The sequence below is a fragment of the Pseudomonas sp. JAI115 genome (assembly GCF_014200835.1).
Classification (GTDB): Bacteria; Pseudomonadota; Gammaproteobacteria; order Pseudomonadales; family Pseudomonadaceae; genus Aquipseudomonas; species Aquipseudomonas putida_A.
This window is the reverse complement of record NZ_JACHCY010000004.1, coordinates 168804-269893: the sequence shown is the minus strand read 5'-3', so window position 1 is coordinate 269893 and position 101090 is coordinate 168804. Positions and strand designations below refer to the sequence as shown.

At 58.6% G+C, this 101090-nt stretch carries 98 protein-coding genes and 8 pseudogenes (1 of these 106 only partly in view); 53 read left to right on the top strand and 53 right to left on the bottom strand.

The features are described from left to right. The 6 genes and pseudogenes from HDC30_RS12105 to HDC30_RS29470 all read left to right on the top strand — a co-directional run. Nucleotides 1–949, top strand: a 949-nt coding sequence (locus HDC30_RS12105) for an Ig-like domain-containing protein (protein ID WP_183783185.1), incomplete at its 5' end; no start/stop codon positions are given. 969 nt (nucleotides 950–1918) lie between these two features. Next, nucleotides 1919–2131, top strand: a pseudogene (locus tag HDC30_RS29475) (hypothetical protein); the annotation flags it as partial. A gap of 136 nt (nucleotides 2132–2267) precedes the next feature. Continuing rightward, nucleotides 2268–2666 (top strand): hypothetical protein, encoded by a 399-nt coding sequence (locus HDC30_RS12100; RefSeq protein WP_183783183.1) that lies wholly within the window; start codon nucleotides 2268–2270, stop codon nucleotides 2664–2666. A gap of 517 nt (nucleotides 2667–3183) precedes the next feature. Beyond that, nucleotides 3184–3447 carry a hypothetical protein gene (locus HDC30_RS12095; protein ID WP_183783181.1) on the top strand — a complete coding sequence of 88 codons (264 nt, stop codon included), beginning with the start codon at nucleotides 3184–3186 and terminating at the stop codon, nucleotides 3445–3447. Nucleotides 3448–3738: 291 nt separating this feature from the next. Beyond that, the gene (locus tag HDC30_RS12090) at nucleotides 3739–5034 is read left to right on the top strand and encodes an OTU domain-containing protein (RefSeq protein WP_183783179.1); all 1296 of its coding nucleotides are present in this window, start codon (nucleotides 3739–3741) and stop codon (nucleotides 5032–5034) included. 376 nt (nucleotides 5035–5410) lie between these two features. After that, complete coding sequence (locus tag HDC30_RS29470) at nucleotides 5411–5896, top strand: recombinase family protein (protein WP_260319910.1); 486 nt, start codon at nucleotides 5411–5413, stop codon at nucleotides 5894–5896. A gap of 242 nt (nucleotides 5897–6138) precedes the next feature. Here HDC30_RS29470 and HDC30_RS12080 read toward each other — a convergent pair. Further along, nucleotides 6139–7171, bottom strand: a pseudogene (locus tag HDC30_RS12080) (IS110 family transposase). Nucleotides 7172–7474: 303 nt separating this feature from the next. After that, nucleotides 7475–8614: pseudogene (locus HDC30_RS12075) on the bottom strand (MFS transporter). A gap of 99 nt (nucleotides 8615–8713) precedes the next feature. On the opposite strand from HDC30_RS12075, the gene HDC30_RS12070 reads away from it, so the two are divergent. Next, nucleotides 8714–9469, top strand: coding sequence for a helix-turn-helix transcriptional regulator (locus HDC30_RS12070; RefSeq protein ID WP_183783177.1), 756 nt, complete (start codon nucleotides 8714–8716; stop codon nucleotides 9467–9469). Nucleotides 9470–9528: 59 nt separating this feature from the next. Here the strand turns inward: HDC30_RS12070 and HDC30_RS12065 are convergent, their stop codons facing one another. From HDC30_RS12065 to sctR, 5 genes are read right to left on the bottom strand one after another with little or no spacing between them, the layout of a single operon-like run. Continuing rightward, entirely contained in the window at nucleotides 9529–10257 is a 729-nt protein-coding gene (locus tag HDC30_RS12065; protein WP_183783174.1) for a lytic transglycosylase domain-containing protein, read from the bottom strand. Next, nucleotides 10241–11290: an EscU/YscU/HrcU family type III secretion system export apparatus switch protein gene (locus tag HDC30_RS12060; protein WP_183783172.1), complete on the bottom strand. Its 1050-nt coding sequence runs from the start codon at nucleotides 11288–11290 to the stop codon at nucleotides 10241–10243. Before HDC30_RS12060 ends, HDC30_RS12065 begins: the two co-directional genes overlap by 17 nt. Then, entirely contained in the window at nucleotides 11287–12075 is a 789-nt protein-coding gene (gene sctT / locus HDC30_RS12055; protein WP_183783170.1) for a type III secretion system export apparatus subunit SctT, read from the bottom strand. The genes HDC30_RS12060 and sctT overlap by 4 nt, the downstream gene beginning before the upstream one ends. A 2-nt stretch (nucleotides 12076–12077) precedes the next feature. Beyond that, entirely contained in the window at nucleotides 12078–12347 is a 270-nt protein-coding gene (locus tag HDC30_RS12050) for an EscS/YscS/HrcS family type III secretion system export apparatus protein (RefSeq protein WP_183783168.1), read from the bottom strand. Nucleotides 12348–12356: 9 nt separating this feature from the next. Further along, entirely contained in the window at nucleotides 12357–13007 is a 651-nt protein-coding gene (gene sctR / locus HDC30_RS12045; RefSeq protein ID WP_183783166.1) for a type III secretion system export apparatus subunit SctR, read from the bottom strand. Between the two features lie 186 nt (nucleotides 13008–13193). Here sctR and HDC30_RS12040 point away from each other — a divergent pair, with 186 nt between their 5' ends. Beyond that, the gene (locus HDC30_RS12040) at nucleotides 13194–14405 is read left to right on the top strand and encodes a hypothetical protein (protein WP_183783164.1); all 1212 of its coding nucleotides are present in this window, start codon (nucleotides 13194–13196) and stop codon (nucleotides 14403–14405) included. Nucleotides 14406–14508: 103 nt separating this feature from the next. On the opposite strand, the gene HDC30_RS12035 is transcribed toward HDC30_RS12040, so the two are convergent. The 7 genes from HDC30_RS12035 to HDC30_RS12005 form a co-directional block, all read right to left on the bottom strand. Then, nucleotides 14509–14853 carry a hypothetical protein gene (locus tag HDC30_RS12035; protein ID WP_183783162.1) on the bottom strand — a complete coding sequence of 115 codons (345 nt, stop codon included), beginning with the start codon at nucleotides 14851–14853 and terminating at the stop codon, nucleotides 14509–14511. A gap of 568 nt (nucleotides 14854–15421) precedes the next feature. Beyond that, nucleotides 15422–16381 (bottom strand): FliM/FliN family flagellar motor switch protein, encoded by a 960-nt coding sequence (locus HDC30_RS12030; RefSeq protein WP_183783160.1) that lies wholly within the window; start codon nucleotides 16379–16381, stop codon nucleotides 15422–15424. Beyond that, a complete protein-coding gene (locus HDC30_RS12025) occupies nucleotides 16359–16805 on the bottom strand; it encodes a hypothetical protein (protein ID WP_183783158.1) in 447 nt (148 codons plus the stop codon). Before HDC30_RS12025 ends, HDC30_RS12030 begins: the two co-directional genes overlap by 23 nt. A gap of 15 nt (nucleotides 16806–16820) precedes the next feature. After that, nucleotides 16821–17204 (bottom strand): hypothetical protein, encoded by a 384-nt coding sequence (locus HDC30_RS12020; RefSeq protein WP_183783156.1) that lies wholly within the window; start codon nucleotides 17202–17204, stop codon nucleotides 16821–16823. Beyond that, complete coding sequence (gene sctN / locus HDC30_RS12015) at nucleotides 17183–18517, bottom strand: type III secretion system ATPase SctN (RefSeq protein ID WP_221303403.1); 1335 nt, start codon at nucleotides 18515–18517, stop codon at nucleotides 17183–17185. The genes HDC30_RS12020 and sctN overlap by 22 nt, the downstream gene beginning before the upstream one ends. A 7-nt stretch (nucleotides 18518–18524) precedes the next feature. Next, nucleotides 18525–20576, bottom strand: a complete 2052-nt coding sequence (locus HDC30_RS12010) for an EscV/YscV/HrcV family type III secretion system export apparatus protein (protein WP_311660591.1) — start codon at nucleotides 20574–20576, stop codon at nucleotides 18525–18527. Continuing rightward, nucleotides 20573–20941 carry a type III secretion chaperone SycN gene (locus HDC30_RS12005; protein WP_183783150.1) on the bottom strand — a complete coding sequence of 123 codons (369 nt, stop codon included), beginning with the start codon at nucleotides 20939–20941 and terminating at the stop codon, nucleotides 20573–20575. Before HDC30_RS12005 ends, HDC30_RS12010 begins: the two co-directional genes overlap by 4 nt. A gap of 180 nt (nucleotides 20942–21121) precedes the next feature. Here HDC30_RS12005 and HDC30_RS12000 point away from each other — a divergent pair, with 180 nt between their 5' ends. Beyond that, nucleotides 21122–23875 carry an ATP-binding protein gene (locus tag HDC30_RS12000; protein WP_183783148.1) on the top strand — a complete coding sequence of 918 codons (2754 nt, stop codon included), beginning with the start codon at nucleotides 21122–21124 and terminating at the stop codon, nucleotides 23873–23875. Here HDC30_RS12000 and HDC30_RS11995 read toward each other — a convergent pair. Further along, complete coding sequence (locus HDC30_RS11995; RefSeq protein WP_183783146.1) at nucleotides 23872–24522, bottom strand: two component system response regulator; 651 nt, start codon at nucleotides 24520–24522, stop codon at nucleotides 23872–23874. The two genes, HDC30_RS12000 and HDC30_RS11995, sit on opposite strands and share 4 nt — an antisense overlap. 158 nt (nucleotides 24523–24680) lie before the next feature. On the opposite strand from HDC30_RS11995, the gene HDC30_RS11990 reads away from it, so the two are divergent. The 11 genes from HDC30_RS11990 (at nucleotide 24681) to HDC30_RS11940 (ending at nucleotide 36444) form a co-directional block, all read left to right on the top strand. Then, a complete protein-coding gene (locus tag HDC30_RS11990; protein WP_183783144.1) occupies nucleotides 24681–25076 on the top strand; it encodes a hypothetical protein in 396 nt (131 codons plus the stop codon). After that, nucleotides 25073–26572, top strand: coding sequence for an EscC/YscC/HrcC family type III secretion system outer membrane ring protein (locus HDC30_RS11985; RefSeq protein ID WP_183783142.1), 1500 nt, complete (start codon nucleotides 25073–25075; stop codon nucleotides 26570–26572). The genes HDC30_RS11990 and HDC30_RS11985 overlap by 4 nt, the downstream gene beginning before the upstream one ends. Beyond that, the gene (sctD, locus tag HDC30_RS11980; protein ID WP_183783140.1) at nucleotides 26572–27777 is read left to right on the top strand and encodes a type III secretion system inner membrane ring subunit SctD; all 1206 of its coding nucleotides are present in this window, start codon (nucleotides 26572–26574) and stop codon (nucleotides 27775–27777) included. The genes HDC30_RS11985 and sctD overlap by 1 nt, the downstream gene beginning before the upstream one ends. A 24-nt stretch (nucleotides 27778–27801) precedes the next feature. Beyond that, nucleotides 27802–28116: an EscE/YscE/SsaE family type III secretion system needle protein co-chaperone gene (locus tag HDC30_RS11975; RefSeq protein WP_183783138.1), complete on the top strand. Its 315-nt coding sequence runs from the start codon at nucleotides 27802–27804 to the stop codon at nucleotides 28114–28116. 371 nt (nucleotides 28117–28487) lie between these two features. Further along, nucleotides 28488–29693 carry a sodium/glutamate symporter gene (gltS, locus tag HDC30_RS11970; RefSeq protein ID WP_183783136.1) on the top strand — a complete coding sequence of 402 codons (1206 nt, stop codon included), beginning with the start codon at nucleotides 28488–28490 and terminating at the stop codon, nucleotides 29691–29693. Between the two features lie 107 nt (nucleotides 29694–29800). Next, entirely contained in the window at nucleotides 29801–30064 is a 264-nt protein-coding gene (locus HDC30_RS11965; RefSeq protein ID WP_183783134.1) for a hypothetical protein, read from the top strand. A 1145-nt stretch (nucleotides 30065–31209) separates the two neighbouring features. Further along, the gene (locus HDC30_RS11960; RefSeq protein WP_183783132.1) at nucleotides 31210–31659 is read left to right on the top strand and encodes a CesT family type III secretion system chaperone; all 450 of its coding nucleotides are present in this window, start codon (nucleotides 31210–31212) and stop codon (nucleotides 31657–31659) included. A 30-nt stretch (nucleotides 31660–31689) separates the two neighbouring features. Then, the gene (locus HDC30_RS11955; protein WP_183783130.1) at nucleotides 31690–34779 is read left to right on the top strand and encodes a hypothetical protein; all 3090 of its coding nucleotides are present in this window, start codon (nucleotides 31690–31692) and stop codon (nucleotides 34777–34779) included. 226 nt (nucleotides 34780–35005) lie between these two features. Continuing rightward, nucleotides 35006–35662: a hypothetical protein gene (locus HDC30_RS29165; protein WP_260319909.1), complete on the top strand. Its 657-nt coding sequence runs from the start codon at nucleotides 35006–35008 to the stop codon at nucleotides 35660–35662. Between the two features lie 253 nt (nucleotides 35663–35915). After that, nucleotides 35916–36209 carry a hypothetical protein gene (locus HDC30_RS11945; protein ID WP_183783128.1) on the top strand — a complete coding sequence of 98 codons (294 nt, stop codon included), beginning with the start codon at nucleotides 35916–35918 and terminating at the stop codon, nucleotides 36207–36209. Then, nucleotides 36196–36444: a hypothetical protein gene (locus tag HDC30_RS11940; protein WP_183783126.1), complete on the top strand. Its 249-nt coding sequence runs from the start codon at nucleotides 36196–36198 to the stop codon at nucleotides 36442–36444. The genes HDC30_RS11945 and HDC30_RS11940 overlap by 14 nt, the downstream gene beginning before the upstream one ends. A gap of 67 nt (nucleotides 36445–36511) precedes the next feature. Here the strand turns inward: HDC30_RS11940 and HDC30_RS11935 are convergent, their stop codons facing one another. After that, on the bottom strand, nucleotides 36512–36871 hold the full coding sequence (locus HDC30_RS11935; protein ID WP_183783124.1) for a response regulator: 360 nt from the start codon (nucleotides 36869–36871) through the stop codon (nucleotides 36512–36514). 160 nt (nucleotides 36872–37031) lie between these two features. On the opposite strand from HDC30_RS11935, the gene HDC30_RS11930 reads away from it, so the two are divergent. Beyond that, the gene (locus HDC30_RS11930) at nucleotides 37032–38168 is read left to right on the top strand and encodes a sensor histidine kinase KdpD (RefSeq protein ID WP_183783122.1); all 1137 of its coding nucleotides are present in this window, start codon (nucleotides 37032–37034) and stop codon (nucleotides 38166–38168) included. Nucleotides 38169–38270: 102 nt separating this feature from the next. On the opposite strand, the gene HDC30_RS11925 is transcribed toward HDC30_RS11930, so the two are convergent. The 9 genes from HDC30_RS11925 to HDC30_RS11885 form a co-directional block, all read right to left on the bottom strand. Then, a complete protein-coding gene (locus tag HDC30_RS11925; RefSeq protein ID WP_183783120.1) occupies nucleotides 38271–38642 on the bottom strand; it encodes a histone-like nucleoid-structuring protein, MvaT/MvaU family in 372 nt (123 codons plus the stop codon). A gap of 126 nt (nucleotides 38643–38768) precedes the next feature. Continuing rightward, the gene (locus HDC30_RS11920) at nucleotides 38769–39836 is read right to left on the bottom strand and encodes a TyeA family type III secretion system gatekeeper subunit (RefSeq protein WP_183783118.1); all 1068 of its coding nucleotides are present in this window, start codon (nucleotides 39834–39836) and stop codon (nucleotides 38769–38771) included. Then, on the bottom strand, nucleotides 39724–40494 hold the full coding sequence (locus HDC30_RS11915) for a hypothetical protein (RefSeq protein ID WP_183783117.1): 771 nt from the start codon (nucleotides 40492–40494) through the stop codon (nucleotides 39724–39726). Before HDC30_RS11915 ends, HDC30_RS11920 begins: the two co-directional genes overlap by 113 nt. Next, nucleotides 40491–41087, bottom strand: a complete 597-nt coding sequence (locus HDC30_RS11910) for a type III secretion system domain-containing protein (RefSeq protein ID WP_183783115.1) — start codon at nucleotides 41085–41087, stop codon at nucleotides 40491–40493. Before HDC30_RS11910 ends, HDC30_RS11915 begins: the two co-directional genes overlap by 4 nt. Continuing rightward, complete coding sequence (gene sctJ / locus HDC30_RS11905; RefSeq protein ID WP_183783113.1) at nucleotides 41084–41815, bottom strand: type III secretion system inner membrane ring lipoprotein SctJ; 732 nt, start codon at nucleotides 41813–41815, stop codon at nucleotides 41084–41086. Before sctJ ends, HDC30_RS11910 begins: the two co-directional genes overlap by 4 nt. Next, nucleotides 41812–42186 (bottom strand): type III secretion system inner rod subunit SctI, encoded by a 375-nt coding sequence (gene sctI / locus HDC30_RS11900; RefSeq protein ID WP_183783111.1) that lies wholly within the window; start codon nucleotides 42184–42186, stop codon nucleotides 41812–41814. Before sctI ends, sctJ begins: the two co-directional genes overlap by 4 nt. A gap of 5 nt (nucleotides 42187–42191) precedes the next feature. Next, nucleotides 42192–42500: an EscG/YscG/SsaH family type III secretion system needle protein co-chaperone gene (locus HDC30_RS11895; RefSeq protein ID WP_183783109.1), complete on the bottom strand. Its 309-nt coding sequence runs from the start codon at nucleotides 42498–42500 to the stop codon at nucleotides 42192–42194. Next, nucleotides 42497–42712: a type III secretion system needle filament subunit SctF gene (gene sctF, locus HDC30_RS11890; RefSeq protein ID WP_183783108.1), complete on the bottom strand. Its 216-nt coding sequence runs from the start codon at nucleotides 42710–42712 to the stop codon at nucleotides 42497–42499. The genes HDC30_RS11895 and sctF overlap by 4 nt, the downstream gene beginning before the upstream one ends. A gap of 6 nt (nucleotides 42713–42718) precedes the next feature. After that, nucleotides 42719–43438, bottom strand: coding sequence for a helix-turn-helix transcriptional regulator (locus HDC30_RS11885; RefSeq protein ID WP_183783106.1), 720 nt, complete (start codon nucleotides 43436–43438; stop codon nucleotides 42719–42721). Nucleotides 43439–43831: 393 nt separating this feature from the next. Between HDC30_RS11885 and HDC30_RS11880 the strand changes: the two genes are divergently transcribed. From HDC30_RS11880 to HDC30_RS11855, 6 genes are all read left to right on the top strand, one after another. Then, complete coding sequence (locus tag HDC30_RS11880; protein WP_221303402.1) at nucleotides 43832–44374, top strand: hypothetical protein; 543 nt, start codon at nucleotides 43832–43834, stop codon at nucleotides 44372–44374. A 19-nt stretch (nucleotides 44375–44393) separates the two neighbouring features. Next, nucleotides 44394–44753, top strand: coding sequence for a hypothetical protein (locus HDC30_RS11875; protein ID WP_183783102.1), 360 nt, complete (start codon nucleotides 44394–44396; stop codon nucleotides 44751–44753). A gap of 98 nt (nucleotides 44754–44851) precedes the next feature. Further along, the gene (locus HDC30_RS11870) at nucleotides 44852–45358 is read left to right on the top strand and encodes a SycD/LcrH family type III secretion system chaperone (protein ID WP_183783100.1); all 507 of its coding nucleotides are present in this window, start codon (nucleotides 44852–44854) and stop codon (nucleotides 45356–45358) included. Beyond that, the gene (sctE, locus tag HDC30_RS11865; protein ID WP_183783098.1) at nucleotides 45355–46836 is read left to right on the top strand and encodes a type III secretion system translocon subunit SctE; all 1482 of its coding nucleotides are present in this window, start codon (nucleotides 45355–45357) and stop codon (nucleotides 46834–46836) included. Before HDC30_RS11870 ends, sctE begins: the two co-directional genes overlap by 4 nt. Before the next feature lie 15 nt (nucleotides 46837–46851). Beyond that, complete coding sequence (locus HDC30_RS11860) at nucleotides 46852–47448, top strand: pathogenicity island effector protein (RefSeq protein ID WP_183783096.1); 597 nt, start codon at nucleotides 46852–46854, stop codon at nucleotides 47446–47448. Further along, nucleotides 47448–47876, top strand: coding sequence for a secretion protein (locus tag HDC30_RS11855; RefSeq protein WP_183783094.1), 429 nt, complete (start codon nucleotides 47448–47450; stop codon nucleotides 47874–47876). Before HDC30_RS11860 ends, HDC30_RS11855 begins: the two co-directional genes overlap by 1 nt. A 433-nt stretch (nucleotides 47877–48309) precedes the next feature. Here HDC30_RS11855 and HDC30_RS11850 read toward each other — a convergent pair. The 5 genes and pseudogenes from HDC30_RS11850 to HDC30_RS11835 form a co-directional block, all read right to left on the bottom strand. Continuing rightward, a pseudogene (locus HDC30_RS11850) lies at nucleotides 48310–48601 on the bottom strand (addiction module antidote protein). After that, nucleotides 48598–48732: pseudogene (locus HDC30_RS29160) on the bottom strand (type II toxin-antitoxin system RelE/ParE family toxin); the annotation flags it as partial. The pseudogenes HDC30_RS11850 and HDC30_RS29160, both read right to left, overlap by 4 nt. A 53-nt stretch (nucleotides 48733–48785) precedes the next feature. Beyond that, nucleotides 48786–49061: pseudogene (locus HDC30_RS29155) on the bottom strand (type III effector phosphothreonine lyase); the annotation flags it as partial. A 130-nt stretch (nucleotides 49062–49191) separates the two neighbouring features. After that, entirely contained in the window at nucleotides 49192–49632 is a 441-nt protein-coding gene (locus HDC30_RS11840) for an autotransporter domain-containing protein (protein WP_183783092.1), read from the bottom strand. 278 nt (nucleotides 49633–49910) lie between these two features. Then, on the bottom strand, nucleotides 49911–50120 hold the full coding sequence (locus HDC30_RS11835) for a hypothetical protein (RefSeq protein ID WP_183783089.1): 210 nt from the start codon (nucleotides 50118–50120) through the stop codon (nucleotides 49911–49913). A 71-nt stretch (nucleotides 50121–50191) separates the two neighbouring features. On the opposite strand from HDC30_RS11835, the gene HDC30_RS11830 reads away from it, so the two are divergent. Beyond that, complete coding sequence (locus HDC30_RS11830) at nucleotides 50192–50362, top strand: hypothetical protein (protein WP_183783086.1); 171 nt, start codon at nucleotides 50192–50194, stop codon at nucleotides 50360–50362. 147 nt (nucleotides 50363–50509) lie between these two features. Here the strand turns inward: HDC30_RS11830 and HDC30_RS11825 are convergent, their stop codons facing one another. Then, on the bottom strand, nucleotides 50510–51229 hold the full coding sequence (locus HDC30_RS11825) for a type III effector phosphothreonine lyase (RefSeq protein ID WP_183783084.1): 720 nt from the start codon (nucleotides 51227–51229) through the stop codon (nucleotides 50510–50512). 200 nt (nucleotides 51230–51429) lie between these two features. Further along, nucleotides 51430–53289, bottom strand: a complete 1860-nt coding sequence (locus tag HDC30_RS11820) for a DUF3857 and transglutaminase domain-containing protein (RefSeq protein ID WP_183783082.1) — start codon at nucleotides 53287–53289, stop codon at nucleotides 51430–51432. Nucleotides 53290–54002: 713 nt separating this feature from the next. Here HDC30_RS11820 and HDC30_RS11815 point away from each other — a divergent pair. The 3 genes from HDC30_RS11815 (at nucleotide 54003) to HDC30_RS11805 (ending at nucleotide 59953) form a co-directional block, all read left to right on the top strand. After that, the gene (locus tag HDC30_RS11815) at nucleotides 54003–54281 is read left to right on the top strand and encodes a hypothetical protein (RefSeq protein WP_183783080.1); all 279 of its coding nucleotides are present in this window, start codon (nucleotides 54003–54005) and stop codon (nucleotides 54279–54281) included. A gap of 333 nt (nucleotides 54282–54614) precedes the next feature. Beyond that, a complete protein-coding gene (locus HDC30_RS11810) occupies nucleotides 54615–59441 on the top strand; it encodes an AvrE-family type 3 secretion system effector (RefSeq protein ID WP_183783079.1) in 4827 nt (1608 codons plus the stop codon). 116 nt (nucleotides 59442–59557) lie between these two features. Then, nucleotides 59558–59953, top strand: coding sequence for a type III secretion system chaperone (locus tag HDC30_RS11805; protein ID WP_183783068.1), 396 nt, complete (start codon nucleotides 59558–59560; stop codon nucleotides 59951–59953). Nucleotides 59954–60010: 57 nt separating this feature from the next. Here HDC30_RS11805 and HDC30_RS11800 read toward each other — a convergent pair whose 3' ends face one another. After that, nucleotides 60011–60463, bottom strand: a complete 453-nt coding sequence (locus HDC30_RS11800) for a hypothetical protein (protein ID WP_183783066.1) — start codon at nucleotides 60461–60463, stop codon at nucleotides 60011–60013. A gap of 404 nt (nucleotides 60464–60867) precedes the next feature. Here HDC30_RS11800 and HDC30_RS11795 point away from each other — a divergent pair, with 404 nt between their 5' ends. The 3 genes from HDC30_RS11795 (at nucleotide 60868) to HDC30_RS11785 (ending at nucleotide 64033) form a co-directional block, all read left to right on the top strand. Then, the gene (locus HDC30_RS11795) at nucleotides 60868–61269 is read left to right on the top strand and encodes a hypothetical protein (protein WP_183783065.1); all 402 of its coding nucleotides are present in this window, start codon (nucleotides 60868–60870) and stop codon (nucleotides 61267–61269) included. A gap of 223 nt (nucleotides 61270–61492) precedes the next feature. Beyond that, nucleotides 61493–61843, top strand: coding sequence for an NfeD family protein (locus HDC30_RS11790; RefSeq protein ID WP_183783064.1), 351 nt, complete (start codon nucleotides 61493–61495; stop codon nucleotides 61841–61843). Between the two features lie 81 nt (nucleotides 61844–61924). Further along, a complete protein-coding gene (locus tag HDC30_RS11785) occupies nucleotides 61925–64033 on the top strand; it encodes a TonB-dependent copper receptor (RefSeq protein ID WP_183783063.1) in 2109 nt (702 codons plus the stop codon). 829 nt (nucleotides 64034–64862) lie between these two features. Here the strand turns inward: HDC30_RS11785 and HDC30_RS11780 are convergent. The 4 genes from HDC30_RS11780 to HDC30_RS29465 form a co-directional block, all read right to left on the bottom strand. After that, entirely contained in the window at nucleotides 64863–65264 is a 402-nt protein-coding gene (locus HDC30_RS11780) for a type II toxin-antitoxin system MqsA family antitoxin (protein ID WP_183783062.1), read from the bottom strand. A gap of 4 nt (nucleotides 65265–65268) precedes the next feature. After that, nucleotides 65269–65439 carry a type II toxin-antitoxin system MqsR family toxin gene (locus HDC30_RS11775; protein ID WP_409347907.1) on the bottom strand — a complete coding sequence of 57 codons (171 nt, stop codon included), beginning with the start codon at nucleotides 65437–65439 and terminating at the stop codon, nucleotides 65269–65271. A 349-nt stretch (nucleotides 65440–65788) separates the two neighbouring features. Continuing rightward, nucleotides 65789–66118, bottom strand: a complete 330-nt coding sequence (gene tnpB, locus HDC30_RS11765; RefSeq protein WP_183783056.1) for an IS66 family insertion sequence element accessory protein TnpB — start codon at nucleotides 66116–66118, stop codon at nucleotides 65789–65791. Nucleotides 66119–66213: 95 nt separating this feature from the next. Then, a complete protein-coding gene (locus HDC30_RS29465) occupies nucleotides 66214–66438 on the bottom strand; it encodes a transposase (protein ID WP_183783053.1) in 225 nt (74 codons plus the stop codon). A 126-nt stretch (nucleotides 66439–66564) separates the two neighbouring features. Between HDC30_RS29465 and HDC30_RS11755 the strand changes: the two are divergent. Continuing rightward, nucleotides 66565–67665: pseudogene (locus HDC30_RS11755) on the top strand (IS3 family transposase). A 261-nt stretch (nucleotides 67666–67926) separates the two neighbouring features. Here HDC30_RS11755 and HDC30_RS11750 read toward each other — a convergent pair. The 7 genes from HDC30_RS11750 to HDC30_RS11725 form a co-directional block, all read right to left on the bottom strand. Then, on the bottom strand, nucleotides 67927–68736 hold the full coding sequence (locus HDC30_RS11750; protein ID WP_183783051.1) for a DUF1173 family protein: 810 nt from the start codon (nucleotides 68734–68736) through the stop codon (nucleotides 67927–67929). A 167-nt stretch (nucleotides 68737–68903) separates the two neighbouring features. Beyond that, entirely contained in the window at nucleotides 68904–69218 is a 315-nt protein-coding gene (locus tag HDC30_RS11745) for a helix-turn-helix domain-containing protein (RefSeq protein WP_183783515.1), read from the bottom strand. 527 nt (nucleotides 69219–69745) lie between these two features. Then, entirely contained in the window at nucleotides 69746–70105 is a 360-nt protein-coding gene (locus tag HDC30_RS11740) for a hypothetical protein (protein ID WP_183783049.1), read from the bottom strand. 8 nt (nucleotides 70106–70113) lie between these two features. Next, nucleotides 70114–72492, bottom strand: coding sequence for a hypothetical protein (locus HDC30_RS11735; RefSeq protein WP_183783047.1), 2379 nt, complete (start codon nucleotides 72490–72492; stop codon nucleotides 70114–70116). Between the two features lie 8 nt (nucleotides 72493–72500). Continuing rightward, nucleotides 72501–72953 (bottom strand): hypothetical protein, encoded by a 453-nt coding sequence (locus HDC30_RS29145; protein WP_260319907.1) that lies wholly within the window; start codon nucleotides 72951–72953, stop codon nucleotides 72501–72503. A gap of 480 nt (nucleotides 72954–73433) precedes the next feature. Beyond that, entirely contained in the window at nucleotides 73434–74108 is a 675-nt protein-coding gene (locus HDC30_RS29140) for a hypothetical protein (protein ID WP_260319906.1), read from the bottom strand. After that, complete coding sequence (locus HDC30_RS11725) at nucleotides 74101–75297, bottom strand: tyrosine-type recombinase/integrase (protein ID WP_183783045.1); 1197 nt, start codon at nucleotides 75295–75297, stop codon at nucleotides 74101–74103. The genes HDC30_RS29140 and HDC30_RS11725 overlap by 8 nt, the downstream gene beginning before the upstream one ends. 46 nt (nucleotides 75298–75343) lie before the next feature. Here HDC30_RS11725 and HDC30_RS11720 point away from each other — a divergent pair. Continuing rightward, nucleotides 75344–75502: pseudogene (locus tag HDC30_RS11720) on the top strand (JAB domain-containing protein); the annotation flags it as partial. Between the two features lie 134 nt (nucleotides 75503–75636). On the opposite strand, the gene HDC30_RS11715 reads toward HDC30_RS11720, so the two are convergent. Continuing rightward, nucleotides 75637–77223: an ABC transporter substrate-binding protein gene (locus HDC30_RS11715; RefSeq protein ID WP_096796086.1), complete on the bottom strand. Its 1587-nt coding sequence runs from the start codon at nucleotides 77221–77223 to the stop codon at nucleotides 75637–75639. Between the two features lie 445 nt (nucleotides 77224–77668). On the opposite strand from HDC30_RS11715, the gene rpmB reads away from it, so the two are divergent. Further along, nucleotides 77669–77902, top strand: coding sequence for a 50S ribosomal protein L28 (rpmB, locus tag HDC30_RS11710; protein ID WP_003229474.1), 234 nt, complete (start codon nucleotides 77669–77671; stop codon nucleotides 77900–77902). An 11-nt stretch (nucleotides 77903–77913) separates the two neighbouring features. Further along, nucleotides 77914–78069 (top strand): 50S ribosomal protein L33, encoded by a 156-nt coding sequence (rpmG, locus tag HDC30_RS11705; RefSeq protein WP_003177274.1) that lies wholly within the window; start codon nucleotides 77914–77916, stop codon nucleotides 78067–78069. Nucleotides 78070–78248: 179 nt separating this feature from the next. On the opposite strand, the gene HDC30_RS11700 is transcribed toward rpmG, so the two are convergent. Further along, a complete protein-coding gene (locus tag HDC30_RS11700; protein WP_096796087.1) occupies nucleotides 78249–78611 on the bottom strand; it encodes a cupin domain-containing protein in 363 nt (120 codons plus the stop codon). Between the two features lie 234 nt (nucleotides 78612–78845). Here HDC30_RS11700 and HDC30_RS11695 point away from each other — a divergent pair, with 234 nt between their 5' ends. Both HDC30_RS11695 and HDC30_RS11690 read left to right on the top strand, forming a co-directional pair. Then, nucleotides 78846–80339 carry an aldehyde dehydrogenase gene (locus HDC30_RS11695; RefSeq protein ID WP_047596781.1) on the top strand — a complete coding sequence of 498 codons (1494 nt, stop codon included), beginning with the start codon at nucleotides 78846–78848 and terminating at the stop codon, nucleotides 80337–80339. Between the two features lie 186 nt (nucleotides 80340–80525). Then, nucleotides 80526–81671 carry an MFS transporter gene (locus HDC30_RS11690; protein ID WP_183783043.1) on the top strand — a complete coding sequence of 382 codons (1146 nt, stop codon included), beginning with the start codon at nucleotides 80526–80528 and terminating at the stop codon, nucleotides 81669–81671. Between the two features lie 32 nt (nucleotides 81672–81703). Here HDC30_RS11690 and HDC30_RS11685 read toward each other — a convergent pair whose 3' ends face one another. Next, nucleotides 81704–83254: a phospholipase D family protein gene (locus tag HDC30_RS11685; protein WP_221303400.1), complete on the bottom strand. Its 1551-nt coding sequence runs from the start codon at nucleotides 83252–83254 to the stop codon at nucleotides 81704–81706. Nucleotides 83255–83566: 312 nt separating this feature from the next. On the opposite strand from HDC30_RS11685, the gene HDC30_RS11680 reads away from it, so the two are divergent. The 4 genes from HDC30_RS11680 to HDC30_RS11665 all read left to right on the top strand — a co-directional run bounded on the left by HDC30_RS11680 (nucleotide 83567) and on the right by HDC30_RS11665 (nucleotide 87974). Further along, complete coding sequence (locus HDC30_RS11680; RefSeq protein WP_027610418.1) at nucleotides 83567–84217, top strand: DUF1120 domain-containing protein; 651 nt, start codon at nucleotides 83567–83569, stop codon at nucleotides 84215–84217. Between the two features lie 87 nt (nucleotides 84218–84304). Further along, nucleotides 84305–85018, top strand: coding sequence for a fimbria/pilus chaperone family protein (locus tag HDC30_RS11675; RefSeq protein ID WP_183783041.1), 714 nt, complete (start codon nucleotides 84305–84307; stop codon nucleotides 85016–85018). Continuing rightward, the gene (locus HDC30_RS11670) at nucleotides 85018–87447 is read left to right on the top strand and encodes a fimbria/pilus outer membrane usher protein (RefSeq protein WP_096796091.1); all 2430 of its coding nucleotides are present in this window, start codon (nucleotides 85018–85020) and stop codon (nucleotides 87445–87447) included. The genes HDC30_RS11675 and HDC30_RS11670 overlap by 1 nt, the downstream gene beginning before the upstream one ends. Beyond that, nucleotides 87444–87974, top strand: coding sequence for a hypothetical protein (locus tag HDC30_RS11665; RefSeq protein WP_096796092.1), 531 nt, complete (start codon nucleotides 87444–87446; stop codon nucleotides 87972–87974). Before HDC30_RS11670 ends, HDC30_RS11665 begins: the two co-directional genes overlap by 4 nt. On the opposite strand, the gene HDC30_RS11660 is transcribed toward HDC30_RS11665, so the two are convergent. Further along, on the bottom strand, nucleotides 87975–89393 hold the full coding sequence (locus HDC30_RS11660; RefSeq protein ID WP_096796093.1) for a PLP-dependent aminotransferase family protein: 1419 nt from the start codon (nucleotides 89391–89393) through the stop codon (nucleotides 87975–87977). Nucleotides 89394–89572: 179 nt separating this feature from the next. On the opposite strand from HDC30_RS11660, the gene HDC30_RS11655 reads away from it, so the two are divergent. Continuing rightward, nucleotides 89573–89818, top strand: coding sequence for a DUF1127 domain-containing protein (locus tag HDC30_RS11655; RefSeq protein WP_096796094.1), 246 nt, complete (start codon nucleotides 89573–89575; stop codon nucleotides 89816–89818). A 142-nt stretch (nucleotides 89819–89960) separates the two neighbouring features. On the opposite strand, the gene HDC30_RS11650 is transcribed toward HDC30_RS11655, so the two are convergent. Next, entirely contained in the window at nucleotides 89961–91271 is a 1311-nt protein-coding gene (locus tag HDC30_RS11650) for an FAD-binding oxidoreductase (RefSeq protein WP_096796095.1), read from the bottom strand. 147 nt (nucleotides 91272–91418) lie between these two features. Here HDC30_RS11650 and HDC30_RS11645 point away from each other — a divergent pair, with 147 nt between their 5' ends. Beyond that, nucleotides 91419–91772 (top strand): YkgJ family cysteine cluster protein, encoded by a 354-nt coding sequence (locus HDC30_RS11645; RefSeq protein ID WP_027610425.1) that lies wholly within the window; start codon nucleotides 91419–91421, stop codon nucleotides 91770–91772. Between the two features lie 142 nt (nucleotides 91773–91914). On the opposite strand, the gene HDC30_RS11640 is transcribed toward HDC30_RS11645, so the two are convergent. Then, a complete protein-coding gene (locus HDC30_RS11640) occupies nucleotides 91915–92403 on the bottom strand; it encodes an Lrp/AsnC ligand binding domain-containing protein (RefSeq protein ID WP_003177284.1) in 489 nt (162 codons plus the stop codon). A gap of 156 nt (nucleotides 92404–92559) precedes the next feature. Between HDC30_RS11640 and dadA the strand changes: the two genes are divergently transcribed. The 6 genes from dadA to HDC30_RS11610 all read left to right on the top strand — a co-directional run bounded on the left by dadA (nucleotide 92560) and on the right by HDC30_RS11610 (nucleotide 97415). Beyond that, a complete protein-coding gene (dadA, locus tag HDC30_RS11635; RefSeq protein ID WP_007962383.1) occupies nucleotides 92560–93864 on the top strand; it encodes a D-amino acid dehydrogenase in 1305 nt (434 codons plus the stop codon). After that, on the top strand, nucleotides 93836–94189 hold the full coding sequence (locus tag HDC30_RS11630; RefSeq protein ID WP_103368155.1) for a RidA family protein: 354 nt from the start codon (nucleotides 93836–93838) through the stop codon (nucleotides 94187–94189). Before dadA ends, HDC30_RS11630 begins: the two co-directional genes overlap by 29 nt. 94 nt (nucleotides 94190–94283) lie before the next feature. Further along, entirely contained in the window at nucleotides 94284–95357 is a 1074-nt protein-coding gene (alr, locus tag HDC30_RS11625) for an alanine racemase (protein ID WP_103368156.1), read from the top strand. Between the two features lie 88 nt (nucleotides 95358–95445). Further along, a complete protein-coding gene (locus tag HDC30_RS11620; protein WP_007920393.1) occupies nucleotides 95446–95994 on the top strand; it encodes a cupin domain-containing protein in 549 nt (182 codons plus the stop codon). 182 nt (nucleotides 95995–96176) lie between these two features. Then, nucleotides 96177–96593, top strand: coding sequence for a cytochrome c5 family protein (locus tag HDC30_RS11615; protein WP_041071964.1), 417 nt, complete (start codon nucleotides 96177–96179; stop codon nucleotides 96591–96593). Nucleotides 96594–96827: 234 nt separating this feature from the next. Continuing rightward, nucleotides 96828–97415 (top strand): sce7726 family protein, encoded by a 588-nt coding sequence (locus tag HDC30_RS11610; RefSeq protein ID WP_183783039.1) that lies wholly within the window; start codon nucleotides 96828–96830, stop codon nucleotides 97413–97415. Here the strand turns inward: HDC30_RS11610 and HDC30_RS11605 are convergent. The 3 genes from HDC30_RS11605 to HDC30_RS29460 are packed head-to-tail and all read right to left on the bottom strand — an operon-like array spanning nucleotide 97372 to nucleotide 100183. Beyond that, on the bottom strand, nucleotides 97372–98454 hold the full coding sequence (locus HDC30_RS11605) for a beta family protein (RefSeq protein ID WP_183783037.1): 1083 nt from the start codon (nucleotides 98452–98454) through the stop codon (nucleotides 97372–97374). The two genes, HDC30_RS11610 and HDC30_RS11605, sit on opposite strands and share 44 nt — an antisense overlap. Then, the gene (locus tag HDC30_RS11600) at nucleotides 98451–99710 is read right to left on the bottom strand and encodes a helix-turn-helix domain-containing protein (RefSeq protein WP_183783035.1); all 1260 of its coding nucleotides are present in this window, start codon (nucleotides 99708–99710) and stop codon (nucleotides 98451–98453) included. Before HDC30_RS11600 ends, HDC30_RS11605 begins: the two co-directional genes overlap by 4 nt. A gap of 17 nt (nucleotides 99711–99727) precedes the next feature. After that, nucleotides 99728–100183 (bottom strand): DUF6932 family protein, encoded by a 456-nt coding sequence (locus tag HDC30_RS29460; RefSeq protein WP_183783513.1) that lies wholly within the window; start codon nucleotides 100181–100183, stop codon nucleotides 99728–99730. A 360-nt stretch (nucleotides 100184–100543) separates the two neighbouring features. Here HDC30_RS29460 and HDC30_RS11590 point away from each other — a divergent pair, with 360 nt between their 5' ends. After that, a protein-coding gene (locus HDC30_RS11590; protein WP_183783033.1) for an acetyl-CoA hydrolase/transferase family protein crosses the window boundary here: on the top strand, nucleotides 100544–101090 show its beginning. It continues 1376 nt past the right edge of the window; the window shows 547 of its 1923 coding nt (coding positions 1–547); the start codon lies at nucleotides 100544–100546; the stop codon falls past the right edge of the window.

The following is a 101090-nucleotide window of genomic DNA, read 5'->3' as shown; positions in this document are numbered from 1 at the left end:
GTTCATCGCGGATACGGGCACGGCCACTATCCTGCTGGTGGCTGACAAAACCGAGGCAGTGGCCAACGGCAAGGACGTGGTCAAGGTCACGGCGACCGCACGGGATGCCCATAACAACCTGATTCTGACGGGGGTCGACCTGAGCGTGGCGGTGAATGTTGGTAACATTAAAATCAATGGAGGAGCCATAGCTAAAGTAAAAACTGGAAGGGATGGTAAGGTCGAGATGAATTGGACTAGCACAACAGCCAAGTTTCCGGTCGAGCAAGATCCTGCCGTAATAACGGCTAGCTGGAAAGACGGCGCAAAGTCCACTGAAACCAAAGTAGGGTTTCATCCAGATATTAGTACTGCAGAAATATTAACAACCGTTACCCCTGGCTATGTTAAGGCTGATGGCGTAAGTCAAGCGAAAGTTTATGTAAAGTTTGTCGATAGGAATAGGAATCCATTCAAGGGGTACGCTGTGTATTTAGAACCTCAGGGGGCGTACACGGGAATAAAATTTCCACCTGCGGTTATGACAAATTCGCTTGGCGACGCTGAACTTTCGCTCTCCAGTACTAGTGTGGCTGAGCTCTCGTTTAAGATGCAGTCTCAAATTAATGTTTCGTCAGAGACTAAAAAAATAATATTCGAGCGTCCGATAGAGGTTACGGGATGGAAAAAAGACGTCCTTTGGAGGTATGTCAAATCTGTATGTCCATCGGGATCTAGAGTGGCGAATTACGCAGAATATGAAAGCTACGAAAGAACCGGAGGCAGGCCGGTTCTTGTCGGAGGCGATAATGAGTATTGGACGAGTAGCTATAATGACAAAACCGCATATGTTCACGTATTTAATCGCGGTAAGCACGAAGTTTATCTGCCGGGAAAAGGGCCGGGATCGGGAATTGGGGGCTGGGATGGAGATTCAATGAGATTTGCGATGTGTGTAAAGAAGCAGTGATCTTGATTAGGCTTTGAGGTATCTGAACCTTGCCTTTCGATAGACTTTGTAATGAGAGCTAGAGAAACGTTTGGTAATCACAAAAGTCCGGCATAGTCCGGACACTATTGAACGTTATGATGAGTTAAAGGTTCCTTCGCTGAGTTTTTTGATTGTTCGCTATTAAGGGTGGTTTTTGGTGAGGCTAATTGAGATGGGTCTTGTTATTGAAGAGGGGGGCGATCTGACTCACCGCTTCCGCAGCGTTTGGGGGGAGACGGAGTCGGTCATGGGTAAAGTCCCCAACTCTTACGCCGAACAACTCAAGCAACGGCGTGACGTCATGCGAGGGGTGGAGGTGTTCATTCGTTAAGCGGTAGAGGATTCAAACGGTGCCCTTTCAGTAGTGTAGAGAGGGCAGGATTCAAAGTTCTATCATGGGGAAACCCAAAAAATAAAGCCAGATTCTATGCTGCTGAATTATGGCGATTTTATGAAAGTTATTTTTGCTTTTGCTAAAAATATTGATATGAGGACGGTAGTTATCTTGTCGGTGAGTTGGCGTAATCCAAGACGTTATCGGAAGGCAGTTGTTCTAAAGTGCGCATCTCCGGCCAGTTTTTCCATAAGGCACGCGAAGTTGTCCGATTACGTAAGCGGAATTTTGAATGGCCAATGTAGGCTGAGACTTTATTGGCTTGTGATCTCTCTATCCTTCTTTCCGTGCTCTCCACATCCGCCTTCTAGCAACCGCGATCTGCGCGATGGCTGGTTGGAAAGATCGGATAATCAGCAAGAAGAAGCTTTTATTGCCATTGCGACCCCGACAGTGCAATAACCAATACATGGATTTGGTGATACCAGCGTTTCCACAATTGCCCATTTGGCCTGCCGAGCGAGGGCTGGTTGTGATGACGAGAGACAGGAACCCTCACTACGTCGGTAGGGGCGTGCGCACTAAAGAGATAACCGACATTGATTATTTTACAGATGTTGTCATCAGACGGTAATCACTACAATGGCGTGTCGCGCAGTAATGATGTGGATGTACCACCTGATGGAGATTGCCTATTTCGGGCTGTCATCCTTGGCCTGCAGCATGGCCAATTGAACGGCGCTACGGCCAAAGAATATATCGCACAATTACGTGAGCACGTCCCAGCCCACATCTTTGAGCGATGGGACACATTCAAACCTTTTGTCGATCAAGACAGCAGATTGCATGAGCCTGAGTGGCCGCAAGATCATAGCTCCCCGCTGTCGACCGCGCGAGGTAGGCAAAGAACGAGAGCCGGTGATTCCTGGCGCGAGTCAAGCATCGTAGGCGCTCGAAAAACTGATGACGTCTATCCTGAGTACGCCGTCAGCTCGGCGCTTCGATACTCTGATTACGACACAGGCTTTCCAGACATTGCTTGCACCTGCATTGAACGCCTCGGGTTCCGTCACCGCTCTGGCCGGCGACATATTCAATAGCGCCATGCTTGTGTTCCCCAATAACGCCATCATTCAAAGTCCACCGGTCTTGAGAGCTGAGCGTATTGAGCGTGCCTTACAGCGATTGTTCGCCAGCGACGAGGCGGGCGCTGGCTCGGCGGCGCAGTTCATTCTCATGCATCGTCAGCTGGAAGGGCTCAAGCCCGTGGTGAAGGGGCTTATGAGCTTCCTGGAGCAGGCTGTCGAGTATTTGCAAGATGAAAACCTATTGGCCTTGCCGAGCAATTGGGAGTGGAACTAACGCTCGGAGGGAAGGATCGAGGTATTGCGCAGGACTTCATGAACAGCCCTGATTCGACTGAGGCCATGGGTGAATTGCGCAAGCGATTTGAATCATTGCGTAACACACTGCCCGTATCGTTTAAGTTGGATGAGCGGTGACAGCGATGTTGCTGCGACTATTGCTGTCCTGCCTTGGGGGGCAGCTCGATGTGGTTGTTTCGCCAAGCGTGCTTACCCCCACGAATGCGAACCGGATCAAGGGCTTCCCAGTCACGGGAGGCGTTCCAGTAACCCGTATTTTTCAGATCGTTGTCTCTCATCGTTTGATGGTCAGCAGCAGGGCTAGTGTGAAGCACAGCATCAGCGTCTGTCCCAGTGCCTGCATCCAACCGGCCAGGAGCAGTCCGCTGCTGATTAGCAAGTAATACGGAACTGTTTGTTTCTGATGGTAAAAACTCAGTATCCAAGGCTGAATCTATTATCAGCATCGTGGCCTGCCCGCGCTGAAACCAGTCGTACGTGAGTTGATGGTGTTCATGGAGCTGGCGGCCCACGTGCTTGAAGGTGAGGAGCTCTCCCATTTCGGACGCTTATTGGAGGTGAACATCGCCCAAGGTGGTAAAAATCACGGAATTGCGCAGGAATTTTTGCGTGAAGCCGCAGCGCCGGGTCCTGCCGATCAACTCAGAACACGCTTTGAACGCTTTCGTGAAGAGTTTGGCATGGCTTTTTCCTATTGCCATGTGTTTTCCCCGAGTGGGCAATATAGCGCCGCCAATACTTCACGCGGTCATGCATGAATAACGCCTCGGATGAGTTCGCCTCGCCGAGGCGTTTTTTTAGCAAGTAGTCGTCGCTGGCAACCGATTACAGCCTCGTTCAGGAGCGGATCTGGGTGGCATATTTGTCAGAAACATGGCTCGTACCGCCGAAGGTCCAGGTTAGCAACCGCAGACTAGATATCCGCGTTGTTATCCGGTAGGCCCTGAGGGTCTGCGCTATTTACTCGAAGCTGGACAAATGGCCAATTTCGTAAGCGCTGGTGTATCGCTCTGCGTAGGGTGTTTTTTTCACCGGAGCTTTTTCAACTTATGAATAATTCCTTATTTCTCTCTGCACCTAGACAAAACCTTAACACTCATGAGAACTCCTCTTTCGTTGATCCTCGGCAAGCGGCTGCCCATACGGCCATTGCAACAAGAGGTAACTGGAGTACTGAATACGGTGATCTGATCGTGCCTAATTTGCCAAAACTGCGCATATGGCCGGAGGGGTGGGGGCTAATTGTGATCCAAGATGGCAGGGCCTTGGATACGCAAAGGCTAAACCCAATACCACTAAAAGATATTAACTATGAAAACAATGTGGTTTTGATACTTATTGTTACGCGAGACGGTAACGGAAATCGTGTCCACCATTACAACCTGAGTTTGCCCGACGATGAAGAGGATAAAGACAAGGGCGAAATTGCGGGGGATGGCGACTGTCTGTTTCGGGCGGTAGTGGCCGGATGGCAACATGGCAAAAGAGACGTGGACGAGGATTGGAAAATTTCGCTCCTGCGTGGGGAAATGGCCAATTACATTTTCGATAACTGGGATGAGGTTAGCGCTTTTGCCGCGCCGGACCCTGAATGGCCAGGGGACGCGCATGAAGGGACGCAGCCGAGCGCGTCGCATTCCACGTCAGCTCGTGGCGATGCATTTATTTCTGCCGAACTGCCCCGACACCTTGAGCAACCCCGGCATGAAGTTAAGCGGTCTGTGGGCCAAGGCGGGTCACTGGCGAATGAGGCGCCACGTGCTCCTTTACCTGCTGCGCCTTCTCAATCGCAAGCTGCAGCGTCGATGACGCCCAAGATGGAAATGCTCCATCAGGCCTCGGGCATTGGCAGACAGTCGACTCTGACGATCGTGATCACTCAGTTGCAGTTTCAGCTGGAGCGCACTCTGGGAGCCATCGACCGTTCCAAGATCGCCGAAAAAGACACTGAGGGCCTAGTTTCCTGTTTGCAAGTGGTCAATGACAGCCTGACCGCCGCGTCGCCCGCGGAGAAAGCTGCGTGGATTGAGCATTGCTTGCAGAATATGTTTGTCACTGACGCCCGACACCCCGTCTCCAAGGCGCAAAGGCCGCTTGCGCATCGCAACTCGCCAGAGCTGCGTTCTGTGGCGGACGCCCTGATGACGTTCATGGAGAACGCGGCTCAGCAGCTCAAAGGCGTTGCGCTGACACGTTTCGGGCAGTTACTGGGGGTGGATACAACGCTAGCGGGTAAAGATCACGGGATTGCACAAGGCTTTTCGCAAGCGAGCACCGCAGTGGACCCAGCTCAACTGGGTGCCCGATTTGAGCGCCTACGCGATGAGTTTGGTATGTCGTTCTGATTCTTTCGTTGAATCACGCGATAAACGCCTAACGCGAAACGCTCCCGCCTTGGCGTATCAACAATGTGAAGAACGCATGTCTCGGCGAACTCAGTTTGCCGGGACATTTTGGGGGATATCAGCCGTCCCCATGGACGGCTGGAGGTGCGCTCAATAGCTGCACGAACAAGCTGACCTCCAGATCGATGCCCTCAAACAGGCCGGGTGCGAGCGCATCGATCAGGACACCGCCAGTGGCGCAAAAAGCGCTCGCCCGGAACTCGAAAAATGACTGGCCGGCGTGCGGGTGACGCTGTGGTGATTTGGAAACTGAATCGTCTCGGGCGTTCGCTCAAGCACCTGTCGCATTGGTGAACTGGCGGCGCGCAAGGTCGACTTGCAGAGTCTCAACGATCCTATCGACACCCCCCACGCACAAGGTCGCCTTGTGTTCAATCTGTACGCCTCGCTGGCCGAATTCGAACGTAAGTTGATCCGCGAACGCACCCAAGCGAGTCTCTCGGCCGCACGGGCACGAGTCGGTGGCCGTCTTAAGGGGTTGCCTGTCAAGACCGAGGCCACTGCCATGGCAGCCGAACCCTGTACGCGAGGTATAGCTCTCTGCGCCATCGCGGAGTGGATGTTGAGAGATATCCGAAAATCGCCAAACCATAGGGGCAGCAGAGCGTGTTGCGTTACCGGCAGAGCCAGCTATCGAGCGGGTGATCACCATCATGTTGCGCCTGGCGGTGGAGTACAATCGCAAGGTCGTGCGTGCCCGGAAGCGGGCCAAGGAGAACAATCGTACTACAAGGGCTTCCCCATTGAGCACAAGCCCAATAGCTTCTGTTTATTCTCTGCTGCGCGTGCCGAATTGACGTAAGAAGGTGAAGGACTGCGGTACTACAAACGGTCATATTGAGCTGAGGGCTCGGCCCCTGATGAAAGACGCACGTGGAGGCCTTGTTCGCTACCCGGGACTGAAATCCCCATACGATTTTCAGGTATACCCCACGCAGGTCCAACCCGCTTCACATCAACGACGGCAGTGCACATTGATCGGCTCATCCGCTCATGATTCCCCGCTTTGTAACCTCAAAGGACCATCAATAATGGTCTCAGGTATCACGCGCCAATTGGCTCTGCCTGTTCAGGCTTGAACGTGTCGCCGTAATGCAGGACGGCCCAGGCCATCCTCGCATTCTTGGCGGCAATCGCCACGGCGGCACGCCAGTAACCACGTCGCTCCATGAGGTTGCGGATCCAACGACTCAGAGAATCTTGTTTATCGCCCAGATTAGCCATGACAGACCGAGCACCAAGTACAAGTAGACTGCGTAAATAGGCATCCCCGGCTTTGGTGATACTCCCCAAACGCTGCTTTCCACCGCTACTGTATTGACCTGGCGTCAGTCCCAGCCATGCAGCCACCTGACGACCGTTCCTGAAATCGTGCCCATCGCCAATACTGGCCACCAAGGCACTCGCAGTGGTCGAGCCGACACCACGTAATTGGAGCAGTCTACGGCTACGCTCATCTTCGCGAGCGATCTGATCAATAGCTCGATCAAGTTCCACCAGACGATCTTCGATATGGCTGGTGTGCTCCAACAGTTCGCTCATGCACCGTCTTGCCCAGCCAGGCAAGCTGTCCAGATAAGGGCCAATCTCTCTTCTCAATCGTTCTGGACTTTGTGGCAGGACCACGCCGAATTCAGAAAGTAATCCGCGCAGTCGGTTGTGCGTAGAGGTGCGTTCCTCGATGAATCCCTAGCGAGTTCGATGAAGGCAAAGAGTGGCCTGCTGATGCTCGTCCTTGACGGGGACAAAACGCATGCTGGGTCGGGTAACCGCCTCACAGATCGCGGCCGCATCTGCGGCATCGTTCTTTCCACGCTTACTGACATTCGGTAAGGCGCAACAAGTTTAGGCGCCATCAATTTGACCGTATGGCCATGCTGGGCAAACAGCCTTGCCCAATGATGAGCGCCTGAGCATGCTTCCATACCAATCAAGCAGGGTGGTAACTGGGCGATCAATGGTACCAGTTGGTCCCGGCAACCTTCGGCTTCACCAAGGCTGCTCTACCAGCCTTATCGACGCCATGAACAGCGAATACGGCCTTGGCTAGATCGATTCCCACCGTAATAATTGGCATGGGCTTCCCCTCCTGTGGTTTTGATGCAGGTTTGAAACTTCATCATGGCACTTGGATGCCGATTCGCGACTTTCGCCGCGGCCTAGGGCGGGGAAGTCCCTTTCATTCGCTACTGCCTGAAGCCCATGGCATTAAGTGGCTGGAATCGGGCAACTACACGCTTAGCATTCCCTATTGGAGCGACGAAGAGCTGGATAAGGCGGTGTATGACCTGCTGACCGTGGTCAGCCAGCAAGTCAAGATGCGCAACTGTTTATCGAGGCGAATGCCTCGCAGGAAGGCACCGAGCGTCGCAGGTAGGGCTTAAGTGCACTTTCTGTTCCATGGCTTCCTCAATGTCAGCAGCAGGGCCAGTGTGAAGCACAGCATCAGCGTCTGTCCCAGTGCCTGCATCCAGCCGGCCAGGAGCAGTCCGCTGCCGATCAGCAGGTAATACAGCAGCCCCAGCAGCGCCCCGGCAGTGCCCAAGCGGTCGGTGTAGTCGCTTAGCGCCGAACCCAGGACATTCGGGATCGCCATGCCAAAAGCCAGTACCACCAGCAGCATCGGTAGCACGAACATGGCCGTGGTTGCACTCATCCACACGCCGATGCCGCCCAGCAATCCCGTCACCGACGCCAGGCGAATCAGCTGCAATGTGCTCAAACCAAGTCGCAACAACCGCTGATTGAGCCAAGTGCCCAACGCTGAGCCCAGCGCCAGCAAGACGCCGCTGTAGCCGAAGCTTGCCTGGCTCAGTCCGATTCGCTTGAACATGAACGGCGCGAGGCTGTAGTAACTGAACAGCGCAATGTTGAACAGCGCGATCCACAGGGCTGAACGCCAGATCCTCGGGTCTTGCAGCATGCATACGAGGGTGTCCATTAAACGGGTTGGTACCAGCGATTGCGCACGCGTTTCCGGCAGCCTGCAAAAGCTCCAGCACCACAGTCCCATGGCCAGCAGCAGTAGGGCGCCCAGCACGCCGCGTTAACCGAAGCCTTGTACCAGCGCGCCGCCGCTGAACAGCCCGATCGCCGGACTCGCGGCCAGCGCCATGCCCACCCGCGAAAACACTTGCGCCAAATCCGAGCCTTGGTAGCGATCACGCAGCACGGTCTGGGTGACGACCGAGCCCACCGCGACGCCGAAGGCGCCCAAAGCTTGCGCCAGCAGCAGACCATTGAAGGTGCTGACGTTCAGCGCCAGCACCGCCGCTGCCACATAGAGGGCCAATCCGGTCAGCATCGTGGGTCGCCGGCCGATCCGGTCGCAGACTCGGCCCCAGGTCACCACGCCGAAGGCAAAAGCCAGAAAGTACACCGACAAGGTCTGCGTCGCGGTTTGTGGTCCGACGTCAAACGTCTGGGCAATATCCCCAAGCGCCGGGCTGTACAGGGTTTGCGCAATCTGCGGGAACATCAACAAAGTGATGCTCAGCGCCACTAAATGGCGGTTATTCATTTGACCTCACTCCTCAACAGAAACTGGCGTGAAGTGTAAAAAGTGAGGATTGGCGTATTATCCGGATCCTGCCAACTTATCGTTAAAATCGGACAAACCATGGCCTGGATCGATACCCACGCCGTTTTTGATGCTGACGTCTTCACCGCCCCGGTCATTGGTATCGCTTCAACCCGGGGCGACCACGATTCCGGATTTCATCACCATCACCGCGGTCAGTTGCTCTACACCCGCCAAGGCAGCACGCGCATCACTCTGGCACAGCAGTTATGTCTGTTGCCGCCCTCGCGCGCGGCGTGGACTCCACCCGGTGTCAGCCACCGGGCGGTGATGCAACAAAGCGTCGATTATCGTTCGCTTTATCTGGATCGCGAATTGTGTCAATCGCTGCCCCAGCAGGTCTGTGTGATTGAGGTCAGCCCGTTGCTGCGCGCGGTGCTGGAACCGATGGCGCTGGCCGGTTTCGACACTGATTGGCAACAGGGTAAATTCGCTCACCTACTGGGCCTGTGCCTGGGTGAAATCTGTGAGGCGGCCCAGCAACCGATGCTTCTGCCATTGACGCAGGACAAGCGTCTGCGCACGCTGCTGCTGACGCCGGAGCAACTGCCGCCAGAGTTGCAGGTGTTGGAGCAACGGATCGGTGCCAGCCGCCGCACCATCGCCCGGATCTTTCAGCGCGAAACGGGTTTGAGTTACCAGCAATGGCGGCAACAGTGGCGTCTGATGCGCGCGATGGAGCTGCTCGCCACCGGCCGTAACCTCAGTTACTGCGCTTATGAACTGGGATTTGCCAGTGATAGTGCGTTCATTGCTTTCTTCAAAGCCATGTCCGGTAGCACCCCGGCGCGCTAGCCCCGCTAATCAATCCAGCAGCGGTGCAACCGTTTGCCCCTCGTTGGAGAACAGGCCCTTCAGGGCTGCGTTACAGGTGGCGGCGAGCTCAGGAGCAGCTCCAGGGCTCGGCCCAGTGCCAGCGGAGCATTCTGCCCAAAAGTCGCCTTGTTCAGGGACGTGTTGAGCCTGCCTGTCGGGGAAGTGAGGCGAGGCGCTGACACAGGCGAGGGACCCTCACGATAACGTTGCATGACCTTGGCCACGTAGTCCCGGGTTTCCGGATAAGGAGGAATGGCGCGACCATATTTTTTGACCGCGCCCTCGCCGGCGTTGTAACCGGCCAGGGCCAGTTCCAGATCCTGCTCGAAGTGATCCAGCAGCCATCTGAAATAGGTGGCACCCGCACGCACGTTATTAGACGGATGGCGCAGGTCGGTGTAGCCAAAGCGCTCGGCGGTGGCGGGCATGACCTGCATCAAGCCTACAGCGCCTTTGCTGGAGAGCGCCTCGGGGTTGTAGCGCGATTCGACATGGATCATGGCATGCAGCAGCCGTGCATCCAGCTGCAGTTGAGTCGCCACGTGGTCGATGATCGCCTCCAGCGGCGTGGCAGGCGCAGGCCCGGTAGCGCTCACAGACTTCAGGGTGTTTGCCACGCTCGACGACGCTGCCTGCAGCGACGGAGCGGGCGGCGTATCTCGGCTCCAGTTCAGCGCTGCATCCCGGGCCAGGGCAGGGTTCTGACTGGCTCCCCACACCATCACCAGCAGCAGGCCGGGTAGAAGGGGGCTACGCATCTTGCTCATAGTCCAGCTGCATGGCGATGCGCAGCAGGTGCGCCACCGGCTCGAACAGGTCGGGTGGAATGTAACTGCCGACCGGGCACTGCGCGGCCAGCGCCCGGGCCACGCCGATGTTTTCGGCCACCGGGATGCCGGCTTTTTCGGCCAGCGCCACGATGTTGAGCGCCACATGGTCGTGACCGACTTCAAGCACTTGCGGCAGGGGTGTTTCACCTTCGCGAAAGTACAGGCACACCGCGACGTGGGTCGGGTTGCGTACCACCAGCGTGGACTTTTTGACATTGGCAGCCAGACTGCCGCTCTGCACTTCGCGATGCAGCTCTCGGCGCTTGTGTTTGATGTGCGGATCGCCTTCGGCGTTCTTGTACTCCTGCTTGATGTCTTGCAGCGACATCTTCAGCTGCTGCTCGGTGTTGTAACGCTGGAAGGCGAAATCGGTGGCCCCGACCAGCACATAAAAACCGATCAGCACCGTCCACATCCAGAACAGCAACTGGATGCTGACCTGCAGGCCGCAGGTGACCGTGCACAGCGGCAAAAACTGCAGGGTGGGGCCGTACTGACGGATCAGATAGAAAAAGATCAGGGACAGCACTGCGACCTTGGCGATGGATTTACCGAACTCGAACAGCTTCTGCTTGGAGAACATCTGCTTGGCGTTGGTCAGCGGATTGATTTTCTTCAGGGATGGCTTCATGGCTTCCGGGGCCAGCAGGGGGCCGATCTGCGCCATGATCGTCAGCATGGTGATCAGGATCAGGGGCGCGGCGATGCCGCCGCCAATGCGCAGCAGCACCTCGATAAACAGATCGCCCAGCTGTTTGAGGGCCGAGGTCAGGTCAAGCCGGATGACGGCGATGCTGGTGTCGAGCAAGCGCGTAAAACTGTCCAGCAGGTAAGGCCCCTCGAGCAGAAAGTAGCCGAGCATGACTGCCAGCTGGACACCGCTGGTGATTTCCGCGCTCTTGGCGACCTGACCTTTGGCGCGCGCGTCGCGGATCTTCTTGGCCGTGGGCTTTTCGGTTTTTTCGCTCATCGCAGATACGCCGGCAGCTCGCGGGTGTTACGCGTCGGCGAGGTGCTGTGTTCGAGCAGGGTCTGAAAAGCGAAACCGAAGCTGATGACCAGCATCAGAATGGCAAACGCGCTTTTGATCGGCATCGACAGAAAAAACACATTCAGTTGCTGGGCCGAACGGTTGATCAGGCCCAGCGCCAAGTCGACCAGCAGAATCGCGACAATGGCCGGCATGGCAAAGCGCAGGCACAGCTCGTACGCCAGTTGCCATTGTCGGGAGATAAAGGCCACAAAGCCTGGATCCAACTGAAACACCTCGCCTGGGGGGAGGCTGACGTAGGAGTAATAGATCGACTCGAGCAGCAGGTTGAAGCCGCCGCCCATGAGAAACAGCACGCCAAAGACCTGGGTGAAGAGGATGCCGAGCAGGGACGATTGCTGGCCCAGCATCGGGTTGAGCACGCTGGCCATCGAGGCTCCGCGCAGCGTGTCGATCAGAAAGCCGGCCATGTCCATGGCCCAGAACGGGATGGCCGCGCAAAAGCCCAGCAGCACGCCGATGCACAGTTCGCCGGCGACCAGCAGCACGTAGGTGGAGACCGTGGCCTGCTGGCGAGCCGCGTCCAGCGCAGCCCAGGTATCGGCCAGGGCAACCAGCGGCAGGGCCATCATCAGAGCCAGGGCGTTGCGGATCAGGCTGCCGCCCAAGGCGGAAGGGGTGAACAGCGGCAGCATGAGCATCACCCCCAACGGGCGCAGCATGCACAGTCCCAGCAGGGGTAACCACTGAGTCAGAAGCTCCACCCTCAGACCCTCATCTGGTTGATCAGGTCGAAGGAGCGGTTGGCATAGTTGAGCAGCAGATCGCCCATCCAGTTGAAACAGATGGCCAGGGTGATCGCCACCGCTACCAGCTTGATCAGAAACTGCACCGTCTGATCCTGCACTTGGGTTAGCGCCTGCACCAGACTGACCAGCACACCGACCACCGACGCCACGACCACCACCGGCAGCGACAGCAGCAACACCAGCCACATCATCTGCATGGCCAGCTGGGTGATCAGGGCTTCGCTCATCGTGTCACCTCAGTGAAAGGACAGGATCAGTTGCCCAAGCAGCTTTTCCCAGCCGTTCATCAAGACGAAGACCAGCAGCTTGAGGGGCATCGAAATCGTCATTGGCGACACCATCATCATGCCCATGGCCAGCAGCACGTTGGAGACGATCAGGTCGATGGCGATAAATGGCAGGTACAGCAGCAGGCCGATCTTGAACGCCTCGATCAGCTGGCTGACGGTAAAGGCCGGCATCAGCACTAGGAGCGAATTATCCGGGATGCGATCCTGGTATTTTTCCGGCCAGACTTCCTTGCCGATGTTGGCAAAAAACAGCGCCTGGTCAGGGGCGGTGTTGCGTTCCAGAAAAACCCGATACGGGGCCAGTATCGAGCCTTCGACCTGCTGCACAAAGTCGGCCGATTGCATCTGCACCGGATTGGCCGCCACGTTGTCCTGAATTTCCAGAACAATCGGCGCCATGATGAACAGGGTCAGAATCAGGGCCAGTCCGTACAGGGCAATATTGGGCGGAATCTGCTGAATGCCCAAGGCATTGCGCAACAGGGCAAAGACCACGGCCAGTTTCAGAAAAGAGGTACCCAGCACCAGCAGCAAGGGCAGCAGGGACACTGCCGACAGCAGCAAAATCAGGTGCAACGGCTGCTCCAGCAGATTCATCACAAGGCTCCGGACAAAAAGGACGCGATTATCCGCAGCCAGGCCCGAGGCGGTTATCCGGCGCATACCTGAGTTTTATCGGCACTGCACCTGCGTTCGCTCAATGTGCGTCAAGCAAGGGGGCAATTCTGTAAGACGCCGGGTGGGGCCTTACGTAGAGTGCCGATTTGTCTTCGAGGTTTTCCCATGAACGGTATTTCACCCGTACGTCCTTCACCCTCAAGCGTGGCGTCTGAGGTTGACCCGGCAGCTGCGGTCAGTCGCGTCCCCTCGACCCACCTACAAGACAGCGTATTCGCCGCGCTCTCCACGCCGGGGCAGTGGGATGAGCGCTACACGGCACTGGTGGCCAGCGCCTTGCCCAAGCTGGATGTCTGGCCGGCCTGGCAGGGGTTGGTCATTGTGCAGGGCAATAGTGCCAAGCGTTACGACGCCGAGGGGTGGCGACCGGTGTCCAATGGCAGTCATGAAAGCCATGACATCGTGATCGGGCAGAATTCGGATCACTACCTGGGCGGTGTGCACAACGGTCGGGATCGCTGCTTTGCCAAAGCCGATGATGGTTTTTTTCGCACGGTGTTTGCCGGCCTGCAAGGCATGTCCAGCGCGACCGTCACGCAAGCGGATGTGGGCTGGCTGCGCGATCATGTGGCAGATTACGTCGACCGAAACTGGGAGACGTTCAAGGGGCTGGCCGAGGAAGCCCATCGCCCTGCGCAGGCCCCCGGCGAGGCGGAAATTTACGAAAACGATAACTGGTCGGAATTCAAATATGATCTGGAGCGTGATCGTCCGTCCTTTTCCCCTGAGCTGACCTCGGCGCCGCGTGCACAGACCCCGGCCACAGGCTCGGCCGCCGCCGGGGTAACGAGCGCCGCCGAGACGCAGGCGAAGATAGGCAAGCCTTCGATGATCACCTTGTTGATGAATCAGATCGAGGCCATGCTGGCCCCTGCGCTGGAAGCCATTGGCGGCAAAGCGGTTACTCCAAGCGATATGCAGGGCCCGGCCATGATTCTGCGCATGGTCAACCGAACCATGCAGCATGCGCCGGCCGCTGAAAAGGCACTGTGGATCGAACGGGGTGTGCAAGAGTTGTTTTCCCGAAACGTCGACAATCCGCTCTCCAAGGCCGAAGCCATTCTCAAGCATCGGCACTGGCCGGCCCTGCAGCCGGTGGTGCAGGAGTTGCTCACGTTCATCGAGGTGGCCGCCGGCGAACTGCAGGGGAGTGCGCTGGCGCGTTTCGGCGCCTTGCTGGGCGTGGACATTGCCGTGGCCGGGCAGGATCGCGGCATCGCCAAGGACTTTCGGCGTGAGGCGGCCGCACCGGGGTCTGCAAGTTCATTCGTGACCCGTTTTGAAAACGTGCGCGATCAGTTTGGCCGGGCGTTTTGAAACAAGCCCGCCTGCGCGTTAAGCCGGGGCGGCTGCTGAGAAACGGGCCTGACGCTGAAGAGGTGAGGCCCGTTTGATCCGTGTTGGTCAGGATCTGTCCGCGTTAGGCCAATCGTTCGATGCGCACGGCCAGCCGGCCTTCAATGTCCAGCAACAGGCCGTGAGCGATGGTGCGTCCGGCCCCTTTGGGTTGCACCCCGTCCTCCAGGGCTGCACCCTGCAAAATGGCCAGCGGCCGATGGAGACACACGTCCAGTACGCCCTCGGCAATCGGGTAGCGCCGACACAGCAGCGCATCACCGGGGCGCAGGCGTACCAGTGTCTGTTGTTCTATCCGTCCCGCGATCAGATCCATGGCAACGGGTTGCTCGCCAGGCGTCTGCTGCGGCTCGATCGGCTCCAGCGCCGCGCTCAGATCGCCCAGCCAGTGGTCGGGTGTCTCCAGCACCTGGGTGCAACTGACGCCCGGCCTGTTCGATCTCCAGACACACGTAAGGCGCACGCGCGACCGTCGACGGGCTTAGGATGATCCCCTGCGGTCAGGCAAAACCGTAGGCACTCAGGGATTCCCCGAGACTGCCCAGCGTCCAGCTACCAGTACCGGGCGCTGGCCAGCCACAGCGTCGTCAGGGTGCCATCGTCGGCGTACAGCCTGCGACCGGCAGCGATGTCGCGCACCGCTCGCCCATCGCTTTACTCAGTCTGGGCACAGGCATCGTGCACCTCCAGGGTGACCGGGCGGTTGAAGCGTTGCGTCAGGTCGTTTTGTAGGACGGGTGCGGTGTCGGTCAGCTGCGCAAACTGCTGGGGATCGGACGTGCTCAGAGCGGCCGTTAAGGCATAGAGCTGCGTGAGAAATCGGAAAATGAATAGGCTGAGTCAAAAAACGCGCTATTTCCCGACGCTACCGTGCGCAGCATGAGACGGAAAGTGGTAAATGGGCTTGAGCCTAATTTTTGCGCAGACTAGATCCGGCAAAGCGCTAAGCCCATGAGGCATAGCGCAAGTGGTGCCTCTCAGACAAACCGTTCGATGCGGACCGCCAATCGGCCTTCGATGTCCAGCAGCAGGCCATGGGCAATGGTGCGCCCAGCCACCTTCAGTAGCACACCATCCTCCAAGCGCGTCGATCCTTGCAGTACATCGCCGACCTGCAGGCTTGCCAGTTGCTGCAGCGGCACGTCGATGCTGGCCACTTGCGCGACGACGCTTATCCACAGATCAGCTTGCGGTTCGCCCGAGGCGCCCGAAATTTCAGCTGTGGTATTCAGCCAGTCGTTGAAGTCTTCCATTACAGCCTCCAGGGTGTAAGTTGCCAAGTCGTTGGGCACGGCGGTGGCCAGCGGGCGGTTTAGAAACACACCCAGTACGCCATCGGCGATCGGGTAACGTTGCTGGAGTAGCAGACCGTCACCCGGTTGCAGGCAGGCCAGCGTTTGTTGTTCGATCCGGCTCCAGCCAGCAATCAAGGCGACGGGGATTTTGGACACCCCCCCTGTGTCACCCCCCTCCAGAGGATCCAGCGCAGCCGCCAGATTTCCCAGCCAGGGTAGTGGTGCGTCCAATACCCACGCCTGCAGATGTCGTCCGTCTTGCTCGATTTCCAGCAGCCAATAAGGCGAGATCGGTACGCTCGCGTCCTCAAGCGTCAATCCGGTTGGCCAGGGAACGCCGGCGTAGGCCAGGCTGTCTGCGACGCAGGCCAGCGTCCAGCTGCAGAGCACCTCGCGCAGATCGGGAGGGAGACTGGCCCAGTCCGGCACCTCCAGTTGAGGCCTGATCCATTGAAGCCATTGTTCGGTGGGCATCCACAGGCGCAGGGGGTGGCCGTCAACTTCTCCTGTCAGCACCAGGCCGTCACCGCCCCCGCTGCTATAGCGCAGCGTCAGACTGCCTTCGGGATGGTAGAACCTGCGGCCTGCACCAATGTCGCGGACCAGTTGTCCGGCCGCTTTACTCAGTTGTGGCAGTGGCATCGACTACCTCCAGGGTGACCGGGCGGTTAAAGCGCTGGGTCAACTCGCTTTGCAGTGCGCGACAGGAACCGGCGACGTGCTCGAAGCCTGCTCGGTCATGGGTGCGGACGAGCAAATGCAGGGTGTAGCCCTGAGCAGTGGCGCAGATTTCAAGGCCGGTCAACGGTCCGTTCGTCAGGCGTAGCGTCAGGCTGCGCTGGCTGAACTGGCCCAGTTGTTCAAGCTGCCCTTGGTAGGGAGCCAGTTCCAGAGCAAAGGCCCAGTGAGATGCCTGGGACAGCGCTTCGTCATCCGATGCCTGATTGTCGGGCTGCGACGGCGTCATGAGCCACTGCTGGAAAACGTGCCGCTGCCTTTCCTCATCTTGGGGTCGGGCAGGGGGCGTCGCCATCAGGGAGCGGCGTGTGGCGTAGGACAGCGTCATGAGGCAGGGCATCGCTCACTCCAGCAGCAGGTTGAGTTTTTCTTGCTCAAGCAGCAACTTGTGCAACAGGGCTTGGTGTTCGGCCTGCTCCAGGCGAACCCGGCTGCATTCGCTCTGTAACTGGTCGATGCGTTCGGCCAGGACATGATCATGCTGGTTGTAGTCGGCCAGATCGATTTTCAGCTCACGCAAGGTGCCTGGATCGAGTACCTCCGATACGCTGCTGCGTTCCCGCCACTGCGACCACAGGAGGCGGCGTTGATCAAGCAAGCGGCTGGTGCTGGCCTGCAGTTCGCTTTCCTGTTGCGCCAATATCGCCAGGGCGGCGCGCTGACTCTGCTCGCGGCGCCGCTTGAGCCCCAGTAACTTTTCCAGCGTTACACTTTGAGTACTGTACATAGGTGTTCCAGCGTCCCTTGAAAACTGACTTTCTCCGTGACGGACTGGCACAGAAACTGACGAATAGCCGCGTGGCATGCCAACGCTTCATCGGCTTGCGGATCCTGTCCGTGTTGATACTCTCCTACCCTGACCAGCAGTTCGATCTCCTTGTACGCGGCCATCAGGCGTCGCAGCCGGGCGGCGAGCTGACGGTGCTCTTCGGACACCACCTGGCTCATGATCCGGCTGACACTGGCTGCGATGTCGATAGCCGGGTAGTGATTGGCCTCGGCGAGCGTGCGCGATAACACAATGTGCCCGTCCAGGATGGAGCGCACTTCATCGGCCACCGGCTCGTTCAGGTTGTCGCCTTCGACCAGCACGGTATAGATCCCGGTGATGCTGCCGGTGCTCGAGGGGCCGGCGCGCTCCAGTAGCCTGGGCAAATGGGCGAAGAAACTGGCCGGATAACCGCTGGGGCCGTAGGGCTCGCCCGCGGCCAGACCGATCTCCCGGGCGGCGCGGGCAAAGCGGGTCAGGGAGTCCATCATCAGCAGGACCGACAGGCCCTGGTCGCGAAAGTATTCGGCCACCGTGGTGGCGGTGTCGGCGGCCTTCCAGCGTTCGAGTGCCGGACGATCGGAGGTCGAGACGATCACCACCGTACGCGCCCGGGCGGCGGGAGACAGGGTGTGCTCGAGAAATTCCCGCACTTCGCGGCCACGCTCGCCGATCAGCGCGAGGACGATCACGTCGGCCAGGCTGCCGTCGCAGATCATCCCCAGCAGGCTGGTCTTACCGCCTCCGGCGGCGGCGAAAATCCCTAGTCGCTGACCCACGCCGCAGGTCAGCAGGCCGTCGATGGCGCGTACGCCCAGCGGCAACGGGGTGTCAATAATGGGGCGAGACAGCGGTGCCGGAGCGCTGCGCTGCACGCTGCGGCGTACGTGTTCCGGTGGTGGTGTCGTGCCGTCGAGGGCGCGGCCCAGGCCATCAATGACCGTACCCAATAGGAAGTCGCCTAATGCGATGTCGTGGGCCTTGCCCAGTGCGCGGACCTGACTGCCGGTGCGGATGCCGCGCGGTTCGCTGAAAGGCGAGAGCAAGGCCTCATGGCCTTGCAGGGAGACGACCTGCGCTTCGATGCCGGAAGGCTCCAGGCGACACAGTTCATGCAAGCCGACGCCGGGCAGGGTGGCGCGCAATAGCGTGGGACCGACTTCGGTAATGCGCCCATGAAGCTGTTCGCCGCTGTTGGCGTGCAAGGGGTGGGCGGGGGGCAGGGTGGGCTGCTGATTCAGCAGGTGCAGCAGGCTCTCCAGCTTAGGCATGCGCATCTCAGGCCTGCTCGATCAGGTCGATGTTGCCCAGCACGCGCAATTCCACTTCATCGCCCAGTTCCTGAAAAGACAGCACAGGCAAGGCAGGGTATTCACGTTCGATGATCTTGCGCACGAAGCGGCGCACGTCGATGGCGGTGATCAACACGGCGCGTTGCGCATTGGTATCGCCTACATGCTCGCGAAGCGCGGCAATGATGGCCTGGTTCTGGGTGGCGTCGAGGGTCGAGTAGGAGCCGGCGGCGGTCTGGCGGATCGAGTCGCGAATCAGCTGTTCGATGCGATCGCCGATCATCCAGCCGCTGATCCACGGCTGGCCGGCGCGGTAACGGATGGTGATGTGGCGGCGCAGGGCCACGCGCGCGTACTCGGTCAGCATGATCGGGTCTTTTTCCCGCGGCGCCCATTCCACCAGCGCCTCCAGAATGCTGCGCAGGTCGCGAATCGAAATGCCCTCGGCGACCAGGCGTTGCAGGACGTCGGAGAGCTTGCCGATCGGCAACTGGCGCTGGGCCTCCTTGACCAGTTCAGCGTAGTTGCTTTCCATCGAGTCCATGAGAAAGCGGGTTTCCTGCACGCCGATGAATTCGGCCGCAAAACGGTCGATCACCAGCGACAGACAGTGGCCCACACGGGCCAGGTCGCGGTGCAGGGTCACGCCCAGGGCGCTGAGCGTCGCCGCATGCTGCGGCTCAAGCCACTGCAGCGTGTGCCCGCCAAACGTCAGGCGCTCACTGTACAGGGTCTGGCTCAGTGGCGGGGACTGGGCGTCGGCCAGCAGCAGGCCCGGCATCAGGGTCAGGGTCAGCACCGGCTCCTGGTAGAGCAGCACCTGCAGGGTGCCGGGAGCCAGCGCCGTGTCCGGCTGCAGATGAATCTCGGGCAGGGGAATGCCCAGTTGTTCGAACTGGTGCTGGCGCAACTGGCTGAGGACGGCCTGCAGGGGCGCGGCGGGCAGCAGGTCGTCGGCCACGCGGATCATCAGCGGCAGGGCGCCGGGACTCATGCCGACAGCCGGGTCGCCCTCGGCGGCGGTGTGTGCACTGAATCCGCCAGTACCGGCAGCGGCCCCGGCCAGGCGGCGACGCTTTTTCGCCCACCAGCCTGCTGCATAGACCACCCCGGCCAGGGCCAGAAAATACAGGATGGGAAACCCCGGGATCAGGGCGAAGATCACCAGCACGCCGGCCGCCAGGGCCAGGGCCTGAGGCTGGCGAGCGATCTGCTCGCTCAGGTCGGCGGCCAGGTTCAGGCGCTGCTCGCCCGGCACGCGGGTGACGATGATGCCGGCGGTGATGGCGATCAGCAGCGCTGGGATCTGGCTGACCAGGCCATCGCCGATCGACAGCAGGGCATAGGTCGACATGGCCGCCCCGGCGCTCATGCCGTGCATGAACACGCCCACGGCCGTGCCGCCCAGAATGTTGACCAGAATGATGATCAGGCCGGCAATGGCATCGCCTTTGACGAACTTCATCGCCCCGTCCATGGCGCCATACAGCTGGCTTTCCTTCTGCACCTGACCGCGCTGGCGGCGGGCTTCATTGGCGTCGATGATGCCGGCGCGCATGTCGCCATCGATGCTCATCTGCTTACCGGGCATGGCATCCAGGGAAAAGCGCGCGCCGACCTCGGCAACACGCTCCGAGCCTTTGGTGATGACGATAAACTGCACCAGGGTGATGATGGTGAACACGATCAAACCGACGCCCAGGTTGCCGCCCACGGCAAACTCCCCAAAGGTGTAAACGATGTCGCCGGCATCGGCCTGCAGCAGGATCAGGCGGGTGGTACTGATGGTCAGGGCCAGCCGGAACAGGGTGGTGATCAGCAGCACCGCGGGAAAGGTAGAAAACTCCAGCGGCTCGCGAAGGTACAGGGCCATCATCAGCAGCACGACCGCGATGGTCAGGTTCAGGGCGATCAGCAGGTCGACCAGCGCCGTGGGCAGGGGCACGATCATCATCAGCACGGCCAGCAGCAGGAGAATGGCCAGCACGATGTCCTGGCGGGCGGCGGCCATCGCCAGCCAGGCGTTCAGGCGTTTCACGAGTGTTCGGCGACGTGCAGGGCCAGCAATCGGCGCATGACGTTCAGGCAATCGAGCCATTGGCTGGCGTCGCTGTTCGGCGCTGGCGCGCAGCTGAGCACCTGCTGCTGGTTGAGCACGTAGGCGCGCAACGGTACGCCGCGGCTGATGGCCGGATGGCAGCGGCGTAGCAGGGTCGTGAGCGTGTGCAGGGGCTGGCAGGTATCCAGCGGACGGGACAGGGACAGCAGGACGCGGCCTTGCAGGTGTTCGATATACAGTCGATGGGGAGGTCGTGAGAACTCCATGCGTGTCTCGACGCGGCACACCGCCAGGTCTGCCAGGCGCAGAAACTCCTCGAGGCGGCGTTGCGTTTGTAGATCCATGGGGGGCTCAAGGTTTCTTGGGTGTTTTTCTGTGGGGGCAACCAGGCTGTTGCAGCGTGTCGGTATGCTGGCGGATCGATAGGTGCCAGACCATCGGGTGATGACCTGATGTCCGGGGTCGGGCCGCTGCGGTAGGTTGCGAGGATGGCCAAGGGTGTAGGGGAAGGGGGCGGTGATCGCATGCGCGGATTCTGGCAGGCTTCGTTAACCCGCAACGTCATTTTGACGCTCGCCGCCGCCATGTGCGCGTTTTGGCTGGTGTCGGAAGCCATCAGCTTCTATTACCGCTGCCAGAAGGCCGAGGCCGAGGTGCGCGATGATCTGGTGTGGGAGCTCAAACGGGTTTCCCAAGAAGAGCACCGTCTGTACGAATTGGCCCAGATTCGCGTCAATACCCTGCTGCGCCTGTGGAGCGACCTGCTCAGTGGCGCGCGGCTGTCCAAGACCCTGCGCGAGCCATCCAGTCAGACCGTGTTCGTGCCCTTTGCCGGCGTCACCCTGGACGATGACACGGTGGCGGCGGTGGGGCAGGTGCTGGAAGTGTTCGGCCAGGCCGATCCGCAAAGTCCGGTGACCACGTTCCTGAAAGTGCCGGGCCAAGGTGTGTTCTTTTATCGCGCGACCCCGCTGCAGCCGGCGGCGACCGCCGGTGCGTCGCAGGCGATCATTCGCCAACGCTTTGGTGTGCCCTTTGAGGAGCCTGCGCTTGAAGTGCACAGCCTGTCGCGCAGCGTGGTCACGGCGCGCGAGCGGGGCTCTGGCGTGGTGGCCGGGCAGGCGCTGAACATCAACCGCATGGGCGAGCATCGCTCGGAGTTTTCCTACCTGTTGCGCGATGAAAGCGGCACGGTGCTATGGAGCGATCTGGGGGTGGGCGCCGAGGCCAATGCCTTGCAGGCCCTGGTGCCCGGTTGCCCTCCGGAAGCGACCGCCCTGGCCGGTTTTATCGTGGCCTGTGTGGTGCTTGAAGACACCCATTTGCAGATGCTGGCCCTGGCGCCGGAAGATCTGGCGTTAAGCCAGGTGTTGTCCTTGCTGACCTCTACGGCGCCTTGGACTTTGCTCGCCCAGGTGTTGCTGCTGATGGTCATCGCCCTGATCCTGCATCGGCGCCTGGGCCGCCCACTGCGCCATATCGTGGCGATCATTCACCGTCAGCAGCGCTCGACGGATCTGAGTGTACGCTTGCCGGAGCGGCGCAAGGACGAGCTGGGGCGCATTGCCCGCGCCTACAATGCCTTGCTGACCAACCTCAATGCCTACCACCAGACCCTGGAAGACAAGGTCAATGAGCGCACGCGCGAACTCAGCGTGGCCAAGCGCATGGCCGAGAAGGCCAATGACCGCAAGAGCGAGCACCTGACCAGCGTCAGTCACGAAATCCGCACGCCGCTCAACGGCATTGTCGGTGCGCTGAGCCTGCTGGAGCGCGGTGATCTGTCCGCGCCGCAGCAGCAGGAACTGATCGCCACGGCGCTGCAATCGTCGGCGTTTTTGCTGAGCATCATCAACAACCTACTGGATTTCTCGCGCATCGAGGCCGGCCAGCTGCAACTGTCGTGCGAGCGCACTGACGTGCTGGCGTTGCTGGATCAGGCGCTGCTGACGGTCAACCTGCGCGCCCAGGAAAAACAGCTGCAGTTGCAGGTGCTGGTCATGGCCGACGTGCCGGCCTTCGTCTGCCTGGACGGCATCCGGGTGCAGCAGATCCTGGTCAACCTGCTGGCCAATGCGGTGAAGTTCACCGCCGCAGGCGGGGTCTACGTCCAGGTCGCGCAACAGGACGGGATGCTGAGCATCACGGTACGGGACACGGGGCGGGGCATACCGCCGGTTCAGCAGCAGGATATCTTCAAGCCGTTTTCCCAGGTGCGCATCCATGACAGTGGCAGCGGCCTGGGGCTGGCCATTGCCTCGCGTCTGGCGCGGCTGATGGGCGGTAACATCGACCTGCGCAGCCAGCCGGGTGAGGGGGCGGTGTTTGCCGTGCACCTGCCGATCCATGAGCCGCTCGAAGCAGCCCCCTTGCCGGTGAGTCGTCTGGTCGCACCGCTGCGCCTGCACCCGCAGCTGGCCCTGTGGGGCATTGTCGCCCAAGCGGGCGCCTGTGCGCCGCTGGACATGCCTGAGCTGGCCTATTTGCCGGGGCGCCTGCGCCAAAAGATCAGTGCCATCGGGCGCGATGAACCGGTGCCTCAGGAGGCCTCGGCCCGAGTGGCGCCGTGCCCTTGGTCGCTGCAGGTCTTGATTGTCGACGACCTGCCGATCAATCGCGAGATCGTCGGCAAGATGCTGACGGTGCTGGGCCATCGGGTGCATGGAGCCAGTGGCGGGCACGAAGCGTTGGCTTGCGGTCGCGAGCAGGTCTTTGATCTGGTGTTGATGGATATCCGCATGCCGTTGATGGACGGTTTTGAAGTGGCCCGGCAGTGGCGCGAGGAGCGCAGTGGCATGCTTGAGCCCGCGGTGCCGATCTGGGCGCTGACGGCTGATGCGTTGCCCTCGGAGCAATGTCGCGCCCGGGCCGCGGGCATGAATGGCTACTTGGCCAAACCGGTCAGCCTGGAACAACTGGCCGCTGCGCTGAATCAGGCGGTGGCCTTGTTGCTGGAGCGTGGCGTGGAACTGGCGCCCAACCCCCGGCTGCAACAGCCGGTGCTGAATCTTGCCGATGGCGTGCTGATGAACAAGGTGGGGGCGGCGCTGCACGCGCTGTATGCCGATATCGTGACGGCGCACCGTCAACGCGAGCCGCAGGCGCTACTGGCGGGGCTGCATGCGCTCAAGGGCTGCGCCGGACAGGCCGGGCTGGGCCTGTTGGCGGAACTGGCGCAGGCCCATGAAGTCCAGATCGGGCAGGGCGGCTGGCCCGGTGACAAGGAGGTGCAGGATCTGGGTGGGCTGATCGAGCAGAGCCTGCACCCACACGCTTAACGAAGTCCCAGTCGCCAAGCCCAGTTGACCAGTTCGGCGACATTGTGCGCATCGAGTTTGCGCATCAAATTCAGGCGGTGGGTTTCCACCGTCTTGATCGAAATCTTCAATTGTTCGGCGATGTCGCGGTTGCGCGCGCCCTCGGCAATCAGCTTGAGCACCTGGTTTTCGCGCAGGGTCAGTTTGCTCGGGCCATCGAGTGTGGGGCCACAGGTGACTTGGGCCAGGTTGAGTTCGGGATCCAGATAGACCTTGCCGGCCAGGGCCGTCTGCACGCCGGCCAGCAGCACCTGCTGCGAGCTTTTCTTGAGGATGTAACCCAGCGCGCCGGCGGCCAGGGCGCTGTGCGCCCGGTGTTCGGAGGCATCGGCGGTGATGACCACAATCGTCAATTGGGGCAGGCGGCGCTTGAGCTGGCGAATGATGTCCACTCCATCCATGCCGGGCAGGCCCAGGTCGATCAGCACCAGGTCGGGGCTCAGGGTCAAGCAGGCGCCATACACCTTGAGGCCGTCGCTGATGTCGCCGACCACCTCGTAGGTGCCCACACTCAAGAGCAGGTTTCTGATGGCGTAGATGAGTATCTGGTGATCTTCGACAATGAGAATCCGTTTTCTGTCGGGCGAAGGCGTCGGGTGTGGCCACATGGTTGGAAGAACCTGGCTTGCAAGGAAAAAGAAGGGAAAAGGTCAATCGACCGGCGCTCGGAGCGCGGCATAAATGTTAACGGGATCAGGTCATTACCGGATTAAGCCGTCCGTGAAAACTGACACTATGTTGTGAATTCTTCCTATTGTTGATCCCTATGACGTTTCCTGTTGCCTTGGCCGATGTGGAGTCCCTGCGTGTTCACCAGCGTGAGGGCGCACGCTGGCGTATCACGCTGGCCGGCGTGCCGGGCTGGTGCTGGGAGTTTCCGCGCGGGTTGTGCCTGGCCCTGACCATCGAGCGCCCGGCAATGGAGGAGGCGCAACTGGTTCAGGCCACGCTGTGGCTGGCCTCGATTCCGGACAGTCTGGATGACAGTCTGGTGCTGGAGGGCGAGCACCTGTTTCTGGTGCGGCGCTACGATCAGCAGACGCTGGGACACGAACGCAACGGCCGCCTGCAGCAGCACCTGGCAATTGTGCGCTGGTTTGCGACCCACGACGTCCCTGCCACCGGTACTCCCGTCACCAGTGCTTCGGGCTCTTGGGCATGAGCCGCAGCCTCATCGCCCTGATTGGCCTGATGTGGATCAACGGCTGGGTCTGTGCCACCCCCAAGATCACCACGCACGGCGCCGCTGACTTTTTTCTCGACACCCGCGGCGCCCGGCTGGCGGATATCCTGAGGGACATGGGCGCCAACTTTGGGGTGCCGGTCACTGTCAGCGCCGGGCTCAACGATCTGTTCATCGGCCATCTGGATGCCCGCTCGCCGGAGCAGGCGCTCGAGCACCTGGCACAGCTGTACCCCCTGGCCTGGTATTACGACGGGCAGAGCCTGCATGTCTACCAAGCCAGCGAGCTGGGCAGCCAGTTGCTGACGCCGACCTACCTCTCGCCCCAGACCCTGATGACCCAGCTCAAATCGACGGGGATGCTCGATGCGCGGTTTTGCCGGGTGCGGGCGGTGCCCACCTCCAATGCCCTGGAAGCCCAGGGCGTGCCCGTGTGCCTGGAGCGCGTGGCGCGCCTGGCGCAGGGCCTGGATCAGCAAAAGGCGACGCTGGAGCGCAACCAGGAGGCGGTTGAGCTGTTTGCCTTGAAGTATGCTTCGGCGGCGGACACCGCCTACACCTATCGCGGGCAGCAGGTGGTGGTGCCGGGAATTGTCTCGGTGCTCAGGGAGATGACGCAGGGGCAGGCCTTGCCATTGGCCGCGGACACCGGTGAAAGCGCGCCTGTCGAAAGCAGCCAGCCGACGTTCTCGGCCGATCCGCGGCAGAACGCGGTGCTGGTGCGAGACCGCAAGCTCAACCTGGGGCTGTACCCGCCGCTGATCGCCCAGCTGGATCAAAAACCCCAGCTGGTCGAGATATCGGTGGCCATCATCGACGTCAACTCGCAGGATCTGGGCGCGCTGGGGGTGGATTGGTCCGGCGCCTCGAGCCTTGGCGGCGCCGGGATCAGCTTCAACTCCGGCGGCGAGTTGGGATCGGGCAATTTTTCCACCGTCATTTCCAATACCGGCAACTTCATGGTGCGCCTCAGTGCGCTGGAGCAAAATGCCAAGGCGCAGGTGCTCTCCCGTCCCTCGGTGGTGACGCTCAACAACATGCAGGCGGTGCTGGATCGCAACATCACCTTCTATACCAAGCTGGTGGCCGAAAATATGGCCAAGCTGGAATCCATCTCCGCCGGCTCCCTGTTGCGGGTCACCCCGCGGGTGGTGGGTGAGGCCGAGCGCCAGGAAATCCTGCTCAACCTGATCATTCAGGACGGGCGCCAGACCAGTCCGATCAGTCAGGCTGAGCCGCTGCCGCAGACCCTGAATTCGGAAATCGCCACCCACGCCCTGCTCAAGGCCGGGCAGGCGCTGTTGCTGGGGGGCTTTGTCCAGGATGAAGAAAGCCAGAGCGTGCGCAAGATTCCGCTGCTGGGCGACATTCCCGTGCTCGGTCGTCTGTTCCAGACCCGGCAAAACACCCAGCGTCAGACGGTGCGCCTGTTTCTGATCAAGGCCGACCCCTGGCATCAGTCTGGAAACTCCTGATGCAAGGCCATTACCAACTCAAGTGGCTCAACGGACTGCTGGCGGGGCGTGAGCTGCGCCTGCCGGAGGGCGAACTGCAGCTGGGCGGGCCGGACGCCGATATTGCCCTGGCCCTGGAAGATGATGCGCAGGCCGTGCTGGTAGTCGACGCCCAAGCGGTGCGCCTGCGTTCGCCCGCCTCGACCTGGATCGAGGGGGCGCTTTGGCAAGGGGAGCAGCCGTTGCCGCTGGGCAAGGTGATCGATCTGGGCGGGCAGGCGTTTGTCCTGGGGCGGATCGGCGATTCGCTTCCCGCACTGACGGTGCCGACGCGGGGGGGCGCGCGCTCGGCTCGCGGCGGCGCGCGCTTGGGGTGGGTGGCTGCAGTGTTGATGATGATGCTGTTCGGCATGCTGCTGTGGCAGCCGGCGCCGCCGGTTGTGCCGGTCACCGCGCACGACTGGCTGGCCGAGCAGCTGTTACGGCCCGATCTGGCCGGGCTGACCCTGGCGCGTGCCGCGCAGGGTGGATTGACCCTGCGCGGGGTGTGCCAGGCCTCTTCCAGCCTCGACGGGCTCCGGGGGCATCTGCGCGAGCGCGGCCTGCACCTGTACGATGAAAGCGTGTGTGCCGACCAGGTGCTGGACGGTGTGCGTGCAGTGCTGGCCTTGAACGGTTATGCCGACGTCGAGGTGGGCAGCGAGCAGGCGCTGGATCGGGTGGTGATCTGGGGCAACATCGCCGCCGATGCGCGCTGGCAGCGCACCGCTGAGCAGCTCAAGGCCATTGCCGCCCTGCAAGGCTTTCGGGTGGTCAATGACCATGAGACGTTGTTCAACGAACTGTACACCCAACTGTCCCGCCAGGCGCTGCTGGAGGGGTTGAGCCTACACATTGCCGATGGCGCCCTGCGCGTCAGCGGACAGCTCACACCTCAGCGTGAAGCGCAGGTGAAAGAGGCGCTGGAGGCGTTCAACCAGCCGGCGCCGCGCTTGCCGGCGGTGTTCCAGAACCTGCCCGCCGGCGCTCCGACGTCCACCTACCTGCCCGCGGCCATTGTCGGCGTGGGGGGCAATCGCCACTTGCTGTACCTGCAGCTGGCCAACGGCATGCGCTTGCAGGCGGGCAGTGTTCTGCCCAGTGGTTACAGGATATCGACCCTCAGCCGTTCGGCTGTCGTGCTCCTCAAGGGCCAGGAACTGGTGTCGGTACCCCTTGAGCTTTGATGGGTTCAACCCTTGGGAGGGTGCATGAGTCGCCTCACGGATCTGGAAGATGCGCTGCACGCCGACACGCACGGTGTGCGGCGGGATCAATGGCTTCACCAACTGGGCCAGGCGCAGGCGCGTTTGACCCGGCAACTGCGTGTACCTCAGTCGCCCTCGTCCTACCAGGCACTGGAGCAATGCCTGGCGGCGTGTCAGGCCGGTGCCGAGACGGTCAATGTGTTGTGGCAGCGCTATCACGTTGGTGCCGTCGCGGCGCCCTGCGCTCCGGCTGCGGACGAGGCATCGGCGCGCAGCCTGGGCGCTATCTCAGCAGTCCTGCCCAGACCTCTGAATTAAGGAGGGGGCGGGAAGGGTGTGGGTGCCCCAAGTGCCCAGGCTTTTGTCGAGTTGCTTAAGCGAGGGCGAGCTTTGGGCGCATGGGGCGCGGCCAAGGCGCCTATGAAATGGCGTGAATGAGGTTAATTCATTAGTGGATTGGCGTGGCGGGGATAAAAATATTTACTCATCAAAAGCCGCGTTTAGACAAGGCGCTTAGCTCGATGCCAGGGCCTTGGCCCAAGGCTTTTGTTGCCGCATTTTAGAAACCTGAGGCCGCCTGCGCGAAGCTGTTTGCTGGGCGTCATCACCGCCAGTGTTCGTGATGCACACCAGAAGATATCCCTGAAGATATCCATGCCCACCTCTGAATAAAGAATCAGGATGCTTTGATGTTTCAACTCGACTTTTATGGAACCCTGGTGGCCGCCTCCCTGGTGCTGCTATTGGGGCGTGGTCTGGTGTCGCGCGTGGACTTTTTGCGGGCCTACAACATTCCTGAGCCGGTAGCCGGCGGCCTGGTGGTGGCGCTGCTGTTGCTGGCCATGCGGGTGCTGGGTATTGAAGTCAAGTTTGATACCTCCTTGCAAAGCCCTTTGATGCTGACCTTTTTTGCCACCATCGGCCTGAGCGCCGATTTTGCCACCTTGAAAAAGGGCGGACGTCTGGTCGTCACCTTTCTGATGGTGGTGACCGGTCTGCTGATTGTCCAGAATGCCATCGGTATCGGGCTCGCCCAGGCTTTGGGGCTTGAGCCTTCCATCGGTCTGTTGATGGGCTCGATCACTTTGTCCGGGGGGCATGGCACCGGGGCGGCCTGGGCGGCGACCTTCACCGAGAAATTCGGTCTGGCCTCCGCCTCCGAACTGGCGATCGCCTCGGCTACCTTTGGCCTGGTGCTGGGCGGCCTGATCGGCGGCCCTGTGGCGCGCCTTTTGATCAAGCGGGTGGCCACGCCCGGTCTTGCCCAGGTAGCGCCGCGTCTGCCGCGCGGCTTTGAGCAACCGAACGAAGAGCGCGCCATCACCCCCTTTTCCTTTATCGAATCGCTGGCGCTGATTGCGGTCAGCCTGATGATCGGTTCCCTGCTCAATGGCCTGCTGTCGGGCACGGTGTTTGAGTTGCCGACCTTCGTCTGCGTCCTGTTTGTCGGTGTCGTGGTGCGCAACACGCTGTCGGCCCTGGGACTGTATCAGGTGTTTGAGCGGGAAATCTCGGTACTGGGCAACGTCAGCCTGTCGCTGTTTCTGGCCATCGCCTTGATGTCGCTCAAGCTCTGGGATCTGGCCGCCTTGGCGTTGCCGATCTTCATTCTGTTGGCCGTGCAGACCCTGGTCATGGCCTTGTTCGCAATCTTCGTGACGTTCCGCGTCATGGGCAGCAACTATGATGCGGCGGTGCTGGCCGCAGGGCACTGTGGTTTCGGGCTGGGCGCCACGCCGACGGCCATTGCCAACATGCAGGCGGTCACGCAGCGCTACGGGCCTTCGCAGCTGGCGTTTCTGATCGTGCCCATGGTCGGGGCCTTCTTTATCGACATCATCAACGTGATCGTCATCAAGCTGTACCTGCTGTTGCCCTTTCTGGGCGGGGTCTGAGGCAAAGGTCTTTTCAGTTGTTCTGCGGTGGGCACTTTCCTCACGCCCAGCCGGAACCATCATCTGGTAACCTTGCCCGCTTGGATTGAAGAGGGAGAAACGGGGTCATGGCAGCATTTGCATACGCGGGGACAGCGCAGCTGTCGGTGGTTCAGGAAGACGGTAACGAGCCCTCGGCGGTGGTCGAGATCATCCTGCGCGAACCCCTGCCGGGGGTGTTCGAGGTGCATTTTCCGCAAAACCTGCCCGCCGTCCAGATGGCGGTGTGGGTGCGCGTGACACTGCCCGACAGGCGCTCTTTCAGTGGCGCGGTGCGCTACCTGGCGCCGTCCACGTTGACCTTCCGCCTCGATCCGGCGGAGCTGACCTGAAACGCAAAGGCTACGACGCAGGCCATTTTTATGATCGGGGCACGCCGGCCCTGTAGGTGAGTGCAAGGCGGCGCGCCTGATCGACAAGGGTGAGCACATGAGTGTTGTATTTTCGGCTGGGCGGCGCGGCCTTGCAGGGACACCCCTTCGCTTCAAGCGTGAAACTGTGCGCACCTAGGCCAGGCTCGACACCCAGGCCAGATTTGCCGACGCCGACGTGCGTGTCTGACCGTCGAGCAGTCGGGTGCTGACCCAAGCGCGAGGCGCAAAAAAACCGTCAACCATGGACGGAAGACGGTTTTTTTGCCGCCCCTCCCACGGAGGACGGGCGATTCCCTTTGCGCTGCCGACACAGACTAGGGCGGGCAGGGGAAGGGAGCAATCGGAATCTGTGACAAGGCGTTTCCACGCCGGCGAGGGCAGTGGCTGAGGCTTGAGCACCCTGTGCGCGGTACAATCGACCGGCATAAAAAAACCGTCCCGAAGGACGGCCAAGATAAACCTGCCCCCGCGTGGAACAGGCATGCTCTCTGAGACTTGCCATGCCCGCCCAGCATAAGTTGGGCAAGGACAAAGACAAGCGGTGTGTGTGACAAGGCGTTTCCGCCACATGCGCGCGAATCTGTACAAGGATGCTGCGGCGACGGGGTGGGCTTGCGTGCGGGGCCTCACGGGATCACACGCGGTTTCCCCACGCTCTTTGCGACCCGGCAAAGAGGCGCAAGAGTCTGTCGTGTGCCACGCGTGTCGACGTTTCCCCGGATTAATCAGGCTCGGCCATGGGGCGGCGAGTGAGTTGCGCGTGCCAGTTTTTTCGTTCCCGTTGAAATCCAAGTAAACAACAAGGAGGGATTATTTAATTGTGCTGACAGTCGCCCTCGGTAAGCCCTATGTAGTCTTTAAATTGAATTCATTATAAAGCCGAAAAATTCGTAAGCCGGTCATGGGGGATATCTGTACAAGGATGAGGGCAGTGACGAACGGTTAATCAATTTTGATCTTGAGTGTGTATAGGCAGTCAGCGTGTGGGGTATTCGATAAGAATGCGCACGCCTGCCCGCTGTTATCGTGATCTGAAATTTTTCTGTGAGTCCTGCCTGCGGTTTGTACGTTATGCCAAAAAACTTAAAAAAAGGCACTTGCCCATGGGCTCCGATACTTCCTCTTTTGATTCCCTGATCGAAGACACTTATCGGCTATTTTCGGCCGACCCTGCTTTAGTTATTAATCGTACCTCGGATGAAACACTGGCGACGGCCCATGTAGTGGTTCGTGAAGTGGCGTTTTCAGTTGTTTATTTCAGGCAGAAAGAAGGCCAGCCCATCACTGTTTTTTGTGATTTTGGCTCGGTGCCTGAACATAAGGAACTGACAATCTATAAACAGTTGATGGAAATGAACTTCCATTTTTCCGACGCTCATTCGGCTGCGTTTTGTTTGAATCCCGAAAACGGTCATGTCCTGTTTACGCTGGCCGCGAACCTTGAGCAATTGACTGCCCCCCGTTTGCATCACCTCTTCAATGAACTGGCCACGCAGGCCACCTACTGGCGCTCGGCCGAAACCTCATGCGGCCCGTCCAGGTTCGTTTGGTAAGACGTCACCATTTAAAGGAGAAAAGCCTCTATGAATATTGCGAGCAAGCGGGTGGCGGTCAATGAGGTGTCGATGCAGACCCTGGCAACCGCCAGCAAGGTTCCCGTCATGAAAAACGGTGCGGTGTCGCTCACGGCGTTAAGACAACAAGTGGAAGAAGCTGGCGGCCAGAGTGATGCCTCTAGACCGCATTTTGTAAACATAATGAGAGAGATGAACCCGCAGCTTAAACTCGCGGGAGGGGCGGCATGCGCTCCAGCAGCAACCGAGCCTGTGCCGGCCGGCCTGTATGGGCCTGAGGGGACACTGGACGTTGCAATGATGAAAGAGCTATTGCTCGGCGTAAAAAGTGCCTTGCAGACACTGAGCCCCAATGCGGTCAAGGCGGCGAGTCTGATCGACAAGACGCTTAACGCCACCCAGCTCAAGGATTCGCCAAAACTCTACGGCAGTTTGAAGGACATCAGCCAGGCCATCGCAGGCGCGGACGGTAGTGAGTCGATGCAGCGTCTGGCCGGCGCCGTGATGCAGATGGCGCGTACCCATAATTATCAGGCCGGAGTGGGTGAATATGACCAGTCGGCCAAGACCGCCACCGCCCGTTACCTGGAAAAGAATCCAACGTTGGAGACGCGCTCCAATGCATTCCATCAGCACACCCTGAAGTTCGGTGGCGGCGGCGGGCCGAAGTGGGGGGTGGCCATGGGGGCGTTAGAGGGTGGAGCTGTGGACCTGAAAGTGGATGTGAACCTGTCCAAGACGAACATGCTTCTTCACGATTTCGACAGGGATAATCTCTACATTAAAAAGGGGCAGGGCGCCCTGTCCGTCTTGGTCCTGGCCGCCTTGGGCAAAGTCTGCAATATCTTTTCGGCGGGTAAGGTTTCCGGCGGCATTGATATGAAGGGATTGCGCGGCTGCCTGTTCGACGGAAAAAAGGCCGAGGACGTGGTGGGCTATTCCATGATGCATGAGCGAGAAGGTGGAGGCTCGTTTTCTCCTGCCCTCAACCCCGGCAAGAAAAAGCTCACGAAGCTGGCCAATTTGTCGACTCGAGGCATGAGCGGCATGTTGAATCGCTTTGTGAACAGCGCCACCAGCCGACTGTGGAGCGGCCCGGCGGGGGATCGTCAGGTGTCGCTCAACACGCACAAACTCATCAAGGGGGGAGTGCCCGAGCTTTTCCTGGTAAAGGACAACAGTCTGCTCAAGGGCATCGCGGCCTGTCGGTCCTTACAGGAGCAACTCGATCAGGCGTATGGGAACCTGCCGCGTCGTGAACTGCCTGACAGCTTGAAGCCGATCGTGGGCGATGCTTCCTGGTACGAGTACGAGGGCAGTGCTGCGCTCAGCGGCAATTTGCTGGAGCTCGGTTCTGCAGACACGGAGGCCACTTCCAGTCTGGTCGAGGTGGCGGGGAGCCAGGTGTTTAGTCATCGCAGTCTGCCGTTCAAGTTATGGATGGCGCCGCATGCAGTGTTGCAGGTCTTATCGGATGGCGATGATGTGACCCGGCGCGAGCTGTTGGATCAGGTACGAACGGCGGATGCCTCGGTGTCCGGTTATCTTGACAAGATTGAGCGCGAAGGGGTATCCCAGCTGCAAAGGGATATGGACACCTTTGAGTCGCTGGCCCATACACTGCTAAGCGCGCAGGGCGTGATTCGTGGTGGCGACTCCTCGGCCCTGCTCAAAACGCATGCCCGCCATCACTTTGGTCGTGATCTTAAAACGCTGAGTGATACCTTCCTGCTTCAACCGGAAGAACTCAAGGGGCTTGCCGTCAACAGTGACCGACTTGAACTGACATTGGCGCGCTGCTGGAACCGCCTGTCGCTGGGGCATGCTCAAGCCAGTTTGATCCCTGGAGATACCACCCGGGTGGCCCTTGAGCGACTGGATCAGCAAATCAAGGCGCCCAACGTCCTCATGGCGCCGACTTACCTTTATCATGGCGCCTCGCTGCAAATGGAGACAACGCTCAAGCGCTGGCGTTCGAACACAGCGTTCAGTGTGGCGTTACCTTCCCTCTCGCTCGGTTCAGGGCCCACGGTGCAGGCCGGTCTGGCCTCGGCGGGTTCCCTGAACTTTGCGGTGACCTATGACAAGGTTTCCCAGCATTCCAATCTGGTGCGTAACGGAAAATTTGCCACCTTTAACGTGGCGGCGACCCACCTGCCGGCTATGGGGTGCATGGACACGCTGGCCCGGTTCATTGCGATTAAAATCGCCGAACAGGTGCAAAAAGACGGTGATCGCAAGCCCATGACCGAGTACGAGCATGCCGCGTTCGTCGCTTCAATGACGAGCACCTTGGCGACAGGCCTGGTCGCGCCGGCTGCAGGTGCACTGGGGGTGTCGGCTGGGATTTCACGGCAGTTCGAGGTGGGCATGCATCGCAGCGACAAAGGTGAGCCGTGGCGACTGTGTTACTTCCAGGCCTCCAACGTCGAAAACCGTTCGATGGGTATTGACGGCCAGATCGGCTTCGCGGCAGGGGCCGGCGGCTCAGTGGGCTTGCGGGCAGGCCTTAGCAGTGCCGTCAATGTCGTCAGGCCACCGATTCTGGGTTCGGCGCCGTCCTTCCATGTCCTGCAATTGCAGTGTTTCACGGACGCCCTGTGCAGCACCCCAGACGGCGCTCTGGATTCCGAAAAGGTGGTGTTTGACACGTTGCGCAATCAGGATGTGGCGTCCATGTATTTTTCCAATGACGCCATCCTTGATCAATTGCAGTGGATGCAAGCGCTCAAGCAAGACCGTCAAGCGCCTGCTGATGTGTTGGGACGGCTGGTTCGTCTGGATCATAACGACAAGCAGTACGACACCTTTGCCCGCAGCGGTTTAAATGCCCAAGTGCTGGATCGCTATCTGCGTGAAGCGTGCGAGGCCACGCAGGGCGCCACCATGGAGAAACGTCTTGAGTACTTTACGACCCATGAGCAAGGGCGTGCGCTGTTGCAGGAGTATGCCAAGGGCATGGTGCAACTGGCGGCGATGAAAGGCCGCGCGACGTTTCTGCGGGGTGAGGCCCATGGCGGGGCGCTGAATGGTTCTATTGTCGACGCGAAAGGCCAAAAGCACGCGCTGCTACTGCCCGCTTCCCTGACGCGGTTCTAGGGGGGAAGCCAGCACTGCTCATGCGTCTGCCCGGCTGGGGAGGACAGGCGCAACCCTGTCGGTGCAAGGAGTGGCTGAACGGTCCCAAATAGTTGAAAATGCCATGCAACTGCCCAGCACGGGCAACTGCGATGCTTTTTCCCTAGCGCTGCGTGCTGCCGCGCCAGGACGTTCGAAGAGACGACAAGGATGTCGTTTTAAGCCCATGACAACAAGGATGCTGACCGTGGATCAATCCGCGCGCTTAACGTTACCTGCACGCCACCGTTGTGGCGACGATCAGGCGATCCCGGCACCGCCGACCCAGACGGCGTGTCCAGCCTGCCGGCTGTTGCCAGACGCCCATACCCCCAACCTTGTTCCTCATCTGCCTGATGGCACCCATCCGGCTGCCAACGATGCAAGAGCCTTCTCTGTTCTGGATTCGTCAGCAGCGTCCTGTACGGCGCAAGCCCGGTCGTTGTATAGCTATCCGATTCACCTGCATTTTGAGCGCAGTGTGGTTCGCCTGCTGTGTCCCGACATTCCGGAAATCGACGCCGTGGGCGATACCTTGAGGCAGGGACTGGCTTATGCCATGACGGGTCTGAATGCAGCCCTGGCGCTGTACGTCAAGGAAGGGCGCAAGATTCCCCTGGCCTCTGCGCCGACCGATCCTGCCCTGGTCTTGGCGCCGCCGATGATGACGGTGGTCAAGATCATGCTGTGGAATGCCATGTGTGAAGAAGGGGTCAATCGTGCCGAACTGGCCCGGCGCATGGGCTGTACCCGGGTGGCGGCGAGCCGCTTGGTGGATTTTCTGCTGCCGTCGAAAATCGCTACGCTTGAGCGCGCCCTGAATTTGCTGGGACGACGCTTGACGCTGGTACTGGAGGCGGTTTGATGGTTTTTTTGTTGTAGGCGTCCGTGATGCCCAGACCTGGCGTTGCCGAATCCGGCCTGGATTTGCAAAATGGCCGACGAGGGGCGGCGCCCAACGCTGACAAGGATGTCAGCGGGTTTTACTGGATCGGGTTAAGCGCCTGATCGCTTTTAGTTCGTGATGAAAAAGGAGTTAATAGTGATGAACACGATGAGTCGGATACCTGCGAGGAGTGCCGGACTGGATAGGCTGAATGAACGTGAGGGGCGCTGCCATGGGTGAGTCTGCCTTGAATGCCAATCCGTTTGCTGACTGGCCCCTTCATCATCTGTTGTTTGTAAAGTTGCGCAATAGCGCTAAGGGACTGGCCAAAGCGCAAAGCGTGGCGGATCTGCACGGCCTGAGCCTTGAAGAATTGAAGGCCCATTGTCGTCTGGCAGGCGAAGAACTCATTGTCCGCGAAGGGGCTCTGACCGAGGCCGGTCAGCGTATTTACGACTGGGCGAGCGATGTCACCGAACTCAGCGTGACCGCCCATCAACAAGGAACTCATCATGCCCATGATTGACAGTGACGAGCTTGAGGCGGCCCTGTTGCAGGTACAGCAGGCACGCGCCAAGTGGGATGCGGCCTGGAATTGTTCGCTGGCCAACCCCGTGGGGGGCAAGCGCGATGGCGCCGCCCATCCGCAGCGCATGCAGGCGGTTCAGGCGGCCGAAATGGATTTTTATCGTGCCACCAGCGAGCTGGCCACCCGGGTGCAGATGCTGATCAAGCAAGCCCGGCGCCATCGACAGCCTTAGCCGGCGAGCCGGGCAGGAAGACAGTTTCCCCAGAGTCCGGCCAGCAGCGCGCGTTGCTCAACCGCCCTCAAGGCGTGTTGAGCAGCTCCTTAATCGCGCGCTGCAACAGCCTCAGCGTATAGGGCTTGGCCACAAAGCGGACGTTGCCCGGGAGTCTCCCAGGGGCCGGTACGATATGGCCCGAAACCAGAATCACGGCGATCTGCGGGTGTTTCGACCAGACGGTTCGGGCCAGGCCGAGGCCATCGACGGAGCCGGGCATCTGGATATCGGTAATGATCAACTCAAAAGCCGAGGCGGCGCCCAGTTTGCTCAAAGCCTCATCCGCGTTGGTGCAGGCAGTGACCTGGTGCCCCAGCAGTGTTACCGCGTCTGACATCAGCCAGCGAAGTACCTCGTCGTCTTCAACCACCAGCACTCGACTCATGACGTGCCTCCCGGGTTCTTTCTTGTTAGGCACGGCTTATAACGTATTGTTTCTTTTATTGAAGGTGGAGTTCTCAGCGCTTGTTTTGTCTGCCCGGCATAATCCGCTAGGCTGTCTATCTAATACCCCCCCACTTGGAGCGGCCGCTATCGGGAACATCATGACCCTCTCTGACTTCATCGATAGCCGCATGGAAACGATTCTGCAGGGATGGGAGGACTACGCCCGTTCGGCTGAGTTGGCGCTGCCCGATCTGGACAGTGCGGGTCTGCGGGCTCATTGCGAAATCATCCTGCACGCCGTGGCAGCGAGCATGCGCAAGGCTGCGCCCGGGCATCACCTTGACGTGTCCCGGCCGCTGCCGCCGTTGAACGGGGGCAGCGAAATGCCGGATCACAGCCAGGGCATGACGATGTTGTTTCCGGGCCTGTCGATGGATCAACTGATGTCCCTCTACAAGGGGCTGCGCTGGAGTGTGGTGTCGCTGTGGCTGGAGGACGAGGCCTTCGACCCCGGCCACGCTCAGGACATCCTGCGTTTCAACGCTGCCATCGATCAGATGCTGCTGGAGTCGGCTGCCGCGTATGACAAGGCGCTGCAAGCCACGCGCCACACCGTCCTGGCCATGCTCGGCCACGACCTGCGCTCCCCCCTGAGCGCTGTGCTGATGGCTGGCGAATTGCTCCAGCAGCAGAGGGGGCTGGATGACAAAGGCAGGCGCCTGGCCACCCAGGTCTGCAGCAGCGCCCGGCGGGCTAGCAATCTGGTGAACGATCTGCTGGATCTGGCGCGGTGCAACCTGCGCGCGGGAATTGCGGTGCACCGTGAGCCCCTTGAGCTCAATGCCCTGTGCCGTTCGATCATCGAGGAAATCCGTGTGGGGTACCCCAGGGCCCGTATCGTGCTGCATGAAAAGGGCGTGGCGACGGGGCGCTACGATCCGGTGCGCATGGCACAGGTGTTCAGCAACCTGATTGGCAATGCGATCTGCCACGGGGACGCTTCATTGCCGATCCATGTGACCTTGAGCCGCCAGCCAGGCTCGGTGCAGTTTAGCGTGCACAATCAGGGCGAGCCGATTCCTGCCGAAGCGATGCCGCATTTGTTTGAACCACAGGGACGCTACTCCAGTTACGCCAGGCGCGAGGAGGGGCCTTGCGCAGGCCTGGGGTTGGGGCTGTTTATCGCCGGTGAAATTGTGGCAGGGCACGGTGGCCGGATTGAGGTGCACAGCTCGCGACAGCGCGGCACGTTGTTCAAGGTGTCATTGCCGGGCAGTGATGACAGTGATGGCTAGGCGCCGCGCGTCGAAGGCGTTCAACGGAATAACGGCGCCTGCCCCAGGCCAGCAGGGGCGTGCGAAGGTCGCAGTGGCCTTCGCACCCTGACGACGTGGCCGTCAGGCCAGCCAGGATTCCACTTCGTCCTGACCGTATTCGGCCTTCCACTCCTTCAGCGTTTTGTGGTTGCCGCCCTTGGTCTGCACCACTTCACCGGTGTGCGGGTTCTTGTAGACCTTGGTCGTGCGAGGCTTGCGCGACGATGTGCTCGCCGGAGAAAAGGCCGCGCGTGCGCCTCGGGTAGCCGCCTGCGGGTCAAGGATGGCGATGATGTCGCGCAGGCTTTTGTTGTACTCGCCGAGTAGGGCGCGCAGTTTGCTTTCAAATTCGATTTCCTGCTCCAGCCCCTTGTCATTTTTCATGGCTTCGAGGGCGGCCATCTGCTGGGCAAGGTGACGTTCCAGTTCGCGAAATTCGGCTAGCTTGGACATTGAGTTTCCTTTTTGAGTGTCGATGAGTCAGTCGATTCTAGCAGTGCGCAGCCTGGGGTGGGCATTCGTTAGGAGAAGCCGCTTCAGACGGCGCAGGGTCTTGAGGCGACTCGGCGCTGCTGACGATTACAATCCCTGATCCGCCAATTGTTCGCGAGCCTCGTAGAGGGTCTCGAGCAGGGCGCTGCGTTGTTCGCTGTCCTCAAAGCATTCTTCGGTCATCAATTTCACCAGCTCCAGCAGCTGCTGCACGTAAGCATAGTGCCGGGTGGCATCGGGCACCTGCTGGCGGGCCTGCTCAAGAATCCACTCGGCCTGCATCCATGGTTGTTCAATGACCTCCAGCAGCGTCTGTGCCAGGGTGTCTGCACTCAGTTCTTCGATATTCAGGGAGCGCGCTGCGCGCTGGCAGTGATCTTCCATGCCCCAGAACAGCAGGATGCGTTTGAGGTCGCTGATCACCGCGCCCAGTTGGCTGCCGGTGGCCGGACCTTCGGCGGACAACTCGAACGCCAAGGTGCGGATCAGGGCCTTGAGTTTGCGATCACGGTCCTGCAGCCTGCGAAACGCCTCGAACCATTGCAGCAGGCGGGGGCGGGAGTCGGTGGCGCGCTGGTACAACTGTTTTAGCTGCTGAAAGCTGTGCTGGCTGCCCGGGCCCAGTTCCAGGCGAGCAAACAGTTGCAGTGACCAGTCATTCTTGGCCGTCACGCTAGCCAGCGCCTTTTCCAGCTGTGCCCGACGAGGACTGGCCGCAGGCTCCTCTTCCAGTAACGAGGCCAGCAACAGCGCGGCCTCGCCGGCATCATGGCCTTCGCGCTCCAGCGTTTCGACAATCTCGGTCACTTCGGGCAGTGCGCTCAGGTGGCGGCGTGCCTCATCGATCCGGGCCGTGGCGGGCAGGCTCCTGACCAGTTGTTGCAGCAAGGGGCGGGTACGCGGGCGCTCGATTCGCCCCTCCAGCCCGATGCGCCCGGCGCCGCGCCGCGCCCCCAGGGTAAACCCCAGATTTTCCTGGGTCTCGGCCAGGGCCTCGGCGCCCCGTTCCAGGGTCTGGCCACTGAGTTCGCTGCGCGCCAGTTCAAACACCGACCGGGCGGGGAAGATCTGCGTGGCGCCCTTGAGCGGCGTGGGCAATGGCGGCTGCAGGGTGGTGATCGGCTTGGGGTTCAGGGGATCGGTTTTGGTCATCATCGCGGGCAGGCTCGCTGGAAAGTGGGGTGAGGCGTGACAGCAGGGAGTCAAGGTGCTGGTCGAGATCGATGTGCAGCGTGAACAGCGGTGACTGCAGTCGGGCCTGGGCCGCGGTGAGCGCGGCGCAGCCGACCACACGTACGTGTGGGTGGGTCGCCAGGCTGGCCTGGATCTGGGCGTGGCCGGCCGCTGCGACGTGCAGGGTAAGCGTTCCCTCATGCAGAAAGTGGTTCAGTCGCTGCTGCACCCGCTGCACGAGCAAGTCGGCGGCATGCTGCTCGCCGATAAACTCTTGCAAAGCGGCCGCCACCAGGGCGCGAAGGCGTCCGTCCAGGTGCTGCACCATGGCCGTTTCCAGTTCGCTCTGTTGCACGTGCCATTGCAGGGTCTGCTCGATGAGGGCCTGATGCTGCACCGACCAAGTCTGCGCCGCTTCAAGCTGGCCTTGCTGATAGGCCTGCTGGCGGATCTGTTCGGCTTCTTCGTGGGCCTGATCCAGCACCAGAGCGGCCTGCTGGTAAAGGCTCTCGCAGGCCTCGTGGGCCTGGTTCAGGGCTGAGGCTGCGTCAAAATGCGCCTGCAGCTCTTCGGCCGCAATGAACTGGCCATGGGGGGAACTGCCAGGTAGATAGATGCAGGGGATGGTCAATAGGGTCATAAAAAGCGGCCGATCTTGAGGAACCAGTGGACGGCATGATCTGTCGGTGTCGGTGTCGGCGTTCCGGGGCCGGGTGGGGGCAGGTGCAGGTCGAGCAGGTGGGTGACCGCGCAGGGCGCGGCATCGCGTCGCCACCACCCGGCACCGGCCTGCAGGGCACCCAGGGCGAGCCCCTCGACCGGCAACGCCAACGCAGTGCGGTTCCAGTCCGGGTGCAACGCCAGAAGCTGGGTACAGTCTGGCGCGTCCAGCACTGGCATCAGCGCCTGGCGATGGGCCTTGAGCAGCAAGTGTTCCGGGCAGTTGAGGGCCACCAGCCCGAGGGCGGTGACCAGCCGGACAAAGCGCGGCTCAAGCTCAAGCACGGACTGTTGCTCGAGGGTGAGGGTGGCCGGCAGGGGGCGCCAGTCCGGGCCGCGGCGCTGGTGGATCAGCCGGTTGATGGCCGGGCGACAGGCCGCATAACGCTGATAGCAGTGCTGCCAGGTGTCCAGCTCCAGATAAGCCCACCAGGCGTCATTCATCCAGCTGCCGGGACTGTAGGCCAGTCGGTGCAAATGCTGCACCGCGGGCGTGATGAGTTCAGGGCTCATGAAACCCGGGGCCTGCGCCGTTTTTGATAGAAGCCGTAGGCTACGGCCAACCCGAGCGCACCGAGCAGACCGATCAGCAGCAGGCGGTTACGTGCCAGTCCGTCCCAGGCCGAGGGCGTCTCGTCAGTAACCGCTGCCTGCGCCTGGTAGCGATAGTCGGCCGCCTGCAACACCACACTGATGTTTTCCAGCGCCAGGTGGGGCACGCTGTTGTGGATTAGGCTTTTGATGGCCATTTCGCGGTTGAGCAGGTTGCGGTCGGGACTGTATTTGACAAACACCGAGGCCGAAGGCTTGGCCGGTGCGCGCGGATTGGGGCTCTGTCCCTCGCCGATCGACACCTGGGCGACGATGACGCCGTCCATGGTCTGCAGCATTTTTTCCAGCTGCTGCTCCTTGAGGTAGAGGAGCTTGGCATGCTCCTGGACGGGAGACGTCACCAGTTGGCCCGAAGGAAACAGGTCTTCCAGGGTCGCCACCTTCTTGTGGGGCAGGCCCTCCTGGCGCAGCAGCTCCACGGCATTGACGAACTGGTGCTTGTCGACCTTGAGCGTGACCCCGCCGCCCTTGCTGGTTTCCTTGCTCGCGTCGATGTTGCGCAGCAGCAGCAGGGCCAGCATATGGTTGGCTTCGGCTTCAGACAGGTCGCTGTACAACTCGATCTTGCAGCCGAGCAGCATCAGGGCCAGGGCACTGACCGCGCCCAGCCGAAGCCAGTGTCTGATCATTGCATGCTCACCAGTTTGTTGATGCCCTGGGTCACACCGCCTGCCGTCTTGGCGAGCAGGTCGACCTCAAAAATCGAATTGAGCATCTGCGACTGCACGCCGAGCATCTTCAGCGGATTGTCCAGGGAGGCGTGTTTGGCGTTTGCCAGCGCGCTGTTGAGCGTCTGCGACGCTTCCTGCAGTTGCGTTAGGGCCACCCGCTCCGGTGCGGGCCTGCGGCCGAACAGCGCCTGGCTGAAGGCTTCGACGTCCGCCGCCGGGACGCTGGACGGCGCGCACAGAGAGGATGTGGCCGAGCTGGCGGAAGTGGAGCAAGACGCGTCAGGCAACGGGGGAAAGGCGGCGCTGAACGCCGGTGCATCGATGGGCATGGGCATTATCCAAACAAGACACAGGAAGAGGCAGGTGGGGGATTCGCCGGGGCGCTGCGGTGCCGGCTCTGCAGGAGCAGGCGCAACGTGTCGGCGGCACTGGAGTGATCATGGCGCAGCAACTGCAGCGCCTGCGCGGTTCGGTCGAGGCCGATCAGCAGGGTGGCCTCCAGGATGCGCCCGTCGGCCGGGTCGCTGACCAGGTGAGGCAGGGCGTCGCGGATCGTTTCGGCGTGGTTGACCAGACCATGGTTGACGGCGGCCAGGCCGCAGGCGCACAGCAGGCGACAGGTGTCACGGTCAAGGGGACTCATATTTTCTGAATGATCCCGGCCAGCATGTCCTTGACCGCTTTCATCACTGCGCTCTGGTAGGTGACAAAGGTCGAATACTGCTGAATGGCAAACTGCGCCTGCAGCATTTTGGCCGGGTCGTTCATGTCGCCGGCGGTCATCTTGGCCTGCACATCGAGGCCGGCCTTGTCGACTATCTGGGACAGCTGCTGGTTGACCGATTCTATGTTCATCAAGGGTTAGTCCGGGCGGCGGTTGGGCGGTGTCAGTAAGGCTTGCGCTTGTTGGCGGTATTGCGAGGGGTTGCAGCGGTACCGTTTGCGAAAGCTTTCGGTGAAATGACCGTGGTTGGCAAAACCGCATTCCAAGGCGATGTCCAGGACGCGCAAGGGGGTCGACAACAGCAACTCGCGCGAACGGGCCAGGCGCTTTTCCAGAAACCAGCGTTTGGCCGGGCTGCCGTATTTTTCCTGGAACAGGGCATTGAACTTGCGCAGTGGAATATCCAGTTCCAGGGCATAACGCGCCACCGGCCACTGATTCAGTGCATGGTTCTCGATGAATTCGAAGAAGGGGTGATCGCCCGCCAGCAGATGGTGCAGCAAGGCCGAGAAATAGCGCCGGTCCACGCCCAGGCAGTAGACATAGGCAAAGCGCAGCAAGGCCTCGGGCGTGCCTTGGGCCAGCAGCTCCAGCACGCGGATCAACTCATCCTGAACCTGCACCACCCGCATCGAGGCGGGGCTGACCGTCGCCGCCGGCGTGAGCAGATCCGACACTTCGGTGTACAGGCGCTTGAAGTCCGCCGGATGAAAGTCGTAACGACAAATACTGGCATCGACCTCGCAGCCGACGTTGCCGCCTTGCAGAGCCAGGCTATACGCGGGCAGCCACTCGACAACCGGCCCGATCCGCACGTTGCCACCGCACCGGGTGAATAAGAGTCGTACTTCCTGCATCGGCTGTTGGTGCCTGGGTGAAGGTTCGGTGTGCAGGATTGTGTGGTGGCCGGGGGGCGGGTGCCTATCCGGTGTTTACCTGAGAGGCAGGCGTCGGGCAGGGATAAGTCAAAACCGGAACCTTTGGTGGGAATTCAGAAGCCAAATACGGGTGAGTTTGTAGGATGGGCCCAATGCCGTGATTGTCCTGACGATCAGGCATGAATCGGGCAACGCTTCGCCAGGCGTTGTTTGACCCAACTAGGCGTAATAATTGAGGTTGAATGAATGAATTACGGTATGGGTTATGACCCAGGTAACCATCCTTTTTTAGCAGCATGGCAATCCAACAAACCGGGAACGGTGGCGGCGGGTCTACCGGCGCAAGCCGTGATCGCGTCATCAGCCTCCTCCGTGCCCGTGCCTCCGACCTACGCCTCTCACCTGAGCGGCCCACAACCGGAATGGGTCACTCTGCGCGACAACCAGTCCATGTTTAGCCACGGTCTGATGACCATGCAGAGCATCATGATGCAGCTGACCCAGTCGGGTAACGACCTGTTCGCCCAGATGAACAAGAAGTCGGCCGAAGCACGGGATGCGCAAGACCAGGCTAATGCCGTTGAAAGCCTGATCGCCAAACTGAATGAGCCCAAGCAGACCCTGGAATTGTCCGCCGGGATCGTCACCTTCATGACCGACAACAAGATTATGGTCGAGGGAAAACCGATCAGCACCTTCGTTGCAGACAAAAAAAACAAGCTCGATAAGGGCGACCTGATGAGCATCAAATCGGCGCTGGAGTCGGTGTCGGGTCGCGCTTCGGACTACAACCAGCAAAACCAGCTGAAGCTGCAGCAGGTGATGCAGAACTACAGCACCTCCAGTCAGCTGACGCAAAGCGTGCAGAGCATGCTGGCCGAAATGACCAAAGGCACGGCAGCCGCCATTCGTTGATGGATAAGGAGGGCGCGCGATGAACGAGCTCGAAAGGCTCAAGGGCATGTTGCTCGAGCTGAACCAGAATCAGCTGAAGTTTTCCGGCCAGCTGCGCGCGTTTGAGGCGTTGCAGAACCAGATCTCCCATCTTCAGGGCCGTGCCCATGAGGATGCCGACGCCAGTCGCAAACTGCATAACGTCAACGACTACATGACCCGCGAGGGGCATCAGGCCCAGCGTCAGATTCTGGCGCACATCGGCGCCTTCGCAAACACCTTGCAAGACATCCGCACGCACCTGGAGGCGCAGACCATTGTGCCTGCCCGCAGCGCACCGCAGGGTGAGCCCGCCACGGCAAAACAGCCGGTAAAAAAGCGTGACCGCCCTTTTGTTTAACCCTTTATCCCGAGCATGACGCGCGTCCTCGGTGCCTGACGGCCTGGATGAGGGTGGCGCGCATGCATTTGATCGATTGGCGATGAGTAGGAATTTCCATGATGCAGTCGGTTAACCCGCATGCTCAGGATGAGCAGCAAGTGCTACAGCATTTTTTCGCCCGTGGCGGTTCTCTGCGCATGTTGGCGGACATTCAGAAAGAAGACATCGAGCAACTGTACGGCTATGCCACGCACCTGTTTGAAAGCGGTGATATCGCCGCGGCGCGCAATATCTATTACATGGTGTCGCGTATCGATCAATGGCACTTTGACGGCTGGCTGGCGTTGGGCTTGTGCAATCAGCGTCTGGGGCGGCATGAAGAGGCGGTCAGCTGCTTGGCCCGCTCGGGCATGATCCGGGTGGACGATCCGCGCTCGGCGTACTTTGCTGCGATCAGTCACACGTTGCTGGGACAGGTCGAGTGCGCCCGCAAGGCGCTGCAGTCGGCCATTTTGTGGTGCAAGGGACGAACCGAGCATCAGGCGATGCTACGCAGCGCCGAACAGATGCTACGCAGCGCCGAACAGATGCTGGCCGAGTGCGCTCAGGAGGGGCAGCCATGAAGACGGGATTGTCCCTGTCAGCCACCGCGGCGCAGCGCTTCGACTCGCCGCCCGCCGTGATCCCGTCAGTTGCGTCCCAAGTCAAAGGTCGCCAGGTTCGCCTGGTATCGGCGGCGCAGCCGCAGGGTGCGCAGACCGCTGCGGTGCCCATGCACAGGCCGACGCCTGCGAGGGTGGCCGTTTCGCAGCGCGACGCCGAGGCGGCGCTGGAGCGCATTCTGGGGAAGATTCCGCCGCGCCAGGACGGCCCGCCGCCACTGAGCCTGAAGGAGCTGGAAAAGATTCCGATGGACGCCATGATGCTGGCGTCGACCCTGTTGTCCAGCGAGATTCTGGGCAGCACCGCCTTGGCCAAATCCAAGGCCCTGGCCATCATGACCGACAAACAGGAGCGCATCCGTCAGCAGGAAATTCGCGATTGCCGGGAAGAGATGGACAAGGCCGTCGAGAAGCAGGACAAGGCGCGCAAGGCCGGCATTTTCAGCGTGATCTTCGACTGGGTGATTGCCGCCGTTGAGGTGGTCAGTGGCGTGCTGAAGATTGTTGGCGGTGTCTTGACCGGTAATGTCTCGACCGTGGCCGGCGGGGCCATGGATCTGTTGGCCGGGCTGGCCGGAACGATCAAGGCCATCATCAACACGGTGGCCTTGATCGATCCGGACAACAAGGAAGCATACGAAAAGATCGCCAAGACGGTGGGGTACGTCCAGCTCAGTTTCGAGATCGCCGGCGCACTGGTCGATGTGACGAGCGCTGTACGTAACCTGGTGCTGACCAAGGTCATTCCGAAAGTCACCGGCACCGTGCTGAAAAAAGGCGCGGATGCGGCGCTGGTGCAGGCCATCAAGAATGGCAGCAAGACCGCCGTGGATCAAACCGCGAAACAGGTCGGCCAGCAAGTGGCCTCGCAGGTGGCGGAGCAAATCATCCAAGGCTTGACCAAGGCCACCCTGGAAGCCTCCAAGGCCACGGCCAAGGCGGGCATGCAGCGCTTTGTGCAGCAGTTTGGCGTCAACCAGATGCTCAAGCAGTTTTCCCAGCAGGCGATCGAAACACTGGTAACCCAGGCGGTGGCCCGCGTTGGCCATCAGGCGATCGAGAAGGGCGTCCAGAAAACGGTCGAACAAGTGACCAAGGAGATCGTCAAGGCGGTGCGCAACGACGTGATCAAGGCCGTGGTCAAGGCCTCGGCCTATGTCGGTATCCATACCACGCGCGGCGCGCTGGCTGGTGCGTCGCAAATCACCTCGGGCGCCTTGGCGGTGGATCGAGCGCGCCTGCAGAAAGAGATCGATCAACTGGTACTGGATCAGCAATGGCTGCAGGCGCTGTTTGCGCTCTATCAATCGGAAAAAGATGCCGCGTTAAAGCGCATGAGCGAACTCGTTGAAGGGCAGTCCCTAGTGCTTGAAGACGGTAGTAAGGCGATCGCGAATGCAGGTGCCGTGCAAGTGCAAATTGCCGCGGCGATGGTTTGATAAAGGAGAATTCCCATGATGGCAGTCAATCTTCCGGCACGGGTGGCGATGGAGCCTGTGCGCAATCAGGTCCCTCTTCTGCTCGAGGGTGGCGACGGCAATGCCTTTGCCCGTATTAACGAGCTGATCCTGCTAATGAAAAAGCTCAATATCGAAATGCGCGACATCCTGCGCGGCTTTCACGACGAGATGCAGAAAGTCGCCTTCGAAAAGCAGCTGTTGTCTTTGGATACCAAGCAAAAGGGTATCGAACAGACGTTCGACGCGGCTGTGGCTACGAGTATTACCCAGATCATTACCGGTTTTGCCGGTTTTGCGGGAGCGGCCGTCGGCTACGGGTGGGACAATCAATTTATTTCAGCGGCGGCTTCCGCGCTTGGCAAGACAGCTGAAGGCTTGGGAAACTTTAGTGCTGGCTTTGATAACCGCCATGCTCAGCAAGCGCAGCTGCAGGGCGATTTTCAGGCGGCCACGGCGGACAATCTGGCCAAGACCCTTGCCACGCTCGCCGAGCGCGCGGCCGAGGCTTCGCGGCAATTGCGTGAGGCCACCCGTGAACTGCTCGGATTGTATGAACGTCTGGCCAATGCCGTGCAAATGAGGACGCGCTAGTGTCGGCGTATGCGCTGGCCGACCCGGTCACCACCTATCTGCTGCCGCAAGGTTTCGTGCCAGAGGTCGCCTATTTTGAGGGGAGCGGTTTTGTCGTCGGCTGGCAGGTCGGCTTCGATGATTTTACCTGGGTCTACCGGCTCGATGGCGACACGCTGACAGTGTGTGATTTCACGGCGCAAACCGATAGCCAGGATGGAGCGTCGGGGCGGGCCGTCAGCCGGTTTGTCGCGCTGATTCGCCAGATTGGTCGGGAAGTGGAGGGGGTGTTGCAAGTGCGAGGGCGCTTCATTGAGTCCATGGCCGATGCGGCGCTCAACCAGAGCCGCGAGCGGCTGGCCAAGATCCTGCTAAGCCAGGGCGCGACATGGCAGGAGATGGAAGGCGAGCCTTGGCTGGTGTACGTGTTTGCCAAGCCCGCCGCCTGAAAAGCGGATCATGCAGGAGCGTTCCTATCAGGAACAAAAAAGGCCGGGAGAGCAATACTTCCGGCCTTTTATGGATGGGCGCCTGCCGAATTCGGAAAAATCATTACGACGAGGGCTGGTGAACTGTCGTAGTGGGCATTCTTATAGGAGTGCTCGCTGTGCGAGAGCTCTGCCAAGGAGCAGCTTAGTGAGGTGAGGTGAGGTGAGGTGAGGTGAGATAAATCTTGCATCTGCGATGCGATACTTCAACTTGGCATATCCAAGTCCGGACATTGCCCGGGCTGGATCTGCTGCTGGTTCAGCATCATCTCCAAGGCGTGGAGAATGTCGCAAGCGATTGATTCCGGCTTGCGTACGGTCAACTGGGCGCATTCACTGATGCGCCTCCCGGGACCTGAGGCCCAATTGAGGTGCGCTTCAATTGGGCGTGCTTTTATTGCACATGCGGGCGGGCAGTCAAATCAACACCCAGTGCCCGCATCACCACGAGCATGGTCTTCAGTGTAGGGTTGCTATGTTCGCTGAATAGACTTGTAGAGCTGTTCTCTGGCAAGTCCCGTTTCTTTGGCCAGCTCTGTCATCCCCTTGGCGCGGGCAACCACTCCCATAGCCTTGGCGATATATGCGGCGTCTCCTGTATCTAGAGCGTCCGCGATGAACACTGCTATTGCCTCCGGGCCGTCCAGTGCATGCGCAGGATCGTAATCATAAATTGGCTCGGTCATTGTGGCCTCGATTCAACTGCCAGGCGTTTTGCTGTTGCTATGCCTTTGGTCTGGCTGCTCTTGTCTCCCCCACATAGCAGAATGACAATTTCCGTCCCGCGTTGCTGGAAGTACAACCGATAGCCGGGGCCACCCGTTGCAGGCCGGTGACTTTCCGCTCGTCAATTGGACAGGCGTCGCCCAGCAGCAGGCCAGCTATGGCCTTGAAAGCCTGGGGCACCTGTTCGCGCTCGACGCTCAGGTGCAGCTTATCGCCGACGAAGCCTCCGTGTGAAGGACCGTCCCGCCGGACATGGATAAAGGCATCCCGCCAGCCGCTGTCGCGGGCAAGCTCATAATCGGGAGCGTGTTCGTCCTGCTTGAACCAGGGAGCAGGCTTGCCGCGCATCTGCTCGGTCAGCCGGTCAAAATGCAGGAGCAGATGAGCAGGCGCTGAGAGGAGTGGCTGCGTGTCGAACACAGTCGCCGGTGGGCAGCTAGAGACAATTGGAGTGTGGGGCGTGCGAGGGGGGGGGGGGCACCGGTGGACAGGGTTAAGGTGAAAAAAGGCTGTGAGCAGGCCTTGATGGAAAGTGTCATTGTTGCAGTGTTCAAAACGAATACGCCGCGGTGAGGCTGCCGGCGACGGTCGTTGATTTTTGCCACGATTTATAATCCAACGTGGCGGTGGTCGTGAGGTTTTTCATGAGTTGTCCGATGATCACGACCTGCGCGGGAAAGGCGGTGCCACAGGTGTTGTTGGGGGTTGAGAAGTCGGCGGCGCCGTCTCGCCAGGCGTAATGGGTAGAGTCCTGACTGGCGAGCCGTTGGCGCACGCCCGGTGTGGCAAACACAATGGCACGGCGTCCCGAATCTAAAGAGAGCGACTTGGTGATATTGACTCCGGCGCTGATATCCGTGTTTCGGATGCGATCAAATGTGATGTCGGCGTAAGGCGCCTGCATGTCATGGATGTGCATCTGCTGGTAATCGAGTTTGATGTGCGGGATCAGTGCGAGCTGTTGGCCGGGGCAATTACAAGTGCCCTCCATGGAGTGGAATCACAAAGGAGAGGCACGCTGTCGACCAAGCGGTGAACAGTTTTTTTCCCATCATTGCAGCCGGCACTGATCGCAAAACAGCGTGGGCGAACCCCATCCAGCTAAACCGCAGATCCACGACCGAAGACATTCCTTCCTGCCTTGCGCCGCCGATCAACACGACCGTCACCAGGGCATATACCGGTAGCGTCACGCACAGCGCCCACCGAAAAGCAGCATCCTTCGGGACGTGCCCCAAGATCGCTAGGAGGGCGCCGCCGGCAACTCACTCAGCCACCCGCGCGCTCAACCACTCTTTTTATCTGATGGGCTAACGAGTTGGCCGCCCACTGATATTCCTCAAGCAACTCCGTGGCTTTGATCTGATGGCAGCTAGGGTCATAGGGTTGAGGCAACAGTTGATGATCCACCATGGCGTCGCGAGTACGATTGGCGACATCCAGTTGGAGCTTGAAAGTATTACTGTCAATCATGGGCATAGCCGGGAATTCCTTTCGTTTAGAAAAATCACAATCCTTTCAATTGCTTAGGTAACTCTGGCGAATTTCGAATGTACAACAACCTCACTCGTCACAAGCGTTTGGCAAACTGCTTCAGCGCCGCCATCGCGCTTTCATCAGCCAGTCGCAGCCACGGTTTCCAGGCTGATCGCCAGCCCCAAGCGGTGGTGGGTGACCACAGCGCTTTGAACTCTGCTTTCATCATAGACCGTCATCAATGACTGGTTGGCAGCCAGCAGATCGTTAGATGTAGCTGCTGATCTTCGCGCTTGAGATTTTCTGGATTAGCGAATCTTCCGGCCTTTTTTATCAGCTCCAGTCACCCTGAGGGTGGCGGGGCTGGTCACCAGTCGTGCATCGCCGCCAGACTACTGGGCGATCAGGCGATAGAACGGCTCCTCCTGCAGTGCACGGCTTTGCACCTCACTGCCTTCGCGCTCACTGCGCCATTCGTTGCGGTAACTGCTGTACTGCCATTGCACCGGATATACGTCGGAGTCGGGGCGCTGACCAGGTCGAATCTGCTGCTCGATCAGTGTCGCCTCCAATGCTTGGACAAAATGCCGTACGCTGTTGAGCCCCTGGGCCGTGTATTGCAAGGAGTCTTTGTCCAGCTTGATGTACAAGGTGAACTGGGTGCCCTCACTGACTCGGCTGCCCGCGGCCACGCGATGGATGTCGGTGACCTTCCACTCCTCAATTGGACAGTCATCGCTCAGCAGCAGGCTGGCCATGGCATTGAACGCCTGGGGCACCTGTTCGCGGTCGACGCTCAGGTGCAGTTTATCGCCGGCGAAGCGGTTATCTCGTGGAGGGGCATCACGCCGGGCATGGATAAAGGCATCCCGCCAGCCGTTGTGAATCCGAAAGCCGTTGTGCTGCAAGCTGTGGTCGCCGAGTGCAGCGTCATAATCGGGCGCGTGCGGGTCTCGTCTGAAGCTGGGAGCCGGCTCGCTGCGCATCTGCTCGGTCAAGCGGTCAAAATTCAGCAGCAGATGAGCGGGCGGTGAGAAATATTTCTCCGTGCCGAAAGCGGGCGCTGGGCGAGCGGGGAGATTCAAGTGAAGCGTGGGGTGTGAAAGAGGCATGTGAGCACCGGGAGAATGCCCAACTGCAAATTGAGCAGGCTGGGCATTTAAAGATTATCGGATGTGGAGCAGACGCGGCTCTATTGCTCTGCGCTGACCCGGATCCTGCTTGCATGGCAGGTTCCGGGTCAGAGAGATCAATAAGGGGAGTCGATCAATCCGCCGCAAGGCGTTTCATTGATGAAATCCCAGCCCCTCCGTTACGAGGCTTGCACGATGATTTGGCTTTTCAGGTCATTGGTCATTTTTTCAATCGTGGGTTTCATGTGCTCAAAGTCCTCCGGGCTGCAGGTGGCCTTGGTGTTCAGGAATTTGAAGCGGCGATGGATCACCACCTCATTGCCTTCTCGCTCGTATGTGGCGCTGTAGTGGAAGGCGCCGTTGCGGATCGAGACCGGGTTAGGGACAGCCAAAATGCTCACGCTCTTGGGAAGCTCAAAACGCGCCTGTTCTTCGGCTTCGCTGGATAGGCAGGTGAAGTCTTGGGTGCGCTGGTTTTCAGCGGCGAAGGATTGCACGGTGGCTAAAATGCCGCCGCCCAGGCTGGTGAGGGTCGGAAAGCCGGTCGGCCCGGGCAAGTGAACCAGACGGTCTGCGCGACCTTTCAAGGTGAGCGTGAAGCGGCGAGGGTCGCTATCCGCAGCGTCACTGTGTAAGGTGCCTGTTCCGGTCTGTCCCACCTGCTGCAGCACGGACTGCACCAGATGATCGCGCGCCGCCGGCGCGACCCTGCTGAGCATGTAACGGGTAAGCTCCGCGCCCCAGCCTTCCACGGTGGATGTGAGGGTAAAGGCGGCCGCGCCGTCGGCCTGTACCTTGAACGAGAGGTGGCTTTTACTCTGGTTGTCTTGAGTAGCAGGTGAGCGCGCCATCTCGCCGGATTGGGTCAGCAGGATCGGTTTGTCCAGGTTGGTAATGGGCAGAAACCCGGCCGCAATCGGCGCTGCGGTGGAGTCCAGGTACAAATTCAGACTGGGAATGTAGGTGATGACATGGTTGAGCAGGCCCAAGGTGGGCACTGAGGGCAGCGCATAGGCATTGCCCTGATTGATGAGCGCCGGCGAGCTCTCGATGGCCACGGCGCGCAGCAGCGCTTCGAGCAAGGCCACATGATCCTTGCAGTCGCCGTACAGGTTGTCCAGGACGGCTTGCGCCGGATGAGGGACAACGCCGCCCTGGCCGACATGCACCGCCACATAGCGAATGTTTTTGCGCACCCACTCGCTCAGGGCCAGTGCCTTGCGCCGGGGTGTATCCAAGTGGGCCGTCAGCTCGTTGGCCAGCGCCGTGATGGCCGGAGTCACGGTGACTTCGGCGCGTTGGGCGTAGGCGCGGGCGAAATCCTTGTAACTGGCAAACGTCGACACCGCCAGATACGGCCCGTGGTCCACATAGGCCACGGCACTGCTCTCGATTCGAGGCCATTGGCGAGCCACATAGTCCCAGCGATAGCGCTTGCGCCCCGTCTGCGCAGGCAGGGTAGTGCCAGTAAAGCCTTTGCTGTCGGCCTGCAGGGGTTTGTCTTCGGGCAATTCATAGCTCAGGCTTAGCTGTTCGACCTCGTAGGAATCAGGAAGGAACAGCTCTTCAAAATGCCCGGGGAATAAAGCGGTTGTACGATGGCGCTGATAGCGCAGAACCAGGCGGTCGCCCACGGCCACCTCGGGAAAGATGACGACCTTCATCCGATGATCCTGAAACATCGGCGCCTGGGTCGAGACAGGCTCCTGTTGCTCTTTGATCTGCTGTGGATTGACCTGAACTTGGCGCCCGTCGGGCTTTAAGGTGAAGGCCTCAACAACATTCAGGGTTTCCAGGGACTGACTGTAGCTCAATGAGTGTTGCGCCTGATGCTGAATGGCGCGCTCTTCATTGATGCGCATTACCAGCTCGCCCTCCACAACATAGCTACCGTCCGCTTCGATCACATAGGCGTGGTGGCTTTTTTCAATGGTCGTTGAGCGATCGGTATGGTCTGTTGCTTGAGCCATCCCCACAGTGCCTGCCCAAAGAGACATCAGGCTCAAGGCGCTGGTGAATAAATAATTCAACGGTTTCATTTCAGTCCATTTGATTTGAGTTTGTTAAGACGCGGACAGGGCCGCTCGGCGTTACGGGGAATGGGGTGAGGTCCTGGGTTGGGGGGGGGGAGTTGGTCGGGGGGCGGGCTTCCAAGGTTTTCAGTGGGCGGAGCAGGGCCGGCAGGTGAGTGGATCAACACGCCATCGCACGTTTTTTATTAAGGCAAAAGGCTCGTGTGTGGCCTCTCGTGTGGCCATGGATAGGCGATATTGAGTCAATATAGTTTGCGATCGTGAACGGATATTGAAAGTCAAAAACAAGCAAAAAAGATGAATGTTGACCAAGGTGTCGAGGCCCTGCTGCGAGATCGGTGCGGTGGGGATCAATGTGATTTGGCGTACCCATGACAATGGAAAGTCTCTGGAAACAATTAGTAAGACTTCGGCGTACCGGCGTTTTATTGGTTTGCTAGGCTGCATCGCGGTTCAACCTAAGGCTTTAGTCCGCCCCTGTCCTTCCCCAGCATGGGCGGACTTTTTTTCCTCGCCTGTTGGCCGGCCGTCTCAAAGGAGGGGGTGACGTCGAACCGAGAATTATCGGCACCGCCGTCTTGTTGGGCGCCATGGTCGTGGCCATCGCGCTGTTGATCAGTGGCTGTCAGGTCATGGATCGCGCGTGACCCTGCGTGGAATCGCCAAGGGCTTGGCCGGATAAGCCCATTGTCACGCGCACTACAAAAAGGAGTTTCACCATGAGTTTTAACGTCACCCAGCTGGCCGTTGAAGGCGAGCTGCACGTGCTGGAAAAACTGCTGCAATCGATCCCTTCGGGGTTGGATAACCTTGAATACACGTGCGGTGAATGTACCGGTCTGATTCTGTGCCTGGCCCGCCTGAAACTGATCAGCCTTGAGCAGCAAGAAGGTTGCCTGAACGAAGTGGAACGCCTGCGCGACCTAGGTCTGGAACAGCGCGAAATTCAGGCTACCCGGGCCTCCCTGGCGGCGATGCAGGCGAACCTGAACGACTAGCAGGCGTAGGCCTGCCCCCAGCGTTCGTTTCCCTCCGACTGGGTGTAACGTGATGCCTTAGCACCTTTCATCCCGTCGCGCTTTTTTGAGCGCTCGATGACGCCTGCGCAATCAGCGCGGGTGTTGGCGTCTGGCTCATCCCGCAAAATGGGGTGATTGCCCCATGGGGCCCGGCAAACGGGCTCAGTAACCTGACTCTGGAATTCATGAGGTTGTGTGGAGCAAGGCCGGCCTGTCGATCGGTAGGGCCCTCCACCCGTTTTCTTTTCCAGAGCCCTGGCGATTCTGCGGTCTTGACGCACGAAGGGGCCTGTCAGGTAGTTGGGGTACACCATGTCGAAACCTATTGCGCAGTTCATCTCCTTTGTGCCGAGTTACGCCTTGCCTGAGGTGGCTCATGCCGGGTTAAGACAATGTTCGTACCCGCCGACCCAAGGCAGCGTCCGCTCGCTGCAGGTTCAGGGGCAGATGGCTGGCGCCTGTGTCGGACAGTTGACTCAGGGCGGTCCCAACGGGGTGAGCCATGAGTCGACCGCGCTGAATGATGCCTCAAGCGCGCCTTTCGTACGTCGCCAAGGCACTCGTGATCAGACGCGTCGTCCTCCCTTCTGGAAACTCCAGCCCCAAGTGCAGTTGGACGGCAAGGGCAGGCCGCTGTTTGACGCCTTCAAGTCAAGCCCTCTTGGTGAGCTGTTGCACCAAGCGTTGGGTCAGTCCGGGCAGACCTATCAAGCCAGTCAGTGCGCCGATCTCAGCCAGTTTCTGCTCGATGAAAAAGGTTACGTGGTGCACCTCAAACAAAGCCCCGAGGCGGTGTATGTGGCGCGCAGCAGCCAGGCGCAGGCAGAGGCCGCGAGCCCGAACCAGCGCGCGCGCCTGGACTATCGGCAGGGATGTGTTCAGGTCGTGGATCGTGCAGTCAGCAGTGCGCCGCTGCCCGTGTTGCCTTTGGCGCACCAGGGGTATGTGACGGGCATCTATCAGGATCAGGGTGGGCAGCGTCTGTGCCTGCATCAGGAGCAACTCTACGCCTTCGATGACCGGCAAAACCTGTGGGTTCTGCGCCAAGACACCGCCGACCTGCAGTTCAAAGCGTTGCAGACTCAGGGCGATGGCAAAGTGTATGGCCAGGTTGGCGGGGCGCTGGTCGATCTGTCCGGCGAAAGCGGTCTTCGCGTGGCCTTGCCCGAGGGAGCCCGCGCGTACTCGGTGAATGCCGAGCAACAGCTGGTGGTCTTGAGCGGGGAGCCGGATCAGGTGCTGCACCTGGCCGATCTTGGCCAGGCAGACCCCGTGTTGCGCCCGGTTACCCTGAAACTCTCGCATCAAGGCGCATCAACCCTGGCCCAGAGTATCGGCCTGAGTCAGCAGCAGCTGTTTGTCTGTGACACCGAAGGGCGTCTATACCAAGCACCGCTTGAGGCACTGGCCGGTGCGGAGCTGACACTGCAAAGCGCGTCGTCCGGGTCCACTGCGACCTCGGCCCGGCCAAGGGCAGAGCAGTCGGTGGTGGGTTTTTTGAGTACCGAGGACGGACAGGTTCAGGCGCTGGTCAGTGACCGGGGACGCGTCCATTCGCAGCAGCTGGATCCGCAGGGTGTTCTGGCCGGGGCGGGCTGGAACCTCAGTGAGGCGCTGGTGCTCAAAAACCGCCGCGGGTTGCCTGGCGCGCAGGTGTCGACACCTGCGCTGACCCTGGATCTCAATCGACTGGGCCAGTTGGGACTGGAGGGGCAGCGGATCACCTGGTGGGATGCGGTCACTCAGACCTGGAAGGATTCCGGGGTCAAGGGAGTGGAGCAGTTGCAGTGCGACATGGCGGGCAGGGCGTATGTGCTGCACGAAGGCGCCGTGAAAAAGTTGAATGTCTCGCATCAGGCGCCTTCACTGGTGTTCGGCGCCAGTCATGCCTTGAGTCAGCCGGCACGCTCGACCAGCGTGGAGATCAAGGACGCGGTAGCCGCGCTGCAGGGATGTAAAGTCACGGCGTTCGCCATGCTCAGCGACCAACAGTTTGTGGTGCTGGATGATCAGCAGCAAGTGATCGCTCATCATCCGGACGGTGAACCGGTCACTCTCAAATATCCGCTGTGGGCTGGCAACCTGTGCGCGTTGGCCTTCGATGAGCACCGGCATTTGTATGTCATGACCGACAAAAATGAATTGTTCATGATGGCCAGACAGGACTGGCAGGCACGGGGCAGCGAGGCGGGAGCGCTGTCCCGATGGACGTCGATCCAGACGCCGCCGGGGACGCAGTTGACCGGTATCCGCAACGCTGGCGACAACCGTTTGAGCGCCACTTTCAGCCAGGCGGGTGGGCCTCAGATAATGCGTCTGAAGCAGGGCGAATGGCAACCTGTGACCACCAGCGTTGCGTCGCTCAACCCTTTTGACGCGCTGTCCCAGCGAGTCCAGACGGCCGAAAAAGTTGTGCGGCTTCCCACGCTGGGACTGAGCATGCGAACGAGCACAAACTTGATGGGGCGCAGCAATGTAGACAATACCCATGCCGCCAGTACCCGTGAGTTTGTGCGCGCCAACATTTTCAAACCCTCCTGGGAAGTGCCGCGGGTGCTAAAAAACGTCGGTCACTACGTCCAGCATCAGTATCAGGGGCGCAAGGGCCTACGCCCGCTCTATGAAAGCGAGTCGAAGGTGTTTGCGCGCCTGCCAGAACTCAGCCAGCAGCCGCTGGCAGCTGCCGGTCGAGACTTGAAATCGCGCATTGCCGCCCTGAACCTGGGGCCGCAGGGACAGTCCCTGCAACAGGCGCTGGAAACGTTTCGTGCCCAGCTGGAGGAGTCCAGTCATAGCGCGCTCAAGCAACTTGGTCAGCAGCACGGTCGTTCAAAACTATTGCAGCAAAAAGCCGGCCTGCTAAACATCCATGGTGAGCTGTCGGCGCCGTCCCGGCGGCGTGAAGTGAGCATGAAGGTCAGCCAGCTGTCACAAAAGCTCAACCTCAACAGCTCGGGGCATGATTTGCTCGGTGCGTTGAAAAATTCGCTGCAGTATCTGGCGCCGACAGCGGAAAACCACACGCACCAATTGCTGGGTACCCTGCAGGAAAAAGGCATGCAGCTGTCCTATCAAAAGGCCCAAGTACCTTTGGCACAGCGACGCGATGGCGGCGAAAGCCAAGGCTTGGTCAAGGCCGATCTGGCTCTGGGCAGCGTGACCCTGATGGAGCTGGGCGGATTACTCGATGAGCTTGAGTGTCTGCCAATGGCCGACGACGGTCTGCACCTCAAGGCGCTACAGGACAAGTTCGAGGCGCAGCGGGCTGCCTATGAAAGCAATGAGGTTCGTCAGGTGACCCGCATGGGCTTTACCGATCATGCCAGCCTGGAGGCGACCTATGACGGCATCAAGGCGTTTCTCAATGGGTTCAAGAAGGCCGATCATGCCATCAGCGTCAATCTGCGGGCCGCGACCGGCAGCAGCAACCAGACTGAGCTTGCGCAAACCCTCAAGAGCACCCTGCGCGCCCTCAATACGGACGATGAAATTGTTCTGCAGCGCAGTTACGGGCTAAACCTGGGCAGTCCCGTCGTCGGCTTGCCCAGCGGCAGTGCCGGCGGTGTGCGCACCTACGGTATGAACGCCGAGCGCACTGACAAGGGGCTGACGGTCAGTCTGATGCGTGATGGCGGTGTGTCGGGAGCAGTGACAGTAGGCTTGGCGACCATTGATCTGTGGCCCGAGCTGTTCGGCGAGGAGCACGTGCTCAACACTATCCCGCTGGCTGATCGCGCCCTGACGCCGGCACTGCGCCTGGGAGTCAATGCCACGGCCAGCGCCAGTGCCACGCAGCGCCATGCGGTGGCGTTCACGGTACCGGAGGACGGCATCGAGGCGTTTGTCGATGATCTGTTTGGTGGTGAGCTGAACCCTCTGCAGGTAATGAGCAAGGGCGTGGAGCACGCCACGCAACGCAGCACGCGCCTGAATACTGATCTGAACGTCAACGCCACGGCTGAGCTGCGTGGCGAGGTTAACCTGTCGGAGAAGGGCAGCACGCCGTTGGCGGCGGCCATGCGTATCGGTGTCGGCGGGACCGTCAATGTCAATCTGCTGAACTACACCCGCAACGCCTTGGAGCAGCGCAACGAGCTTGAGCAGACGCAGGAAATCAGCCGTAATCGTCCGCGCCTGCTCAACAGCCTCGAAGCTTCCGCCTCTGTGCAAGGGCAACTGAGCGCCAGTCACCGCACGGGGCAGAACGCGCTGGGAACCAACATCGGACTGGGCGCCAGCGTGGCCGGCGTGCTGGACAACAAGACCAGCAAGCGGATCAAGTTCACCTTCAAGCAGGCGGTGGTGCAGACCGAAAAACACCTGAGCGAGCTGACCGTGAAACTCGCCGCTGCGTTCAAGGATCCCGCACCACAACAGGAGCTGGCGCGTCTGGCGGATCGTCAGCAGCCGATCTACAAGGAGCTGACCCCGGAGCAGGTCGTTGATGCGCATCTGGCAGGCCTGAAAAGCTATTTCCTCAACCGTGAACAAAACGATCGGCAATACGCCGCCGTGCGGGCGCTGCAGCGCAGTCTGCATCAGCACGAAGCCGCCAAGAAGCACTACAGCGTGTTGGACAGTGCCCGTTTTGAGAGTGCCTATACCCAATTGTCACGCCTAAACACCGCCAGTGCGGTCTCGCGCCTGATGGGCCTGGTCAGTGCGCATCACGCCCCCAGCAACGCCGAGAAAGTGGCCGCCTGGCTTGAACAGGACGCCACCCTTCAAGCGGTGATCAAGCAACTGCAGGCCAGCAGCGGCATCCAGGCCAAGGTGCGTCTGGAACTCAAGGATGCGGTGCAGGAGGAGATTATGCGCCGCACGGAGCGCGGTGAACTGTCCGAGCAGGCTCTGGCCACGCTGCTCAGCGACCGCCAGAACATGCGCATCAAGACCATCACTGTGACCCAGAGTGCGAGCAAGGCCGAAGGTTTTTCTTCGCCCGTGCCGGTGGTGCGTTACACCAGCAATGCTTCGCTCAATCTCAACAAGGTGGTGGGCAAGATCGACTTCAGCTACGGTCGCGATCACGACACGCCCTTGAGCTATACGCTGGACGGCGGGCTGCTTAACCCCTCCGAGGCCTTCGGGCATCTGGTCGGATCGTTGAAAGACAGCGGTTTTGAACTGGAGCGCTAAGCATCAGCGTGAGTACCAGTGGGGTGGGATGTTCAGATCCCGCCTCATCGGTATGACCTCCCATCTTTGTATTTTTTACCTGTTCTGTGCCGGTTGCTTTTTAAGGAGACACACGCATGACCTGTGCCCCAACACTCCCTTCGCTGATCGACCATCTGGGCGCGCAACTGGGCACCTCCCTGACCCTGGAAAACGGTGTCTGTGCCTTGTACGACAGCCATCAGCAACAGGCCGCCGTCATCGAAGGTGGCGAATACAGTGACAGCGTGATGCTGCACTGCCGGCTGGGTGCTTTGCACCCCGAGCAGGAAAACCTGACGCACCTGTTGAGTTTGAATTTTGATGTGGCGCTGTTGCGGGGTTGCTGGCTGGCCCTGGATCAAGGGGATGTGCGCCTGTGTGCCCAGCGGGAGCTGAGCACTCTGGATGAACAGCGCTTCTGCGATCTGGTCAGGGGCTTTATTGCCCAGGCGCGTGAAACCCGCTCCTCGCTGGGGCATCTGCTCGCTTGATCCAGACGCTGCCGACAGTAGACGGTCACTCAAGTGGTCGGGTGCAATGGGTGTGGGTCAGGGACGGGCTCTGAGCGGCGGACGAATCTGAATGCTGGACTCACAGGTCTGGCAGGCCAGGAGATTGGGCTCGGTCGGTTGCATGATCGATTTGACATGGTTCTGAAAGCAGCGTACGCACAGGTAGTAGTCGGCCGCCGCCCGATCGGTCAGCGATTTGAGCCGGTAGACAAAGGTGCCGGCCGGCAGGCTGTGCAGCGCGTAGCTTTTGTATTCGTGGGACCATTGCTTGAGTCGCAGGGTTTCCTGGCGCAGTGCCTCTTGTTCCTCGAGCAGTTGGGAGAGGGTGACCTGAGCACCGGCCAGTTGTTGTTGAATCTTCTCCACCAACAGGTATAGCGCGCGTGTTGCGGTCATAAATTGCTTCTCGGTCTTGGCACTCATGGCCTGCTCAAGCAGGCTGGCCAGGGCATTTTTACTTTCAAGCAAAGCGGCGGGTGTTATCAGCATCGTTTAATCCAGCAAGGCAAAGCGCCGAAGGTTAGTTGCCCTCGTACGGCGGATAGGGTGTAGATGTTTCAAAAGATTTCTCGTGTTCGCGCGAGGCGGACAGCTGCGATGGCCGCATTGGGCGAGCGAGCGGGGCGTTTGTGAAGTGAAATCTGCTCGATTCACACGCCACAGAGATCTTTTGAGAAGGGGCGGTCTATACCGACCTTATCGCCCTGGCTTTGATAGGGTCGGAGCACTGCTGGTGCTGTGTGCCCGATAAAGGAGCAGGTTCGACAAGGTGGTCTGGGCTGTCAGCCGACGTGGAGGTGCCTATGGTTCGCCTTGAGCAGTGTGACCCTGCGCTGTGTGCATTGTTGAGAGAGGATGCCTGTCGCCTGTTCGACAGGGCGCCCTTGCGGTTTATGGATCGTTCGCGCAAACACACGCATATCGGCATTGCTGGCGATGCGGGACATTACTACAGCCTGCGCCATGAGCGCTGCACCGCCTCGATGCGCACGGCGTTGTCGCTGTTGGCGCCGCGTCTGCAGGGCCACGAACTGGATCGGGCCTACATCAACATGTATCCCTCCAACAGCTTTATCCCGGCCAATCGCTGCGTCTGCGAAGGGCCGTGGCGGATGGCGGTGGTGCCTTTGCAAAGCCACCCGGTGCAGGGCGTCACTTGGTACGACGCGATGGATAAGGCGCATCACGTCATTGATGAAATTGGCCGGGCGCTGATCTTCGAAAGCCTGGCGGTCATGCACGCGGTGCGGGTGGTCACTCAACTGCGCCTGTCGGCGGTCTTTTTGTATCGCTAAAAAACCGGCCGTTTCTGCGCGCGTACGCCACTCCGCCCGCGGGGATGGTGGTGAATACTTGTGACTTCAGGACTTTTCACTCTGCCCGCAGAAGGCTTGGCGCCATTGTGTCTGGCTGGGCGCATTTTGCCGCCTCTATCGGTTATCGGAAGGGGCAACGGCCGTTTTCCAAAGGCTCCGTAGAAACGAAAAAACGTAAAAAACGCAAGAAAGGAAAAAAGCCGTGATCGTGCAAGGGTGGATGTGGATTGTTCTCGGCCTCGTATTGGCGGTCGTTGAAATAGCCACGCTGGGTTTTTTTGTGTTCTGGTTTGCCCTGTGGGCGTTGCTGGTTTCATTGCTGGTCTGGGTCAAGCCCGACCTGCCCTTGCACCTTCAGGTGCTGGTCTGGCTGGTGCCCTCCTGCATGTCGGCAGCAGGGGGGTTCGCCCTGCAAAGACGTCGACGTCGCGCGGCACGTAAAGCCCGAGACGCAGCCTTGGGTGAGGTCGGCCTGATCACGGCGACGGTGGCCGAGAGCCAGAAGGGCCGGGTGGCGGTCGAAGACGACACCCTGCGCGTTGAAAAAGCCTGATGGTTGCAGGCGTTTCCCCTCTCATCGGCTGGTGCTCTGGGCCAGTCCCATGTCTGTGAATCCTGTCTGATGGATAGTGCCATGTCGAAGTTTTCTGTCTTGCGTCTGGAGGCGATGGCCTCTCAGGCATGGAACGGCGTGTCCGTGCGCGGCCGACAGGTCACGGCTGTCTTCTGCGGCATGTTTCTGTCGCCGCTGGTCACCGCCGATGACCACGCCGGTCATGCCGAGGAACTGGCGCCGACGGTGATCACCAGCCTGGCCCCCCGTTCACCGCTGACGCAGGTGACCGATCCTCGGCAGGCGCGGCAGCCAGTGCCGGCCAGTGATGGCGGTGATTACCTGAAATCCCTGCCGGGTTTTGCTCTGATTCGGGCCGGCGGTACCAATGGCGATCCGGTGTTGCGCGGCCTGTTCGGCTCGCGGCTGAACATCCTCACCAACGGCAGCCAGATGCTGGGTGCCTGTGCCGGGCGCATGGATGCGCCCACCTCGTACATTTCACCTGATACGTTTGACAGGTTGACCGTGATCAAGGGCCCGCAAACGGTGCTGTACGGACCCGGTGCTTCGGCCGGCACCATCCTGTTCGAGCGCGAACCCTCCCGTTTCGGCGAGCTTGGCGCCACGGTGAATGCCAGTCTGCGCGCCGGATCCGCCGGGCGCCTGGACAAGGTGGTCGACGCCGCTGCCGGCGGCCCGTCGGGGTATGTGCGCGCGATTGGCAACACGGCGCGTGCCGACGACTACCGGGATGGCCATCATGAGCGCGTGCCTTCGCGGTATGAGAAGTGGAACGCGGACCTCGTCCTGGGCTGGACGCCGGATGCTGACACCCTGATCGAATTGACGGCCGGGCAGGGCGATGGCCAGGCGCGGTATGCGGCGCGCAGCATGGATGGCTCGCAGTTTCTGCGCCAAAGCCTGGGCCTGCGTTTTGAGACCGCCAACCTGGGCGAGGTGCTGGAAAAGCTCGAAGCCCAGGTCCACTACAACTATGCCAATCATGTGATGGACAACTACACCTTGCGTACCCCCTCCGGCAGTGGGCCGATGGCGGTGTCGCGTGGCTCCAGCGTGGATCGACGTACGCTGGGTGGGCGAATCAAGGCCACTTGGCACTGGGCCGATCTGCAGTGGATTGCTGGACTGGATGCGCAGACCGATGCGCCGCGTTATCGCAGCGCCGCCGGTGTTGATGCCTACAAGGCGTTGCCCTATTTCAAGGAGGCCGATTTTCATAATTATGGCGTCTTCAGCGAGATGACCTGGCACGCCAGCGAACGTGATCGGTTGATCAGCGGCGTGCGGCTCGATCGTGCCTCGGCCAAGGATTATCGACCTACCCTCTCTGCGTCCGGCGTGACTCGGCCCAATCCCACAGCCGATCATACCCGTGCCGAGACCTTGCCCAGTGGGTTTGTGCGCCTTGAGCATGATCTGGCCAACAGTTCGGCGACGCTGTACGCAGGCGTCGGTCATACGCAGCGTTTTCCGGATTACTGGGAGCTGTTTTCACCCAAGGCCGGGCCGCAGGGCTCGCTCAATGCCTTTGATGGGATCAAGCCGGAAAAAACCACCCAGTTGGATGTTGGCGTGAACTACAAGGCGCATGAGCTTGAAGCTTGGCTGTCGGGGTATGTCGGGGTGGTGCGTGACTACATTCTCTTTGATTACAGCCCCGGCCAGGGCGTGTCCTCGCGCGCCGACAACGTCTCGGCACGGATCATGGGTGGGGAGCTCGGGGCGGCCTATCACCTGACCGAACACTGGAAAGCCGATGTCACCCTGGCCTACGCGTGGGGAAAAAACAGCAGTGACGGTATGGCGCTGGCGCAAATGCCGCCACTGGACACCCGTTTTGGCCTGACCTATGCCGAAGACAACTGGAGTGCCGGCGCCTTGTGGCGGGTGGTGGCGGCGCAGAACCGGATTGATCGCCACAAGGGCAACGTGGTGGGCCGGGACTACGAATCCAGTGCAGGTTTTGGCGTGTTCTCGCTCAACGGAGCGTACCGCATCAATCGGCACTGGCAGGTCAGCAGCGGCGTCGACAACCTGTTCGCCAAGGCGTACGCCGAGCACCTGAACCTGGCAGGCAACGCAGGCTTTGTTTATCCGGCCAGCCACCCGCAGGCGATCAACGAGCCGGGGCGCACGTTCTGGACGCAAGTGGACATGAAGTTTTAAGCGTTAGAGGGCTCTGTTGAGCCCTGCGCAAAATGTAGGGTGAGTGCTGGATATACTGCCGGAAGGACTTGCGCAAGCTCAAGCGCACCACTCTCTTGTGGGATTACCTCCGTGAGGCGACGGAGCTTAATAGCCCTGCTATTACCGGGCCAAGCGGCAGTCCTCAAGTTTTCCGACAGTGGAACTGAGAGAAGTAAGGAGACCACATCCCAACGTCACTGAGAGGTTCAAAACAACAGGTGTGTAACACCTGTTTTATAACACCACTTGGCACGCCCGAAGACCACTTACAGGACGCCTGCGCGTGCGCGATAAGGCTCAGGCGCGAGGGCCTACGGGATACGCGGCGTCTGAAAATGAAGGTGGTCATTCAGATTTTTCTATCAGATTCTCGAAGATCGTCGTGTCACTCATGGCCGCCAAATAGATGGTAGACGACATCACCGAGGCCCTCTGCCAGAAGACCATCCTGGACAACTCCAAGAGAGACAGCGATCAAACCAAGAAATCTGTAGGTGGCACGCTTGGTAGTCAGGGTTCGGATTACAGCAACAAAGGTATTTGATCTTGTAGTCATCGCTTACCCTACGTGGGTTTTCGCTGCCTGAAGGCTAGCGACGCACATAAGCCCCAGCGCGAAATTCTGCAATGCTCAAATCTGCATATGCCTTCTTTGCTTCCTCTTGCAGTGCTGCGGCATAACCTTTCGAACTGATAAAGAGTCCACCAACAATCACAAGGCCAGCAACAGAATCACAGCGCACCATCCATGAAGCTCCCTTTTAGATAACCGCACAGAATACAGCATCGCCATCAGCAACAGGCAGTCCTAAGCCGTTCGCACCTCATTGAGTAGCTCAGGGTGCCTATCTAATAACTTGAGCAGCTTTATCAAGGCCAGTGGTGGCTTGGTCTTACCGTTCTCATAGCGGGAAAAGGCGTTGGCGCCACCACCGAAAATCTTAGCGGCCTCCCGTTGGTCAAGTGCGAGCTTCTTACGCACCGTGGCGATAAAACCGGGGTCTACAAGGCCCGCGTTGACTCTCTTTGAGAAGACCCGCATTTCCTTCACGACACGGTCGGACTCGACTGCATCTAAGATCGACTCAGAGCAAGACGGGCAGAAATCCCCCGTCACCTTGGTAATAACAGTGACTTCGCCCTTGTAGGTATAGGGCAGGTCGCGGGTGTCACGGACCAATTCCGCAGCACCGCAAACAGGACATTTCATGGTTTTATAACTCTTTAAAGGACACGATCAGCACGTCTTCAATTACCGTGAGTTTCAGATATGCCTTCCCCGTCTTCGTGTGTGGCCGATACACGTCTTGCCAAATCGCGTGGGCAGCATGAGTGGTCATGCTCTTGTAAAAATCCATTAGTTGAAGGGCCATTACCACAGCCATGACCGAACGTTAACCTAATAGGATGTTAGTTGGCAAGTAGGTTATTTCAGTGCCAGTCGCTTTAAGCAGTCCCACGAGCATCTTAGCGACGGTCTCAACGGGGTACGCCTGACCCATAGACATCAAAGGTAATGGTGCCTGATGCGTGCTCCATGACAGCTTGAGCGTAAGCCGTAGGAACCCCTTTGGCCTGCATTAAGGACGCCAGCGAGTGCCGCATAGAGTGGAGCGTTAAGCGGTCGCGGTACGGATGGCAGTTACCTGCCACCCCTACCGCGAGCGAAGTCATGGTGCCGATTTTGCCAGACCAGGCGATTCGCGGTGATAGATCGATTGGCAATGGCAGCCGTTAAAGCAGTGTGATCGCACCGCCGGAGCCTGCGCGCTGCCACGGCAAGCCCAACACCAGAGCCTGGAGTTGCTCGGTATCCAACTCTATTTCAGAGCCATGGCGAATGCTTGGCCAGTGGAGCTTACCCTGGTACAGCCGGCGAGCCGCCAGCCAGATGCCGAAGCCGTCATGCACCAAAACTTGCATACGAGTGGCGCGGCGGTTGGCGAACAGATAAGCCCAGTGCGGCTTCGCCGCACCAAACACCGTGATCACTCTGGCCAACGCGGTACCGGCGCGCATGTCCATCGGCTCGGTGGCGAGCCAGATGGAATCGATGCGAAGCATCGCAGCAGGTCTCGAAGAAAGGTCGCGCAGGCAACAGCACTTTTGGTTGGCCAGTTCACTTTGACGGTACTGCGCGGGTGCTGGATTTCAACGCATTATGCTGCGTGCGAATTTGCTACGGCCAGCTGCATGGGTAACGGAATGAATGCAGGTTGCAGCGCCGTGCTTTTCTGCGCTTGCAGCCGAATCCATTTGTGTACGAGGTTTGCGTTGAGACCATGGCTGAGCGCGATGCTGGCAATTGAAGCTCCGGGCTGGGCAGACTCTTGAATGACCAGGACTTTGAAGGACTTGAAGTAGGAACGGCGTTGTGGTCGCATGAAATACCCGCTTAAAAGGCTGGAACTGGTGCCCACTTAAATTTAAGTGCACACCATCTCCTTGTAGTGGTCTAATGAAACCGGACACCCATTTAGGCGAGAATGCTCGTCAGATAGAGGTGTCTGATGACCAAACAACCCCGTACCTTTTCCGCTGAATTCAAACGCGAGGCCGCAGGCGTCGTGCTCGATCAATGCTACAGCCATATCGAAGCCTGTCGCTCACTCCGAGTGGTCGAGTCTGCATTGCGTCGCTGGGCCAACCAGCTTCAACAGGAGTGCAACGGTGTAACCCCACAGAGCAAAGCCCTGACGCCCGAGCAGCAGAAAATTCAGGAGCTGGAAGCCCGGATTGCCCGTCTTGAGCGGGAGAAATCTATTTTAAAAAAGGCTACCGCGCTCTTGATGTCAGAAGAACACGAGCGCATGCGCTAATTGATCAGCTGAGTGCGCGCGAGCAAGTTGAGTTACTTTGCGAACCCTTTGATGTACCGCGCTCGTGCTGCTACAGCCGTCGCTTCAGGCGATGAACTCCAGATGTTGAACGGATTCGATTACGCAGTCGGGTCAACGAATTGTTCACGCAAAGTCGAAGCTCTGCCGGCAGCCGCAGCCTTGTGTCGATGATGCAGGAAGATGGCGAGCAGATTGGCCGGTTCAAGGTGCGTGGTCTGGTGCGAGAACTGGGATTGATCAGCAAGCAACCGGGCTCGCATCCTTATAAAAAAGCGACGGTCGAGCGACCAGACATTCCGAATATTCTGAATCGAGAGTTCGATGTGCCTGCGCCCAATCAAGTCTGATGCGGCGACATTACCTACATCTGGGCGCAAGGAAAATGGCATTACCTGGCTGTGAGCAAACCGGATACGGGCTTGGTGATCAAGGCGCTGGACATGGCCTATGAGCAACGCGGCAAGTCCCAAGGCCTGCTGTTTCACTCGGATCAGGGCTCCCAATACGGCAGCCGACAATTTTGCCAGCGGCTCTGGCGGTATCGCATACGTCAGAGCATGAGTCGTGGAGGTAATTGCTACGATAACTCGCCTATGGAGTGTGTTTTGCGGAGTACCGACCGTTGGCTACATGACGGCCCAAGAAGCGCAGCGAGATATCAGTCATTATTTGATGCATCGCTACAACTGGATTCGGCCACACCAGTTCAACAACGGGCTACCACCAGCTCAGTCCGAAAAAAGACTTAAAGTCGTGTCCGGGATCAGTTGACCACTACACCTGGCCCTGCGGGGCTGGGTAGATGACTTCGCCGGACGCATAATGCTCAAGCTCATCCTCATGGCTTGAGTCCAGCGGAATAAAGCGTTCACTCACATAGAGAGGGCTAACGTCCAAAATATCTGCAAATCTGCGATCATTTGGACGGACTGCCTAGTTGGGTAATGGGATAAACTTTCTTGCCGTTTATCCGAGCCGCTAGCTCAATGCCATAGCCACGCCGAGGAGCTGCGCTTCGCGCGCCGTCAAGCATTAGCTGAGGCATCCCATATGGCGTCCCGAGCCTAAGCTGTAACTCGCATTCCTCTCCGCGAGTGGTGCTTGGTGTATCTGCCTAACGTCCCGCGCTCGGTCATATCTAGCAAGCGGACTGATCGCAATAGGCCGAAGATTTAGTTTTCTCGCAAATGCCAAGACATCAAGATTACGTTGATGCTCGATAGTTTTGCCATTCTCTTGCCGGCTGCGCTCTGCCGGCAGTAATAACGCTTGATCCAGCGTGAGGCGGCCTACATGCATCTTTTCAGCTTGACGCAGCAAAGCAGTCCCAACCCTCACGTCCCAGTAGGTTGGCTTTGCCCGATCCCAACGGTTTAACGATGCCTCTTCCCAGAGAAGGTCGAGAAGCCCGCCCAGGCGCATGGTGTCGCGTCGTACAGCTCGATCTCCGTGACGGGGGGCATTTGGCGGTGCATCATTTTCCACCTCAGATTTTGGGGCCTTCAATCCCCGGGCGAGGCTTACAGTTAACCCGCCATCCGCTCGGACATTAACTGCTTTTCGCGTATAGCCCTGCATACCTGACTGACCGCGACTCGGGCCATAGAACTGACAGTTGCGCCGATGATTATGATTGGTGTCTTGGTAACGAGCGAACACGTAGCCGGATCGAATACGTCTAATTGCCAGCTTACACTCATTGCCGTCGGAAAGGCAGTGACACATGGTATAGGTTTTCAAATGCGCCCTCTCCAAGGCTTGTTCCCATCGGTCTTCCGCTTGCTGTTTCGGGTAGAAGACAGCCTTGGTCTCCGCGATTTCAATTGGATATGTCTGAGACATTCTTCCTTCGGCTCAGAAAAAATTAATCCCCTGATATGCAGTGCACATCAGTGGGCGCCACGCTGGCTTACGCAAAGCTGAATTGGGCCGCAATTCCAATTTTCGCGCCAGAGTCGATGCCATCTGTGCCGGCACAAATATTCCCGCTGGATGCACTATTACCAGATCTAGCGGCAGGTTTTGCTCAGGTCTGACAGAGCGGCCTCAAGATCGAGGCGGTCAGCTTCCTGGGAGCTCTGAGCGAGGAGATCCTTCGCTGGTCGGTTCTCCTTAAGGGCATAGCTACCTACCATCAACGTGACTGGATGCACTCCTAACACGGGCGCGATGGTGTCCAATTTTTGAATGGTCGGAACGTAACGGCCTCTCTCAAGCGTGCTGATATATGTGCGACTGCTCACCGTCGCGAAATCTTCCTGGGTCAGCTTTTGCTTAACTCTCCCCCACTGCAAAATCTGACCGAATGCGCTTTTCAATTCCACTTTGCTGTTCCGCAAAGAGAAAGATAAGGCACCTTCTGAGTGGTATATGACATACAATGTATACTGTTCATTTGAAAGGGGTGCGGTATGTTTATCACCAACCGATGGGCAGAAGTGAATCGTTCCCATGCTTGGCTGGCCGAAGATCAGCAGGCTGGGCACTTCATAGAGCAACGGCTTTTTAGCGCCATGGCTCCACATCACCGTTACAAGGGAACGGGGAGAGGAATCGTGTGTTGAAGTCTTTTTTCTAGAGGACATGCGAACACTTGAGCAGTTCACGCGGATGGCTGTAGAGGGCGCGGCTGAGTTGTCGCTGCAGATCGTCACCCCTGGTTGGATGAATGGTAGCGGTGGATGGTCAATGGAGCCTTTGGAGGCTATTAATCAGAGTGAGGATGGCTTTCACAGGTGCTACACCGTTCAGAACGGCCGGCACTATTGCCAGCCTATTGCCAGCCTATTGGCAGCGATTGCCTTCGACATTGTTCTTTCCGAGAGCTTTACCGAAGAAAATAATAGGCTTGTCAGGTAGTGGCATCCTCGAAGTACTGTCTTGGATCAATCGAGTCTTCTGTCATGAGTTGAGCGGCTTTGATGATCGACTGAATCAGCCGATTGTTCTCCGCTCGCGCTTTTTCCAGCTGCGCTTCGAGAGCAAAAATCCTAGCACTTGTATTTCCCCGCCTGGAATTTTTAACATCTTTAAGATGGGCTAGGGTGGCTGCATATAATGATCGAATTTCTTGATCTCTCCACAGCGTCTGGCGACTGACAGCGACGTGCTGGGAAAGCCCTTTTTGTGTGAGTGGTCCCTGCATCCGGCCCTCTTTATACTCAGCGAGTATATATTTCGCCTGCTCCTTCCATTTTTTGTTCTGCTTCATGATGAGGCCTATTTAAATTTTGAGTAAGCGTCTAAGGCTGCCTTGCAGCTCGAAACCATATCAAACACAAATAACACATGCTGGTCGAATACATGGGTGCTATCTAGCTCAGACTTAATGCTAGTTGTGATATCTGCCTCGTTGTCTAAAATGATCTTCAAAATCCGCTCGTATTCAAGGAGTAAGTTCTCAATAGCAGTCCTCGCCTCCAGATCATCAGGGTTCAAATGAAATGATTTACACCCGGCGTCTGTGCCGAAGCCTCTGATACACATGAGGCCCCTGTCACACGGGCTAATGTAGAGCTCACGCGAGCATCCGCCCCATGGCGTTAGATTAAGAATGTTTAACTTCTCGATGATCATTGCTTCAATTAGGTCATCAGCGATGAACTCCTCCCGCCATCGGATGACCAGCTTGCCCAAAAAATCTTGGGGAGGATTATTGGTCAAGTAAAGCGATCTTACATACTCTGCTCTTTCTTTAGCGGTACGATAGTCATATTGACGACTCTGTCGCGGAGTGCGCCCCATCCAAAGGTCTACAGCTGCTTCGGATGGTCCTGCGCGAAGAATAGCTGTGGTAACCCAGCGGCGGATCTGATGAGGCGTGATGGAGAATGTTTTTCCGTCTCGGTCTCTCAGGTCAAGACGTTGAAAAATTGTGCTCTTCGAGGAGTTTGAAGAGAGGTAGTTATAAAAATCGGCTCTGGAAAGGGGGCGCGGGATGATGCCTTGCTCAGATACGGAGTTAAAATGGTTTTCCCAGATAACTATCAGGTTGTCGCTCAGTTTGTTAGGGTATCCATTGGTCGTGTGCTTAGCATAGTAAGGTGCTTCTTCGCCTAAATCGGGCATTACAAACTGTTCGTCAAAATGGCGCTGTAAGTGAAAGCGGTACTTTTTTTCTAGAGCCCGCTTGAGCAGTCGGATATCTATGACCAAAGATGGCACTCCGGCTCCAGCGCCTCTCCTAGATAGCATGACATCTCTAATATGAGCCCACCGACTTTTGATATTTAAAAGCTGGACGTATGAAGGTTTGGCGCCTGGTTTAAAGAGCCCGCTTTGTACCATTTCTTTCAGTAAGGTGCGCAGGGAATCAATAAACCATTTGCTTTTGTTAACTGACGGTTTTGAAGCGTTGGTGTAAACTCCTATATCAAGCACTGAAACACTGTAGCAATTTTTCTTGTACTTATTGAGGTAGTCTGACCAGTCCCATTTGCGCATGCGTTCGTCTACCCAAACCGCAAAGCGTGCTGCCGTTATTCTAGGGAGTTCAATGCCGCAGCTATGAAATCGACCGCCGCTATAAAGCTCTTTACTGGATATCGGAAAACACTCTGATATTTCGTCCACAAAATAATGGTGCTCTACTGGTAAGTCCAGCGCTGTGATCTGATCTACAGCACCGGGTTCTAGAGGATGCTTGGCTCGGTAGTCTGCAAGCATCTTTTCTACAAAAGAAAAACCATTTGTCTCGATATCAAGGGCTCTTTCTCTTGCCTCCTGACAAGCCGTGAGCAAATATTCATAGGCTTCCGTAAGAGGGGCGGTCCATAATTCCGCTACTGGCACCGCAGCAGGGATAGGGTTCTTTTCAATAGGGACCCGCACGAAAGTTGTATGAGTATCGTAGTCTTGAAAGAGGCAGTTCGCCGGTAAGTTCGTGATCTCACCAACCCTCAAACCAAGTGCCATACCAAAGCAAATTGCTTCCAGGCGAACTCTGTCGAAGCCAGGGGTTGGTTCAAGACTTGGATCGTTTTTGATAAGCCACCTAGCTTGCGCTATTCCCTGGTGCAAATTCGGAGAGAATAGGGTTTCTTCTCGATTGTTGAATTCTTGTGACGTAAGTTCTAGTGCGCTGTGGGTCGGGTTAGGTACTCCGGTTTTCCAATTGATGAACCGGTCAAGGAGTCGAAGCGGCGTCCCACCGTTGGTTGTGCTCAAGTTGTTGAGGAAATCTAGAAAGGCCTTCAGGGCATTCGCTCGATGATATACTGTAGACTCAGAATGATGTTGCTTAATTGAGTCCACAGTACGGTCGAAGAGTTTACGAGTAATGCCGCTCCATTCAGTGTTACAACTATCCATTACGGCGGAAAGATGCCTGATCGCTGCCATATGTCCTATCAGGAGCGCCGCTGACGGCCGTTTAAGCATTTCTTTAGCTATAAAACAGCGAGCGAGCTTTCCCGTTACCGTCGGAAGAATTGGCTGATCTTGGATCCTTTTTTGCAAAGAGCCGAGAGATGTAAACGGGATATTGCTCGATCGGTATTGCCATACCTTACCCTCAAAATCTCCGGCGACTAAACCGCTAGATTTGAGTTCTACAAATTGCTGATGAGCAAGTTTGTAGCGTTCTTCCAGAACCGTCATGCACATGCTCAATTGCCTAGCTCCTTCACTGCGATTATTACCGCCTGGGCGCCATGTATTGCTGCTTCGACTTGCTGGGCCATGGCGCCCGTAGAGGTGTTCCCAAGCATCTGCTGAAATTTAGTAATGTCAGCTAGAGCCGCTTCATGATCAGCATGACGGCCGGGCCTGAATTTGGGGCATGCATAGCAAGTCACAGTAGGATGGAAAGGACATGGCTCGGTCAAGCTGCACAGCCCTAAGCTGCTGATAGACGTTAATGCAGATCTATCAGTAGTTTTATCCGTAAACTTGCCGTTCCACATCTGAACTGCCGAGTTGATTTCGGGGCTCGCCATATGAGTCGTATTGATAAACTCTTGAAGTTCCAGATTGTAGCGAAAATAATGTTTTATGGAGTTTAGATTTATATGGTCTAAAGCTTCCGCGACTTCGTCGGGAGATGCTCCAGATAAAACCATGGAAGTTCCTTTGGTTCGACGAAGTCGGTATGCGGAAATTCGCATGAAGGGTGCTGTGTCGTTAGAGCTTCTGTGCGGATTAAACAGCTTAAGCGACCAAGTGAGCGATGTTAATTCATAGCTCAACCGGTGATTGTCTTGGTGTAGCGTGAATGGCGTCAATTTTGGATTCGATAGGAATCGCAGGAGACGAGTCTCAGATCTATAGGCTGAAGGAAACAATGGAATGGGCAATACGGGGGAGCTGATGCCATGTTTAGCGCATAATCTCTCAATTTCTTCGGATGCAGCTCTACATTGGTGTTCCGCAAAGGCACACTGTTGCTTTACAGCTTCAGCAGTATCCTTGGAAATGTAACGCTTTACTAGGTTGCTCGGATGCCTCCTAAGCCTTGAGCGTCGAATACCTTTCACGCTTGGTACCCTGACAAAAGCGCCACTCTCATCTAAGTCAAAGTCTGTGACCTGCATGAGGGCTAGTTATATTGGACGAATGCCCCAGTCGCGACAAAGCAGAAAAAGGGTTCGCTGTGCATGTGTTACATGCTCATTGATTAAAATGTTCATTTCAATATGCGTGAGTTGTACCCGAGTAAAGGGGCCGAAGTCATCATCTCGCATCGTCACTAGGTGTTTGTTATTGAATGCCTTTACAGTGAGCTGCGATAACTCAAGGCTGTCGTACTCAGTGAAGCCTGAAACGTCCTCATCCAGGCACCACCGATAGAATACACGGAGGGCAACTAACTCATCGTTGCGGCCTAATGCTTTTAGACGAATACATTCGCGTACGGCAATAGACGACAGTTGATCTCCAATGGACTCTGCGTCAACGCCCGGGAACTGATGGGGAGCTAAGATTCGCTGAACGACGATCAATGGTCTAAGGTCAATGTGGGTTTGGATTCGATCAATAAACCATCCTCTGAGCAGCCACTCTACTAACAAGTTGCCGTGTAGCGGGTGGCCCCATACGATATTCATCGGTGCGCGCCCAATTATTTCGATTGTTAGCTTTTCAAACCATGCATTAGCGTTGCGTAATTTTATTGTCTGACCGAAAGTGGACTGCACCGTGAAAGGGAAGGCTTCAGCCTCAATGCCAAGGTGTCTTTCTATTTCCTCAGTTAAATCCGTTGGCGAAAGTTTAGTCATCGTTATTACCTCGTGATTTTCTAATTTCGGATTCTCTCAAGAGTTCTCCAAGACGGTCCGATATTGCTTGTCGCGAATAGCTCTGAACGCTCTGGCCGTTCGGACTCCAACCTCCCAGGTAGGCTAGGGCATCGTTCACATTGATGCTGGGAACACGACTATTCTCAAGTTTTTTGCGGGCTATATTTGCTCCCGTCGATCTCAGTCCATGTGGATGAATCCGCTTCGAGGACTTAATTAGGCTGAGAATGCCTGCAACGATTCTGAGAATCGTATTTATCGTTCGAGCAGAGAGTCGTCGACCGTCACGCGAGCTGACGAAGAGTGCGGTGCAAGGTCGTTTCGGTTTGAGTAGTTTGGCGCGATTATTAGAAATGTAGTCGCCCAGGACAGCGGCCAGCGACGCCGATATCGGAACTATGCGTCCGCGTGTCTTTAGGCTCGCCCCGTCATTTCTTCGCTCCCTATTAACGTCGCTTGGACGTTTGATGCGGATTGTAGGAGTGCGCCCTAGCTCAACGTCGTCTAATTCTATGAGGACCGCTTCGCCGCGCCTGGCAAGTGTTTCAAGCATTACCAAAAAAAGGCAGTAGTTACGGGCTTGTGTTTGTGTGCTTTTAAAGGGATTTTTCGAATTTCCGGGACTTAGAATATCCATGACTAGAGCTTGTTCGCTTGAGTCAAGCGGGGTAGCAGGTAACGATGGTTCTGATTGTTGCGCGATCTTGATGATTTTTTTTTTAAGGTGTTGCAGATTTTTATTTTTGTTTTTCTCCGCTTGGATTTGCTCTAGAAGGCTCAACCGATTGAGCTCTACATAGTGCTCAAAGGAGAAATCTATGTATGATTTTATGGCTTCGAATCGTCGTTTACATGTCGCTTGGCTCGCTCCGGCACCGCGCTTGGTGGAGCAGAGGCGTTCAGCCAGCGAAGTTAGCTCCGTGGAGCTGAAGACTGCGAAGCGCTCAAGCTTTCGCTCTAGGGAGGAGTCTCGGCTAAGACCCCACTCATAGGCGATTGCAATGTCACGTAGGTAGTTTTCGACGGTATTGAGACGTGATTTGTGCAGCAAATCTTCGGCCCATAGGTTTGCTAAGATTACTGGCACCCCATCCACCAACAGGTAAGGCCTGAGGCGATTGGAAGCGGTCCGGATCATTCGGATTTCGCAGTAAGGCATGTCGGGCATCACTAGCTCCACCTCTGCAACGTTTCCAAACATATACCATAACTGCCACAACCACCCGTCGGGGAACAGCGATCCGAGCCAGGCGGATCGACAACTGACCAAGCGCTTGCAGAAGGCTCTGGACCTGATTGATGTACGGGTGCTGGATCACTTCATCATTGGCGACGGCGAGCCGCTGTCGATGGCGGAGTGTGGCTGGATGTAGCTTTCAACAACAAACACCAACCCCTGTGGGAGCGGGCTTGCTCGCGAAGGCGATGTGTCAGTCACTAAAAATGTTGGCTGATCCGACGCCTTCGCGAGCGAGCCCGCTCCCACAGGGGGCTGTGTTGTGGAAGGTTATTTCAGGTTGACCTTGGAGTAGTCCTGCCGCCCGAACGGGCTCACCGAGTAACCCTGCACATCCTTGCGCGTCAGCGCATAAGCGGTCGGGTGCGCCAGCGGCAGCCACAGCGCCTGCTGCTGAATCTGCGCCTGCGCCTGTTCGTACAGCTTGGTGCGTACGCCTTGTTCGCTGGTGGTCTTGCCGGCGCTGATCAGTTTGTCCAGGTCGGCATTGCAGTAGCGGGCGAAGTTGGTGCCGGACTTGACCGCCGCGCAGGAAAACTGCGGCGTGAGGAAGTTATCCGGGTCGCCGTTGTCGCCGGCCCAGCCCATGAACAGCAGGTCATGCTCGCCAGCCTTGGCGCGGCGAATCAGTTCGCCCCACTCGATCACGCGGATTTCCGCCTGAATGCCGATTTCCGCCAGATCCGATTGCAGCAATTGCGCGCCCAGACTCGGATTCGGGTTGAGCAGGCTGCCGGACGGACGCGTCCAGATGGTGGTCTGGAAGCCGTCCTTGAGTCCGGCCTTGGCCAGCAACGCCTTGGCTTTGGCCACGTCGTGCGGATAGCCCGGCAGGTTCTTCGCGTAGCTCCAGGTGTTCGGCGGGTAAGGGCCGTTGGCGGGTTCGGCGGTGTCTTCGAACACGGCTTTGACGTAGTTGGCCTTGTCGAAGGCGAGGTTGATCGCCTGGCGCACTTCCGGCTTGTCCAGCGGTGGATGCTGGCTGTTGATGCCGACGAAAGCGGTCATGAAGGCGTCAGTCTTTTCCACTTTCAGCGTCGGCTCTTCCTGCGCAGCCTTCACGTCCAGCGGTTTCGGCGACAGGGCGATCTGGCACTCGTTGCGCCGCAGCTTTTGCAGGCGCACGTTGGCGTCCGGGGTGATGGCGAAGATCAGCGGGTCGACCGCCGGCTTGCCGCCGAAATAGTCCGGGTTGGCCTTGTAGCGCACAGAGGCGTCTTTCTGGAAGCGTGTGAACACGAACGGACCGGTGCCGATCGGCTGGCTGTTGAGCTTGTCGGTGGCGTCGGCCTTGAGCAGCTTGTCGGCGTATTCGGCGGAATAGATGGAGGCGAAGCCCATGCTCAGGGTCGCGAGGAACGTCGAGTCCGGGTGGTCGAGGGTAAAGCGCACGGTCAGCGGGTCAAGCGCGTCGATCTTCTTGATCAGCGCCGGCAACTGCATGGACTGGGCGTGCGGAAAGCCGCTTTGCGCCACTTTGTGCCATGGGTTGGCCGGATCGAGCATGCGGTCGAAGCTGAATTTGACGTCTTCGGCGCTCAGGGTACGGGTCGGCTTGAAATAGTCAGTGCTGTGAAACTTCACCTGCGGGTGCAGCTTGAACACATAAGTCAGGCCGTCGGTGCTGACTTCCCAGCTGTCGGCCAGGCTCGGCACGACTTTGCCGCTGGCGGTGTCGAAGTCGACCAGGCGATTCATCAGCACATCGGCCGAGGCATTGGTGGTGGTCAGCGAGTTGTATTGCACCACGTCGAACCCTTCAGGGCTGGCCTCGGTGCACACGCTCAGGGCGGCAGCCTGGGCCAGGGGGCTCAGCAGAAGCGGGGCGAGCAACAGGGGTAGGGCAGCGAGGCGCATGGTCGGCTTCCTTTACAGATCGAAGGCCATCTGCAGGTGCAGTCTGGAAAAGGGTTACCCTAGAGGGCTGGATTGCAAATGACTATCCCCTTTTTGCATTTTTGGGGCAGCCCAGTGACGTTTTTCAGACCACGGTGCACGAGGAAAAGTCGAAAACGTCTGTTAGAGCGGTTTTCTGCGACGAGTGGTCAAAACTCGCCTCAGCCTTTATCCAAAGCGTCTGCAGGCGGAAAGTGCGCCTTTTTACCGGTCGATTGCACATCCATTGTTGTTGCACCCCGGTCTTTCTGGTATAAAGCAGCGCTCTTTTCTAGGGGCCCGGTTCCTTCACTGTAGGTGTAGCCGGTAAGACCTCTAAAGAAACGCGGCGCCTGGCGCCAAATGACTGAGAGATTAAGCGGCCAACCCATGCCGGGTTGGGCATGTGGTTTTAGAGGGCTGAGGCATGTCGAGAGTATGTCAAGTTACCGGTAAGGGTCCGGTAACCGGGAATAACATTTCCCACGCAAACAACAAAACCCGTCGTCGTTTCCTGCCGAACCTGCAGCATCACCGCTTCTGGGTTGAAGAAGAGAAACGTTTTGTGCGTCTGCGCGTATCTGCCAAAGGCATGCGCATCATCGACAAGCGTGGCATCAGTGTCGTGCTCGCCGAACTTCGCCGCGATGGCAAGATTTAAGGGAGCTAATCATGCGTGAATTGATTCGTTTGATCTCGAGCGCCGGTACTGGTCACTTCTACACTACCGACAAGAACAAGCGTACTACCCCGGACAAAATCGAGATCAAGAAATATGATCCGGTTGTTCGCAAGCACGTGATCTACAAGGAAGGCAAAATCAAGTAATTGATTTTTCCCGACTTACGAAAAAGGCCCGTATCGTGAGATGCGGGCCTTTTTTGTTGCCTGGAGTTTTGTGCTGACTGTTGCGACGCTTTCGCGAGCAGGCTCGCTCCCACAATGGAATGCGGTCGAATGTGGGAGCGAGCCTGCTCGCGAAGGGGCCGGTAATATCAGCGAAAGACTCAGGCCTTCTGTTCAAAGATCACATAGATCTTGCGGCAAGCCTCCAGCACTTCCCAGGTACCACGGAAGCCGGCCGGAATCACAAAGCGGTCGCCAACACGCAAGGTCTTGGCATTGCCATCGCTGTCACGCAGCACCGAAACCCCTTGCAGGATTTCGCAGTATTCGTGCTCGGTGTAGTTCACCATCCACTGACCCACCGCACCTTCCCACACGCCGACACCCATTTGCCCACAAGGGCTGTCGTACTGGTTGAACACCGCTTGCTCGGGATCGCCCTTGAGCACTTTGGCCGGATCCGGGCGATAGCGTTCGGCTTCGCTGCTGGTCAGGCTGATATCGACGACGTTCTGGATGTTCATTGTTGTTTTCTCCCGTGATGACGGCGCGGTGGCTTGAAAGGGCCAAAGTCTATGTTTATTAAAATGAACACCGCAAGGGCGTATGGCGCGCTTATGTCAAATATATTGAAACAACCCCGGCCGCTGGTTTAGGGTGGCGGGTGCCTTGGGCCGAAAAGCAGGCTGGCCGGGCAGCATTCCTGAAGACGACCGCGAAGAACGCGGCGCTCTATTCAACAAGAGGAGGACACTCGAATGACCACCCTGACTCGTGCCGATTGGGAACAACGTGCTCGCGACCTGAAGATCGAAGGCCGCGCCTACCTCAACGGTGAATACACCGACGCCGTCTCCGGCGAAACCTTCGAGTGCATCAGCCCGGTCGATGGCCGTCTGCTGGGCAAGATCGCCAGCTGTGACGCCGCCGACGCCCAGCGCGCCGTGGAAAACGCCCGCGCCACCTTCAATTCCGGCGTGTGGTCGCGCCTGGCGCCGACCAAACGCAAAGCCACCATGATTCGTTTCGCCAGCTTGCTCAAGCAGCACGCTGAAGAGCTGGCGCTGCTCGAAACCCTCGACATGGGTAAACCGATCAGCGATTCGCTGTACATCGACGTGCCGGGCGCGGCGCAAGCGCTGAGCTGGAGCGGTGAGGCGATCGACAAGATCTACGACGAAGTCGCCGCCACGCCGCACGATCAACTGGGTCTGGTGACCCGCGAGCCGGTGGGCGTTGTCGGCGCCATCGTGCCGTGGAACTTCCCGCTGATGATGGCTTGCTGGAAACTCGGCCCGGCGCTGTCGACCGGTAACTCGGTGATCCTCAAACCGTCGGAAAAATCCCCGCTGACCGCCATCCGCATCGCTGCGCTGGCGGTTGAGGCCGGTATCCCGAAAGGCGTGCTCAACGTGCTGCCGGGCTATGGTCACACCGTCGGCAAGGCGCTGGCGCTGCACAATGACGTCGACACGCTGGTGTTCACCGGTTCGACCAAGATCGCCAAGCAACTGATGATCTACTCCGGCGAATCGAACATGAAGCGCGTGTGGCTGGAAGCCGGCGGCAAGAGCCCGAATATCGTCTTCGCCGATGCTCCGGACCTGCAAGCCGCTGCCGAATCCGCCGCCAGCGCCATCGCCTTCAACCAGGGCGAAGTCTGCACCGCCGGTTCGCGTCTGCTGGTCGAACGCTCGATCAAGGACAAATTCCTGCCGATGGTGATCGAGGCGCTGAAAGCCTGGAAGCCGGGCAATCCGCTGGACCCGGCAACCAATGTCGGTGCGCTGGTCGATACCCAGCAGATGAACACCGTGCTGTCGTACATCGAATCCGGTCACACCGACGGCGCCAAACTGGTGGCGGGCGGCAAGCGCATCCTCCAGGAAACCGGTGGCACTTACGTCGAGCCGACGATTTTCGACGGTGTGAGCAACGCGATGAAGATCGCTCAGGAAGAGATTTTCGGCCCGGTGCTGTCGGTCATCGCCTTCGATACCGCCGAAGAAGCGATCCAGATCGCCAACGACACGCCGTACGGCCTGGCCGCTGCGGTATGGACTCAGGACATCTCCAAGGCGCACCTGACTGCCAAAGCACTGCGCGCCGGCAGCGTGTGGGTCAACCAGTACGACGGCGGCGACATGACCGCACCGTTCGGCGGCTTCAAGCAGTCGGGCAACGGTCGCGACAAGTCGCTGCACGCGTTCGACAAATACACCGAGCTGAAGGCGACGTGGATCAAGCTGTAAGCCGTTAGCGGGAGCCTGATTCGTTCAGGCTCCCGAACTTACGGAGATCCCCTGTGGGAGCGGGCTTGCTCGCGAAAGCGGTGTATCAGTCAGCACATCTGCTGAATGTGAAATCGTTTTCGCGAGCAAGCCCGCTCCCACAGTGGTTTTGTGGTGCATATAAGAATATCCACAGGAGCGTGGACCATGCGTTGGGCGACGTATTTCGCCGTGTTGGCGTCTGTCTTGAGTGTCGGCCTGGCCCTGGGGGTCAGCATGCCGCTGGTGTCGTTGCGTCTGGAGAGCTGGGGTTACGGCTCTTTCGCCATCGGCGTGATGGCGGCGATGCCGGCGATTGGCGTATTGCTGGGCGCGAAGATTTCCAGTCATCTGGCGGCACGTCTCGGCACCGCGAACCTGATGCGCCTGTGCCTGTGGGCCGGGGCGTTGTCGATCGGCTTGCTCGCGCTGTTGCCGAGTTATCCGGTCTGGCTGGTGCTGCGCCTGATGATCGGGGTGATCCTGACCATCGTATTCATCCTCGGCGAGAGCTGGATCAATCAACTGGTCATCGAACACTGGCGCGGTCGTCTGGTCGCTCTGTATGGCAGCAGCTATGCGCTGAGCCAACTGTCTGGTCCGCTGCTGCTGGGTGCGCTAGGCACTGAGCATGATTATGGTTTCTGGGTCGGTGTCGGGTTGCTGACGGTTTCGCCTTTGCTGTTGATGGGTCGCAGCGGTGCGCCGAGCAGTGAAGCCAGCAGTGTGACGTTCAGCGATCTGTGGGGGTTTGCCCGGGAGCTGCCGGCGATTGCCTGGGCGGTGTCACTGTTCGCTGCGTTTGAAGCGATGATCCTCACGCTGTTGCCGGTGTATTGCCTGCAACAGGGCTTCACCGCCGAGATTGCGTTGGCGATGGTCAGCACGGTGGTGGTCGGCGACGCACTGTTGCAACTGCCGATCGGCGCGCTGGCGGATTACCTGTCGCGGCGCACGTTGTTCGCCGGTTGCGCAGTGATCCTGATGCTGTCGAGTCTGGCGATTCCGCTGTCGATCGACACGCTGCTGATCTGGCCGTTGTGGGTGTTGTTCGGCGCCAGTGCGGGCGGGTTGTTCACCTTGTCACTGATCCTGATCGGCGAGCGTTATCGCGACGATGCGCTGGTGCGGGCCAATGCGCACATTGCGCAGCTGTGGGGTGTCGGCTGTCTGATCGGGCCGTTGCTGGCGGGGGCGGGCAGTCAGTGGATCAGCGGGCATGCGTTGCCGTTGTTGATGGCGGCGGGGGCGTTTGGATTGGTGATTCTACTGATGCGTCAGGGGGCATTCGGCACCGAACCACAGACTGCTTGAATACTTCCCTGTGGGAGCGCATACAAATGCGATTACAACATCCGCTCAAGACCGACAGTGGTGCTGAACCACGCGTTGAAGCGCCGCCACCAACTCCCCGGTTCCTTGCTCAGCGTGTGCATTTGGCCGTTGTCCTCGGTCACCCAGACGATCTCGCCATCCTGCAGTTTCGCCTGATAACTCAGGGCCGGCGCCATGCCTTGCAGCGCCAGTTCGCGCACGTGTTCGGCCAGTTCCGGGCTGTCCACCAGCACCCCGACTTCGGTGTTCCACAGCACTGAGCGCGGATCGAAGTTGAACGAGCCGATGAACGCTTTCTGCCGATCGAAAATCATCGCCTTGCTGTGCAGGCTGGAATCCGAACCACGGAAAGACTTGCTGTAAAACAGGTGCGGGCCACTGCCATAGTTATCCCCAGGCTGACGGCGCAGCTCATACAGTTTTACCCCGTGCTCCAGCAGCGCCTTGCGATACGGCGCATAACCGCCGTGCACCGCCGGCACATCGGTGGCTTCCAGCGAGTTGGTCAGCAGGCTCACCGAGACCCCGGCGTCGGCGCGCCCGGTCAGGTACACCAGCCCCGGCTGGCCGGGCACAAAGTACGCCGAGATCATGATCAGCTCTTTGCTGACGCCGCGCAGCTCCGGCGCCAGTTGCGTGGTCAGCAGCAGTTGCGGGTCCGGTTCGTCCTTGGCCAGCACTTTGCTCGGCGCATCCCACAGCGCCTGGTTCCAGGCCCAGATCAGTTCCTTGCGCCAGATGTCCATGCGTGGCGCGGTCTTGAACGTCATCAACTGTTGATACAGCGCGTGATTCTGTTTACGGGTTTCATCCAGCGACTCTTCCAGACGCGTGCGGGTGTTCTGCAGGTCTTTGGCGCTTGGTTTACTGGAGAGGAATTCGTCGATCGGCTTGCTCAGCGCGCTATTCCAGTACTGGTCGAAACTGTGCCCGAGCTGCTCTGCCACCGGGCCGACGCTGAGCATGTCGATGTCGGTGAAATTCAGGTTTGGCTCGGCATCGAAATATTCGTCGCCCAGATTGCGCCCGCCAACGATGGCCACGCTGTTGTCCGCCAGGAACAGTTTGTTGTGCATGCGCCGGTGTTGCAGCGACAGGTTGAACAAGCGTCCGGCGGCGCGGGTCACGCCGGTGCTGCGGCCCAGGTGCAGCGGATTGAACAGGCGGATCTGGATCTGTGGATGCGCCGCCAGCGTGGCGATGATCGTGTCGAGGCCGTCGCTGGTGGTGTCGTCGAGCAGGATGCGTACGCGCACGCCGCGGTCGGCGGCCTTGAGCAGTTCCTCCACCAGCATCCGCGTGCTGACGCCGTCATGGACGATGTAGTACTGCAAGTCGAGGCTGGTTTGCGCATTGCGAATCAGCTCGGCGCGGGCGGTGAAGGCTTCTGTGCTGTTGGACAGCAAGCGGAAGCCGGAACGGCCCTGCCAGGGCGCTGCCTGGGTCTGAATCGAGCGACCGAATGCGGAGCCCGCGGCCGGCAACGCCTGGCTGGGTTCGCGCGGCGCATCGAGGGTGGCGCAACCACTGGCCAACGAACACAACACACAGACAGCGAGCAATTTTTTTCCGGGTTGCACGTTGGTTTCTCGGCTGGAGGCAGGGGGTGACGGAGTATGGCACGCAGAGGATTTCCAAGACCGTTTCCGGCGGATCCTCGCCACACTGTGTAAACAATTAGTCGTTCAAAAGTAGGAATGAGTTCGCCTGTGGTTTTGGACTATTTGTTTTGTTGTTTTTTCAGCTCTTGGTCGGTGCCTATTCCTACATACGATTCCTGCAAAAAACGAAATCATCGCCCCGGTGTTCAGCGTCTTGTGAAGGCAATGCGCTGAACAACTGCCATTGATCAATAACCGATGAAGTAGGGACTGATGAAAAAAACAACATGGATGGTAGCCGTCGCGGCTGCAGTATTACCCACCCTGGTGGTCGCTGAGAGCGTGGACCTGAGTGTGGTCGGAACCATTATTCCGACGTCGTGCATCCCCGCATTTGCCGGTGGCGGCACGGTAGATTTGCGCAAAATATCCGCAGCTACCCTGAACAAGACCACGCAGACGCTGCTGCCGACCCACGACATTTCGCTGCACATCAACTGTGATGCAGAGGCATCGGTCGAGGTGTCGGTCAGAGACAATCGTACAGCCACCAAATTGCCGGGCATCAACGATGGTGCCGGTAATAACGATCCGGCTTTGTTCTACGGCCTGGGTGAAATCAACGGCATCCGTATCGGCGGATTTGCGCTGCGTCACGGTCGTCCGGAAGCCGACGGTGCGCCGCAGACTCTGATGACACGCACTCTGGCAGCACCGGCGTGGCAATTGCCTGCTTCGCCGCTGGTGGGCAATGCCCCGGCGCTCTACTCATGGGGTCCCGGCGTGGCAGCTGGCCCGGTCGCGGCCCGTCACCACGGGTTTCCGATGAGCCTGTTGCCGATCATCGGCCCGAGCAACGCGCTGCCGATCACCAGCGAGATCCCGCTCGATGGCTCGGTGACCTTCGAGATGTTCTACCTCTGATCGTCAGAACCCGGCCATTACCGGGTTCTTTCAGGTTCATTCAGCGCGCCCTTTGCCGGGTGCGCTGCCCCCTGCGGAGCAATACCGATGCCGATTTCAATGTGCCGCCCAGGCTTGCGGGCGTTGCCACTGTGCCTGCTCGTCTTGATTTTGATGCCCGGGGTTCACGCTGCCGGAATGGTGCCGCAAACCCCTGTGCTGGTGGTGGATGAGGGTGTCGGTGAAGCGACGATGAATGTGCGAAACACCGAAACGCGTCCGGCCCTGCTGCACACCACGGTCGAAAATATCGAGCCGCACGATCAACAGCTGTTGCTGTTCAGTCCGCCGATTGCCCGTGTCGAGCCTGGTGCGGTGCAGCAGGTACGGTTCATGTTGCAGAGCACCGAACCATTGCAGACCGAGCATCTGAAACGGGTGATTTTTGAGGGGATCAATCCTGTCGCAGGTGTTGACGGCGCCCGGGTCAATCTGGGGGTTCGGCAAAACCTGCCGGTGATCCTGCGCCCCGCCGGCCTGCCGGTGGAGCGCGAGCCATGGAAACGCCTGAGCTGGTCAGCCACGGCTGAAGGTTTGCTGGTCAGTAATCCCAGTCCTTACGTGGTGCGCCTGGCCAAAGCGATTGTTCCGCTGCCGGGCACGCAGGCGGTGGATCTGCCGCGTACCTGGATCCTGCCGGGGGAGCGCCTGTCTGTCGAGTTGCCGTTGAACGTGACAGTGCGAACCATGGCAGTGCGGATCTTTCCGGCGACCACATATGGCTTTGCGGTCGATCACTTTGATGCCCCGGTTACGCACTGATGCGCACGTGTGCCCGTCAGGGACTGGCACTGCTGATGGCGAATGCGATCGGCATGACGATGGCCAGTGAAGGGGTGGAATTCGATGCGCAGGTGCTTCGCGAGCGCGGGCTCGACCCCGCATTGGCTGAGTACTTTCGCCAGGCACCGCGTTTCTCCCAAGGCACATGGCTGGTCGCGCTTGAGGTCAATGGACAGCCACGGGGGCGGGTGTTCGTGGCATTCAATGAACAGGGCGAGCCGTGCCTGCAACCGGCCTTGCTCAAGGCTGCTGGCGTGCGCTCGCAAGCGGCTTTGACCCGCGCGCAACCGCAGCAGTGCCTGACGCTGGGTGAAGGTCTGCCAGCGGCAACCGTTGCATTGCATCCCGGTAAGGAACAGATCGACCTGCTGCTGCCGACGGACCTGTTGGCGTTGCCGCAATTCCAGCCACGCAGCTTCGCCAATGGCGGAGTGGGCGGCGTGTTCAATTACGATGTATTGGTCATGGGCAGCCAGCACGAGGGGCAACGTAGTGACTTTCGCAGACTGGGTTCGGAGTTCGGCCTGAATGCCGGCAACTGGGTCTTGCGCAGTCGCCAGTCCTATACGCAGTTGCCCGACAGCACGCGTTTCGAGCATCTGTATGCCTATGGCACGCGCACTCTGGAAGCTTACGAAGCCAACGTGCAGATCGGCCAGTTGAACTTGCAGTCGCCATTGTTCGCCGGCGAATCGTTCAACGGTGTGCAGGTTCTGCCGGAAGGTGCGTTCGCGCAAATGCGCGCGGCACAGGAGGGTGCACGTGGCGAGGTCGAGGGCATTGCCTGGTCGCCATCACGAATCGAAGTCCGGCAGAACGGCGTGCTGATCTACACCACGCTGGTTCCCGGCGGCCCCTTCACCTTGCGCGCGCTGCCGTTGTTGAGCAACCGGCTCGACCTCGAGGTCAGCGTGCACGAGCAGGAAGGGCGAGTGCGGCGCTTTCGCGTCCCGGCAGCCAGCCTGCAGGATCCACAATTCGATCGCGCCGACGGCTTCAACCTGGCGCTTGGCACGGTGCGCCGCCAGGGCTCGGATGGTCGTCAGGCGCCGTCGTTTGCCACCCTTGGCCGGGAGTGGAGTCTGTCGCGAGCGTTGCGCGTGAGCGGCGGGTTCCTCGGTGGGTCGGATTATCTGTCGGCAGGCTGGGGGCTGCAGCGTCAATGGCCGGGCAATCTGAGCACCGGTGTGCGCCAGGTGCTGTCCAGCGATCGAGACACAGGCATTGCAGGTCATGAAGTGCAAATGACCGTCAGTGCTGTGTTGTCGCCGAATCTGTCCACCAGTGTGGTTGCGGTGCACCGTGGCAAGGGCTTTCGCAGCCTGTCGGACACCGGCTGGAGCCAGCAGCAGGGACGGGCCGACGCCCCCGGGCGCGATCACTGGACATTTTCGCTCAACGGTACTGTCGAGCGCTGGGGGGCATTCGGCATGACCTGGTCGCGCTACACCAGCGAGGACGAGCCACCCAACATGCGCCTGGGATTGTCCTGGTCGCAGACACTGCCCGCGCGCATCAGCCTGTCGTTGAGTCTGGAGCGGGGGATCGGCGATGCCGACGCGAGGCAGCGGGGCACCTCGGTCTATCTGACGGCCGGGATGCCATTGGGCGATCAGCGCAGGGCTCGCAGCTACCTGCGCAGCGATCCGCGATCAGGGGTGCGCCGTGGCGTGTCGATGAGCGAAGTGCTCAGTGAAACCCTGGCCTATAGCGCCAGTGCCGAACAGCGTGAAGCCGCGGCGCCATCGCTGGGTTTGCGGGTCAACGCACTGGCGCATTACACCAGTCTGGATCTGGGCCTGAACCAGCGAGCCGGGGCAAGCGAATTCGACCTGGGGCTGCGCGGCGGCATGGCGTTGCATCGCGACGGTGTGACGCTGTCGCCGTATCCACTGCGCGAGACCTTTGCCGTGCTCAAGGCTGGCGACCGTGCGGGTCTGAAGCTGTACACGCCGCAAGGCCCGGTGTGGACGGATGGATTGGGCCGGGCGGTGGCGGCGAGTTTGCCGGCCTATTCCACAGCCCGGCTGGAAGTCGATTCGTTGAGTTTGCCGCGCAACGTCGAGGTGCTCGACGGTTATCAGGAGGTCGAGGCCGGGCGTGGCTCGGTTCAGCATATGGATTTTTCCATCACCCGCGTGCGGCGTGTGCTGTTGAAGGCCAGGACGCTTGACCGGCAATGGCTGCCCAGTGGCCTCGCCGTACAGAACGGGCAAGGCGAATACGTGACCACGGTGCTTGAGGCCGGGGCGATCTTTCTACCGGACATCAAACCCGGTCAGTCGCTGCGGGTGCAACTGTCGGATAGCGCGCACTGCGACCTGCAATTCAATCTGGCTGAAGCGCCGGACGAGCAAGCATTGATCGAGCCCGTCGACGCGCTCTGTCAGCCTTTGAACCTTACATGACCGAGTTATTGCGCATGCATCGATGGATTGTCCTGATCACGCTGGCATCGTTGGCATCGACCTCGGTCATGGCCAGCGAGGCCTGTCAGATGACGCTCTCACCGAGCACTGTGGACTACGGCGTTTCGACGCGGGCGGAGCTGCTCGCCCGGCCATTGGGCAATGACGGCAGTTTTGGTGTGCGCACGGTTCATCTACGGATTCAATGTCCGGCTGCGCGCGCCATCAGGTGGAACTTTGCTGCTCCGAGCAGCGATGCGCTGCATTACCGCTGGGCACCGGGACGGTTGCAGATACGCATTGTGGCAGCGCGTCTGGATGGCGCGCCGGTGCAATGGCAGCGCGATGATGGCGAGGCGGGCCTGTTGCAGCCTGGCGATCGCATCACCGCATGGCGCGCAGGCAGTATCGCCGCCGGACGCCATCTGGAGGTGGAGCTGGAAATCGAAGCGCGCGTCAGTGATGCCTCAAGTCGTGTCGCCGACCTTCAACGATTTGAGGGATTCGGTACGTTTCAGCTGGAATGATCAGGCTTCGGCCAGCAGTTTGATCGCCGCCGCGCCAACCTTGCGCACCGCTTCTTCGATCTGCGGTGTCGGTTTCGCCGCGTAATTCATCCGCAGACAATTGCGGTATTTGCCCGAGGCGGAAAAGATGCTGCCGACGGCAATCTGTACGCCCTGATCGTGCAGCGCGCGGTTAAGTTTCAGCGTATCGAAACCTTCCGGCAATTCGACCCACAACATAAAGCTGCCTTGCGGACGACTGGCGCGAGTACCGGCCGGGAAATAGCGCGTCACCCAATCGATCATCACGTCGCGATTGCGCTGATATTGCGTGCGCATCCTCCGCAAGTGCGGTTCGAAGTAGCCACCCTTGAGAAATTCGGCGATGGCGATCTGCGGCTGCGGTGCGGTGGAACCGGTGCTGATGTATTTCATGTGCAGCACCCGTTCCAGATAACGACCCGGCGCGACCCAGCCGATGCGCAGGCCTGGGGCCAAGGTCTTGGAAAACGAGCTGCACAGCAGCACTCGACCATCTTCGTCGAAGGACTTGATCGTGCGCGGACGCGGGTAGGTGTAGGCCAGTTCGCCATACACGTCGTCCTCGATGATCGCCACGTCGAAACGCTGTGCCAGGTTGAGCAGGGCGCGCTTGCGCGACTCCGGCATGATGTAGCCCAGCGGGTTGTTGCAGTTGGGGGTGATCTGGATGACCTTGATCGGCCATTGCTCCAGCGCCAGTTCCAGCGCTTCGAGGCTGATGCCGGTCAGCGGATCGGTGGGGATCTCCAGAGCTTTCATGCCCAGCCCTTTGAGCGTCTGCATAGCGCCGTGAAAGCTTGGCGAATCCACCGCGACGATGTCGCCCGGCTCGCAGATCGCGTGGATGCTGGTGGACAGCGCTTCATGGCAACCGGTAGTGATCACCAGGTCGCTGGCGCTCAACTGGCAGCCGGAATCGAGCATCAGCCGGGCGATCTGTTCGCGCAGTTCGAGGGTGCCGTGGATGTTGTCGTAATACAGACCGGGCATGTCCTGGCGTCGGCTGATCCGCGCCAGTCCGCGCAACAGCGGTTTCATCGTTGGCGTGGTCACGTCGGGCATGCCGCGACCCAGCTGCACCACGTCCTTGCGCGGCACCGCGCGAATCAGCTCCAGCACCTGATCCCACTGCGAAATCTCCACCGGCCGCTGCGCCGGCCGCCCGACTGCGGGCAGTTCCGGCAGCTCGCGACCCACCGGCACGAAGTAGCCGGACTTGGGTTTCGGCGTTGCCAGACCGCTGTCCTCAAGCATGCGATAGGCCTGCTGCACCGTGCTGAGGCTGACCCCGTGTTCTACGCTCAAGGCGCGCACCGAAGGCAGGCGATCGCCAGGACGGTAGAAGCCTTGTTCGATGCGGGTGCCGAGCAGTTCGGCGAGGTTCACATACAGGGTCATGGCACTGCCTCGATGCAGGTGATTCGTTAAACCAGTACAGATGCAGCAAAAATCGGTAATTCAGTCTCAGGAATGGCAAATCTGTATGGAATTAATACAGGTGTGTTGAATCTGTAATGCTTTTGCCGACCCGCGCATCATGGAATCTCTGGCTACCCAAGTAAACAGGAGCGGCAAAAATGAACGGCTTGAGCGATGTGCGGCTGACGTTACACAGTCAGGAACTGGCGGCAGGGCAGGAGGACAGTGCATGGAATTGCGCCATGCGCAACGCGCCGTCCGGCCTGAGTCGCTGGGGCCTGTTCTGGCATCGTCTGCACACGCGCAAGGCGCTGTTGAATCTGACGCCGGAGCAGCTCAAGGACGTCGGGTTGACCCGGGAGCAGGCAAATGAAGAGGGGTTGAAGCCGTTCTGGCGGATCTGAGATCTGAATTGTTCTTGCGGGCCTCATCGCTGGCAAGCCAGCTCCCACAGTATTTTGGTGTTCACAAATATTTGTATTCGCCGCAAAAACCTGTGGGAGCTGGCTTGCCAGCGATGGCGGCTTCAAGGACGCAGCAAAAACATCAGACCAACTCTTTAATCCGATGCCACAACATCCCCAACGCCAGCAACGGCGAGCGCAAATGCTTGCCGCCGGGGAAGGTGATGTGCGGCACCTTGGCAAACAGATCAAAGCCACCGCTGTGCTGCCCGCTGATCGCCTCGGCGAGCAGCTTGCCCGCCAGGTGCGTGGCATTCACTCCGTGCCCGGAATAGGCCTGGGCGTAATACACGTTCGGTTGATCATTGAGCCTGCCGATCTGTGGCAGACGGTTGGCGCCGATGCCGATCATGCCGCCCCATTGATAGTCGATCTTCACGCCCGCCAGTTGCGGAAACACTTCGAGCATCTTCGGCTGCATGTAGGCGCCGATGTCCTTCGGGTCGCGCCCGGAATAGTGGCAGGCACCGCCGAACAGCAGACGCCGATCCGCCGAGAGCCGGTAGTAATCCAGCGCCACCCGCTGGTCACAGACCGCCATGTTTTGCGGCAGCAGGCTGTGCGACAGTTCTTCGGACAGCGGTTCGGTCGCAATGATGTAACTGCCGGCGGGCAGTACTTTGCCGCTGAGTTGCGGATTGAGGTCGTTGAGGTAAGCGTTGCAGCCCAGCACCAGCGTTTTCGCCCGCACTGAACCTTGAGCGGTGTGGACGCGAACCTCGGAGCCGTAATCGATACGCGTCACCGCCGATTGCTCGAACAGTTGCACGCCCAATTGCTGTGCGGCAGCGGCTTCGCCAAGCGCCAGGTTCAGTGGGTGCAAATGCCCGGAACCCATGTCGATCAAGCCGCCGACGTAACGTTTGGAGCCGACCACGGTGTGCATTTCATCCGCTTGCAGCAGGCGGGTTTCGTAGCGATAGCCGAGGCTGCGCAGCTCTTCGGCATCTTCGGCAAAGCCTTCGAGATCGGCCGGTTTGTTGGCGAGGTCGCAGTAGCCCCAGGTCAGGTCGCACCGGATCTGAAAGCGCTCGACGCGTTGGCGTACGATTTCCACCGCTTCCAGGCCCATCAGTTTCATCTGCCTCACGCCATCAGCGCCGATGACGTTGCTGAACTGGTCGAGGCCGTGGCCGACCCCGCGAATCAACTGCCCGCCGTTGCGGCCGCTGGCGCCCCAGCCGATCCGGTGCGCTTCCAGCAACACCACACTGAGGCCGCGTTCGGCCAGTTCCAGCGCGGTGTTCAACCCGGAAAAGCCGCCGCCGACCACGCACACGTCTGCGCTCAGCTCGCCTTGCAGCACCGGATACTCGGGCTGCGGCAGACTGCTGGCGGCGTAATAAGAGGCAACGTGGGGTTGGCTCGCGAAGGTTCGGGCGCGGGCATTCATGGGCATCATCCAACGGCTGGGTGTCGAGAAAATTTGACGGAGCATAAGCCGCACGGCCGAAGACGGGCAACACTGGTCGGCCGTTGCTGTGTGGATCTCGGCTTTTGCGGCACAATTGCCGCCTATTTCATGTGGATTACCGTTTCGATGAGTTGCAACCGCCAGACCATTCGCGACCTGCGTCAGCAGATCCCCACGTTCGAGTGCGTGCCAGGCTGCCATGACTGCTGCGGGCCGGTGACCACCTCGCCGGAAGAAATGTCACGCCTGCCGCGCAAGACCCGCGCCGAGCAGGATGCGGCGATGGAAGAACTGAACTGTGTACACCTGGGGCCGAATGGTTGCACGGTGTATGGCGAGCGGCCGCTGATTTGCCGCTTGTTCGGTACCACCAAAACCCTGCCATGCCCGAACGGGCGGGGGCCGGTGGAGTTGATTCATCCACGGGTTGAAAAGCAGATCTTCGAATACATGGCGGCAAATCGGCAGGTGCTGGTTTAGCGCAATTGCTGGAACTGAGTCGACCCAATCGCTGGCAAGCCAGCTCCCACAGTGATCGTTGTCGTTCGCAGAATATGTGTCAATCACTGAACCTGTGGGAGCTGGCTTGCCAGCGATTGGGCCGGATCAGGCAGCACAAATCTCAGTCTGGAATGGGAAGGCTCAGGCTCTCTTTCACCTCTTCCATCACGATATAGCTTTTGGACTCACGCACATGAGGAAGCTTCAACAGAATGTCGCCGAGCAGCTTGCGGTACGAGGCCATCTCGGAAATCCGCGCCTTCACCAGATAGTCGAAATCCCCTGACACCAAATGGCATTCCAGCACGTGCGGCAGTTTCAGCACCGCGCGGCGGAACTCTTCGAAGGTGTCGCCGGATTTGTAGTCGAGGCTGATCTCCACGAACACCAGCAGGCTACCCTTCAAGTGCTGCGGATTCAGGCGGGCGTTGTAGCCCATGATGATCCCTTCGCGCTCCAGTCGCCGCACCCGCTCGGTACACGGCGTGGTGGACAGACCAACCTTCTCCCCGAGTTCGGTAAACGATATGCGCCCGTCCGCCTGCAGGATCCGCAAAATGTTGCGGTCGATCTTGTCCAGCTCACGTTTGGTCTGAGTGTTGGTACGCATAGGGGATGCGCCTCCGTGAAAAGGGTTTTTGCCGAGAATTGTCGCCAAATATAGGCGCTTATATAGTGAAATGCACTGGCCATTCTTTTTTACACTGCGCGCATCATTGCTCTAACAACAGACGTACGCGGCCCCGCCGCGATGAGGGATACAAAAATGCGCGTAATGGTCTTGGGTAGCGGCGTCATCGGTACCGCCAGTGCTTACTATCTGGCCCGTGCCGGGTTTGAAGTGGTGGTGGTCGACCGGCAGCCAGCCGTGGCCATGGAGACCAGTTTCGCCAACGCCGGCCAAGTGTCGCCGGGTTATGCCTCGCCATGGGCCGCGCCGGGTGTACCACTCAAGGCCATCAAGTGGTTGCTGCAGCGCCACGCGCCTTTGGCGATCAAAGCCACTGCCGACATCGACCAGTACCTGTGGATGGCGCAGATGCTGCGCAACTGCACCGCCAGCCGTTACGCGGTGAACAAGGAGCGCATGGTGCGTCTGTCCGAGTACAGTCGCGACTGCCTCGATGAACTGCGCGCCGAAACCGGCATCGCCTACGAAGGCCGCAGCCTCGGTACCACCCAACTGTTCCGCACTCAGGCGCAGCTCGATGGCGCCGCCAAAGACATCGCCGTGCTGAAAGAATCCGGCGTACCGTTTGAAGTCCTCGACCGCGCCGGCATTGCCCGTGTCGAGCCGGCACTGGCCAATGTCACCGACATCCTCGCCGGTGCTCTGCGTCTGCCGAACGACCAGACCGGCGACTGCCAGATGTTCACCACGCGTCTGGCGGAAATGGCCGTGAAACTCGGTGTGGAGTTCCGCTTCGGCCAGGACATCCAGCGCCTCGACTACGCCGGTGACCGCATCAACGGTGTATGGATCGACGGCAAGCTGGAAACCGCCGACCGCTACGTGCTGGCCCTCGGCAGCTACTCGCCGCAATTGCTCAAGCCGCTGGGCATCAAGGCGCCGGTGTATCCGCTCAAGGGTTACTCGCTGACCGTGCCGATCACCAACCCGGCCATGGCCCCGACCTCGACCATTCTCGACGAGACCTACAAGGTCGCGATCACCCGTTTCGATAACCGCATCCGCGTCGGCGGCATGGCGGAAATCGCCGGTTTTGACCTGTCGCTGAACCCGCGTCGGCGCGAAACTCTGGAGATGATCGTCAACGACCTTTATCCTCAGGGCGGCAATCTGGCCGAGGCGAGCTTCTGGACCGGTCTGCGTCCGACCACCCCGGACGGCACGCCGATCGTGGGCGCCACGCCGTTCAAGAACCTGTTCCTCAACACCGGTCACGGCACCCTGGGTTGGACCATGGCGTGCGGTTCCGGTCGTTTGCTGGCCGATCTGATGGCGAAGAAAAAGCCGCAGATCAGCGCCGAAGGCCTCGATATTTCCCGTTACGGCAACAAGCCTCAGGAGTCCGCAAAACATGGCAATCCAGCGCCAGCTCACCAATGAGCGCATGAGTCAGATCGTCACCCACAACGGCACCGTGTATCTGGCCGGGCAGGTCGGCGACAACTTCAACGCCGGGGTTGAGCAGCAGACTCGTGAGGTGCTCGCCAATATCGAGCGCCTGCTCGATCTGGCCGGGACTGACAAGCAGCATCTGCTGTCGGCGACGATCTACCTGAATGACATCGAGGCGCACTTTGCCGGAATGAACTCGGTGTGGGATCAGTGGCTGCCCAAGGGCGCCGCGCCGGCCCGGGCCACCGTCGAAGCGAAGATGGCCAAGCCGAGCATCCTGGTCGAGATCTCCATCGTCGCCGCGTTGCCGTAACCGATTCAAAGATCCCTCTCCCGGTGCTGTTGGCGGTTCACGTCGTCAGTCGGCGCCGGTTTTTATTTCCATGACCGCCTAGAAGTCTGCCGCCATGCGTCCTGCCCGTGCCCTGATTGACCTAGAAGCCCTGCGCCACAACTACCGAATTGCCCGCGAAGTCACCGGCGCCAAGGCGCTGGCTGTGATCAAGGCTGATGCCTACGGTCACGGTGCGGTGCGTTGCGCCCAGGCGCTGGAAGCCGAGGCCGACGGGTTTGCCGTTGCCTGCATCGAAGAAGCGCTGGAGCTGCGCGCGGCCGGCATCAAGGCCCCGGTGTTGTTGCTCGAAGGCATCTTCGAAGCCGATGAGCTGGCGCTGATCGTCGAGCATGATTTCTGGACCGTGGTGCACTCGCTGTGGCAGCTCGAAGCGATCGAGCAGGCGGCACTGAGCAAACCGATCACCGTGTGGCTCAAGCTCGATTCCGGCATGCACCGCGTCGGCCTGCATCCGAAGGATTACGCGGCGGCCTATCAGCGTCTGCTGGCCAGCGGCAAAGTGGCGAAGATCGTGCTGATGAGCCACTTCGCTCGTGCGGATGAACTGCATGAGCAGAGCAGTGCTGATCAGGTCGCGGTGTTCGAAGCGGCGCGTCAGGGCCTCGCCGCCGAAATCAGCCTGCGCAACTCGCCGGCTGTACTTGGTTGGCCGCAGATTCACAGCGACTGGGTACGCCCGGGCATCATGCTCTACGGCGCCACGCCGTTCGAAGAAGCCAACGCCGTGGCCGAGCGTCTGCAGCCAGTGATGACCCTCGAATCGAAAGTCATCTGCGTGCGTGAACTGCCCGCCGGCGAGCCGATCGGCTACGGCGCCAAATTCATCACCGACAAGCCGATGCGCATCGGCGTGGTTGCCATGGGCTATGCCGATGGCTACCCGCGTCATGCCCCGACCGGCACGCCGGTGCTGGTGGCCGGCAAACGCAGCCGCCTGCTTGGCCGCGTATCGATGGACATGCTCTGCATCGACCTCACTGATGTGCCGGAAGCCGACCTCGGTTCGACCGTCGAGCTGTGGGGCAAGAACATCCTCGCCAGCGAAGTGGCGCAGTGGGCGGACACCATTCCGTATCAGATCTTCTGCAACCTGCGTCGCGTGCCAAGGCTCTATTCCGAGGGTTGACGCCGCTGCGGGGGCCAAGTGTTGTAAATACTGAACGCTGTCGCCATGATAACGCTCAATATTCTTACAACATCAGGAGGCTCACGCCTTGGACGTCGGTGAACGACTGCAATCGATCCGCAAGCTCAAAGGGCTTTCCCAGCGTGAACTCGCCAAACGCGCGGGCGTCACCAACAGCACCATTTCGATGATCGAAAAGAACAGCGTCAGCCCTTCGATCAGTTCGCTGAGGAAGGTACTGGGCGGGATTCCCATGTCCATGGTCGAGTTCTTTTCCGAAGAAATCCTGCAGGAAGTCCCGACCCAGATCGTCTACAAGGCCAACGAGCTGATCGACATCTCCGACGGCGCGGTGACCATGAAACTGGTCGGCCGCGCGCACCCGAGCCGGGCCATCGCATTCCTCAACGAAATCTACCCACCCGGCGCCGATACCGGCGAAGAAATGCTCACCCATGAAGGCGAAGAAACCGGGATTCTGGTGGAAGGGCGTCTGGAACTGGTGGTGGGTCTGGAAACTTTTATTCTCGAAGCCGGCGACAGCTACTATTTTGAAAGTACCAAGCCGCACCGTTTCCGTAATCCGTTCGACGCGCCCGCGCGACTAATCAGCGCAGCCACGCCGGCGAATTTTTAAAGACAGAGGTGCCAGGCCATGACGGTGAAGGCATCCGATGAGTTTTTCCACAGCGCGGTATAACCCCTTCGACTATGGGGTTGTTTCAGTGTGGCGGGCTACCCGCTATACTTGCGCCCGCCTGCGAACCGTGGCCGCAGGCGTGAATAGCCACCATTGAGGGTGAACGCGTGAACCTAATTATGAAAATGCTGGCCGCACCAGCAACCGTACTGGCCCTCTGGGCTGTCAGCGCTCAAGCTGCGACGAATGACGACATTGCCAAGCGCCTCGAGCCGGTCGGCCAGGTGTGCGTTCAGGGGCAGGAATGCAAAGGGATGGAAGTCGCTGCCTCCGCTGGCGGCGGTGGTGGGGCGAAGACGCCGGATGAAGTGATTGCAAAACATTGCAACGCTTGTCACGGTACGGGTCTGCTGGGCGCACCGAAAATCGGTGACACCGCCGCCTGGAAAGACCGCGCCGATCACCAGGGCGGCCTTGACGGCATCCTCGCCAAAGCCATCACCGGCATCAACTCCATGCCGCCAAAAGGCACCTGCGCCGATTGCTCGGACGACGAGTTGAAAGGCGCGATCCAGAAGATGTCCGGCCTGAAATAAGCTGCGCTTCTGACGAAAAAAACCGTCTTCGGACGGTTTTTTTGTGCCCGCTATGTCCGAGCCCAAATCGATTGAATGAAGATCTTCTCTCTGCCGTTCGGTAGAAACTCCATAGCAATCGACTAAACTGCCTAGCGATAAGGTTCAGTTTCTGTAAAATGGCGCGCTGTGGAAATGGGGGTGGACCCATTACCCGATCATGCCAGTGAAAACTGTAGTAATAAGGGAGGGAATATGGAAAGTCGTGATTTTGAGATTAGACATCATTTCCACCAAAAAAAACTCCGCCATTATCATGAATGCCCAAATACTCTTGTTATAGATGAGTTAGGTATTGCGCACGGAAAAGCTAGAGCCGATATCGCTGTACTCAATGGGCTAATACATGGGTATGAGATAAAGAGCTCAAAAGATACTTTGTCTCGTTTGCCAGAACAGCTGGCTGAGTATTCTAGGTGTTTTGAAAAGGTTTCTATCATTACGGCGCCTAATCATCTAGATAAGTTGTTAGTCATGCTGCCGGATTGGTGCGGAGTAATCCTTGCAACAAAGGGTAGTAAAGGCGGAGTCGCATTCAAAACTATTCGTCGAGCAAAAAAAAACCCCCAGATTGAAATTCATGCTATGGCGCATTTTCTCTGGAGGAAGGAAATAGTTGATATTCTGACCCAGCTTGGTATTGATGAGAAAAGCTTGAAATCATCCCGTGAGACGCTCTACAGACTTCTTCCGGAAAAGATGACAACTAAGCACCTTACGCAATTAATTAAAGAAAAATTCATGTCGCGTACTGATTGGCGAGCTGGCGTACAATATATGTGATGTGATGGTTCACTCCGACGAATTTCCAAGTGGTCAGATTTCCGCAATTATTAATTTTTTTAGCAGTGTCTTCGATTCGTTCGTCGCCAGAGCTAAACGCTCTTGTCATATAGTGTCCAGATGAAATGATTGCGGCGCAGTGCCCAATCATTTGAGAGTTATTATCTCTAAAAGATCCGCCTTTTGGAATAAGCCAAGAATCTGCTGTCGTATATACTATTTTTCCTCCTGGTTTCATCATGCGCATATCTACACTATCTGCGAAATCCGGAGACTCGATTGTATAATCTCCAAAATTTGGGGTGAGCTTGGTTTTCTCGAGCTCTATACGGAATGCTTTGTAAAGGGGCCATTCATGTCGAATTTGAGTTGCTCCAGGTTTTTTTACTACGGTAAGATTTAAAGAAGTACCTACTAAGGTAATTGATCTCGAAAGGTTGTAGCCACTGATCTTTGCTGTTGCTTCTGAGATTATTTTTGCAAATATTGGGTAAGGTTGGAAATTTCCTGGATCGCCAAGGTCAATGATTAGATCGACGCTGCTCCAAGATACTTCAATAGACCGTAGAAGCTTTGAAATGTCATTGTCTATATTTGGCAAGTTAAGTTCTGACAGCTTCACCCTGAGCGCTACGCCACAACCCTGTGCAGAGACAAAACTTCGTACGCTAGCTACATACCCCGGACTTTTTGTTAAGCCGATAACGGGTATCACCCTACAGCTTATTGCTGCGGCTTCTTGAAGAACAAAATCCGATACCTGCCTTCCATCATCCATTTTTTCATTTTCTAGGGATTCATGGATGTCGACCATTGCCAATCGCGTTGACCATTTTTGTTTGAGGCGTTTGGGAAAAGTTTCCACGTGCTCATGAATGGTTTTTTTCATTCGTTGTTCCTCGAAATCATACTCGCGAGGAGGGATGACGATTAGCGGGACAACGCAATCTTTGATTTCATCCTTAAATAGGAAAAGTGCTTGGTATTCACCTTGGCGCCACTTCAATACAGGGACGTATTTTTGTTTGTTAAATTTCATATTTCTTCCTCAAAGCAAGGTCTAACTTTTCCTTGGCCGAGTAAATCCGAGAAGATGCTGTAGTTCCCGCTCTCTTTTCTTATCCTTCCAGCAATGATGCTAGGATGGATATCCAGCCGTTTGGCATCTTGTAATATTGATTCGTTTGTCATTGCAAATCTTGAAATGCAGCTGTCCCAAGATTTGCTGCATATCAGGGACTCTAACGCAAAATCATCAGCTTCTTTTTCTACATTATCTCCCTGGTCTTTGCTTTCTTCGTCGAAAAAATCCATTTGTAATGAATCAAATAGGTGAAGTGATACATGGGCAAGTTCATGAAAAAGAACGAACCAGAAATTATCTAGCCGATCATGTCGTATCGTCATGGCAACTACCGGATTGCCCGTTTCGAGCGTCATCGCAGCACCATCTAAGTAAGTGCCAGGAAGGTGACGTTCAACAATTAAGACAATGCCCTTTTTAGCCAAAAAATCCCGAGCTGCACGGGGGGCATCATTTCTAGTTGTTAATCTTGCTAGATCTTTCAACCATGTATCAGTGTGCTCGTATTCGTTAATGTGGCCAGATTCAATTTTTTCTCTAGCCTTTTCTAGAACGCGCGCTTGCCAAGCCAAGAGAGAGTATTCATTAGGCTTATTTTCGCCATGGAATTTTTTTCTATGTAGAACCGGTGAGTTTTTTCCTCCATTACCTAAGAAGTAAGATCTCACTAATTCTGTTTTTCCAGCTCCAGTGCTGTTGGCTATCCATCCTCTTTTGATCATTTCTTTAGCTGGGAACATTTCCCAGTCTATATTTTCAGTGTTGCTCCAGCTGTAAACGGTACTGGCATCATTTGCTTTTGCACCAGTCCAAGATTCTTTGACTTTTACATTTAAAATTTCTGCAATGCTTATAAGTCTCGAGAGACTGGCTGTCATGTAATTTGAAGCTTCATACCTTTGAATCTGCTGAACAGATAACTTTAGTTTGTCAGCTAAGTCTTTTTGATTCATGCCTGAAGCGATGCGTGCAGTTATCAGGGCCTTTGGTAGCTCAGAAAGTCCGGAGCACTCAGAGTAGGAAACCTTTCCTTCCTTTATAAGCTCATACTCTCGGATTTCCGACCTAATTTCCCTGATCTGAGACTCAATGGCTCTAGCTTGAGCGAAGTCCAACCATTCGAGTCCAGATGGCTGAAAACTTCCTAGGGCAGCGGATAAATTTTCAAGCTGCTTTTGTGAGGATGCATATTGTCTTTCGTTGTATATCATGCTCGTGCTCTCCCTCATTAAAGGGGCTCGCAAGTCAAATCGATGGATAGAATGCCTTTCGGCTGCCCTGTAAACCTATCGTTCTGAAAATATTCGAAGTAAGTTTTTCCCGGTTCGACCTGCCATGTGAACGGAAAAAATTCACCGCCATACTTCAACTTCTGATTCCTTCTTTTGTCCTCGAAATCGAGGAACACAGGATCTAAGCGGTTCGGATCTACATCGGCAGGATCCCAGCAGATGTCGTAGTCTCCGGGGATGGGTTTGGCCGTCACAAAACTCCCGTCGACATACAGCGTCTTACATCCGGCATCTCGCAGTGCAATGCAGGCCAGTCTTAATCCGGCGAAAAGGCGCCTCCGCTTTGCATTCGAGGTGAATACCTCCTCGATTTCTCGGAGTGATGCAGCATGGATTCCGGCCGGGAGGACCGCCCAAGGGCTTGAATGAGGATTTACTAGAGTTGGGATCATCATGCAACAAAATTGTTGTGTCGTTGGCCCTACGATAGCTATTCGCCATGAGAATGGTCAACCACCCCAAGCAAAGATTGGATCCACAAAAGATAATAGTCGTAGAAAAATCTCTTAAGACTATTTTCAAGCTTTTGATTTTTATAAATATTTTTCTATTCGATAGTTATTTCTCGTTACATTTGAGAGGTTTTTATCTCGCCGTTCGAAGGTATGCCCGGTTGGCGCAGTAAAAGTGCTCGTAACACGCTGCTGGATATGAACCTTCCAACCCTTAAAGCAATTACAGGGCTGTTCATTGCAGCAAACAACCGGCAAGCTCGGTCTACCTCTATTCACGGAACGGGCAGGAGGCTACAGATGGTGCAGTTGTGTTCGATCGAACAGGCGGTGGACGACGTGCTCGCACGCTTGCCGGCGCATATCCACATGGGCATGCCGCTGGGTCTGGGCAAACCCAATCACTTCGTCAACGCGCTGTACCGGCGGATCAAGGACTTGCCCGAACGACAACTGACGATGTACACCGCGCTGTGCCTGGGGCGACCGACGCTGGGCGACGGTCTGCAGAAGCGCTTCATCGAACCCTTCGTCGAGCGCGTCTTCGGCGACTACCCCGAATTCGATTTCCTCGCCGATCTGCAGCGTGACAGCCTGCCCGCCAACATCCGCATCGAACAGTTCTTCATGCAGCCCGGCAGCCTGCTCAACAGCGCGCCGGCTCAGCAGGACTACGTCAGCAGCAACTACAGCCACGCCGCCCGCGATATCAATGCCGCCGGCCTCAATCTGGTGGCGCAATTGCTCGCCAGCAGCAGCGAACATCCCGATCGCCTGAGCCTGAGCTGCAACCCGGACATCACCCTCGACCTGTTGCCAATGATCGCCAAACGTCGCGACGCCGGGG

Bases quoted from the DNA above. Each gene is read 5' to 3' on its own strand.
- HDC30_RS12100 (WP_183783183.1), top strand. From the start codon at position 2,268: ATGACGTCTATCCTGAGTACGCCGTCAGCTCGGCGCTTCGATACTCTG.
- HDC30_RS12095 (WP_183783181.1), top strand. From the start codon at position 3,184: ATGGAGCTGGCGGCCCACGTGCTTGAAGGTGAGGAGCTCTCCCATTTC.
- HDC30_RS12090 (WP_183783179.1), top strand. From the start codon at position 3,739: ATGAATAATTCCTTATTTCTCTCTGCACCTAGACAAAACCTTAACACT.
- HDC30_RS12070 (WP_183783177.1), top strand. From the start codon at position 8,714: ATGGCCTGGATCGATACCCACGCCGTTTTTGATGCTGACGTCTTCACC.
- HDC30_RS12065 (WP_183783174.1), bottom strand. From the start codon at position 10,257: ATGAGCAAGATGCGTAGCCCCCTTCTACCCGGCCTGCTGCTGGTGATG.
- HDC30_RS12060 (WP_183783172.1), bottom strand. From the start codon at position 11,290: ATGAGCGAAAAAACCGAAAAGCCCACGGCCAAGAAGATCCGCGACGCG.
- HDC30_RS12050 (WP_183783168.1), bottom strand. From the start codon at position 12,347: ATGAGCGAAGCCCTGATCACCCAGCTGGCCATGCAGATGATGTGGCTG.
- sctR (WP_183783166.1), bottom strand. From the start codon at position 13,007: ATGAATCTGCTGGAGCAGCCGTTGCACCTGATTTTGCTGCTGTCGGCA.
- HDC30_RS12040 (WP_183783164.1), top strand. From the start codon at position 13,194: ATGAACGGTATTTCACCCGTACGTCCTTCACCCTCAAGCGTGGCGTCT.
- HDC30_RS12030 (WP_183783160.1), bottom strand. From the start codon at position 16,381: ATGCCACTGCCACAACTGAGTAAAGCGGCCGGACAACTGGTCCGCGAC.
- HDC30_RS12025 (WP_183783158.1), bottom strand. From the start codon at position 16,805: ATGACGCTGTCCTACGCCACACGCCGCTCCCTGATGGCGACGCCCCCT.
- HDC30_RS12020 (WP_183783156.1), bottom strand. From the start codon at position 17,204: ATGTACAGTACTCAAAGTGTAACGCTGGAAAAGTTACTGGGGCTCAAG.
- sctN (WP_221303403.1), bottom strand. From the start codon at position 18,517: ATGCCTAAGCTGGAGAGCCTGCTGCACCTGCTGAATCAGCAGCCCACC.
- HDC30_RS12005 (WP_183783150.1), bottom strand. From the start codon at position 20,941: ATGGATCTACAAACGCAACGCCGCCTCGAGGAGTTTCTGCGCCTGGCA.
- HDC30_RS12000 (WP_183783148.1), top strand. From the start codon at position 21,122: ATGCGCGGATTCTGGCAGGCTTCGTTAACCCGCAACGTCATTTTGACG.
- HDC30_RS11995 (WP_183783146.1), bottom strand. From the start codon at position 24,522: ATGTGGCCACACCCGACGCCTTCGCCCGACAGAAAACGGATTCTCATT.
- HDC30_RS11990 (WP_183783144.1), top strand. From the start codon at position 24,681: ATGACGTTTCCTGTTGCCTTGGCCGATGTGGAGTCCCTGCGTGTTCAC.
- HDC30_RS11985 (WP_183783142.1), top strand. From the start codon at position 25,073: ATGAGCCGCAGCCTCATCGCCCTGATTGGCCTGATGTGGATCAACGGC.
- sctD (WP_183783140.1), top strand. From the start codon at position 26,572: ATGCAAGGCCATTACCAACTCAAGTGGCTCAACGGACTGCTGGCGGGG.
- HDC30_RS11975 (WP_183783138.1), top strand. From the start codon at position 27,802: ATGAGTCGCCTCACGGATCTGGAAGATGCGCTGCACGCCGACACGCAC.
- gltS (WP_183783136.1), top strand. From the start codon at position 28,488: ATGTTTCAACTCGACTTTTATGGAACCCTGGTGGCCGCCTCCCTGGTG.
- HDC30_RS11965 (WP_183783134.1), top strand. From the start codon at position 29,801: ATGGCAGCATTTGCATACGCGGGGACAGCGCAGCTGTCGGTGGTTCAG.
- HDC30_RS11960 (WP_183783132.1), top strand. From the start codon at position 31,210: ATGGGCTCCGATACTTCCTCTTTTGATTCCCTGATCGAAGACACTTAT.
- HDC30_RS11955 (WP_183783130.1), top strand. From the start codon at position 31,690: ATGAATATTGCGAGCAAGCGGGTGGCGGTCAATGAGGTGTCGATGCAG.
- HDC30_RS11945 (WP_183783128.1), top strand. From the start codon at position 35,916: ATGGGTGAGTCTGCCTTGAATGCCAATCCGTTTGCTGACTGGCCCCTT.
- HDC30_RS11940 (WP_183783126.1), top strand. From the start codon at position 36,196: ATGCCCATGATTGACAGTGACGAGCTTGAGGCGGCCCTGTTGCAGGTA.
- HDC30_RS11935 (WP_183783124.1), bottom strand. From the start codon at position 36,871: ATGAGTCGAGTGCTGGTGGTTGAAGACGACGAGGTACTTCGCTGGCTG.
- HDC30_RS11930 (WP_183783122.1), top strand. From the start codon at position 37,032: ATGACCCTCTCTGACTTCATCGATAGCCGCATGGAAACGATTCTGCAG.
- HDC30_RS11925 (WP_183783120.1), bottom strand. From the start codon at position 38,642: ATGTCCAAGCTAGCCGAATTTCGCGAACTGGAACGTCACCTTGCCCAG.
- HDC30_RS11920 (WP_183783118.1), bottom strand. From the start codon at position 39,836: ATGATGACCAAAACCGATCCCCTGAACCCCAAGCCGATCACCACCCTG.
- HDC30_RS11915 (WP_183783117.1), bottom strand. From the start codon at position 40,494: ATGACCCTATTGACCATCCCCTGCATCTATCTACCTGGCAGTTCCCCC.
- HDC30_RS11910 (WP_183783115.1), bottom strand. From the start codon at position 41,087: ATGAGCCCTGAACTCATCACGCCCGCGGTGCAGCATTTGCACCGACTG.
- sctJ (WP_183783113.1), bottom strand. From the start codon at position 41,815: ATGATCAGACACTGGCTTCGGCTGGGCGCGGTCAGTGCCCTGGCCCTG.
- sctI (WP_183783111.1), bottom strand. From the start codon at position 42,186: ATGCCCATCGATGCACCGGCGTTCAGCGCCGCCTTTCCCCCGTTGCCT.
- HDC30_RS11895 (WP_183783109.1), bottom strand. From the start codon at position 42,500: ATGAGTCCCCTTGACCGTGACACCTGTCGCCTGCTGTGCGCCTGCGGC.
- sctF (WP_183783108.1), bottom strand. From the start codon at position 42,712: ATGAACATAGAATCGGTCAACCAGCAGCTGTCCCAGATAGTCGACAAG.
- HDC30_RS11885 (WP_183783106.1), bottom strand. From the start codon at position 43,438: ATGCAGGAAGTACGACTCTTATTCACCCGGTGCGGTGGCAACGTGCGG.
- HDC30_RS11875 (WP_183783102.1), top strand. From the start codon at position 44,394: ATGAACGAGCTCGAAAGGCTCAAGGGCATGTTGCTCGAGCTGAACCAG.
- HDC30_RS11870 (WP_183783100.1), top strand. From the start codon at position 44,852: ATGATGCAGTCGGTTAACCCGCATGCTCAGGATGAGCAGCAAGTGCTA.
- sctE (WP_183783098.1), top strand. From the start codon at position 45,355: ATGAAGACGGGATTGTCCCTGTCAGCCACCGCGGCGCAGCGCTTCGAC.
- HDC30_RS11860 (WP_183783096.1), top strand. From the start codon at position 46,852: ATGATGGCAGTCAATCTTCCGGCACGGGTGGCGATGGAGCCTGTGCGC.
- HDC30_RS11840 (WP_183783092.1), bottom strand. From the start codon at position 49,632: ATGGAGGGCACTTGTAATTGCCCCGGCCAACAGCTCGCACTGATCCCG.
- HDC30_RS11835 (WP_183783089.1), bottom strand. From the start codon at position 50,120: ATGCCCATGATTGACAGTAATACTTTCAAGCTCCAACTGGATGTCGCC.
- HDC30_RS11830 (WP_183783086.1), top strand. From the start codon at position 50,192: ATGTACAACAACCTCACTCGTCACAAGCGTTTGGCAAACTGCTTCAGC.
- HDC30_RS11825 (WP_183783084.1), bottom strand. From the start codon at position 51,229: ATGCCTCTTTCACACCCCACGCTTCACTTGAATCTCCCCGCTCGCCCA.
- HDC30_RS11820 (WP_183783082.1), bottom strand. From the start codon at position 53,289: ATGAAACCGTTGAATTATTTATTCACCAGCGCCTTGAGCCTGATGTCT.
- HDC30_RS11815 (WP_183783080.1), top strand. From the start codon at position 54,003: ATGAGTTTTAACGTCACCCAGCTGGCCGTTGAAGGCGAGCTGCACGTG.
- HDC30_RS11810 (WP_183783079.1), top strand. From the start codon at position 54,615: ATGTCGAAACCTATTGCGCAGTTCATCTCCTTTGTGCCGAGTTACGCC.
- HDC30_RS11805 (WP_183783068.1), top strand. From the start codon at position 59,558: ATGACCTGTGCCCCAACACTCCCTTCGCTGATCGACCATCTGGGCGCG.
- HDC30_RS11800 (WP_183783066.1), bottom strand. From the start codon at position 60,463: ATGCTGATAACACCCGCCGCTTTGCTTGAAAGTAAAAATGCCCTGGCC.
- HDC30_RS11795 (WP_183783065.1), top strand. From the start codon at position 60,868: ATGGATCGTTCGCGCAAACACACGCATATCGGCATTGCTGGCGATGCG.
- HDC30_RS11785 (WP_183783063.1), top strand. From the start codon at position 61,925: ATGTCGAAGTTTTCTGTCTTGCGTCTGGAGGCGATGGCCTCTCAGGCA.
- HDC30_RS11780 (WP_183783062.1), bottom strand. From the start codon at position 65,264: ATGAAATGTCCTGTTTGCGGTGCTGCGGAATTGGTCCGTGACACCCGC.
- HDC30_RS11775 (WP_409347907.1), bottom strand. From the start codon at position 65,439: ATGGCTGTGGTAATGGCCCTTCAACTAATGGATTTTTACAAGAGCATG.
- tnpB (WP_183783056.1), bottom strand. From the start codon at position 66,118: ATGCTTCGCATCGATTCCATCTGGCTCGCCACCGAGCCGATGGACATG.
- HDC30_RS29465 (WP_183783053.1), bottom strand. From the start codon at position 66,438: ATGCGACCACAACGCCGTTCCTACTTCAAGTCCTTCAAAGTCCTGGTC.
- HDC30_RS11750 (WP_183783051.1), bottom strand. From the start codon at position 68,736: ATGTCTCAGACATATCCAATTGAAATCGCGGAGACCAAGGCTGTCTTC.
- HDC30_RS11740 (WP_183783049.1), bottom strand. From the start codon at position 70,105: ATGAAGCAGAACAAAAAATGGAAGGAGCAGGCGAAATATATACTCGCT.
- HDC30_RS11735 (WP_183783047.1), bottom strand. From the start codon at position 72,492: ATGACGGTTCTGGAAGAACGCTACAAACTTGCTCATCAGCAATTTGTA.
- HDC30_RS29145 (WP_260319907.1), bottom strand. From the start codon at position 72,953: ATGGTTTTATCTGGAGCATCTCCCGACGAAGTCGCGGAAGCTTTAGAC.
- HDC30_RS29140 (WP_260319906.1), bottom strand. From the start codon at position 74,108: ATGACTAAACTTTCGCCAACGGATTTAACTGAGGAAATAGAAAGACAC.
- HDC30_RS11725 (WP_183783045.1), bottom strand. From the start codon at position 75,297: ATGCCCGACATGCCTTACTGCGAAATCCGAATGATCCGGACCGCTTCC.
- HDC30_RS11715 (WP_096796086.1), bottom strand. From the start codon at position 77,223: ATGCGCCTCGCTGCCCTACCCCTGTTGCTCGCCCCGCTTCTGCTGAGC.
- rpmB (WP_003229474.1), top strand. From the start codon at position 77,669: ATGTCGAGAGTATGTCAAGTTACCGGTAAGGGTCCGGTAACCGGGAAT.
- rpmG (WP_003177274.1), top strand. From the start codon at position 77,914: ATGCGTGAATTGATTCGTTTGATCTCGAGCGCCGGTACTGGTCACTTC.
- HDC30_RS11700 (WP_096796087.1), bottom strand. From the start codon at position 78,611: ATGAACATCCAGAACGTCGTCGATATCAGCCTGACCAGCAGCGAAGCC.
- HDC30_RS11695 (WP_047596781.1), top strand. From the start codon at position 78,846: ATGACCACCCTGACTCGTGCCGATTGGGAACAACGTGCTCGCGACCTG.
- HDC30_RS11690 (WP_183783043.1), top strand. From the start codon at position 80,526: ATGCGTTGGGCGACGTATTTCGCCGTGTTGGCGTCTGTCTTGAGTGTC.
- HDC30_RS11680 (WP_027610418.1), top strand. From the start codon at position 83,567: ATGAAAAAAACAACATGGATGGTAGCCGTCGCGGCTGCAGTATTACCC.
- HDC30_RS11675 (WP_183783041.1), top strand. From the start codon at position 84,305: ATGCCGATTTCAATGTGCCGCCCAGGCTTGCGGGCGTTGCCACTGTGC.
- HDC30_RS11670 (WP_096796091.1), top strand. From the start codon at position 85,018: ATGCGCACGTGTGCCCGTCAGGGACTGGCACTGCTGATGGCGAATGCG.
- HDC30_RS11665 (WP_096796092.1), top strand. From the start codon at position 87,444: ATGACCGAGTTATTGCGCATGCATCGATGGATTGTCCTGATCACGCTG.
- HDC30_RS11660 (WP_096796093.1), bottom strand. From the start codon at position 89,393: ATGACCCTGTATGTGAACCTCGCCGAACTGCTCGGCACCCGCATCGAA.
- HDC30_RS11655 (WP_096796094.1), top strand. From the start codon at position 89,573: ATGAACGGCTTGAGCGATGTGCGGCTGACGTTACACAGTCAGGAACTG.
- HDC30_RS11650 (WP_096796095.1), bottom strand. From the start codon at position 91,271: ATGAATGCCCGCGCCCGAACCTTCGCGAGCCAACCCCACGTTGCCTCT.
- HDC30_RS11645 (WP_027610425.1), top strand. From the start codon at position 91,419: ATGAGTTGCAACCGCCAGACCATTCGCGACCTGCGTCAGCAGATCCCC.
- HDC30_RS11640 (WP_003177284.1), bottom strand. From the start codon at position 92,403: ATGCGTACCAACACTCAGACCAAACGTGAGCTGGACAAGATCGACCGC.
- dadA (WP_007962383.1), top strand. From the start codon at position 92,560: ATGCGCGTAATGGTCTTGGGTAGCGGCGTCATCGGTACCGCCAGTGCT.
- HDC30_RS11630 (WP_103368155.1), top strand. From the start codon at position 93,836: ATGGCAATCCAGCGCCAGCTCACCAATGAGCGCATGAGTCAGATCGTC.
- alr (WP_103368156.1), top strand. From the start codon at position 94,284: ATGCGTCCTGCCCGTGCCCTGATTGACCTAGAAGCCCTGCGCCACAAC.
- HDC30_RS11615 (WP_041071964.1), top strand. From the start codon at position 96,177: ATGAAAATGCTGGCCGCACCAGCAACCGTACTGGCCCTCTGGGCTGTC.
- HDC30_RS11610 (WP_183783039.1), top strand. From the start codon at position 96,828: ATGGAAAGTCGTGATTTTGAGATTAGACATCATTTCCACCAAAAAAAA.
- HDC30_RS11605 (WP_183783037.1), bottom strand. From the start codon at position 98,454: ATGAAATTTAACAAACAAAAATACGTCCCTGTATTGAAGTGGCGCCAA.
- HDC30_RS11600 (WP_183783035.1), bottom strand. From the start codon at position 99,710: ATGATATACAACGAAAGACAATATGCATCCTCACAAAAGCAGCTTGAA.
- HDC30_RS29460 (WP_183783513.1), bottom strand. From the start codon at position 100,183: ATGATCCCAACTCTAGTAAATCCTCATTCAAGCCCTTGGGCGGTCCTC.